The organism is Halomonas sp. LMYGS-3 (assembly GCF_059509875.1).
The window spans coordinates 1-113,191 of the sequence record NZ_JCAKFQ010000002.1; the positions used below are offsets into that span (position 1 = coordinate 1).

General features: G+C 68.9%; 97 protein-coding genes, 5 tRNA genes, 1 pseudogene and 1 riboswitch (1 of these 104 cut by a window edge). Of the genes and pseudogenes, 61 read left to right on the plus strand and 42 right to left on the minus strand.

The annotated features are described in order from the left end of the window. The 19 genes and pseudogenes from AC5W54_RS02225 to bluB all read left to right on the plus strand — a co-directional run. Positions 1-121 (plus strand): annotated as a pseudogene (locus AC5W54_RS02225) (IS1595 family transposase); the annotation flags it as partial. Positions 122-236: 115 nt separating this feature from the next. Beyond that, positions 237-1,286, plus strand: coding sequence for a nicotinate-nucleotide--dimethylbenzimidazole phosphoribosyltransferase (gene cobT / locus AC5W54_RS02230; RefSeq protein WP_495960440.1), 1,050 nt, complete (start codon positions 237-239; stop codon positions 1,284-1,286). After that, positions 1,283-2,275: an adenosylcobinamide-phosphate synthase CbiB gene (gene cbiB, locus AC5W54_RS02235; protein ID WP_495960441.1), complete on the plus strand. Its 993-nt coding sequence runs from the start codon at positions 1,283-1,285 to the stop codon at positions 2,273-2,275. Before cobT ends, cbiB begins: the two co-directional genes overlap by 4 nt. Then, the gene (locus AC5W54_RS02240; RefSeq protein WP_495960442.1) at positions 2,272-3,435 is read left to right on the plus strand and encodes a pyridoxal phosphate-dependent aminotransferase; all 1,164 of its coding nucleotides are present in this window, start codon (positions 2,272-2,274) and stop codon (positions 3,433-3,435) included. The genes cbiB and AC5W54_RS02240 overlap by 4 nt, the downstream gene beginning before the upstream one ends. Beyond that, positions 3,432-3,965: a bifunctional adenosylcobinamide kinase/adenosylcobinamide-phosphate guanylyltransferase gene (locus AC5W54_RS02245; protein ID WP_495960443.1), complete on the plus strand. Its 534-nt coding sequence runs from the start codon at positions 3,432-3,434 to the stop codon at positions 3,963-3,965. Before AC5W54_RS02240 ends, AC5W54_RS02245 begins: the two co-directional genes overlap by 4 nt. Then, entirely contained in the window at positions 3,962-4,720 is a 759-nt protein-coding gene (gene cobS / locus AC5W54_RS02250) for an adenosylcobinamide-GDP ribazoletransferase (RefSeq protein ID WP_495960444.1), read from the plus strand. The genes AC5W54_RS02245 and cobS overlap by 4 nt, the downstream gene beginning before the upstream one ends. Next, positions 4,672-5,313, plus strand: coding sequence for a histidine phosphatase family protein (locus AC5W54_RS02255; RefSeq protein WP_495960445.1), 642 nt, complete (start codon positions 4,672-4,674; stop codon positions 5,311-5,313). The genes cobS and AC5W54_RS02255 overlap by 49 nt, the downstream gene beginning before the upstream one ends. Beyond that, the gene (locus tag AC5W54_RS02260) at positions 5,265-5,693 is read left to right on the plus strand and encodes a bifunctional adenosylcobinamide kinase/adenosylcobinamide-phosphate guanylyltransferase (RefSeq protein WP_495960446.1); all 429 of its coding nucleotides are present in this window, start codon (positions 5,265-5,267) and stop codon (positions 5,691-5,693) included. The genes AC5W54_RS02255 and AC5W54_RS02260 overlap by 49 nt, the downstream gene beginning before the upstream one ends. Positions 5,694-5,745: 52 nt before the next feature. Next, a riboswitch (cobalamin riboswitch) is annotated at positions 5,746-5,962 on the plus strand. 320 nt (positions 5,963-6,282) lie between these two features. Continuing rightward, the gene (locus AC5W54_RS02265; RefSeq protein ID WP_495960447.1) at positions 6,283-8,109 is read left to right on the plus strand and encodes a TonB-dependent receptor domain-containing protein; all 1,827 of its coding nucleotides are present in this window, start codon (positions 6,283-6,285) and stop codon (positions 8,107-8,109) included. Positions 8,110-8,111: 2 nt separating this feature from the next. Then, positions 8,112-12,494 (plus strand): cobaltochelatase subunit CobN, encoded by a 4,383-nt coding sequence (locus AC5W54_RS02270; protein ID WP_495960448.1) that lies wholly within the window; start codon positions 8,112-8,114, stop codon positions 12,492-12,494. Further along, complete coding sequence (locus tag AC5W54_RS02275; protein ID WP_495960449.1) at positions 12,491-12,943, plus strand: MotA/TolQ/ExbB proton channel family protein; 453 nt, start codon at positions 12,491-12,493, stop codon at positions 12,941-12,943. Before AC5W54_RS02270 ends, AC5W54_RS02275 begins: the two co-directional genes overlap by 4 nt. Further along, on the plus strand, positions 12,940-13,236 hold the full coding sequence (locus AC5W54_RS02280; protein ID WP_495960450.1) for a hypothetical protein: 297 nt from the start codon (positions 12,940-12,942) through the stop codon (positions 13,234-13,236). The genes AC5W54_RS02275 and AC5W54_RS02280 overlap by 4 nt, the downstream gene beginning before the upstream one ends. Before the next feature lie 9 nt (positions 13,237-13,245). Beyond that, positions 13,246-14,142 carry a cobalamin-binding protein gene (locus AC5W54_RS02285; protein ID WP_495960451.1) on the plus strand — a complete coding sequence of 299 codons (897 nt, stop codon included), beginning with the start codon at positions 13,246-13,248 and terminating at the stop codon, positions 14,140-14,142. After that, positions 14,129-15,133 (plus strand): FecCD family ABC transporter permease, encoded by a 1,005-nt coding sequence (locus tag AC5W54_RS02290; RefSeq protein ID WP_495960452.1) that lies wholly within the window; start codon positions 14,129-14,131, stop codon positions 15,131-15,133. The genes AC5W54_RS02285 and AC5W54_RS02290 overlap by 14 nt, the downstream gene beginning before the upstream one ends. Positions 15,134-15,215: 82 nt before the next feature. Then, a complete protein-coding gene (locus AC5W54_RS02295; RefSeq protein ID WP_495960453.1) occupies positions 15,216-15,983 on the plus strand; it encodes an ABC transporter ATP-binding protein in 768 nt (255 codons plus the stop codon). 1 nt (position 15,984) lies between these two features. Continuing rightward, positions 15,985-17,313 carry a cobyrinic acid a,c-diamide synthase CobB gene (locus AC5W54_RS02300; protein ID WP_495960454.1) on the plus strand — a complete coding sequence of 443 codons (1,329 nt, stop codon included), beginning with the start codon at positions 15,985-15,987 and terminating at the stop codon, positions 17,311-17,313. A 16-nt stretch (positions 17,314-17,329) separates the two neighbouring features. Next, on the plus strand, positions 17,330-17,941 hold the full coding sequence (gene cobO / locus AC5W54_RS02305; RefSeq protein WP_495960455.1) for a cob(I)yrinic acid a,c-diamide adenosyltransferase: 612 nt from the start codon (positions 17,330-17,332) through the stop codon (positions 17,939-17,941). 11 nt (positions 17,942-17,952) lie between these two features. Further along, positions 17,953-19,386: a cobyric acid synthase gene (locus AC5W54_RS02310; protein ID WP_495960688.1), complete on the plus strand. Its 1,434-nt coding sequence runs from the start codon at positions 17,953-17,955 to the stop codon at positions 19,384-19,386. Between the two features lie 31 nt (positions 19,387-19,417). Beyond that, a complete protein-coding gene (bluB, locus tag AC5W54_RS02315) occupies positions 19,418-20,191 on the plus strand; it encodes a 5,6-dimethylbenzimidazole synthase (RefSeq protein ID WP_495960456.1) in 774 nt (257 codons plus the stop codon). On the opposite strand, the gene AC5W54_RS02320 is transcribed toward bluB, so the two are convergent. Next, positions 20,148-20,900 (minus strand): glycerophosphodiester phosphodiesterase family protein, encoded by a 753-nt coding sequence (locus AC5W54_RS02320; protein ID WP_495960457.1) that lies wholly within the window; start codon positions 20,898-20,900, stop codon positions 20,148-20,150. The genes bluB and AC5W54_RS02320 overlap by 44 nt on opposite strands. 143 nt (positions 20,901-21,043) lie before the next feature. On the opposite strand from AC5W54_RS02320, the gene AC5W54_RS02325 reads away from it, so the two are divergent. Then, positions 21,044-21,607: a hypothetical protein gene (locus tag AC5W54_RS02325; protein ID WP_495960458.1), complete on the plus strand. Its 564-nt coding sequence runs from the start codon at positions 21,044-21,046 to the stop codon at positions 21,605-21,607. Between the two features lie 18 nt (positions 21,608-21,625). On the opposite strand, the gene kduD is transcribed toward AC5W54_RS02325, so the two are convergent. After that, a complete protein-coding gene (gene kduD, locus AC5W54_RS02330) occupies positions 21,626-22,378 on the minus strand; it encodes a 2-dehydro-3-deoxy-D-gluconate 5-dehydrogenase KduD (RefSeq protein ID WP_495960459.1) in 753 nt (250 codons plus the stop codon). 211 nt (positions 22,379-22,589) lie between these two features. Here kduD and AC5W54_RS02335 point away from each other — a divergent pair, with 211 nt between their 5' ends. Continuing rightward, positions 22,590-23,567, plus strand: a complete 978-nt coding sequence (locus tag AC5W54_RS02335; protein WP_495960460.1) for an NADPH:quinone reductase — start codon at positions 22,590-22,592, stop codon at positions 23,565-23,567. 140 nt (positions 23,568-23,707) lie between these two features. On the opposite strand, the gene AC5W54_RS02340 is transcribed toward AC5W54_RS02335, so the two are convergent. Continuing rightward, a complete protein-coding gene (locus AC5W54_RS02340) occupies positions 23,708-24,625 on the minus strand; it encodes a MurR/RpiR family transcriptional regulator (protein ID WP_495960461.1) in 918 nt (305 codons plus the stop codon). Positions 24,626-24,856: 231 nt separating this feature from the next. Here AC5W54_RS02340 and AC5W54_RS02345 point away from each other — a divergent pair, with 231 nt between their 5' ends. From AC5W54_RS02345 to AC5W54_RS02360, 4 genes are all read left to right on the plus strand, one after another. Then, positions 24,857-25,663 carry an enoyl-CoA hydratase/isomerase family protein gene (locus AC5W54_RS02345; protein ID WP_495960462.1) on the plus strand — a complete coding sequence of 269 codons (807 nt, stop codon included), beginning with the start codon at positions 24,857-24,859 and terminating at the stop codon, positions 25,661-25,663. Between the two features lie 57 nt (positions 25,664-25,720). Beyond that, the gene (locus tag AC5W54_RS02350; RefSeq protein ID WP_495960463.1) at positions 25,721-27,919 is read left to right on the plus strand and encodes an acetate--CoA ligase family protein; all 2,199 of its coding nucleotides are present in this window, start codon (positions 25,721-25,723) and stop codon (positions 27,917-27,919) included. Beyond that, positions 27,916-28,722, plus strand: a complete 807-nt coding sequence (locus AC5W54_RS02355; RefSeq protein ID WP_495960464.1) for an enoyl-CoA hydratase-related protein — start codon at positions 27,916-27,918, stop codon at positions 28,720-28,722. Before AC5W54_RS02350 ends, AC5W54_RS02355 begins: the two co-directional genes overlap by 4 nt. A 145-nt stretch (positions 28,723-28,867) precedes the next feature. Beyond that, the gene (locus AC5W54_RS02360) at positions 28,868-30,754 is read left to right on the plus strand and encodes an SLC13 family permease (protein ID WP_495960465.1); all 1,887 of its coding nucleotides are present in this window, start codon (positions 28,868-28,870) and stop codon (positions 30,752-30,754) included. A gap of 88 nt (positions 30,755-30,842) precedes the next feature. Here the strand turns inward: AC5W54_RS02360 and AC5W54_RS02365 are convergent, their stop codons facing one another. The 4 genes from AC5W54_RS02365 to betI form a co-directional block, all read right to left on the minus strand. Then, complete coding sequence (locus tag AC5W54_RS02365; RefSeq protein WP_495960466.1) at positions 30,843-33,290, minus strand: acyl-CoA dehydrogenase; 2,448 nt, start codon at positions 33,288-33,290, stop codon at positions 30,843-30,845. A gap of 169 nt (positions 33,291-33,459) precedes the next feature. After that, complete coding sequence (betA, locus tag AC5W54_RS02370; protein ID WP_495960467.1) at positions 33,460-35,151, minus strand: choline dehydrogenase; 1,692 nt, start codon at positions 35,149-35,151, stop codon at positions 33,460-33,462. Positions 35,152-35,390: 239 nt separating this feature from the next. Next, positions 35,391-36,860, minus strand: coding sequence for a betaine-aldehyde dehydrogenase (gene betB / locus AC5W54_RS02375; RefSeq protein WP_495960468.1), 1,470 nt, complete (start codon positions 36,858-36,860; stop codon positions 35,391-35,393). Next, the gene (betI, locus tag AC5W54_RS02380; protein WP_495960469.1) at positions 36,839-37,477 is read right to left on the minus strand and encodes a transcriptional regulator BetI; all 639 of its coding nucleotides are present in this window, start codon (positions 37,475-37,477) and stop codon (positions 36,839-36,841) included. The genes betB and betI overlap by 22 nt, the downstream gene beginning before the upstream one ends. A gap of 232 nt (positions 37,478-37,709) precedes the next feature. On the opposite strand from betI, the gene AC5W54_RS02385 reads away from it, so the two are divergent. The 4 genes from AC5W54_RS02385 to AC5W54_RS02400 all read left to right on the plus strand — a co-directional run bounded on the left by AC5W54_RS02385 (position 37,710) and on the right by AC5W54_RS02400 (position 38,245). Continuing rightward, positions 37,710-37,786: transfer RNA gene (locus AC5W54_RS02385), tRNA-Met, on the plus strand. 131 nt (positions 37,787-37,917) lie between these two features. Continuing rightward, a tRNA-Asn gene (locus AC5W54_RS02390) sits at positions 37,918-37,993 on the plus strand. 43 nt (positions 37,994-38,036) lie between these two features. Then, positions 38,037-38,112, plus strand: a tRNA-Asn gene (locus AC5W54_RS02395). A 57-nt stretch (positions 38,113-38,169) separates the two neighbouring features. Further along, positions 38,170-38,245: transfer RNA gene (locus AC5W54_RS02400), tRNA-Asn, on the plus strand. A gap of 82 nt (positions 38,246-38,327) precedes the next feature. On the opposite strand, the gene AC5W54_RS02405 is transcribed toward AC5W54_RS02400, so the two are convergent. Together AC5W54_RS02405 and AC5W54_RS02410 are read right to left on the minus strand one after the other, a co-directional pair. Next, positions 38,328-39,182: a dienelactone hydrolase family protein gene (locus tag AC5W54_RS02405; RefSeq protein WP_495960470.1), complete on the minus strand. Its 855-nt coding sequence runs from the start codon at positions 39,180-39,182 to the stop codon at positions 38,328-38,330. Between the two features lie 278 nt (positions 39,183-39,460). After that, positions 39,461-41,521 (minus strand): carboxy terminal-processing peptidase, encoded by a 2,061-nt coding sequence (locus AC5W54_RS02410; RefSeq protein WP_495960471.1) that lies wholly within the window; start codon positions 41,519-41,521, stop codon positions 39,461-39,463. Positions 41,522-41,667: 146 nt separating this feature from the next. Here AC5W54_RS02410 and AC5W54_RS02415 point away from each other — a divergent pair, with 146 nt between their 5' ends. Beyond that, a complete protein-coding gene (locus AC5W54_RS02415) occupies positions 41,668-42,966 on the plus strand; it encodes a M18 family aminopeptidase (protein WP_495960472.1) in 1,299 nt (432 codons plus the stop codon). An 80-nt stretch (positions 42,967-43,046) separates the two neighbouring features. Here the strand turns inward: AC5W54_RS02415 and AC5W54_RS02420 are convergent. The 8 genes from AC5W54_RS02420 to AC5W54_RS02455 all read right to left on the minus strand — a co-directional run bounded on the left by AC5W54_RS02420 (position 43,047) and on the right by AC5W54_RS02455 (position 50,203). Then, positions 43,047-43,123, minus strand: a tRNA-Met gene (locus AC5W54_RS02420). 54 nt (positions 43,124-43,177) lie between these two features. After that, entirely contained in the window at positions 43,178-44,269 is a 1,092-nt protein-coding gene (gene ychF, locus AC5W54_RS02425; RefSeq protein ID WP_495960473.1) for a redox-regulated ATPase YchF, read from the minus strand. A 152-nt stretch (positions 44,270-44,421) separates the two neighbouring features. Beyond that, a complete protein-coding gene (gene pth / locus AC5W54_RS02430; RefSeq protein WP_495960474.1) occupies positions 44,422-45,006 on the minus strand; it encodes an aminoacyl-tRNA hydrolase in 585 nt (194 codons plus the stop codon). 88 nt (positions 45,007-45,094) lie between these two features. Beyond that, on the minus strand, positions 45,095-45,739 hold the full coding sequence (locus AC5W54_RS02435; protein WP_495960475.1) for a 50S ribosomal protein L25/general stress protein Ctc: 645 nt from the start codon (positions 45,737-45,739) through the stop codon (positions 45,095-45,097). A gap of 110 nt (positions 45,740-45,849) precedes the next feature. After that, positions 45,850-46,791 carry a ribose-phosphate pyrophosphokinase gene (locus AC5W54_RS02440; protein WP_495960476.1) on the minus strand — a complete coding sequence of 314 codons (942 nt, stop codon included), beginning with the start codon at positions 46,789-46,791 and terminating at the stop codon, positions 45,850-45,852. A 138-nt stretch (positions 46,792-46,929) separates the two neighbouring features. Next, positions 46,930-47,790, minus strand: a complete 861-nt coding sequence (gene ispE, locus AC5W54_RS02445; RefSeq protein ID WP_495960477.1) for a 4-(cytidine 5'-diphospho)-2-C-methyl-D-erythritol kinase — start codon at positions 47,788-47,790, stop codon at positions 46,930-46,932. Continuing rightward, entirely contained in the window at positions 47,783-48,403 is a 621-nt protein-coding gene (gene lolB, locus AC5W54_RS02450) for a lipoprotein insertase outer membrane protein LolB (protein WP_495960478.1), read from the minus strand. The genes ispE and lolB overlap by 8 nt, the downstream gene beginning before the upstream one ends. A gap of 36 nt (positions 48,404-48,439) precedes the next feature. Next, the gene (locus AC5W54_RS02455; RefSeq protein WP_495960479.1) at positions 48,440-50,203 is read right to left on the minus strand and encodes a tetratricopeptide repeat protein; all 1,764 of its coding nucleotides are present in this window, start codon (positions 50,201-50,203) and stop codon (positions 48,440-48,442) included. Between the two features lie 168 nt (positions 50,204-50,371). Between AC5W54_RS02455 and hemA the strand changes: the two genes are divergently transcribed. From hemA to AC5W54_RS02515, 12 genes are all read left to right on the plus strand, one after another. Continuing rightward, on the plus strand, positions 50,372-51,640 hold the full coding sequence (hemA, locus tag AC5W54_RS02460; protein ID WP_495960480.1) for a glutamyl-tRNA reductase: 1,269 nt from the start codon (positions 50,372-50,374) through the stop codon (positions 51,638-51,640). A gap of 8 nt (positions 51,641-51,648) precedes the next feature. Then, positions 51,649-52,740, plus strand: a complete 1,092-nt coding sequence (gene prfA / locus AC5W54_RS02465; protein WP_495960481.1) for a peptide chain release factor 1 — start codon at positions 51,649-51,651, stop codon at positions 52,738-52,740. A 16-nt stretch (positions 52,741-52,756) separates the two neighbouring features. Then, positions 52,757-53,605, plus strand: coding sequence for a peptide chain release factor N(5)-glutamine methyltransferase (prmC, locus tag AC5W54_RS02470; protein ID WP_495960689.1), 849 nt, complete (start codon positions 52,757-52,759; stop codon positions 53,603-53,605). A gap of 181 nt (positions 53,606-53,786) precedes the next feature. After that, positions 53,787-54,287 carry an Lrp/AsnC ligand binding domain-containing protein gene (locus tag AC5W54_RS02475; protein ID WP_495960690.1) on the plus strand — a complete coding sequence of 167 codons (501 nt, stop codon included), beginning with the start codon at positions 53,787-53,789 and terminating at the stop codon, positions 54,285-54,287. A gap of 12 nt (positions 54,288-54,299) precedes the next feature. Continuing rightward, positions 54,300-55,055, plus strand: coding sequence for a HesA/MoeB/ThiF family protein (locus AC5W54_RS02480; RefSeq protein WP_495960691.1), 756 nt, complete (start codon positions 54,300-54,302; stop codon positions 55,053-55,055). A gap of 259 nt (positions 55,056-55,314) precedes the next feature. Beyond that, on the plus strand, positions 55,315-56,601 hold the full coding sequence (locus tag AC5W54_RS02485; RefSeq protein ID WP_495960482.1) for an NAD(P)/FAD-dependent oxidoreductase: 1,287 nt from the start codon (positions 55,315-55,317) through the stop codon (positions 56,599-56,601). 51 nt (positions 56,602-56,652) lie between these two features. Next, positions 56,653-57,999 carry a glutamine synthetase family protein gene (locus AC5W54_RS02490; protein WP_495960483.1) on the plus strand — a complete coding sequence of 449 codons (1,347 nt, stop codon included), beginning with the start codon at positions 56,653-56,655 and terminating at the stop codon, positions 57,997-57,999. Positions 58,000-58,156: 157 nt separating this feature from the next. Beyond that, positions 58,157-59,257: a polyamine ABC transporter substrate-binding protein gene (locus tag AC5W54_RS02495; RefSeq protein WP_495960692.1), complete on the plus strand. Its 1,101-nt coding sequence runs from the start codon at positions 58,157-58,159 to the stop codon at positions 59,255-59,257. 65 nt (positions 59,258-59,322) lie between these two features. After that, positions 59,323-60,507 carry a polyamine ABC transporter ATP-binding protein gene (potA, locus tag AC5W54_RS02500; RefSeq protein WP_495960484.1) on the plus strand — a complete coding sequence of 395 codons (1,185 nt, stop codon included), beginning with the start codon at positions 59,323-59,325 and terminating at the stop codon, positions 60,505-60,507. Between the two features lie 47 nt (positions 60,508-60,554). Further along, positions 60,555-61,466, plus strand: a complete 912-nt coding sequence (locus tag AC5W54_RS02505; protein ID WP_495960485.1) for an ABC transporter permease subunit — start codon at positions 60,555-60,557, stop codon at positions 61,464-61,466. Position 61,467: 1 nt separating this feature from the next. Continuing rightward, entirely contained in the window at positions 61,468-62,304 is an 837-nt protein-coding gene (locus AC5W54_RS02510) for an ABC transporter permease subunit (protein ID WP_495960486.1), read from the plus strand. Positions 62,305-62,339: 35 nt separating this feature from the next. Further along, positions 62,340-63,632: an NAD(P)/FAD-dependent oxidoreductase gene (locus AC5W54_RS02515; RefSeq protein ID WP_495960487.1), complete on the plus strand. Its 1,293-nt coding sequence runs from the start codon at positions 62,340-62,342 to the stop codon at positions 63,630-63,632. Positions 63,633-63,634: 2 nt separating this feature from the next. Here AC5W54_RS02515 and AC5W54_RS02520 read toward each other — a convergent pair whose 3' ends face one another. Continuing rightward, entirely contained in the window at positions 63,635-65,368 is a 1,734-nt protein-coding gene (locus AC5W54_RS02520; RefSeq protein WP_495960488.1) for a formate--tetrahydrofolate ligase, read from the minus strand. Positions 65,369-65,650: 282 nt separating this feature from the next. Here AC5W54_RS02520 and AC5W54_RS02525 point away from each other — a divergent pair, with 282 nt between their 5' ends. Then, the gene (locus AC5W54_RS02525) at positions 65,651-66,688 is read left to right on the plus strand and encodes a GlxA family transcriptional regulator (protein WP_495960489.1); all 1,038 of its coding nucleotides are present in this window, start codon (positions 65,651-65,653) and stop codon (positions 66,686-66,688) included. 80 nt (positions 66,689-66,768) lie between these two features. Here AC5W54_RS02525 and AC5W54_RS02530 read toward each other — a convergent pair whose 3' ends face one another. Beyond that, on the minus strand, positions 66,769-69,336 hold the full coding sequence (locus AC5W54_RS02530) for a GcvT family protein (RefSeq protein ID WP_495960490.1): 2,568 nt from the start codon (positions 69,334-69,336) through the stop codon (positions 66,769-66,771). Between the two features lie 300 nt (positions 69,337-69,636). Here AC5W54_RS02530 and AC5W54_RS02535 point away from each other — a divergent pair, with 300 nt between their 5' ends. The 3 genes from AC5W54_RS02535 to AC5W54_RS02545 all read left to right on the plus strand — a co-directional run bounded on the left by AC5W54_RS02535 (position 69,637) and on the right by AC5W54_RS02545 (position 72,631). Then, entirely contained in the window at positions 69,637-70,833 is a 1,197-nt protein-coding gene (locus AC5W54_RS02535; protein WP_495960491.1) for a glycine cleavage T C-terminal barrel domain-containing protein, read from the plus strand. A gap of 3 nt (positions 70,834-70,836) precedes the next feature. Beyond that, complete coding sequence (locus AC5W54_RS02540) at positions 70,837-71,757, plus strand: methylenetetrahydrofolate reductase (protein WP_495960492.1); 921 nt, start codon at positions 70,837-70,839, stop codon at positions 71,755-71,757. Between the two features lie 238 nt (positions 71,758-71,995). Beyond that, complete coding sequence (locus AC5W54_RS02545; RefSeq protein WP_495960493.1) at positions 71,996-72,631, plus strand: glycine zipper 2TM domain-containing protein; 636 nt, start codon at positions 71,996-71,998, stop codon at positions 72,629-72,631. 72 nt (positions 72,632-72,703) lie between these two features. Here AC5W54_RS02545 and AC5W54_RS02550 read toward each other — a convergent pair whose 3' ends face one another. Beyond that, entirely contained in the window at positions 72,704-74,188 is a 1,485-nt protein-coding gene (locus AC5W54_RS02550) for a Na+/H+ antiporter NhaC family protein (protein ID WP_495960494.1), read from the minus strand. Positions 74,189-74,276: 88 nt separating this feature from the next. Continuing rightward, entirely contained in the window at positions 74,277-75,653 is a 1,377-nt protein-coding gene (locus tag AC5W54_RS02555; RefSeq protein ID WP_495960495.1) for a glutamine synthetase family protein, read from the minus strand. A gap of 261 nt (positions 75,654-75,914) precedes the next feature. Here AC5W54_RS02555 and AC5W54_RS02560 point away from each other — a divergent pair, with 261 nt between their 5' ends. The 3 genes from AC5W54_RS02560 to AC5W54_RS02570 are packed head-to-tail and all read left to right on the plus strand — an operon-like array spanning position 75,915 to position 79,638. Beyond that, positions 75,915-76,691, plus strand: coding sequence for a gamma-glutamyl-gamma-aminobutyrate hydrolase family protein (locus tag AC5W54_RS02560; protein ID WP_495960496.1), 777 nt, complete (start codon positions 75,915-75,917; stop codon positions 76,689-76,691). 32 nt (positions 76,692-76,723) lie between these two features. Next, positions 76,724-78,124, plus strand: coding sequence for an aspartate aminotransferase family protein (locus AC5W54_RS02565; protein ID WP_495960497.1), 1,401 nt, complete (start codon positions 76,724-76,726; stop codon positions 78,122-78,124). Further along, entirely contained in the window at positions 78,121-79,638 is a 1,518-nt protein-coding gene (locus tag AC5W54_RS02570) for an aldehyde dehydrogenase (protein WP_495960498.1), read from the plus strand. The genes AC5W54_RS02565 and AC5W54_RS02570 overlap by 4 nt, the downstream gene beginning before the upstream one ends. Before the next feature lie 82 nt (positions 79,639-79,720). On the opposite strand, the gene AC5W54_RS02575 is transcribed toward AC5W54_RS02570, so the two are convergent. The 4 genes from AC5W54_RS02575 to AC5W54_RS02590 all read right to left on the minus strand — a co-directional run bounded on the left by AC5W54_RS02575 (position 79,721) and on the right by AC5W54_RS02590 (position 84,503). Further along, positions 79,721-80,245 carry a hypothetical protein gene (locus AC5W54_RS02575; protein ID WP_495960499.1) on the minus strand — a complete coding sequence of 175 codons (525 nt, stop codon included), beginning with the start codon at positions 80,243-80,245 and terminating at the stop codon, positions 79,721-79,723. A gap of 159 nt (positions 80,246-80,404) precedes the next feature. Beyond that, a complete protein-coding gene (aguA, locus tag AC5W54_RS02580) occupies positions 80,405-81,529 on the minus strand; it encodes an agmatine deiminase (RefSeq protein WP_495960500.1) in 1,125 nt (374 codons plus the stop codon). Positions 81,530-81,537: 8 nt separating this feature from the next. Further along, the gene (locus tag AC5W54_RS02585; protein ID WP_495960501.1) at positions 81,538-83,007 is read right to left on the minus strand and encodes a Na+/H+ antiporter NhaC family protein; all 1,470 of its coding nucleotides are present in this window, start codon (positions 83,005-83,007) and stop codon (positions 81,538-81,540) included. Positions 83,008-83,093: 86 nt separating this feature from the next. Then, positions 83,094-84,503: an aminotransferase gene (locus tag AC5W54_RS02590; protein ID WP_495960502.1), complete on the minus strand. Its 1,410-nt coding sequence runs from the start codon at positions 84,501-84,503 to the stop codon at positions 83,094-83,096. Positions 84,504-84,691: 188 nt separating this feature from the next. On the opposite strand from AC5W54_RS02590, the gene AC5W54_RS02595 reads away from it, so the two are divergent. Beyond that, positions 84,692-86,011: a M20 family metallo-hydrolase gene (locus AC5W54_RS02595; RefSeq protein ID WP_495960503.1), complete on the plus strand. Its 1,320-nt coding sequence runs from the start codon at positions 84,692-84,694 to the stop codon at positions 86,009-86,011. A gap of 95 nt (positions 86,012-86,106) precedes the next feature. Here the strand turns inward: AC5W54_RS02595 and AC5W54_RS02600 are convergent, their stop codons facing one another. From AC5W54_RS02600 to gatC, 5 genes are all read right to left on the minus strand, one after another. Beyond that, complete coding sequence (locus AC5W54_RS02600; protein WP_495960504.1) at positions 86,107-86,925, minus strand: LuxR C-terminal-related transcriptional regulator; 819 nt, start codon at positions 86,923-86,925, stop codon at positions 86,107-86,109. 7 nt (positions 86,926-86,932) lie between these two features. After that, on the minus strand, positions 86,933-87,484 hold the full coding sequence (locus AC5W54_RS02605) for a cupin domain-containing protein (protein WP_495960505.1): 552 nt from the start codon (positions 87,482-87,484) through the stop codon (positions 86,933-86,935). A 63-nt stretch (positions 87,485-87,547) separates the two neighbouring features. Beyond that, positions 87,548-89,002: an Asp-tRNA(Asn)/Glu-tRNA(Gln) amidotransferase subunit GatB gene (gene gatB / locus AC5W54_RS02610; protein WP_495960506.1), complete on the minus strand. Its 1,455-nt coding sequence runs from the start codon at positions 89,000-89,002 to the stop codon at positions 87,548-87,550. Then, complete coding sequence (gatA, locus tag AC5W54_RS02615; protein WP_495960507.1) at positions 89,002-90,462, minus strand: Asp-tRNA(Asn)/Glu-tRNA(Gln) amidotransferase subunit GatA; 1,461 nt, start codon at positions 90,460-90,462, stop codon at positions 89,002-89,004. Before gatA ends, gatB begins: the two co-directional genes overlap by 1 nt. A gap of 51 nt (positions 90,463-90,513) precedes the next feature. Then, positions 90,514-90,801, minus strand: a complete 288-nt coding sequence (gatC, locus tag AC5W54_RS02620; RefSeq protein WP_495960508.1) for an Asp-tRNA(Asn)/Glu-tRNA(Gln) amidotransferase subunit GatC — start codon at positions 90,799-90,801, stop codon at positions 90,514-90,516. Between the two features lie 180 nt (positions 90,802-90,981). Here gatC and AC5W54_RS02625 point away from each other — a divergent pair, with 180 nt between their 5' ends. The 7 genes from AC5W54_RS02625 (at position 90,982) to tldD (ending at position 100,908) form a co-directional block, all read left to right on the plus strand. Next, positions 90,982-92,019, plus strand: coding sequence for a rod shape-determining protein (locus tag AC5W54_RS02625; protein ID WP_495960509.1), 1,038 nt, complete (start codon positions 90,982-90,984; stop codon positions 92,017-92,019). 83 nt (positions 92,020-92,102) lie between these two features. Then, positions 92,103-92,987 (plus strand): rod shape-determining protein MreC, encoded by an 885-nt coding sequence (gene mreC, locus AC5W54_RS02630; protein WP_495960510.1) that lies wholly within the window; start codon positions 92,103-92,105, stop codon positions 92,985-92,987. After that, a complete protein-coding gene (gene mreD / locus AC5W54_RS02635) occupies positions 92,987-93,475 on the plus strand; it encodes a rod shape-determining protein MreD (RefSeq protein ID WP_495960511.1) in 489 nt (162 codons plus the stop codon). The genes mreC and mreD overlap by 1 nt, the downstream gene beginning before the upstream one ends. An 8-nt stretch (positions 93,476-93,483) precedes the next feature. Continuing rightward, a complete protein-coding gene (locus AC5W54_RS02640; protein WP_495960512.1) occupies positions 93,484-94,086 on the plus strand; it encodes a Maf family protein in 603 nt (200 codons plus the stop codon). A 33-nt stretch (positions 94,087-94,119) separates the two neighbouring features. Further along, positions 94,120-95,583, plus strand: a complete 1,464-nt coding sequence (gene rng, locus AC5W54_RS02645; RefSeq protein WP_495960513.1) for a ribonuclease G — start codon at positions 94,120-94,122, stop codon at positions 95,581-95,583. A 4-nt stretch (positions 95,584-95,587) separates the two neighbouring features. Beyond that, positions 95,588-99,457, plus strand: a complete 3,870-nt coding sequence (locus AC5W54_RS02650; RefSeq protein WP_495960514.1) for a YhdP family protein — start codon at positions 95,588-95,590, stop codon at positions 99,455-99,457. After that, entirely contained in the window at positions 99,454-100,908 is a 1,455-nt protein-coding gene (gene tldD, locus AC5W54_RS02655; protein ID WP_495960515.1) for a metalloprotease TldD, read from the plus strand. The genes AC5W54_RS02650 and tldD overlap by 4 nt, the downstream gene beginning before the upstream one ends. A gap of 188 nt (positions 100,909-101,096) precedes the next feature. Here tldD and yjgA read toward each other — a convergent pair whose 3' ends face one another. Then, complete coding sequence (gene yjgA / locus AC5W54_RS02660; RefSeq protein ID WP_495960516.1) at positions 101,097-101,627, minus strand: ribosome biogenesis factor YjgA; 531 nt, start codon at positions 101,625-101,627, stop codon at positions 101,097-101,099. A gap of 116 nt (positions 101,628-101,743) precedes the next feature. Between yjgA and pmbA the strand changes: the two genes are divergently transcribed. Beyond that, complete coding sequence (pmbA, locus tag AC5W54_RS02665) at positions 101,744-103,084, plus strand: metalloprotease PmbA (RefSeq protein WP_495960517.1); 1,341 nt, start codon at positions 101,744-101,746, stop codon at positions 103,082-103,084. Here the strand turns inward: pmbA and AC5W54_RS02670 are convergent. The 11 genes from AC5W54_RS02670 to AC5W54_RS02720 form a co-directional block, all read right to left on the minus strand. Beyond that, on the minus strand, positions 103,081-103,350 hold the full coding sequence (locus AC5W54_RS02670; protein WP_495960518.1) for an HPr family phosphocarrier protein: 270 nt from the start codon (positions 103,348-103,350) through the stop codon (positions 103,081-103,083). The genes pmbA and AC5W54_RS02670 overlap by 4 nt on opposite strands. Positions 103,351-103,353: 3 nt before the next feature. Next, on the minus strand, positions 103,354-104,274 hold the full coding sequence (rapZ, locus tag AC5W54_RS02675) for an RNase adapter RapZ (RefSeq protein ID WP_495960519.1): 921 nt from the start codon (positions 104,272-104,274) through the stop codon (positions 103,354-103,356). Positions 104,275-104,324: 50 nt separating this feature from the next. Beyond that, entirely contained in the window at positions 104,325-104,795 is a 471-nt protein-coding gene (gene ptsN, locus AC5W54_RS02680) for a PTS IIA-like nitrogen regulatory protein PtsN (protein ID WP_495960520.1), read from the minus strand. Positions 104,796-104,801: 6 nt separating this feature from the next. Then, the gene (gene hpf, locus AC5W54_RS02685; RefSeq protein WP_495960521.1) at positions 104,802-105,110 is read right to left on the minus strand and encodes a ribosome hibernation-promoting factor, HPF/YfiA family; all 309 of its coding nucleotides are present in this window, start codon (positions 105,108-105,110) and stop codon (positions 104,802-104,804) included. 157 nt (positions 105,111-105,267) lie between these two features. Then, positions 105,268-106,677, minus strand: a complete 1,410-nt coding sequence (locus tag AC5W54_RS02690) for an RNA polymerase factor sigma-54 (protein ID WP_495960522.1) — start codon at positions 106,675-106,677, stop codon at positions 105,268-105,270. A gap of 148 nt (positions 106,678-106,825) precedes the next feature. Further along, positions 106,826-107,551 (minus strand): LPS export ABC transporter ATP-binding protein, encoded by a 726-nt coding sequence (gene lptB / locus AC5W54_RS02695; protein WP_495960523.1) that lies wholly within the window; start codon positions 107,549-107,551, stop codon positions 106,826-106,828. 8 nt (positions 107,552-107,559) lie between these two features. After that, positions 107,560-108,096, minus strand: a complete 537-nt coding sequence (gene lptA, locus AC5W54_RS02700) for a lipopolysaccharide transport periplasmic protein LptA (RefSeq protein WP_495960524.1) — start codon at positions 108,094-108,096, stop codon at positions 107,560-107,562. After that, entirely contained in the window at positions 108,093-108,695 is a 603-nt protein-coding gene (gene lptC, locus AC5W54_RS02705; RefSeq protein ID WP_495960525.1) for an LPS export ABC transporter periplasmic protein LptC, read from the minus strand. Before lptC ends, lptA begins: the two co-directional genes overlap by 4 nt. A 4-nt stretch (positions 108,696-108,699) precedes the next feature. Beyond that, complete coding sequence (locus tag AC5W54_RS02710) at positions 108,700-109,257, minus strand: KdsC family phosphatase (protein ID WP_495960526.1); 558 nt, start codon at positions 109,255-109,257, stop codon at positions 108,700-108,702. A 25-nt stretch (positions 109,258-109,282) separates the two neighbouring features. After that, the gene (locus tag AC5W54_RS02715; protein ID WP_495960527.1) at positions 109,283-110,275 is read right to left on the minus strand and encodes a KpsF/GutQ family sugar-phosphate isomerase; all 993 of its coding nucleotides are present in this window, start codon (positions 110,273-110,275) and stop codon (positions 109,283-109,285) included. A gap of 53 nt (positions 110,276-110,328) precedes the next feature. After that, on the minus strand, positions 110,329-111,294 hold the full coding sequence (locus tag AC5W54_RS02720; RefSeq protein ID WP_495960528.1) for a calcium/sodium antiporter: 966 nt from the start codon (positions 111,292-111,294) through the stop codon (positions 110,329-110,331). Positions 111,295-111,437: 143 nt separating this feature from the next. Here AC5W54_RS02720 and AC5W54_RS02725 point away from each other — a divergent pair, with 143 nt between their 5' ends. The 3 genes in view from AC5W54_RS02725 to mlaD are tightly spaced (at most 37 nt apart) and all read left to right on the plus strand, a layout consistent with a single transcriptional unit that may run on beyond the window. After that, entirely contained in the window at positions 111,438-112,250 is an 813-nt protein-coding gene (locus tag AC5W54_RS02725; RefSeq protein WP_495960529.1) for an ABC transporter ATP-binding protein, read from the plus strand. Continuing rightward, the gene (gene mlaE / locus AC5W54_RS02730) at positions 112,247-113,029 is read left to right on the plus strand and encodes a lipid asymmetry maintenance ABC transporter permease subunit MlaE (RefSeq protein ID WP_495960530.1); all 783 of its coding nucleotides are present in this window, start codon (positions 112,247-112,249) and stop codon (positions 113,027-113,029) included. The genes AC5W54_RS02725 and mlaE overlap by 4 nt, the downstream gene beginning before the upstream one ends. Before the next feature lie 37 nt (positions 113,030-113,066). Then, positions 113,067-113,191, plus strand: partial view of an outer membrane lipid asymmetry maintenance protein MlaD gene (mlaD, locus tag AC5W54_RS02735; RefSeq protein ID WP_495960531.1) — the 5' portion only. 340 nt of this gene lie beyond the right edge of the window; 125 of the gene's 465 nt are visible here — the first part of the coding sequence; it begins with the start codon at positions 113,067-113,069; the stop codon falls past the right edge of the window.

Below are 113,191 nucleotides of genomic sequence, written 5' to 3' on the forward strand. Positions count from 1 at the left end.
GGGGACAGCGTATTTACCGAATTACCTGGCATGGCGGCGACTGTTTGAAACCGCCAAGCCAGCCGAAGAAGCGTGGCTTCGTGCGGCGATCGGCGGTAACCAACAACAGATACCAACATAGCCATATATGAACAGTATATAGGGGCGTCGGCAAAATGTCAGCCGCTGGACGGAGACCGGCCACGACTCTGGTAACATGAGCGCCTCGACATGGACGACCTGCCTGGAGTGGCCCCGTGACCGACACCCCTCATCCCATCGCCGAACCCGATCGTCGCCTCGGCGAGCGCGTCGGGGCCTACCTCGACACCCTCACCAAACCGCCCGGCAGCCTGGGACGCCTGGAGCGGCTCGCGGTGGACCTGGCCGTGATCACCGGCGAGCCCTTTCCCCGGGTCACGCCGCCCGGCGTGCTGGTGTTCGCTGCCGATCATGGCGTCGCCGACGAGGGCGTCTCGGCCTTTCCCCGGGAGGTGACGGCCCAGATGGTGGCCAACTTCGTCGCCGGCGGCGCGGCGATCAATGTCTTCGCTCGCCGGATCGGGGCGCGACTCGAGGTGATCGACGTCGGCGTGGCCGGCGCCGTGCCCGGCCAGGGCGTCGTCGACGAGAAGGTACGGCCCGGCACGGCGAACATCGCCCACCGGGATGCCATGAGCCTGACCGAGTCCGAGGCGGCCATCGCCGCGGGGCGGCGGTCGGTCGCGCGAGCCGTCGAGGCCGGCTGCCGCTGCCTGATCATCGGCGAGATGGGTATCGCCAACACCACCGCCAGCAGTGCCGTGCTGGCGGTGTTGACCGGCGAGCCGGTGGCGGGGCTGGTGGGGCGCGGCACCGGCATCGACGACGACCGCCTGGCACACAAGCGGGCGGTGATCGAGGGCGCCATCGCCGCGCGTGCCCCTGACCCGGCGGACCCGCGCGGGGTGCTGGCGAGCCTCGGTGGGCTGGAGATCGCCGCCATGGCCGGCGCCTGCCTGGAGGCGGCGGTACGCCGCGTGCCGCTGCTGGTCGACGGCTTCATCGCCACGGTGGCGGCGCTGGTGGCCTGTCGGCTCGCGCCGGGGGCGCGCGACTCCCTGGTGTTTGGCCATCGCTCCCGGGAGCCGGGCCATGCCGTGGCCCTGGCGGCGCTCGACGCCGAGCCGCTGCTGGATCTCGAGCTGCGCCTGGGAGAGGGCACCGGGGCGGCACTGGCCTTCCCGCTGCTCGAGGCCGCCTGCGCCATGCTGGCGGAGATGGCAACCTTTGCCGACGCCGGCGTGGCCGGCGGCGACCGGGCATGAGTCAGGCCTCCCTGAGCCTGCCCCTGCTGGGTCTGGTGCTGGCGGCCATCGCCGTTGACCTGTGGATCGGCGACCCGCGCCGCCTGCCCCATCCGGTGGTCGGCATGGGGTGGGCGATCGCTCGTCTCGAGCGGGTCTGGAACCACGGTTCGGCGGCGGCGCGCCGGGCCAGGGGGGGGCTGCTGACGGCGGTGGTGGTGCTCGGCGTCTACGCACTCGCCTGGGGGGGACTGTCGCTGCTGGGCCGGATACATCCGTGGCTGGCATTGGCCGCCGAGCTGTGGCTGCTGGCCACGGCACTCTCCATCAAGGGGCTGGCCGACGCCGCCCGGGCCGTGGCGACGCCCATGGGTCGCGGTGACCTGCCGGCCGCCCGTCAGGCACTGGCGATGATCGTCGGCCGCGATACCGCGGCGCTGGACGAGGGCGAGATCAGCCGGGGCGCGGTGGAGACGGTGGCCGAGAATACGGTGGACGGCATCACCGCGCCGCTGTTCTGGGCGCTACTCGGCGGGGCACCGCTGGCGCTGGCCTACAAGGCGGTGAATACCCTGGATTCGATGGTCGGCTACCGCAACGCACGTTACGCCGACTTCGGCTACGCTTCGGCGAAACTCGACGACCTGGCCAACTGGCTGCCGGCACGGCTGACGGCACTGACGCTGTGGCTCGCCGCCTGGGTGATGCCCGGCGCCCACCGAAGCGGCGCGCTGGCCGCCACCTGGCACCAGGCACCGCACCACCCGAGCCCCAATGCCGGCTGGCCGGAGGCCATGGTGGCCCAGCTGCTGGGGGTGCAACTCGGCGGCACCAATGTCTACGCTGGCGTGGTCTCGCAGCGTGCGGTGCTGGGCGTCCCGCCGAGTGAGGGCGGCGAACCGCTGGCGGTGACGCACATCGGGCGCGCCATCCGCCACATGCACGGCGGCTGGCTGGCGTTCCTGCTACTGATGGTGCTGGCGGTGCTGCTGAAGGAGGTCCTGACATGACGTGCGACGCGACGTCTTGGCCGGGGCACGGCGGCCAGGCAGCGCCGTTGCTGGCACGCTTCGGCCTGCCGCCCGATCATCCGGTGCTCGACTTCAGCGCCAATCTCAACCCGCTGGGGCCGCCGGCCTGGGTGCCGGCCAGGCTGGCCGCGGCGGCGGCCGGGCTGGCTTGCTATCCGGCACCCGACTACCGCGCGGCCCGGGAGGCCATCGCCCGCCAGGAGGGCGTGGCCACAGAACAGGTGCTGCTGACCAACGGCGGTGCCGAGGCGATCTTCCTGGTCGCGGCGGCGCATGCCGGCGGGCGGGCGGTGATCGTCGAGCCGACCTTTACGGAATATGCCCGGGCCTGTCGCGCCTTCGGCATGGCCGTTGACAATATCCCGCTGGCTCCCCCCGACTTCCGGTTCGACCCGGCGAGGCTCGATGGCCCCCTGGAGCGCGGCACGCTGCTGTTCCTGTGTCGACCCAACAACCCCACTGCCACCCTGGTGCCGCGCCAGACGGTCGAGCGGTTGCTGACCCTGGCGGCGATGCACGACTGTCGGGTAGTGATCGACGAAGCCTTCGTCGACTTCGTCACGCCGCCTGGAGAGAGCCTGGCCCCGCTGCTGGCGCGTTTCGACAACCTCATCCTGCTGCGCTCCCTGACCAAGCTCTATGCGCTGCCGGGACTGCGGCTGGGCTATCTAGTGGCGAGCGAAAGACTGGTGCGCAAGGCCAAGGCGCGCCAGCCGCCCTGGAGCGTCAACCACCTGGCCGCCGAGTTGGTGGCGCCGCTGCTGGCCGATACCGCCTTCCTGACCCGCACCCGGCAGTGGCTGGCCAGTGAGCAGCCGAGAATGCAGGCCGGCCTCGTCGACGCGGGCCTCGAGGTGATTCCGAGTCGGACCAACTTCTTCCTGGTGCGGCCGGCCTCGGCGCCCGAAGCGACGGCAGGGCAATCTCAGTTGGACATGATGGGTGAGCCGGGGACAGGTCGAAGAGGAGGTCTTGCGGCGACCGCGGTGCTCTTCGAGCACCTGCTGCGCGCGGGTATCCTGGCCCGGCATACCCATGGCTTCCCCGGGCTCGACGGCGGCTGGCTGCGCCTGGCGCTGCGCGACCGTGCCGCCAACGAGCGGCTGCTGGCGACCCTGGCCGAATGGAGGCCGGCATGATCGCCTTCGTCAGCGGCGGAGCGCGTTCCGGCAAGAGCGCCTTCGCCGAGCAGCTCGCCCGGGAGTGGCACCGGGCACGCGGCGGGCGGCGTTACTACCTGGCCACCGCTCGGGCCTCGGACGACGAGATGGCCGCGCGCATCGCCCGTCATCGCCGCGAGCGCGGCGACGGCTGGTGCACCCTGGAGGCGCCGCTGGCACTCGACGAGGCCCTGGCCCGGGTCGAGACCGGCGGCACGGTGCTGCTCGACTGCCTGACCCTGTGGGCCAGCCAGTGGCTCTACGGCGGTGGAGGCCCGGAGGCGGAGGGCGAGCGCCTGCTGGGCGGGTTGCTGGCCCGGGCTCGAGAGCAGTCGATCGCCCTGGTGGTGGTCTCCAACGACCTCAACGAGGACCTGCCGCCGCGCCATCCCGAGGTGTGGCGCTATCTCGCCTTCCTGCAGCGGCTGCACCGGCAACTGGCCCGGGAGGCCGACCGGGTGGTCGAGGTGGTCGCCGGGCTGCCCATCGACTGGAAGGAGCCGACATGAGGGAGGCGGGCTACGGGCTGCTGCTGGCGATCCAGTTCCTGTCCCGGCTGCCGGTACCGGTGACATGTCCCTGGACGGCCGCGAGCAGCCGCTGGGCGGTGCGTTGCTACCCGCTGGTGGGATTGCTGCTCGGCGCCATCCTGGCCGGCATATACCTGCTGCTGCAGGACCGGGTTCCCACGCCGCTGCTGGCGCTGGTGCTGCTCAGCCTGTGGGTGGCACTCTCCGGCGGCCTGCACCTGGACGGCGTGATGGACGTGGCCGATGCCCTGGGCAGCAATGCTCCCCTGGAGAAGCGCTGGGCGATCATGAAGGACCCTCAGGTGGGCAGCTTCGCCATCCTGGCGCTGGTGTTCCTGCTGGCCTGGAAGGGCATGCTGCTGTGGGCGCTGCTGGAGGCCCGGGCGAGCCCGGTGCTGCTCGCTCTGATACCGGCGCTGGGACGCCTCGGGGCGGTGGCGCTGCTGGTGCTGGCCCCGGCGGCACGACCCGAGGGGCTGGCCTGGCACTGGAAGCAGCATCTCGACCGTCGCGACCTGCTGTTCGCGCTGGTGCCGACGGCGCCGCTGCTCGGGTGGCTGCCGGGCTGGCCGCTGCTGGTGGTGGCGCTGCCGGTCTTCCTGCTGACATATGGCGCGGCGATGATACGTGCCTTCAAGGGCATCAACGGCGATATCGTCGGTGCCGCCATCGAGGGAGGAGAACTATGGCTGTTGCTGATCGCCTGGAGCTGGTGGTGGTTCGCCACGGGCTGACCGCCTGGAACCGTGAGCAACGCTACCAGGGGCAGCGCGACATCCCGCTGCTGCTGCCCGAGGCGTGCCCGGACCTGGATCGGCTGCGCGACCACCTGGCCGCCGAGCGCTTCGATGCCGTCCACTGCAGCGACCTGACTCGCTGTCGCCAGTCCCTGGCCCATGTGCTCGAGGGGCGGCAGCCGTGGAGCGAGGCACGCTTCGATGCCCGGTTGCGCGAGCTCGACTTCGGCGACTACGAGGGCCGGCGCTACGCCGAACTCAAGGAGTTGGCCGCCTACCGCGAATGGATCGACAGCCGGGGCGAGCAGGCGCCGCCGAACGGCGAGTCGGCGGCCGCCCTGCGCGAACGCCTGGGGGCATGGCTGAGCGAGCTGCTGGCGGCGGCCGCTGCCGGTGGGCACCGCCGTGTGCTGACGATGACCCATGGCGGGGTCATCCGCGAGCTGCGCCGGCGTTTCGAGGCGATCGACTTCTGGGAGGGCAGCGTGGGGCAGGCCGAGGGCCGGCGGTTCGTCTTCGTTCACCAGGAAGGAGGCTGGCGATGCAGCTCTTCATCGGCGGTGCCGGCGCCGGCAAGCGCGACGCGGTAAGCGAGCGCTTCCCCGCGGCGAACTGGCACCGTCTTGGCCCCGACGCGCCCCTGGGCGCCTGGCGCGAGACGGCGGTGGCCGGCCAGCCGCTGGTGCTGACCGGCTGGACGGCCTGGCTCGAGGCGGCGCTGGCCGTGGAACCCGACACCGAGCGACTGCGCCAGGGGTGGCGCGGCGAGCTCGCGGCACTGGGCCGCGCCGAGCGCGAGGTCGCGCTCGAGGCGGTGCTGATCCTGCCGGAGATGGGGCGCGGCATCGTGCCCATGGCCGCCGAGGCCCGTCGCCTGCGCGACCTGGCCGGCTGGCTGGCCCAGGACGCCGCCAGGCACAGCGACGCGGTGTGGTACGTGCGCCATGGTCTGGTCCAGCGGCTGAGCTGAGCCAGGTCAAGCCCGGGGCGGATGCGCGTTGACGCCCTCCGGTGGGGTTGCTAGCTTACTCCCACTCTCAGGTACCGGCGGAAGCGTCCGCCGGTGAAACGGGAAGTCGGTGCGCGCCCCATGGCGCCATTCCGACGCTGCCCCCGCAACGGTGATCGAGACAAGAACGGCCTTCATGCCACTGTGCCCAGGCACGGGAAGGCGGTCGTTCGGGAAGCCCGCGGCTTCCGCTCGTCAGCCCGGAGACCGGCCCGAGAGAACAGGAAGCGCTGAACAAATTGACGAGCGGAATGAAGCGGCTAGGTTCGTTCCCGACGAACCAACGCACTTCCCACATCCATGTGGGTCGCAAGGCGCACGCAGCGCAAAAACCGGAGCCTATGCGGTATAGGTGAGGATTTTGAGCAGCGCGCAACGCAGCGATTCGTCCGTGCAGGCATTTGTTCGGTGCTTACCTCATGCCGGGTTGCGGTGGGCGACTACGAGGCAGGGCAGGCGCCGTCGTTCTCCCTCTTCCTCGTTCCCCTTGCCCCGGCGATAAAAACGCCATTCAGCCGTGCGGGTTGGCACGGCGAGCAAGGGACACGCAATGAAAACCAGAATCACCACCCCCCGTGGCCTGGCCGCCTTCGGCCTCGCCGCGCTGCCGCTGGCCGTGAATGCCCAGACCGTCGAACCCGAGACGGACGAGCCGCTGCGTCTCAATCCGCTGGTGGTCACCGCCGCCCTGGCGCCGCGCACCGCCGACCAGAGCCTCGCCTCGGTCACCGTGCTCGACGAGGCGACCCTTCGCCGGCAGGATCCGGCCAGTCTCACCGACCTCTTCCGCGGTCAGCCCGGCGTGGACGTTTCAACGAACGGTTCCTTCGGCAAGAACAGCAGCGTCTTTATCCGTGGCACCAACAGCGACCAGAACGTGCTGCTGATCGACGGCATCCGCCTGCGTTCGGCCACCACCGGCGGAGCCGCCTGGCAGTTCCTCGACCCGCGCATGTTCCAGCGCGTCGAGATCGTGCGCGGTCCACGCGGCAGCCTCTATGGGGCCGATGCGGTGGGGGGCGTGGTGCAGCTGTTCACCCATCAGGTGGAAGAGGGCGGGCCGCATCCACGCGTCTCGGTGGGAGGCGGTTCCTTCAATACCCAGCGCCATAGTGCCACCCTGTCGGGCAGCAGCGGCGGTACCCGCTATAGCTTTGCCGGCAGTCACTTCTCTACCGACGGCACGCCCATTCGCCGCGATGGCGAGGATAAGGGCTTCGACAACACCAGCGGCCTGGTGCGGCTGTCGCATACCTTCGGCGGAGGAGCCGAGCTGGGCTTACTGGCGTTGCGCGCGCGCGGTAATACCGAATTCGATACCGGGGAAACCGACTTCGCTCAGCAGGTGGCCGGCATCTACGGTGAGCTGCCGGTGACCGAGATCTGGCGTAGCCGCCTGACCCTTAGTGAATCTCGAGACGAGAGTGACAACTTTCTGAGTTTCGGAACTACCGTCTTTGACACCCGATCAAAATCGGCCCGCTGGGAAAATACCTTTGGCTTCGGCCCCCATGAAGTGATCGCCGGTGCAGAATATAGTGAAGATAGGGTCAGCGGTACCACCGATTACGATGAAGATAGCCGAGATAATTCTGCGCTTTTCGCCCAAGGCCTGCTGGACTTCACCCCAGTAACGGTGCAGGCCAGCATGCGTTACGACGATAACGAAGCCTTCGGTGAGGAGATGACCGGCAGTCTGGCACTGGGCTACGAGCTGGACGCCCACCATACCCTGCGGGCAAGTTATGGCACCGCCTTCAAGGCGCCTTCCTTCAATGACCTGTATTTCCCCGGTTTCGGTAATCCCGAACTCGAGGCCGAGACCTCTGAAACGGTGGAAATGGGGATCCGTGGTCAATACCGGCATGTTTTCTGGGACCTCGCCGCCTACCAGACGGGCGTCGACGACCTGATCGCCTTTACCGAGCAGGGGGGGCTCCTGGCACCCTTCAATGTCGATGAGGCCCGCATTCGCGGTGTGGAGCTCTCCGCTGGTGCCGAACTCGATGACTGGACCCTGCAGGCGGCACTGACCTATACCGACCCGGAGGATCGCGAGACGGGTAACCGCCTGGTGCGGCGTGCCAGCCAGAGCCTGCGTCTGGATGTCGACCGCGAGCTGGGCGACTGGTCGCTGGGTGGCTCCTGGATCGCCCAGAACCATCGCTACAACGATGCCGACAACGAACAGCGCCTGCCGGGCTTCGGACTGCTCAACCTGCGGGCCGGTTGGCAGTTCGCGCCGCTGTGGTCGGCCCGACTGACGGTGGAGAACGTCCTCGACAGGGAGGTTGTCACGGCCCGGGACTTCAGTGGCAATGACTTCATCAACGCCGGTCGCGCCGCCTTCGTCAGCGTCCATTTCGGTGCCCAATGAGGATGCGGAGTCTCCTGCTGTTGATGCTGGTGCTGCTGCCCGGCCTGGCCTCGGCGGGCACCGTGGTGGGGATCGTCTCGGAACGCTCGGCCGCGGAGCTCGCGGCCGGCGCGGCGCGCTTCCTCGACGCCTATCCCGGGCACCGCGTGGTCCTGCGCACCCCGGAGCAGCTGGCCGAGAGCGATGATGCCGCGGTCGCCGAGCTGCTCGAGGGTGCCGATGTGCTGCTGCTGGCGGCGGTCTTCGGCGAGCAGGTGGGGCGCCTGGCGCGGCTGGTGGAGACAGCGACCGCCCGGCGCGACTTCCCGATCCTGGCCGTCAACGGCGACCGGCGCCTGACGCGGCTGTCGCGCCTGGGCGGCGAGCGCCTGCTGGCGGGGCTCGACGAGGCGGCGCTGGGTGAACTGGTGGCCGGTCCCGAGCCCGACGTGGCCGCGGCCGACCACCTGGCGGCACAGCGCGAGCGCTTCCCCGCCCAGGCCGAGTGGCTCACCGGGCGCGCCTACTACCAGGGACGCAGCCCCGAACACCTCGACGGCCTGCTGCGCTGGCTGCTGGCCGCGGCCGGCCATGACCTGGCGGTGCCCGAGCCGTCGCCGCGCGCGGCGATTCGCTACTATCGTCCATCGCACAACGATCGCCCGGGGCACGAGGGCGGGGCGCCCGGCACCGACCCCGCCGCCCTGGCGCTGGAGGCCGGCCCGGCGGTGGCGATCCTCGACCTCGACAGCGGTGACCGCCCCGGCGACCGCGAGCTGCTCGATGGCGCCTGTGCGGCACTCGAGGCACGCGATATCCAGTGCGTCGCGGTGCTGGCGCGCTGGGGCGGTGCCACCCTGGCGGCCCTCGAACAGTTGCCCGAGACGCTCGGTGAGGCGAGTCTGGCCGGCATTCTCAGCCTGCAGGACTTCACCCTGGGCGGGGGCGAGGGGCGGCGCGCCGCCACCGCCGCGCTCGGCCGGCTCGATGTGCCGGTGATCAAGGGGTTGCGCCTGGCCGAGCGCAGCGAGGCGCAGTGGCGCCTTTCCCACGATGGTCTGCCGCGCGAGGCGGTGCACTACCAGCTGGCCATGCCGGAGCTGCAGGGGGTGAGCCAGCCGATAGTGCTGGCGGTGGCCGCCCCGCGCACCATCGACGAACGCACCGGCGTGGCACTGACCCTTTCGCAGCCGCTCGAGGCGCGCCTCGCCGCCGTCGCCGAGCGCTTCGCGCGCTGGCAGCGCCTGCGGGCGCTGGACAACGCCGACAAGAGGGTGGCGTTGGTCTACTACAACCATCCGCCCGGGCGGCAGAACGTCGGCGCCGACAACCTCGACGTACCGGCCTCGCTATTCGAGATGCTCACCCGTCTGCGCGAGGCCGGCTACGACACCGGCGAGCTGCCGGAGAGCCCGGAGGCACTGCACGAGCTGATCCAGGCGCGTGGGGTCAATCTGCCCGAGGACCGCGGCGCCCTGGAGGAACTGGTCGGGCAGGTGCCGTCGCTCGCCGCGGGGGACTACCGCCGCTACTTCGCGACGCTGCCGGCGACCATCCGCGGCGAACTCGTGCAGGGCCCGCTGGGCTACCTGCACGCCCGCCTCGAACGGGCCGATACACTGGGTGAACCGGAGCTGGTTCGCGAGGTGCTGGAGCGCATCGCCCTGGACCTGCGCCACCTCATCGAGCAGCACGACCACCCGGCCCGGGCACGGGCGCTGGACCTGCTGGACCAGTATGTCACGGCCTGGCAGGGGCAACTCGCCCACACGCAGGCCGTCGGGAGCGAGGAACTCGAGGCGCTTCGCGATGCCCTGGTGGCCACCGGCATCCCCGGGCTCTCCGGATGGGGTGAGCCGCCGGGACGCTCGATGGTCCTCGACGACGCGATGCTCTTCCCGGGGTTGCGTTTCGGCAACGTCTTCATCGGCCCGCAGCCGCCGCGCGGCTGGGAGCTGGACGAGGAGCTGCTGCACGCCAACACCACCTTCCCGCCGACCCACCAGTACCTGGGCTTCTACCACTGGCTGCGCGACCACTTTGCGGCCGACGCCCTGGTCTACGTCGGCCGTCACTCCACGCGTGAGTTCCTGCCGCGACGCCGGGCGGGCCTGGCCGAGGACGACTATCCCGAGCTGCTGGGCGGCAACCTGCCGCTGGTCTACCCCTATATCGTCGACGGGGTGGGGGAAGGCATCCAGGCCAAGCGGCGCGCCCTGGGGGTGATGATCGGCCACCTGACCCCGCCGCTGGCCGCCACCGACCTCTATGACGACCTGCTCGAGCTGCGCCAGCTGGTCGAGACCTTCGAGGTGGCGACCGACCCCGACGGCCCCACGCGGCGCCGCGCGGTGGCGATGCTGCGCGAGCGTATCGAGAGCCTCGAGCTGACCGAGGAGTTCGAGCGCGAGATCGCCGGCGACCTGGGCCTGACCGCCGACGAAGTGAGCCTGGACGAGGTCTCCGCGGAGCTGCTGGTGCACGAGGCCGGGCACTACGTCACCGACATGCAGGAGCGCTTCATGCCGCTGGGGCTGCACGTCTTCGGCCGCGACTGGGAGGCCGAGGCCGTCAACACCCTGCTCGACTCGATGGGCGGCGAGGGCGACGAGCGTGAGCGCTGGCGCCGCCTGGTCGAGGCCTCGCCGGGCCACGAGCGGGACAGCTTCCTGGCGGCGCTCGCGGGACGCTTCGTCCCCCCGGGCCCGGGCAACGACCCGCTGCGCACCCCCGAAGTGCTGCCCACCGGGCGCAACTTCCATGCGCTTTCCAGCGACCTGATACCGACCCGGGTGGCCTGGTCGCTGGGCAGCGAGATGGCGGCCAGTGCCCGTGCGCGAGACGGCGAGGAGGCAGAGGACAGCGAGGCGCTGGTGCTGTGGGCCTCGGACACGGTGCGCGACGAGGGGGTGATGATCGCCTTCGGCCTCGACATGCTGGGCGTGAAGCCGCTCTGGAACTCGCGCGGCATCGTCCAGGGACTCGAGCGTCTGCCCCGGGCGGAGCGCGACGGCGAGGCGGACACGCCACGTGCGGTGCGCCGCGACGTGCTGTTCACCACCTCGGGACTGTTCCGCGACCTCTACGAGGACCAGCTGGTGTGGCTCGACCTCGCCGTGCGCCTGGCGCTCGACGGGGCGAGCGAGACCATCTGCGCCGAGCACCCGCAGCTCACCCGGGCGCTGGAGGCGGCGCTCGCGCCGCTTCCCGAGGCGATGCGCGACCCGGGCGCCGAGGCGCTCGCCGACAACCGCGTCGCGGCGCGCTGGGTGGCCGACACCCGCGAGCTGCTGGACGGAGGTGCGGCGGCGGCCGAGGCCGGCGAGCAGGCGGCGTGGCGGGTGTTCGGCACCGCACCGGGTGCCTACGGTGCCGGCGTCAACCGCCTGGCGTCGCGCTCCAGCGCCTGGGACGACCGCGAGGCGCTGGGCAGTGCCTACCGCCGTCGCATGGGGCATGTCTACGGCAAGGGGCAGGGCGGCGAGCCGGCCCACGCCGCCTTCGATGCCAATCTCGCCCGCGTCGGGCGTACCTACCTGGGGCGCGCCAGCCATCTCTATGGGCTGCTCGACAACGACGACGGTTTCGACTTCCAGGGCGGACTCTCCAACGCCGTGGAGCAGTTGACCGGCACGCCGCCGGCCAATCGCGTGCTCACGCATGCCGATCCCGACAACCCGCGCATCGAGAGCCTGGAGCGGGCGCTGCTCGGCGAACTGCGGGCGCGCAACCTCAACCCCCAGTGGCTGCGCCCGCTGATGGAGCACGGCTATGCCGGGGCCCGCACCATGAGCAGCGATTTCCTCGACAACCTGTGGGGCTGGCAGGTGACGAGCTCGCAGGTGGTGCGCTCCTGGGTGTGGGACGAGGTCGATGCCGTCTACTTCCAGGACCGCCACGGCCTGGGACTGGACGCCTTCCTGGCCGAGGGGCACAACGTCCACGTCAAGACCCACATGCAGGCCATCACCCTGCTCGCCGCCCAGCGCGGCTTCTGGGAGGCCGATGAGGCGACCCTGGAACGGCTCGCCGGCGAGTTCGCCGAGGCGGTGATCGAGCATGGCCTGCCCGGCAGCGGCCATGCGCACCCCGACCACCCGCTGCTGCCGTGGATCGCCGGGCGCCTCGCTCCCGAGCGGCGCGAGGCCTTCACGGCGGTGATCGAGGCGGCGCGGCTCGAGCACCACGAGCCGCAGGCGGCGCCGGCCACGATCCGCGAGGTCGCGCCCCAGGCGCAGGCCGTGCAACCGGCGCAGGAGGCCGAGCCAGTCGATACCACGGGCGGCCAGGACGACGAGCCGGCGGCCGTCGCCGAGGGAGGCACGTCGCCGCTGCCCTGGCTGCTCGGCCTCGTCGCCCTGCTGCTGTTGCTGGGGGGCATTCTTCACGGGAGACGCGCACGATGAACGCGGAGCTGACTCACGCCACGCTGGACGTCATGGGCACCCTGGTGGACTGGCTGCTGACGCCGGTCATCCTGGTGCTGCTGGCCCTGGTGGCCCTGTCGCTGTGGGAGGCGGGGCTCGCCATCGGCGAGCGCAGCGGCGGCATCCGTCGCCTGGTGGCGGCGCGCCGGGTCGACCGCCTGGCCGCGCGGGCGCGCCGCGCCATCGATCGCGCCGATCTGCTGGCGCGCATCGGCCCCATGCTGGGGCTGATGGGGACGCTGATCCCGCTGGGGCCGGGGCTCGCCGCGCTGGGCAACGGCCAGCTCGATGTGCTGGCCCAGGCCGTCACCGTGGCCTTCAATACCACGGTGATGGGGTTGTTGGTCGGCATTCTCGGTTACCTGCTGGGACGACTGCGGCGGCGCTGGTACGACGCGGCCATGGCGACGCTGGAGGCAAACGCATGAGCATTCCCGAGTATCGGCGCAGCCGTTTCGACAGCGCGGACGAGGAGCCCATGGGACCGCTCGCCAACCTGGCCGATATCATGCTGGTGTTTGCCGTGGGGCTGATGGTGGCGCTGGCCGCCTCGCACGACACGGGCGCACGCGGTGGCATGGAGCTCGACGCCGGGCGCGAGATGCCCGAGCTGCCGGCCGGAGTCGGCGAGGCGGGCAGCGGCTACGAGAGCGTGGGTCGCGTCTACCGCGATCCACAGAGCGGCAAGCTGATCCTGATCGATGATCAGGGGCGTGGTTGAGGGGACGAGATGAGACGCTGTCAGAGGCGATTCGCGCTGGGCCTGTGGTCCGGGCTGCTGCTCACTGCGGGACTGCCGGTCCACGCCGAGGTGTGCGCCACCGACGATGCCAACCGCGAGGTGTGCCTGCCGGCACCGGCCAGCCGCATTGCCGCGCTCTCGCCCGGGGCCACCGAGCTGGTCTATGCCGCCGGTGCCGGCGACAAGGTGGTGGCCGTGGTCGATTACAGCGACTACCCGCCCGAGGTGGAGGCGGTGCCCTCGGTGGGCAGCCACACGCGCGTCGACATGGAGCGCCTCGTCGCCCTGCGCCCGACCCTGGTGATCGGCTGGGTGACCGGCAATCCTCCCGAGCAGCTGGAGACGCTGGAGGCGCTCGGCCTGCCGGTGTTCTACCTCGAGCCGCGGTCCTTCGAGGGCGTGGCCAGCGCCATCGAGCGGCTGGGACGCCTGGCCGGCACCGAGGACGAGGGGCGGCGCGAGGCGGCGCACTTTCGCGACGGCATGGCCGAGCTCGTCGAGCGTCACGCCGAGAGTGCGCCGGTGAGGGTCTTCTATCAGGTGTGGGACGCGCCGCTGATGACCATCAACGACGAGCACCTGATCGGTCGGGTGCTGACCGCCTGCGGCGGGGTCAACGTCTTCGGTGAGCTCTCGCGGCTGGTGCCACGCATCGACGACGAGTCGGTGCTCGACGCCGACCCCGAGGCGATTCTCGCCGGTGGCATGGGCGAGGAGAACCGGGGTTGGCTCACCCACTGGGAACAGTACCCGAACCTCACGGCCGTGGCACGCGACAACCTCTTCTTCGTGCCGCCGTCGCTGATCCAGCGCCCCACGCCGCGCCTGCTCGAGGGCAGCCGGTTGTTCTGCGAGAAGCTGGAGGACGCCCGTGCGCGCCGCTAGGCATTCCCTGGCCGCCGTCGGGCGCCGCGGGCTGGCCTTCCCCTTGGGCCTGCTGTCGCTGGCGGCGCTCGCCGCCCTGGCGCTGTCGGTCGCGGTCGGCAGCGTCGCCGTCACGCCCGCCGAGCTGTGGGAGTTGGCGCTGGGCCGCGGTGACGCCCTGTCGCGCACCCTGGTGCTGGAACTGCGCGTGCCGCGCTCGCTCTCGGCCTTCGCCACCGGGGGCCTGTTGGCGCTCGCCGGGGCGCTGATGCAGGTGCTGCTGCGCAACCCGCTGGCCGACCCCTATGTGCTGGGTCTCTCCGGCGGCGCCGCGGTGGGGGCGCTGGCGGCCATGCTGGCCGGACTGGGGGGCATGGTGATCTCCGGCTCGGCCTTCGCCGGCGCACTCGCCTCCACCCTGCTGGTGTTCGGCCTGGCCCACGGCACCGGCAGCTGGACGCCGGCCAGGCTATTGCTCACCGGCGTGGTGGTGGCGGCCGGCTGGGGGGCGGTGGTCACGCTGATGCTGGCGGTGAGCCCCGCCGAGCGGCTGCCCGGCATGCTCTACTGGCTGATGGGCGATCTCTCCTACGCTCGCACCCCCGGCGTTCCGCTCGCCCTGTTGCTGGCGGTGTGCCTGCTGGCCTTCCCGCTGGGGCGCAGCCTCAACGTGCTGGCCCGGGGAGCGCTGCAGGCCGCGGCCCTGGGGGTGGCGGTACGCCCGCTGGAGTGGATGATCTACGTCACGGCGAGCGGGCTCACCGCCATGGCGGTGACCACCGCCGGCAGCATCGGCTTCGTCGGCCTGGTGGTGCCGCACATGCTGCGCCTGGTGCTGGGCAACGACCAGCGCCTGATCCTGCCCGCCTGTGCCCTGGCCGGCGGCACCCTGCTGCTGCTCGCCGATACCCTGGCGCGCACCATCATCGCCCCCGAACAGCTGCCGGTGGGGGTGATCACCGCGCTGCTCGGGGTGCCGACCTTCCTCTATCTGCTCTACCGGAGCCGCTGATGAGCCGTTTGTCGAACCCAGGTCAACCGCCGGTCGGCGTGCCGAGCGCCTCGTTGCGCTACCTGCACCCTGGGAGGCGCCGATGAGCCGACTCGCGGCGCATGATCTCGTCATCGACGTGCCGGGCCGTCGCGATGGTCGGGCGCTGAACCTGAGCCTGGAGCCCGGCCAGGTATGGGGCGTGCTGGGTCCCAACGGGGTCGGCAAGACCACCCTGCTGCACACCCTGGCGGGGCTGCGGGCACCGCGGGCCGGCAGCGTGCGCCTCGACGATCGGCCGCTGGGCGCGCTGGGTCGCCGCCGGGTCGCCCGCGCCCTGGGCCTGGTCTTCCAGGAGCGCCAGGACGGCTTTCCCGCCACGGTGCGCGAGACGGCGCTGATCGGCCGCCACCCCTGGCTGTCGCCCTGGCAGATGGAGGGGGGCGAGGACCTGCAGCTGGCCGAGGCGGCACTCGAGCGGCTCGATGTCGCCCACCTGGCCGAGCGGCTGGTGAGCACGCTCTCCGGCGGTGAGCGCCAGCGCCTGGCCGTCGCCACGGTACTCACCCAGGCGCCGAGCATCTGGCTCGCCGACGAACCGACCAACCATCTCGACCTGTACCACCAGACCGCGGTGATGGCGCTGCTCGCCGAACAGGCTGGTGAGGGCAGGGCAGTGATGCTGTGCCTGCACGACCTCAACCTGGCCGCCCGCTGGTGTGACCAGGTGCTGCTGCTCTACCCCGACGGCGAGGCCTGCTGGGGGCCGCGCGACGCCATGCTGGTGCCGGCGGCCCTGGAGCGCCTCTATGGTCAGCGCCTGGTTACTGCCTTGGTGGGTGGCGCCCCCGTCTTCGTTCCCGTGAGGTGATATGCACGACTCGACCCCGATTCGCGGCGAGACCCACGCCGCCCTGATCACCGCCCCGGGCTCCGGCCAGGGAAAGTCCATGGTGACGGCGGCGCTGGCCCGGCTGCACCGCAACGCCGGGCGCCAGGTGCGTGTGTTCAAGCACGGCCCGGACTACCTCGACCCCATGGTGCTGGAGGTCGCCTCCGGCGCCCCCGTCTACCAGCTGCATCCCTGGATGACCGGCGAGGCGGAGTGTCGCTGGCGGCTGGCCGAAGCCGCCCGGGATGCCGACCTGATCCTGGTCGAGGGCTCCATGGGGCTGTTCGACGGCGCCCCGTCGAGTGCCGACCTGGCGATCCTCGCCGGCCTGCCGGCGCTGCCGGTGATCGACGCCTCGGGCATGGCCCAGACCTTCGGTGCCGTGGCCAAGGGGCTCGCCGACTACCACCCGCGGCTCGCCATCCACGAGGTGATCGCCAACCGCGTCGGCAGCCTCCGCCATGGCAAGCTGCTCGCCGAGAGCATGCCCGAGGGGCTCTCGCTGCTGGGGGCGATTCCCCGCAGCGACGCCATGGCGATTCCCGATCGCCATCTGGGGCTGGTGCAGGCCGCCGAACTCGACGGCCTCGACGCCCAGCTGGATGCCGCCGCCGCGGTGCTCGAGGAGGCCGGGCTCGACCGCCTGCCGGCACGGGTGGCCCTGGCGGCCGCGGCCCCCGAGCCACCGCCGCGCCGGCTCGACGGGGTGCGTATCGCCGTGGCCCGCGACGCCGCCTTCGCCTTTCTCTACCGCGCCAACCTCGACCTGCTCGAGGCCATGGGGGCGGAGCTTGCGTTCTTCTCGCCGCTGGCCGATGCCGAGTTGCCCGCCTGCGACGCCTTGTGGCTGCCCGGCGGCTACCCGGAGCTGCATGCCGCCAGGCTTGCCGCCAACGCGGCGATGCGCGCGGCGATCCGTGCCCACCGCGACGTCGGCAAGCCGCTGCTCGCCGAGTGCGGCGGCTTGATGACCTGCATGGAGCGGCTGGTCGACGGCGACGGGGCCGAGCATGCCATGCTCGGCCTGCTGCCCGGCACCGCGCGGATGGCCGGCAAGCTCACCGCCCTGGGGCTGCAAGGCCTGCACACCGACCAGGGCGAGTTGCGCGGCCACACCTACCACCACTCACGGCTGGAAACGGCCGCCGAGCCGCTGGGCCGCACCCGCAAGCTGGCCGGCAGCGAGGCCGAGCCGGTCTACCGCGAGGGGGCGCTGGTGGCCAGCTACTTCCACGGTTACTTTCCCTCGGCACCGGCGCTGGTGGCGGCGATCTTCCGCGGCCAGCCATTTGCCACCATCACCGTCTGATACCAGGAGAGCGCGCATGCGAGACAACGCCAAGGACCCTGCACGCCATGCCAAGCGCATGGCCGCCAAGCAGAAGATCATGCAGCAACGTATCGCCCGCGCCGACAAGGAGCAGGGCGTGCTGCTGGTGCTCACCGGGCCTGGCAAGGGCAAGAGCAGCTCCGGTTTCGGCATGCTGGCCCGGGCCCTGGGGCACGGCATGAAGGTGGGGGTGGTGCAGTTCATCAAGGGCAAGTTCGCCACCGGCGAGGAGGCGTTCTTTCGCCAGCAGCCCGGCGTGGAGTACCACGTGATGGGCGAGGGCTATACCTGGGACACCCAGGATCGCGACCGCGATGTCCAGGCCGCCGAGGCCGCCTGGGCGGAGGCCAGCCGGATGCTGGCGGATGCCAGCTACGAGCTGGTACTGCTCGACGAGCTCAACATCGCCCTGCGCCACGAGTACCTGGATCTCGACCGGGTACTCGACGACCTCCAGGCCCGCCCGCCCATGCAGCATGTGGTGGTGACCGGCCGCTATGCGCCGCGCGAGCTGGTCGAGCTGGCCGATACCGTCACCGAGATGAAGGTGGTCAAGCACGCCTTCAAGGAGCAGGGGATCAAGGCGCAGAAGGGCATCGAGCTGTGAGCCGGACCCTGATGATCCAGGGCACCACCTCGGATGCCGGCAAGAGCACGGTGGTGGCGGCGCTGTGTCGCGCGCTCCATCGCCGTGGGGTGTCGGTGGCGCCGTTCAAGCCGCAGAACATGGCGCTCAACAGCGCGGTGACGGCGGACGGCGGCGAGATCGGGCGCTCCACGGCGCTGCAGGCGCTGGCGGCAGGTGTCGCGCCCCACAGCGACATGAACCCGGTGCTGCTCAAGCCGGAGAGCGACCGCGGCGCCCAGGTGATCCTGCGCGGGCGGGTGCACGGCCACATGGACGCGCTGGACTACCACGCCTACAAGCGCGAAGCGCGTGACACCGTGCAGGCCGCCTGGGAGGCGCTGTCGAGCCGCTTCGACGTGATCATCGCCGAGGGAGCGGGCAGCCCGGCGGAGATCAACCTGCGCGCGAATGACATTGCCAACATGGGCTTCGCCGAGATGGTCGATTGCCCGGTGCTGCTGGTGGGGGATATTGACCGTGGCGGTGTCTTCGCCCAGTTGGTCGGCACCCTGGCGCTGCTCAGCGAGAGCGAGCGCTCGCGTACCCGGGGCTTCGTCATCAACCGCTTTCGCGGCGATATCGGCCTGCTCGAACCGGGCCTGGAGTGGCTCGCCGCGCATACCGGCAAGCCGGTGCTGGGCACCCTGCCGTACCTGCACGGCTTGCTGCTCGACGCCGAGGACAGCATCGGCCGCGAGGGGCGGGAGGAGGGCGAGCCGGCGCTGCGCATCGTGGTCCCGGCGCTGCCGCGCATCAGCAACCACAACGATTTCGATCCCCTGCGCCTGCACCCCCGCGTGGCGCTCACCTTCGTCGGGCCGAACCAGCCCATTCCGCCGGCGGACCTGATCATTCTGCCCGGCAGCAAGAGTACCCGGGCCGACCTCGCCTGGCTGCGTCGCCAGGGCTGGGAGGCCGCCATCCAGCGCCACCTGCGCTACGGCGGCCGGGTGCTCGGCATCTGTGGCGGCTTCCAGATGCTGGGCCAGGCGATCCACGACCCCGCGGGGCTCGAGGGGCCGGCCGGCTCCACGTCGGGGCTGGGCTTGCTGGCACTGGAGACACGCATGGTGGCGGGGAAGCAACTGCGCAACGTCAGCGGCCGGCTGCTGACGACGGGAGAGCCCATCGCCGGTTACGAGATCCATAACGGCGTGAGTGAGGGGGCCGCGCTGGCGCGCCCACTGGTCGCGCTCGAGGGCCGCGAGGACGGCGCGGTGAGCGACGATGGCCAGGTCATGGGCACCTACCTGCATGGCCTGTTCGACCGCCCCGAGGCCTGCACGGCGCTGTTGGCGCGCTGCGGATTCACCAGCGAGGCGGCGGTGGACTATGCCGCCCATCGCCAGGAAGAGCTCGACCGCCTCGCCGATACCCTCGAGGCCCATCTGGATACCGATCGGCTGTGGGAGCTGATCGGCTGATGCCCCCACCCTAAAACGATGAGGCCCGACCATGAGTGACACTCCCCAGCCGGAAATGCAGCGCCACCCCGAATTCAGCACGGACGAGCGTGACGCCGTCTATCGGGCGATCTTCACCCGCCGCGACGTGCGTAGCGAGTTCCTTCCCGACCCGGTCCCCGATGAGGTGCTGGCCCGGGTGCTGACGGCGGCCCATCACGCCCCGTCGGTGGGTTTCATGCAGCCCTGGGACTTCCTGGTGATCCGCTCGCCGGCGGTCAAGGGTCGGGTGCAGGCGCTGTACCGCCAGGCCAACGAAGAGGCGGCGCAGATGTTCGAGGGCGAGAAGCAGGCGACCTACCGGCGCCTCAAGCTGGAGGGCATCATCGAGGCGCCGGTCAACCTGTGCATCACCTGCGATCGCCGGCGCCATGGGCCGGTGGTGGTGGGGCGAACCCATATCGAGACGATGGATATCTTCAGTTCCGTGTGCGCCGTCCAGAATCTGTGGCTGGCCGCCCGCGCCGAGGGGCTCGGCGTCGGCTGGGTCAGCATCTTCCACCAGGATGCCCTGCGCGACACCCTGGGGATTCCCCGTGACATCCTGCCGATCGCCTACTTGTGCATGGGCTATGTGAGCCAGTTCCATGCCCGCCCCGAACTGGAGAAAGCAGGGTGGTTGTCCAGGCTGCCCCTGGAGGAACTGTTGCACTTCGACGGTTGGGGAGGCGCCGCGGGCGAGGCCGACGGCGCCTTGCTGGACAGGGTCAGAAACGGAGGCATCAATCCGGCAGATGACCGGAGAAACACGCAGGATCGTCGCTGATCACGCTCTCCACGCCCCAGGCCCACTGATGGGCGAAGGCGGTGGGGTCATTGGCGGTATAGCAGAGCAAGCGGTAACCGGCCTCGCGCACCGCTTGGGCTCCGCGCTGGCTGAGGCGCTTCCAGTTGGCATGGACGCTGTAGGCGTCCACCGCTGCGCAGCGCGACTGCCAGTCGCGACCGATGCCCTCGAACAGCACCCCGAGGGCCAGGCGCGATGGGTCGGCCAGCTCCCGGGCGCGGGCCAGGGCGCCATCGTGGAAGGAGGAGAGAATCAGCCGCTCCGGCGGCAGGGCGTCGAGCAGGGTCGGCAGCACGCTGTCGACCAGTGCCGCCGGGTTGCGCCCGCGGGTGACCTTGAGCTCCAGGTTGAGCCCCATGTCGAGTTCCTCGATCAGTGCGAGCATCTCGCGCAGCGTCGCCATGCGCTCGCCGCGGAAGCGGTCGCTGAACCAGGCGCCTGCGTCCAGCCGCCGGGCCCGGGGCAGGTCCAGGTCCACCACGCGGGCCCGACCGTCGGAGCAACGCCGCACGGTGGCGTCGTGCCAGATCACCGCGGTGGCATCGCCGAGCAGTTGCACATCGAGCTCTACCCAGGGGAAGCCGGCCTCGCAGGCGGCCCGCACGGCGCTCAGCGTATTCTCCGGGGCATGGGCCGAGAGGCCGCGGTGGGCCATCAGGCGGGGCAGGGCAATGGCGGGGTGTGGCATGCACGTCGCATCCTTGAGCGGTCGAACTGTGATCATCCTACATGGGTGCGGCAACCGCATGTCACCGCACCATATGCCAGGCTGTCGCCGAAAGGAATATGCTAGGCTTCGCGCGATGGTGTGACCCAGACGTGAGGATGGCGATGAAGGTGGTGAGTCTCGAAGCGGGCGAATGGCGCGATGCCTGCCTGGCCCGTCTGTGTGCGGCGGTGCACGGCACGACAGCGGGGTTGACCCCGCTGGTGGCGTTCAGCGGCACGCGCCACCTGCTGTTTGCCGACGAGGCGGCCCGGCTGTGGGCGCTGGTGGACGATGGCGGAGCGCCGCTGGCGCTGGCCCTGCTGGTGCTCGACGAGGCCGGCGACGGCATGTCGCTGGTGCTGAGCACCTCGCTCGGGGAGGATCGCGAGCCCCGGCGGCGGCTGATTCACGAGCTGGCGTTGAAGGCACCGCTGCGGGTCGAGCCGACGGACGACCTCGACGAGGCGTTCCTGCGCGGTTGCGGCATCTCGCGCTGGATCGAGGACGCCCGCGGCGCACGCGTCGGCCTGTCCCGGCGCCATCCGGCGCGTGTTGCCGGCGAGCTGGCCGCGACGCTCTCCTTCGACGATCGAGAGGTGCTGCGTCGCTTCAAGCACGACGCGCGCTTCTTCGAGGCGGAGAAACGCGCTTTCGTGGAGGGGCTGCAGGCTCTCCCGGACGTTTAGCCTCGGCCCGGTGCCTGCCTAGCGGGCCAGCCAGCCGCCGTCCACCGCCAGGGCATGCCCATGCACGTAGTTCGCTGCATCCGAGCAGAGGAAGACCACGGCACCGGCCAGGTCGTCGGGCTCGCCCCAGCGGCCGGCGGGAATGCGGGCGAGGAGCTCGGCGCTGCGCTGCGGGTCGTCGCGCAGCGCCTGGGTGTTGTCGGTGGCCATGTACCCGGGGGCGATGGCGTTGACGTTGATGCCGTGCCCGGCCCATTCATTGGCCAGTAGCCGGGTCAGGCCGAGGAGGCCGCTCTTGCTGGCGGTGTAGGAGGGCACGCGGATCCCGCCCTGGAACGACAGCACCGAGGCGATGTTGACGATCTTGCCTCGCGCGCCGCGCTCGACCAGGTGGTGCGCAACCTGCTGCGCCAGGAAGAACGCCGCCTTGAGGTTGACGTCGATCACCGCATCCCAGTCGTCCTCGCTGAAGTCCAGCGCCGGTGCGCGACGGATAGTGCCGGCGTTGTTGACCAGGATATCCAGCTTGCCGGCCTGGGCCAGGGCGCGGGCGACGATATCGCCCTCCTTGTCGCGACCCAATTCGGCGGTAACGTGGAAGAACTTCCGTCCGAGCGCCTCGACACGGCCGCGTGTCGTGTCGGCGGTGCGGCGGCTGACCCCGACGATATCGGCACCGCCCTGTGCCAGCGCCACGGCCAGGGCCTGGCCCAGCCCCTTGTTGCACCCGGTGACCATGGCGACTTCGCCGGCGAGTGAAAACGGGTTCATAACGGCTCCTCCAAGGGAATCGGCGGCGGTAATCGCCTCAGCATAGGTCAGGGATTCTCGACATTGGAACCAGGCGAGGGGGGATCGGCGCCCGACCCGGGTGGAGTCCGGGGCGAGGCATGGTGGCGGCGGGCGAATCGACTTGACCCGTCTGCTCGACAGCGCTTCCATGGTGGATCTGTCCCGTTAGCCGAATAAAGGAATGCCTTCCATGGCCAAGCGCATCCAGTTTGCCCGCACCGGCGGTCCCGAGGTCCTCGAACTCGTCGATGTTACGCCCGCCGAGCCGGGGTCGGGCGAGGTCCGGGTCGCGAACCGGGCCGTCGGCCTGAATTTCATCGACATCTACTTCCGCACCGGCCTCTACCCGGCGCCGTCCTTGCCCTCCGGGCTCGGTACCGAGGGTGCTGGCGTGGTCGAGGCGGTGGGCGAGGGCGTCACCCACCTCAAGGTCGGCGACCGCGTCGCCTACGCTCAGGGCCCACTGGGCGCCTACGCCGAACTGCACACCCTGCCGGCCGACAAGGCGGTGGTGCTGCCCGATGCCATCGACTTCGAGACCGCCGCGGGGTGCATGCTCAAGGGACTGACCGTGCAGTACCTGTTGCGCCAGACCTGTCCGCTCAAGGGGGGCGAGACGATCCTGTTCCATGCCGCGGCCGGCGGGGTGGGGTCCATCGCCTGCCAGTGGGCGCGGGCGCTGGGCGTCAGGTTGATCGGCACCGTGAGCTCCCCCGAGAAGGCGGCGCTCGCCGAGAAGAACGGCGCCTGGGCGACCATCGACTACACGAAGGAGAGCTTGGTCGAGCGGGTCCGCGAACTGACCGGTGGCGAGATGTGCGATGTGGTCTACGACTCGGTGGGCAAGGACACCTGGGAGACCTCGCTCGACTGCCTGAAACCGCGTGCACTGATGGTCAGCTTCGGCAACGCCTCGGGCCCGGTGGAGGGCGTGAACATCGGTATCCTCAACCAGAAGGGCTCGCTGTTCGTCACCCGGCCGAGCCTCAACGGCTACGCCGATAGCCGCGAGCGTCTGGAGACGATGGCCGGCGAGCTCTTCGCCATGTTCGCGAGCGGCAAGGTCAGGGTCGACATCGCCCAGCGGTATCCGCTGGCCGAGGCGGGCGAGGCCCAGGAGGCCCTGCAGAGCCGCCGGACCACCGGCTCGACCATCCTGATACCTTGAACCCGGCTTCGCCGGGAGCTTGAAGCTGGAAGAGCGCCGCTTCGCGGCTGGAAGCTAGAAGAAAGACTTTGATCCAAGGGTTGGTGGCGACAGGCTGCCTTCCAGCTTCCAGCTTCCAGCTTCCAGCTTCCAGCTTCCAGCTACTCGATATCGACGTAGGCGCCGAGCTCCCGCATCCGCGACTCGAAGCGCGCCACGTTGTCGACCAGGTCGTCGGGGCCGAAGGCCACGCACTCGGCCAGCAGTGTCTCCACCAGGGTGATCGCCGCCAGGATCGAGGGGAAGAAGTGCGGCGTGGAGTTGGCCACCGGCAGGGTGATGGCCGCCCCGGGCACCAGCGGCGAGCGCATGGTGTCGGTGATCACGATGGCGTTGACCCCATTGGCCCGGGTGATCTCGAGCGCACGCATGGTCTCGGCGCAGTAGGGCTCGAAGCCGAAGGCGACCACCACATCGCCTTCGCCGAAGGGCGCAAGCTCGGTGAGCAGCCCTCCTTCCTGGCCGCGGATCAGGTGGATATCGGGCATGGCGATACGCCCCACATAGGCGAAGTGGTAGGCACAGGCGAAGGTGTCGCGAAAGCCCACCACCGCCACCTTGCCGGCCCCCAGCAGCAGCCGGGCGGCATCGCGCACCCGGGCCTGGTTGTCGGCGGTGAACAGCCGGCCGATATTGTCGAAGGCGGCATCGCCCACGTCGAGGAATACCTGGTCATCGGTCTGGCTGGCCAGGCTGCGCAGGTGGCTGGCCCGCCCCGAGAGTTCCACCGGGCCGGCCTGCACCGCCGACTGGAACACCTCGCGGAACTGCTCGTAGCTCTCGAAGCCCAGCCGCTTGGCCAGGCGCATCAGGGTCGAAGGGGTGACGTCGGCGGCGGTGGCCGACTTGCGAATCGACTGGAAGGCGATCTCGACCGGATGCTCCAGCACATAGCCGGCGGCCAGCTTGAGCTGGCGGCTCAGCTCCGGATAGGCCTCGGCGAGTTGCTGATTCACGGCATCGAGTCGGGCGGTGCCGTCCAACGGGGCCTCGGGACCGTGGGTCTGCTGTTCCAGCACGCTGTTCTCCTCACCTGATCTTGTCATGGTCGCGCAAGCGCGGTGGCGCATTGTACCCCATGGGGTCGACGGATTAATGAAACAAACGTGTCTCATTGCAAAATATAATGATACAGCCGTGTTGACCAGGCGTGACACCTTCGTCTAGCATGCGGCCACAACAGACGTGGCTTTATTGAAGGGGAAGTGACACGTTTGTTTCGTTATCCACCCGCTACCGCCGAGACCCGCATGACACACGCCACCCCCAAGCCCGACTACGAGACCCTGATCACCCGCCGACATGACCAGGTACTGGAGATCCGCTTCAACCGCCCGCACCGCCTCAATGCGGTGGTCGAGACCCTCTACACCGAACTGCTCGATGCCCTGGCCGTGGCCGCCGCTGACGTCGATGTCCGTGCCGTGATCCTTACCGGCGAGGGCCGGGCCTTCTGCGTCGGCGCCGACATGAAGGAGCATGGCAGCGCCAAGCGCTCGCTGTTCCAGCGCCGCCAGTACCTGCAACTCGGCAACGACGTCTGCGAGGCGATCTTCCGGCTTCGCAAGCCGGTGATCGCCGCGGTCAACGGCTACGCCCTGGGGGCCGGGGCCGAGATGGCGGTCTCCTGCGACTTCATCCTGATGGCCCAGGACGCCCAGATCGGCTTCCCCGAGACCAGCATCGGCACCTGCGTGGGGGGCGGCGTCTCCAAGATCCTGCCCCAACTGGTGGGGCTCAACATGAGCCGCCAGCTGCTCTTCACCGGCCGGCGCATCGACGGTGAGGAGGCCGTTCGCATCGGCCTGGCGACGTCCCACTGGACCGGCGACGTTCTGCTCGACGAGGCCCATCGCCTGGCCGATCAGCTGGCCAGGCAGGCGCCGGTGTCGATCGCGATGCTCAAGCGGTTGGTCAACCAGGGCAGCCACACCGATCTCGAGGGGCAGCTCCAGCAGGAGCTCGATGCGGTCTTCACCTGCTCCACCACCGAGGATTGGCAGGAGGGGGTCGACGCCTTCGCCGAGAAGCGTTCACCCCGGTTCCAGGGCAAGTAAGCCAGGTTCCTCCGTCCGTCACCGTTCAAGGGCCCCATGGGCCAAGGTCAGCACCACATGAATCCCATCGAAGGACATCTCGACAGCCGCAGCCCCCTCCACGACATCCTGGCACCGACCGGCATCGCCGTGATCGGGGCCTCGGCGGACCCCACCAAGCGCGGCTACAAGGCCATGGTCGGCCTGATCAAGGATGGCTATCGCGGCAGCATCTATCCGGTGAACCCCAGGGCCGACATGATCCTCGGCGTCAAGGCGTGGCCCTCGGTCACGGCGATTCCCGGTAGCCCGGAGCTGGCGCTGATCTGTACCCCGGCCGCCACGGTGCCCGGGCTGATCGCCGAGTGCGGCCGCCGCGGCATCAAGGGGGCGGTGATACTCGCCAGCGGTTTTGCCGAGATCGGCGGCGAGGGCGCCGAGCTCGAACGCGAGATGATGGCCAAGGCCGAGGCGCACGGGGTTCGCATCATCGGTCCCAACACCTCGGGCGTGTTCAACCTGCACCACAAGGTCAACCTGCTGGCGCTGGACAACGTCAAGCCCGGCGACGTCGGCATCATCTCCCAGTCCGGCAACATGCTGCTGTCGCTGGCGCTGGAGGCGCAGCATAACGGCCATGTGGGCTTCTCCACCTATGTGGGGCCGGGCAACCAGAGCGACATCGGCTTCAACGACTACCTGCGCTACCTGGGCGAGGATGTGCATACGCGCGTGGCTACCCTCTACGTCGAGGGCTTCCGCGACGGGCGCAAGTTCCTCGACGTGGCCCGCGAGGTCACCGCCATGAAGCCGGTGGTGGTCTACAAGTCCGGTTCCACCGAGCAGGGCCAGAAGGCGGCCAGCTCCCACACCGGGGCGCTGGCCGGCAGCTACGCCATGACCGTGGACCTGCTACGCCAGTCCGGGGTCAGCGTGGTGCAGTACTCCGACGAGATTCTGCCCGTGGCCGAGGGCCTCGGGTTGCTGCAGAAGGCCCGCGGCAAGCGGGTGGCGGTGATCTCCGACGGCGGCGGCCAGGCGACCATCGCCTCCGACCGCCTGGCCGAGGCGGGCCTCGAGCTGGCCGAGCTCTCCGAGGCGACCCGCCAGCGGCTGCGCGAGGTGCTCTTCCCCCAGGCCTCCACCGTCAACCCGGTGGACGTGGCCGGCTCCACCGACGCCAATCCATCGCTGCTCGCCACCTGCATGGAGCTCGTCGCCGCCGATGACAACGTCGACAGCGTCTTCCTGGTGGGCATGTTCGGGGGCTACAGCATCCGCTTCGCCGAGTCGCTGCTGGGCGACGAGATGCGCGGCGCCGAGGCCATGGTCGACCTGTCCAGGGTGACCACCAAGCCGCTGGTGATCTACAGCCTCTATGCCCCGGTCAAGCCGCCGGCGCTGCGCCGCCTGCACGAGGCGGGCCTGCCGGTCTACGCCTCGATCGAGCATGCCGTACGGGTGCTCTCCGCGCTGGGCGAGCGCGGCCAGTACCTGGCGCAGCTGCAGACCCAGGCCCGCGAAGCGGCGGTGACCCCGCGTCCGGAGCTGGTGGCGATGTTCGAGCGGGCCCGTGCCGGGGATCGCGACCTCTTCGAGTACGAGGCCAAGCAGCTGCTGCGCGACCACGGCGTCGAGGTGCCGCCGGAGCGGGTGGCGAGGAGCGAGGCCGAGCTGGCCGAGGCGGCCAGCCGGTTTGCAGGCGAGAGCGGCGGCACGCCGCTGGCGATGAAGGTGGTATCGAAGGATATCCTGCACAAGTCCGACGCCGGTGGCGTCAAGCTGAACCTCACGGGCGAGACGGCCCTGCGCCAGGCCCGCGAAGAGATCCTGGCCTCCTGCCGTGCCTATGACCCGGACGCCGAGATCGAGGGCGTGCTGGTCACGCCGATGGCGAGGAAGGGAGTCGAGGTGATCGTCGGGGTGATCCGCGACCCGATCTTCGGGCCGGTGCTGATGTTCGGCCTGGGAGGGATCTTCGTCGAGATCCTCGAGGACGTGGCCTTCCGCGCCATTCCGCTGTCGCGCCATGACGCTCGCTCGATGGTGGAGCAGATCAAGGCCAGGAAGGTACTCGAGGGCGCCCGGGGCGAACCCGCGGTGGACAAGGAGGCGCTGATCGACCTGCTGCTCAAGGTGTCGAGCATCGTCGACGCCTACCCGGCGCTCTCCGAGCTCGACCTCAACCCGGTCATCGCTTACGCGGACGGCTATGCGGTGGTGGATGCCCGCGTTATCGTCGACCGTCAATCCAGCAACCAGGAAACCCGCGCATGAGCCCGACACTGCCCCAGCTGACCGACGCCCGCCTGACCCTGGAGGGGCGGGTCGCGACCCTGACCCTGGACCGTCACGACGTGCGCAATGCCCTGACCGGCACCGCGCTGGTGGACGATATCGTCGCCACTGCCGAGTGGATCAATGGTTGTGATGAGGCCTCGGTGCTGGTGATCACCGGGGCCGGCAGCGCCTTTTCCGCCGGCGGCAACGTCAAGGACATGGCTACCCGCGGCGGCGATTTCGCCGGCGACGTGGCCGAGGTGGCCGCCCGCTACCGCCGCGGCATCCAGCGCATCCCGCTGGCCCTGCAGGACGTGGAGGTGCCGATTATCGCCGCGGTCAACGGCCCGGCCATCGGCGCCGGCTTCGACCTGGCCAACATGGCCGATATCCGCATCGCCTCGCGCACGGCCAAGTTCGGCGAGACCTTCCTGAACCTGGGCATCATCCCCGGCGACGGCGGCGCCTGGTTCATGCAGCGCCTGATCGGCTACCAGCGCGCCTTCGAGCTGACCCTGACCGGCCGGGTGATCGACGCCGAGGAGGCCAGGGAGCTCGGCATCGTGCTCGAGGTGGTGGAGCCCGAGGCGCTGACGGCACGCGTGGGCGAACTGGCGTCGCGCATCGCCGCCCAGCCGCCGAAGGCGACCCGCCTGACCAAGCGACTGATGAAGATGGCGCAGCGCACCGAGCTCAAGGACTTCCTCGACCTCTGCGCGGTCTTCCAGGGCATGTGCCACAACGAGCCCGAGCATCTCGAGGCCGTCAACGCCATGCTGGAGGCGATGGCGAAGAAGTGAATCGTCCTCGCTGCTGCACCGCAAGACCCGGCGCTCGCCGGGTCTTGCGCGTCAGGGCAACGCCATCGCCTCGAAAAAGGCTGGATTTTCCGCCGTGCTGCTGTTGTGCTTGAGACACCACGAAGGCACACGGAGGTGAGCGAGTATGGCCGACAGCACCCTGGTCTTCATCGTGCTCGGGTTGACGCTGGCGGCCTTCGTCTGGGGACGTTTCCGCTACGACCTGGTGGCGCTCGCGGCCCTGCTGGGCTCGGTGCTGCTGGGGCTGGTGCCGGGCGGTGAGGCGTTCCTGGGGTTCGGCCACCCGGCGGTGATCACCGTCGCCGCGGTACTGGTGATCAGCCGCGGCTTCGAGCGCTCCGGGGTAGTGGACGTGATCGCCGAGCAGGTGCTCAAGGTGGGCGAGCGGCTCTTCCTGCAGCTCGCCGCCCTGACCGGCACCGTGATGGTGCTCTCCGGGTTCATGAACAATGTCGGCGCCCTGGCGCTGCTGCTGCCGGTGGCCATGCGCCTGGCACGCGAGCACGACACCTCGCCCTCGCTGCTGTTGATGCCGCTGGCCTTCGGCTCGCTGCTCGGCGGGCTGACCACCCTGATCGGCACGCCCCCCAATATCATCATCGCCAGTTATCGTCGCACCGTCACTGGCGACGCCTTCGGCATGTTCTCCTTCTCTCCCGTCGGGGTGTCGGTCGCCCTGGCCGGCCTGGTCTTCATTCTGCTGCTGGGGTGGCGGCTGGTGCCGCAGCGGGCCGGCAAGGCCTCCACCGAGGAGATGTTCGATACCGCCAACTACCTGGTCGAACTCAAGGTTGGCGAGGAGGCGAAGGCCATCGGCTGGACGCTGCGTGACCTGCACGACGCCCTTGAGGAGACCATCCCGGTGCTGGCCGTGGTGCGCGACGAGAAGCGTCGGGCCGGCCATGCCTTCCACGGCAGCCTGCGGGAGGGTGACATCCTGCTGGTGGAGGCGGGCCCCGAGGAGATGAAGTTGCTCGAGGACAAGGCCGGGTTGTCGCTCGGCGCCGAGGCCGAAGAGGATGAGGTGTCGGCCGACGAGACGGCCTCTCGGGAGAGCGATGAGGAACCTGTGCAAGAGAATCCGGAGAGGCAGAACCGCAAGGAGAACAAAGAGAAGAAGGAAAAGAAGAAAAAGAAGAAGGGGGTCGATACCGAGGGGCTCGAACTGGTCGAGGCGGTGGTGCGCAACGATTCGATGATGGTCAATCGCACCGTCACCCAGTTGCGCCTGCACAACCAGTTCGGCCTGCACCTGGTGGCGGTGGCCCGCGACGGCGGGCGTCTCAAGCAGCGGCTGCGGGAGATCCGCTTTCGTCCCGGCGACGTGCTGCTGCTGCAGGGCGGCGAGAGCGAGCTCTCCGAGAGCCTGGCGACGCTGGGCTGCCTGCCGCTGGCCAGCCGCGACCTGACGCTCGGGCAGCCGCGGCTGCTGCTGGTGTCGCTCGCCATCTTCGCCGCGGCGATCCTGGCCATTCTGTTCGACCTGTTGCCGGCCGCGGTGGCGCTCTCCACCGCGGCGCTGCTCTCGCTGCTGGTGGGGGTGCTGCCGCTGCGCGACGGTTACCAGGCCATCGACGGGCCGGTGATCGTGCTGCTCGGTGCCATGATCCCGGTGGGCCAGGCGCTGGAGACCAGTGGCGGGGCGGAACTGATCGCCGAGAGCCTGCTGTACATGGGCCGCGACTGGCCGGTGGTGGCCACCCTGGTGGGGCTGTTCGTGATCACCATGATGCTCTCGGACGTGATCAACAACGCCGCGGCGGCGGTGCTGATGGCGCCCATCGCGGCGAGCCTGGCGAGTGGCTTCGATGTCTCGATCGACCCCTTCCTGATGGTGGTGGCGGTCGGCGCCTCCTGCGCCTTCCTGACCCCCATCGGCCACCAGTCCAATACCCTGGTGATGGGGCCCGGCGGCTACCGTTTCGGTGACTACTGGCGGATGGGGCTGCCGCTGGAGTTGGTGGTGGTGGCGGTGGCCGTGCCGATGATCCTGATGGTCTGGCCGCTGTAGCGAGACACCGGATGCTCGATGACAAACGCCCCGACGGATATCGGGGCGTCGTCGTTCAGGGGGCGGGCCGCCGCTCGGGCGGCGTGCGTCAGGCCGCGTTGTGGCGCAGGATGTTGGCCTTGTCGCTGGCGAAGGCGTCGTAGTCGAAGTCGTCGACGGTGAGTAGTTCCAGCACCTCGGCCTCGTAGCGCCGCATGAAGGCGGCGTCGTCCGCGCCGATGATGCCGGCCTCCAGGGCCGCCTCGACGCGCTGCTCGGGGTGCAGGGCCTGCATCGGCAGCTCGCCGCTGGCGTAGGCCTTGTTGACCGTGCGGTAGAGTGCCTCGGCACGGTCGTAGTCGGCGAGCAGGGCGTTGTAGTGGGCCAGGGGGTTGTCGCGGGCGCCGTCGCTGCCCTGCCAGGTGGCCTCCAGCAGGGTGCGGCGAAGTGCGGTATCCCGCGTGACGGCCTGGGCGATCGAGCGTGCCAGGTCGTCGTGGGGGCGCTTCCAGCGGCGACCGGTGGGCATGACCACCAGGCGCAGCAGCCGGCCCAGGGCACGGTTCGGCAGATTGTCGAACAGCTCGTCCAGGGCTTGTTCGGCGCGGTGAAGCAGGAAGCGGCAGCTGTAGTGCAGCAGGGCGGCGTCGCCCTCGACACGGTCGTCGTCGTGCCACTGCTTGAGCACCATGGAGCCGAGGTAGAGGTTGGAGAGCACGTCGCCGAGGCGTGCCGAGAGCATCTCGCGCTGTTTCATGCTGGCGCCCAGGCTGGCCATGGCGGCATCGGCACACAGGCCGAAGCCGGCGGAGAGCCGCGCCATGTCCCTGGCGTAGGGAGCAGCGGTGGCATCGAAGGGTACCGCGGCCTTGCCGAGTCCCAGCCCCAGGGTGAAGGCGCGGGCGGCGTTGCCGAGGACCAGCCCGGCGTGGCCGAAGAAGGCCTGGTCGAACGCCCGGAGGTCGTCGGCCTCCTTGGCGGCCAACTCCTCGAGCACATAGGGGTGGCAGCGGATGGCGCCCTGGCCGAAGATCATCAGGTTACGGGTCATGATGTTGGCGCCCTCCACGGTGATCGCCACCGGGTTGGCGCTGTAGCCGATGCCGAGATAGTTGCGCGGCCCCAGGGTCACGGCCTTGCCGCCGTGGATGTCCATGGCGTCGCCGAGGGTCTGGCGCTGGAACTCGGTGAGCTGGCTCTTGAGAATCGCCGAGGGCACCGCGGGCTTGACCCCGTGATCGATGGTATTGGCGGTCTGGTAGACCGCGGCCCGCGAGATGTAGCAGAGCGCCGCCATGCGCGCCAGGGGTTCCTGCACGCCTTCCATCTCGGCCACCGGCACGTTGAACTGGCGGCGAATGCGGGCGAAGCCGCCGCTCCAGCCCAGGCCATAGCGGGCGGTGCCGGCACCGCCGGAGGGCAGGGTGATGCAGCGGCCCACCGAGAGACACTCGACCAGCATGCGCCAGCCCTGGCCGGCCATCTCGGGGCCGCCGATGATGGTATCCAACGGCACGAAGACGTCCTGGCCCTTGAGCGGGCCGTTCATGAAGGGGCTGCCGATGGGGTGGTGGCGGCGGCCGATCTCCATGCCTGCGGTGTCGCGGGGAATCAGCGCGCAGGTGATGCCCAGGTCCTCCTCGTCGCCGAGCAGGTGGTCGGGGTCGAACATGCGGAAGGCCAGCCCCACCACGGTGGCGATGGGGGCGAGCGTGATCCAGCGCTTCTCGAAGTCGAGCCTGAGGCCCAGGGTCTCCTTGCCATCGATCACCCGCTTGCACACCACGCCGGTGTCGGGGATGGCGGTGGCGTCGCTGCCGGCCCGGGGGCCGGTGAGGCCGAAGCAGGGAATCTCGCGACCGTCGGCCAGGCGCGGCAGGTAGTGATCCTTCTGCGCCTGGGTGCCGTACTTGAGCAGCAACTCGCCCGGGCCCAGCGAATTGGGCACGCCCACGGTGACCATCAGCGTCTCGCTGATCGACAGCTTCTGCAGCACCAGCGACTGGGCCTTGGCCGAGAACTCCAGGCCGCCATACGCCTTCGGGATGATCATGCCGAAGAAGCCCTCCCGCTTGAGGTAGTCCCACAGCTCCTGGGGCAGGTCGGCGCGCTCCCGGGCGATCTCCCAGGCGTTGCACATGCCGGCCGCAACGCTGCACTGGTGCTCGAGGAAGGCGCGTTCCTCGTCGGAGAGCCCCTCGTCGCGATAGTCGAGCAGGCGCTGCCAGTCCGGCCGACCGGAGAAGAGCTCGCCGTCCCAGGCCACGCTGCCGGCTTCCAGCGCGGTACGCTCGGTGTCCGAGACCTTGGGCGCGACCTTCTTGAAGGCGGCGAAGAGCCGGGGGGAGAGCCAGTGGATGCGCAGGGGCGCCAGGCCGGCCACGGCCGTCACGAGGGCGGCGATCAGCAGCAGCCCACCGAGCACCGGCGAGCCGAGCAGCAGACCGGCCAGGCCGAGCACGGCGAGCACACCGAGGGCGGGCAGGGCGCCCGCCTCGCGGCGCATGACCACCAGCAGGCCGGCCACGGCGAGGACGAGCAGAATCAGGGTGAGCATGGGGCGTCTCCGTGTCGTCGGTTAACACGTCATTCGAACGGATGTTTGAATTCTGGCAGACTAGCCCATGGTGTGGCAACCGGCGATCCTTGTCGACCCTAAAGGAAGACACCCCGCCCCGTCGTCGACGGGGCGGGGTGTCATGCGCAGGCGGGAGCGCTGCGGGACGTCAGGCGACGCGGCGCCGCGGTTCGCTCCTGGCCGGGGCGCTGCCGGCGACGTAGTAGGGGGCATCGCTCTTTGGCAGTGGCTCGCGGCCGCGGATCCGGTCGGCGAGTTTCTCCGCCAGCATGATGGTCGGTGCGTTGAGGTTGCCGGTGGGAATCACGGGGAACAGCGAGGCGTCCACCACCCTCAGCCCCTCGAGGCCGTGTACCCGGCCGGCACCGTCGACCACGGCGTCGTCGCCCTCGCCCATGCGGCAGCTGCCGCAGGGGTGGTAGGCGGTTTCGGCGTGCTCGCGCACGAAGGCGTCGAGCTCGGCGTCGGAGGCCACGTCCGGGCCCGGCGAGATCTCTCGTCCGCGATACTCGTCGAAGGCGGGCTGGGCGATGATCTCGCGGGTCAGGCGGATGGCGTCGCGGAACTCCTGCCAGTCCTTGTCGGTGGACATGTAGTTGAACAGGATGCTGGGCGCCGCCGCGGGATCGCGGGAGGTGAGGCGAATTCGTCCGCGGCTCTCCGAGCGCATCGAACCCACGTGGGCCTGGAAGCCGTGGGCCTGGACCGCGCTCTTGCCGTTGTAGCTGATGGCGATGGGCAGGAAGTGGTACTGCAGGTTGGGCCACTCCTCCTCATCGCTGCTGCGGATGAAGCCACAGGACTCGAACTGGTTGCTGGCGCCGATGCCGCGGCCCAGCAGCAGCCATTCGGCGCCGATCTTCGGCTGGTTGACCCACTTCAGCGCCGGATAGAGCGAGATCGGCTGCTTGCACTCGTACTGGATGTACATCTCCAGGTGGTCCTGCAGGTGGGCGCCGACGTTCTCGTTGATCAGCACCGGGGCGATGCCGCACTCGTCGAGCACGTCTTTCGGGCCGACCCCGGAGCGCTGCAGGATCTGCGGCGAGGCGATGGCCCCGGCGCACAGCAGCACCTCGCGGCGGGCGCGGGCGCGCCGCTCCTGGCCACGGCGGAGATAGCGCACGCCGACGGCACGCTTGCCCTCGAACTCAACGATGTCGGTGGTGGCACGGGTCTCGATGGTGAGGTTGTCGCGCCCCTTGGCCTGGTCGAGGTAGCCGCGGGCGGTGGAGGCGCGCCGTCCCTGCGGCGTGACGAAGCGGTCCATGGGGCCGAAACCCTCCTGGCGGTAGCCGTTGACGTCCTCGGTCTCGGCGTAGCCCGCTTGCTTGCCCGCCTCGATGAAGACGCGATACAGCGGGTTGTTCCCGGCTTTCGGCGTGGTGACGCTGACCGGGCCGTCGCCGCCGTGGTAGGCGTCGGGGCCGATGTCGCGGCTCTCGGCCTTCTTGAAGTAGGGCAGGCAGTCGGCGTAGCTCCAGTCCTCGAGGCCGGGCGCCTTGGCCCAGTGGTCATAGTCCAGGGCGTTGCCGCGGATGTAGCACATGCCGTTGATCAGCGAGGAGCCGCCGAGTCCCTTGCCACGGCCGCACTCCATGCGCCGGCCGTCCATGTGGGGCTCCGGGTCGGTCTCGAAGGCCCAGTTGTAGCGCTTGCCCTGCAGCGGGTAGGCGAGCGCCGCCGGCATCTGGGTGCGGAAGTCGAAGCGGTAGTCAGGGCCACCGGCCTCGAGCAGCAGTACGCTCACTTCCGGGTCTTCGGTGAGGCGGGTGGCCAGCACGTTGCCGGCGGAGCCGGCGCCGATGATGACGTAGTCGAATTCATGAATCTGGGACATAACATCTCTCACTGGTAACGCGACGGAAGCGGGCCTGCTAACGGGGTCGCTCGGGACTCCGTCGACAAGCCTGCGAGGAGGCGCTGTGAACCCCTCCCTGGGCGCTACCTACGCCATCCATGGCGTAGGACCTCCTCTTCGGCTTGTCCCCGGCGTCCCTCGCTACAGCCAGTCGCACTTGCCTTGGGTCGACACGTCTTGTGAATGCGAGCAGGGGTAACGGGGCTCTTCACTGCCTCCTAGAACACCGACTCGAAGGGCCCCATCTCCACCTGCACCGACTTGGTCTGGGTGTAGTGGGCCAGGGTCTCGAGGCCGTTCTCGCGGCCCACGCCGGATTGCTTGTAGCCACCCACCGGCATCTCGGCGGGGGACTCGCCCCAGGTGTTGATCCAGCAGATGCCGGCCTCGAGGCGATGGATGGTTCGATGCGCACGATTCAGGCTCTCGGTGAAGACCCCGGCGGCCAGCCCGTAATGGGTGTCGTTGGCGCGTCGGATCACTTCGTCCTCGTCGTCGAAGGCGAGGATCGCCATCACCGGGCCGAAGACCTCCTCGCGCACGATGCGCATCTCGTCGCTGCAGTCGGTGAACACCGTGGGCGCGGCCCAGGCCCCGGCGGCATAGTCGCCCTGGTTCCAGGCGTCGCCGCCGGCCAGCACCCGGGCGCCTTCCTGCTTGCCGACGGCGATGTAGGACAGCACTTTCTCCTGATGCTCGAAGTTGACCAGGGGGCCGAAGTTGACGGCCGGGTCGAGCGGATCACCGGCGCGGATGCGCGCCACCCGCTCGCGGATCTTCGCCTCGAAGGCCTCCTTCACCGTACGCTGCACGAAGACCCGGGTGCCGTTGGTGCAGATCTGTCCGCTGGAGTAGAAGTTGGCCATCATGGCGGCATCGGCGGCGCGGTCGAGATCGGCGTCGCCGAAGACGATCAACGGCGACTTGCCGCCGAGCTCCATGGTCACGTCCTTGAGCGTCGAGCCCCCGGCGGCGGCCATCACCTTCTTGCCGGTGCCGACCTCGCCGGTGAAGGAGATTTTGTCGATGCCTGGGTGCTCGGTGAGCAGGGCGCCGACCCGGCCGTCGCCGTGGAGGACGTTGAAGACGCCGTCGGGCAGGCCGGCCTCGGTGAAGATCTCGGCGAGCTTCATGGCGGTGAGCGGGGTGACCTCGCTGGGCTTGAAGACCACGGCGTTGCCGGCGGCGAGTGCCGGGGCGGCCTTCCAGCAGGCGATCTGGATCGGGTAGTTCCAGGCGCCGATGGCGCCGATCACCCCCAGGGGTTCGCGGCGGGTATAGACGAACGAACTCTCGCGCAGCGGGATCTGGCTGCCCTCGATGGCCGGCGCCAGGCCGGCGTAGTACTCGAGCACGTCGGCGCCGGTGACGATGTCCACCGCCGCGGTCTCGCTGATCGGCTTGCCGGTGTTGCGGGTCTCGAGCGCGGCGAGCTCGTCATTGCGCTCTCTCAACAGCGCCACCGCGCGGTTCAGGATGCGGCCGCGCTCCATGCCGGTCATCGCCGCCCAGACCCGCTGGCCGCGGCGAGCCGCGGCCACGGCGGCATCCAGGTCGGCCCGCGAGGCCTGCTGAACCTCGGCCAGGAGGCTGCCGTCGAAGGGGTTCACGACGCTGAAGGTCTCGCCGGAGGTGGCGTCTACCCGGCGGCCGTCGATGTAGAGTGTCAGGGTATCGAGGGTTGCCATGGGATCTCCTCTCGGTTAGCGGGGGACGAGGTATGAGTGTCCAGCAACTGGTCCAGATAGTCGTGGGCCAGCTGTCGGGCGCGATCGGCGTCGAGCCCTTCAGGTGTCAGGGCGCCGCGCAGCCACAAGCCGTCGATCATGGCCGCCAGGCCGCGGGCGGCGCGGCGTGCCTCCTCCCGGGGCAGCAGACGGCGGAACTGGCAGCACAGGTTCGAGTAGAGGCGGTGGTCGTTGACCCGCTGCAGCCGCTGCAGAGACGGTTTGTGCATGCTGCTGGCCCAGAAGGCCAGCCAGGTCTTGGCCACCGGGCCGGTGACCTGGCTGCGGTCGAAGTTGCCATCGATGATGGCACCCAGGTGGGCCCGCGGATGGTCGTCGGCCAGGGCCTGTCGACGCGCCGCCACCGCCTCGCCCAGGTCGCTGAGGATCTGGCGCATGGTGGCCTCGAGCAGGCCGTCCTTGCCGCCGAAGTAGTGGCTGATGATGCCGGCGGAGACGCCGGCGTGACGGGCGATACGCATCACGGTGGCGTCGGCCAGGCCGACCTCGTCGATGGCCACCATGGTGGCCGCGATCAGCTGCTGGCGACGGATGGGTTCCATTCCGACCTTGGGCACCTTGCTGGCTCCTCTCAGGTGGGATTTCTCCTGCTACCCTTCGGGACGGCAGGAGGGCCGATACCCCCAGCATGGCATTTTTTTATTGAACGTTCAATCAATAAAAGAAGGGGGCAATATGACGATGGGGTGCCAGAGCGATGCTCGGGGCGTTCCAGGCTTGCCAAGTTGCCGGTCCGCGTGCATAATTCAGCCCCGTTGTCCGGCGCATCCTGGCCGACAACGAGGAAATGGCTACGTAGCTCAGCTGGTTAGAGCACATCACTCATAATGATGGGGTCCCCTGTTCAAATCAGGGCGTAGCCACCAGAACAGATCGAGAACGCCCGCCCGGTCATCGACCGTGCGGGCGTTTTCCGTTTCCGCCCGGCGGCCCTCGAGGCAATCCCCCTTGACCTGGCACGTCCGATCCGTATACTACGCCCCGTGCTCGAGGCCATTCCCCGATAGCTCAGTTGGTAGAGCAAATGACTGTTAATCATTGGGTCGCAGGTTCGAGTCCTGCTCGGGGAGCCAGCTTCGCTTCCGCGGCAGCGAGCACAGCGCGGTAACCGGTCATTCCTCGATAGCTCAGTTGGTAGAGCAAGTGACTGTTAATCACTGGGTCGCAGGTTCGAGTCCTGCTCGAGGAGCCAACCGCCACCGCCCCCTTCCCGCAGTGGTCAACTGCAGACGTCAAGACGTCCGATCGATCCCCGATAGCTCAGTTGGTAGAGCAAATGACTGTTAATCATTGGGTCGCAGGTTCGAGTCCTGCTCGGGGAGCCATGACCCTTCTTTGCCGTCCTTGTCGGGTTCATCCCTACCTCGCAAGCGCTGGTTCCCTGCACCGATGATGCCGCCGATCGGGTCAATTGCCGTTGAGGGATCGGTCCAGCGCCAGCAGTGCAGCCTGCCAGGAAGCCGCATCGGCGCTGGCATCATAGCCCAGTGGCAGACCATGCGCTTCGGCTACCGCATCGGCCTGCGGATTGGTGAAGCCGTGCAAGGCGTTGGGGTAATTCACCACCTCGACGCTGGCCCCTTGGGCCTCGAGCGCTGTCGCCATCGCGTCTAGATCGGCGCGTTCGACCAACGGGTCCTCGGCGCCATTGTGGATCTGCACCAGGCCAGCGAAGGCCTGCGGTGTGCTGACCATCGCGGACGGATCGCCATGGAAGCTGATCGCGGCCTCGATCGGCATGCCGGAGAGCGCCATGTTCATCACCACGCTGCCACCGAAGCAATAACCGATCGCCGCCATGCCGGAATCCGCCACCGCCGGGTGCTCGCGAAGCCGTGTCATTGCCGCTTCGAGCCTGGCGCGTGTGGCCGGCCAGTCCTGCATCACGCGCTCGGCGAAGGCACCGGCCTGGTCGGGATGTGTCGCTGTCTGGCCGTCGCCGTACATGTCCATGGCCAGCGCCACGAAGCCGAGTGCCGCCAGTTGATCGGCACGTGCCCGGGCATAGTCGTTGAGCCCCCACCACTCGTGCACCACCAATACCGCCGGGCGTGCGACGCCATCATTGGCATTATGCGCCAGGTAGCCCTGGTAGGTTACTCCCCCGGTCGCATACTCGAAGATCTCGCCTTCGACGCGTGGCCCCTGGGCGATATCGATCGGGGTTGCGGCTTCGGCCTGCGAGGGCTGCGTCTGCGCGGTTATCGAGCCAGCCATCAATCCCGGTACCAGTAGCAGCAACAGCGTGAGTCGAGTACGCATGTCGGGTTCTCCTTGTTGGTTTTCCTTGTCAGGCCCTATGCCAAAACCGCTTTCGCTCGCCAACCCTTCTTAAGGTAGTTGCCGTCTCGGATTGAGGGAATCGCCCGGGAGGTGCTGGCGAGCAGCGTCTTCGGCAAGGCATCCGGTGCGGACGACAACCCCGCCGGCCAGGGCGGCCCGGCCTCGTCGATAGCGAGGCCCTGCGGGCAGATGACAGCACGGCAAAGGAGGGCGCGCCGGCATGGCCGGCGCGTTCGGAGGGCGAGTCGTGGCGGCCTTCAGTGCCGGTTGGCGAGCCGGTAGTTGCCGTTGAGCTGGGCGTAGTCGAGCAGGATCTGGGCGGCTTCCAGTACCTGGACGCGGTCCACCGGCTCGTCCTCGTCGTCCACCTCCTCGTCGCGGGCGTCGACCCACTCCTCGAGCGGCTCGAGTCCCAGGGCCAGGCGGCGCTGGTTCTCGAGGGCGAGCTGCTCGGCTTCCTGGTCCTTCACCTCGCGTTGGCGCTGTTCGCGGTTGAGGCTGACGCTGGTGGTCTGCTCGCGCATGCGCTTCGCCAACTCGGCCTGACGCTCCAGATAGCGGAAGTTGGGCAATTCGTCGGCGCGGGTGCGGTGCCGGTCCTTGAGCGTCTCGAGGTACTTCCAGGGCTCGCCGTAGGTACGATACTGCACGGCGCGAACGGTATCCCACGCCAGGGCGTTGTCGAGGCTGCTCTCGCCGATCATCTCCGGATCCACCAGGCTGGGGAAGATGATGTCGGGCTCGACCCCGCGGTGCTGGGTGCTGTCGCCGGAGATGCGGTAGAACTTGGCGCGGGTCAGCTTGATCTGGCCGTGGCTGAGTTCGTTGAGGGTCTGCACCGTGCCCTTGCCGAAGGTCGGGTTGCCCAGTACCAGGCCGCGGCCATAGTCCTGGATGGCGCCGGCAAAGATCTCCGAGGCCGAGGCCGAGAGACGGTTCACCAGCACCCCCAGCGGGCCGTCATAGACGGTGCCGGTCTCGGTGTCGCCGTAGAGGCTGATGCGCCCACGGGCGTCACGCACCTGCACGGTGGGGCCGCGGTCGATGAACAGGCCGATCAGCGAGTTGGCCTCCTGCAGGGCGCCGCCACCATTGTTGCGCAGGTCGAGGACGATGCCCTCGACGCCTTGCGCCTTGAGTTTCTCGACTTCCCGGGCCACGTCGCGGGTGGTGCTGCGGTAGTCCTCCTCGCCGGCCTGCCAGGCATCGAAGTCGACGTAGAAGGTCGGGATCTTGATGACGCCGATGCGATGCATCCCGTCGTTGCGCTCGATCTCGATCACCTCGCCCTGGGCGGCCTGATCCTCGAGACTGACGGTGTCGCGGGTGATCTCGACGACCCGCGAGCGCGTCATGTCGACGGCCTGGGCCGGCACCACGTCGAGGCGTACCACCGAACCCTTGGGGCCACGGATCAGGTCGACCACGTTGTCGAGCCGCATGCCGACCACGTTGACCATCTCCTCCTCGCCTTCCTGACCCACGGCGATGATGCGGTCGGCGGGCTCCAGCACGCCGGCACGGTCGGCGGGGCCGCCGGGCACCAGGCTCGACACCTTGACGTACTCGCCATCGGACTGGAGCAGGGCGCCGATGCCCTCCAGCGACAGGCGCATCTGGATGTCGAAGGATTCGCCCTGGCGCGGCGAGAGGTACTCGCTGTGGGGGTCGATGCTGCTGGTCACCGCGGCCATGAACATGCCGAAGACATCTTCGGGTTCCGTCTGGTGCACGCGGGAGAGCTGGCCCTCGTAGCGCTGCCGCAGGTTGGCCACCACCTGCTCGTCGTCCTGGCCGCCGATCACCTGGGTCAGGGCGGCGTTCTTCAGTCGCTTGATCCACAGTTCGTCCAGCTCGTCCTGACTCTCGGCCCAGGAGGCGCCGTCGCGATCGAGATCCAGGCGCAGGTCGGTGTCGAAGCGGAAGGTGGTGTCCTCGTCGAGTCGGTCCAGCAGCCATTCGAGTCGCGACTCGGCGCGCTCGTGGTGACGACGGTAGAGAGCGAAGACTCGCTCGAGGTCACCGTCGAAGAGGGCGTCGTCCATGGTGTGTTCCAGGTCGCGGAAGGCCTCCACGTCCTCGCGCAGCAGGTAGGCGCGCTGGCCGTCGAGGACGTCCAGGTAGCGCTCGAAGGCCCGGCGCGACCAGGCGTTATCGAGGCTGACATCGGCATAGTGGCCATAGCGCAGCGATTCGGCCACTTCCACGGCGGCCTGGCGCTGGGCATCGGTGGGTTGCAGCTCTGCCAGGGCGGTGGTGGTGACCATCAGCAACCCGGCCAGGGCAACCGAACGCCCAAGGGTGGCAAACAGGCTCATCAATGAAGCACTCCCGGTTTCATGTACACTTTCTTCCCTAGACCCGCGCTCGGCCGTCGAGTTGCGTGGACCGAGCAGGCATTGTAGCAGCTCGGCCCGGTCGTATGACCCTGGATCATCCCGAGACCCCCGGATTGAGGAAGCCCATGCCACAGAACGACCCGCTCGAGCGCCTGCTCGACTTCCTGCGCCGTTCTCCCACCCCCTGGCACGCCGTGGCCAACATGGCCGTACGGCTCGAGACCGCCGGATTCCGGCGTCTCGACGAGACCGAGGCCTGGCGACTCGCGCCCGGCGATCGGGTCTACGTGACGCGCAACGACTCGTCGATCATCGCCCTGCAACTGCCCCGGGAGCGGCTGGCCGCGCTGCGCATGATCGGCGCCCATACCGACAGTCCCGGCCTGCGACTCAAGCCCAACGCCGCCCAGACCGCCGCCGACTGGCTACAGCTGGGTGTCGAGGTCTACGGCGGCGTGCTGCTGGCGCCCTGGTTCGACCGCGACCTGGGCCTGGCCGGGCGGGTGCACGTCCGCCATCCGGACGGTCGGATTGACGGCGTGCTGCTCCATGTCGACCGTGCGGTGGCCATCATCCCCAGTCTGGCGATCCATCTCGATCGGGAAGCCAACAACGGGCGCTCGCTCAACGCCCAGACCCAGATGGCGCCGGTGTTCCTCCAGGGGGGCGACAAGCCCGACCTGGACCGGCTGCTCAAGGGCTGGCTGGCCGAGCAGCATGGCCTCGTGGATATCGAACTCCTCGACTTCGAGCTCGCCCTCCACGACATGCAACCACCGTCCCGGGTGGGGGTCGAGGGCGAACTGGTCGCCAGCGCGCGGCTCGACAACCTGCTCTCCTGCTTTATCGGCCTGGAGGCCCTGCTCGCCTCCAATGGCGAGCAGGGCGCGCTACTGGTGGCCAACGACCACGAGGAGGTCGGCAGCGCCAGCGCCTGCGGTGCCCAGGGGCCCTTCCTCGGCGACGTCCTCAGGCGGGTCAACGCCCAGCTCGGCACGGCCGGCGAGGAGGGCTTCATTCGACTGATCCAGGCATCACGGATGATCTCCTGCGACAACGCCCATGCCCTGCACCCCAATTTCCCGGACCGGCACGATGCCGCCCATGGCCCGGCGATCAACGGCGGGCCGGTGATCAAGGTCAACGCCAGCCAGCGCTATGCCACCAACAGTGCCACCGCTGCCATGTTCCGTGAGCTCTGTCGCGAGGCGGGCGAGCCGGTGCAGACCTTCGTCACCCGTGCCGACATGGCCTGTGGCAGCACCATCGGGCCGATCACCGCCACCGAGCTGGGGGTGCCGACCCTGGACGTGGGCGTGGCCCAGTGGGCGATGCACTCGATCCGCGAGACCGCCGGCGTCCGCGACGTGGCCTCGCTGACTCGGGTGCTGACCGCCTTCGTCGATCGGGCGGCGCTGAGCTGAGCCTGGCCTGGCCCAACAGCCGGCATGAGCGAAGCCACGAAAAAACCCGACGCCGGTAGCGTCGGGTTGTCTGCAAGTTCTGGTGGCTACGCCCTGACTCGAACAGGGGACCCCATCATTATGAGTGATGTGCTCTAACCAACTGAGCTACGTAGCCGAACGGGGGCGGAGTCTACGGCTTCGCCCTGGTGGCGTCAAGCACTACCGGCGCTCAGACGTTGAAGCGGAAGTGGATGACGTCGCCGTCCTGGACGATGTACTCCTTGCCCTCCAGGCGCCACTTGCCGGCGTCCTTGGCGGCCTGTTCGCCGCCCAGGGAGACGAAGTCGTCATAGGCAATGACTTCCGCGCGGATGAAGCCCTTCTGAAAGTCGGTGTGGATCACCCCGGCGGCCTCGGGGGCGGTGGCCCCGACCCTGACGGTCCAGGCGCGTACCTCCTTGACCCCGGCGGTGAAATAGGTCTGCAGGCCGAGCAGCTGGTAGCCGGCACGGATCACCCGGTCGAGCCCCGGCTCCTCCATGCCCATCTCGCCGAGGAACATGGCGCGTTCCTCATCGTCGAGCTCGGCGATCTCGGCCTCGAGCTGGTTGGATACCGGCACCACCACGGCACCCTCCTCGGCGGCGATCTCGTTCACCACGTCGAGGTAGGGATTGGTCTCGAAGCCGTCCTCGTTGACGTTGGCGATGTACATGGTCGGCTTCAGGGTCAGGAAGCCGAAGCTCTTGAGCTGGCGCTTCTCGTCGTCGTCGAGGCCGAAGCTGCGCAGGGGCTGGCCCTCGGCCAGGTGCGGCTGGATGCGCTCGAGGATCGCCTTGGTGGCGATGGCCTCCTTGTCGCCGCCCTTGGCCACGCGCACCAGGCGCTGGATCGCGCGCTCGACGGTGTCGAGATCGGCCAGCGCCAGCTCCATGTTGATGATCTCGATGTCGGACCGGGGGTCGACCTGGTTGGCCACGTGGATGACGTTGTCGTTGTCGAAGCAGCGCACCACGTGGGCGATGGCCTGTGTCTCGCGGATGTTGGCCAGGAACTGGTTGCCGAGTCCCTCACCCTTGGAGGCGCCTGCCACCAGGCCGGCAATGTCGACGAACTCCATGGTGGTGGGGATCACCTTCTGGGGCTTCACGATCTCGGCCAGCGTGTCGAGACGCGGGTCGGGCATCGGCACGATACCGACATTGGGCTCGATGGTACAGAACGGGAAGTTCTCGGCGTCGATGCCGGACTTGGTCAGCGCATTGAAGAGCGTGGACTTGCCGACGTTGGGCAGGCCGACGATACCGCAGTTGAAACCCATGGGATCTTCCTGGAAAGCGTGTTCGAAATTGGGATTGGCCGGTATTCTACAGTCGCTACGAGCTACGAGCTACGAGCTACGAGCTACGAGCTACGAGCTACGAGCTACGAGCAACGAGCTCGTGGCTCGATGCCCGGAACTCGCTAAGCCCGTCAGGGCTTGAAGCTGTGCAGCCGGTTCATGGCACGCGCCCAGTCGCCGGCCAGCGCCAGGGGCAGGGTGGCCAGGCACTCGTCGATGGCCGCCGCGATGGCGGCATGCTCGGCCTTGCCGGGGCGCCCCAGCACATAGGGGGTCACTTGCCGGGCGTCACCGGGATGGCCGATGCCGATCCGCAGGCGATGGAACGACTTGTCGTTACCGAGTGCGCTGATGGTGTCGCGCAGGCCGTTGTGGCCGCCGTGGCCGCCGCCCTGCTTGTAGCGCGCGGTGCCGGGGGGCAGGTCGAGGTCGTCGTGGGCCACCAGCAGCTCGTCCGGGGCGAGGCGGAAGAACTGGCAGAGCGCCGCCACCGCACCGCCGCTACGGTTCATGAAGGTGGTCGGGTTGAGCAGATGGAGGTCGTGGCGGTCGAACTGCACTCGCGCATGCAGGCCGAGGAACTTCTTCTCGGGGCGCAGTGTTCCTCCGGCCCGTCGGGCCACGGCCTCCACCAGCCAGGCGCCGGCGTTGTGGCGGGTGGCCTCGTAGTCGGCGCCGGGGTTGCCCAGCCCGATGATCGCTTTGACCTGGCTCATGCGTGCTGCCTCCAAAAAAAATCAAGCGCCGGGGCGCTTGATCGTAACCGGAAGGGCCGTGCCTGGCACGGCCCCGGAGCGCAGGGGATTACTCCTCGCCCTGCTCGCCTTCCTCGCCCTCGGCGGCTTCGCCCTCTTCCTCGCCACCACGGACCTTGGCCTTGGTGATGCTCAGGATGGCGTTGTCGTGGGCTTCCCCGTGGGTCAGGTCGACCAGGGTGACGCCGGCCGGCACCTTGAGATCGGAGAGGTGCAGGGTGGTGCCCAGCTCGACCGTGGCGATGTCGACTTCCAGGAAGTCGGGCAGGTCCTTCGGCAGGCAGCTGATCTGGACCTCGTTGGAGAGCACATGCAGCTCGCCGCCGTGGTCCTTGATGCCGGTGCACTTCTCTTCGCCCACCACATGCAGCGGCACGCTGATGGTGATCTCGTGGGTGGCGTCGATGCGCAGGAAGTCGGCGTGGGTGATCAGTGGCTTGAAGGGATGGCGCTGCAGGTCACGAACGACGACCTGCTCGTTCTTGCCGTCCACTACCAGGTTGATCACCGAGGAGAAGAAGGACTCGTCCTCGATGGCCTTGTAGAAGGGGGCCTTGTCGATGGAGATCGGCTGGGGGGCCTGCTCGCCACCATAGATGATGGCCGGCACCTGGAGGTTCGCACGACGCAGGCGGCGGCTCGCACCTTTCCCCAGGTCGTTACGAACGCTGGCATTGAGGGTAAAGTCGGACATGATGTTGCCTCTTGCATGATGTAAGAGAAGCGCTGCGGCCCGCGACCTGACCACAGCGTTCCCGAAAAGCCCCGAAGGGCGCTACTCCCGCGCCTGATTCCCGAAGAGACTCAGTGAAACATGGCGCTGACGGATTCTTCGTTGCTGACCCGGCGGATCGCCTCGGCGATCAGCCCGGCCACGCTGAGCTGGCGGATCTTGCCGCTGCGACGGGCGGTGTCGGACAGCGGGATGGTGTCGGTGACGACCACCTCGTCGAGCACCGAGCCGGTGATGTTGTCTACCGCGGGCCCCGAGAGGATCGGGTGGGTGGCATAGGCCACCACGCGGCGTGCGCCGTGCTCCTTGAGGGCCTCGCCGGCCTTGCACAGAGTGCCGGCGGTGTCGATCATGTCGTCGACCACCACGCAGGTGCGGTTGTCGATCTCGCCGATGATGTGCATCACCTGGGCCTGGTTGGCCTGGGGGCGGCGCTTGTCGATGATGGCGAGGTCGGCGTTGAGCTGCTTGGCGATGGCGCGGGCGCGGACCACGCCGCCCACGTCGGGGGAGACCACCACCAGGTCCTCGTAGTTCTGCCGCTCGATGTCGTCGAGCAGGATCGGTGAGCCGTAGACGTTGTCCACCGGGACGTCGAAGAACCCCTGGATCTGGTCGGCATGCAGGTCCATGGTCATGACCCGATCGACACCGGCCTTGACCATCATGTCGGCGACGATCTTGGCGGAGATCGGCACCCGCGCCGAGCGGACGCGACGATCCTGGCGGGCGTAGCCGAAGTAGGGCACTACCGCGGTGATCCGTGAGGCGGAGGCCCGACGCAGGGCGTCGACCATCAGGATCAGTTCCAGCAGGTTGTCGTTGGTCGGTGCACAGGTGGACTGCAGGACGAAGACATCCTTGCCGCGCACGTTCTCGTTGATCTCGACCGCGATCTCGCCGTCGCTGAACTGGCCCACCGTAGCGTTGCCCATGCGGGTGTCCAGACTCTCGGCAATCTTCTGGGCGAGTTCGGGATTGGCGTTCCCGGCGAAAACCATCAATTTTGACACGCGCAGCCACCTTTGCAGTGTTGGGGATCTCTGGGGGTCATGCCGTCGAGCCGGCTTCGGGGTAACTGCCTCGTCGCTTGGCGCTGGGCTCCGAGCCGGGCTCGCTACGAGCTGCCGCCCCGCTACCGGGCGCTGCACTCATCGACCCAGCACAGCATGGAGAGGAGAGCGGTTGAGCCCCTGCGCCATGAAGGCCTGCCAGCGGTGCCGGGTGGCGTCGGCCAGGAGGCTCGCGGCCTCGGCCTCGCTCTCGAGCCGGGCGAAGACACAGGCCCCGGTACCGGTAAGCATGGCCGGAGCTCGGCTCGAGAGCCAGTCGAGAGCCCGCGCCACCTCCGGATAGAGCTCCCTGGCCGTGGCCTCGCAGTCGTTGCGCCAGCTCGACGCTCCCCCCTGCAGTGCGCGCGCCATGGTAATCGGGGGGGTATCGCGTGTCAATTGTGCCGCCCCGAACACCGCCGGGGTGGAGACCGCCACGCCGGGGTGGAGCACCACGAACCAAGGGGCGTCGAGTTCGACCGGGGTGAGGCGCTCGCCGACGCCCTCGGCCCAGGCGGCCCGGCCGTGCACGAAGACCGGGACGTCGGCGCCTAGCCCCAGGCCCAGCGTCGCCAGGCGGTCGAGGTCGAGGTCGAGACCCCAGAGTCGGTCGAGACCGAGCAGGGCGGTGGCCGCGTTGGAGCTGCCGCCGCCCAGGCCGCCTCCCAAGGGCAGGCGTTTCTCCAGATGGATGTCGGCGCCGAGCCGGCGACCGGTCTCGGCCTGCAGCGCCCGGGCGGCCCGCAGGATCAGGTTCTCTTCGGCATCGACGCCGGGCAGCGCCGGGGTCAGGCGAATCTCGCTGTCGCCGCGCGGAACGAGGCGCAGGGTGTCGCCATGGTCGAGGAACTGGAACAGGGTCTGCAGCTCATGGTAGCCGTCGGGGCGCCTCCCGGTGATCAGCAGCAGGCGGTTGAGCTTGGCCGGGGCCGGCAGGGTGAGGGATCCCGGCTCAGGCATCGTCGAGGACCGGACGCCAGTCGGTGACCACCAGGGTGACCCGGAACTCGTCGATCTCCATGACCAGGCGGCGCGGCAGCCACAGCGCCTCCACCCGGACCCAATCGCGATAGTCGATCTGCCAGCCGTCCTGGCGCAGGCGCAGCGGGAACCCCAGTTCGTCGCGCTCGAGCCGGTGGGCGCTGGCCGGCGACGGCAGGCCGCGAATCCAGTCGGAGAGGGCGCTCACCGGAAGCGACCAGCCGAGTTGCTGCTCCATCAGCGCTTCCGGAGTCGCTGCCTCGAAGCGACCCTCGGCGGTGGTCAGCGAGAAGCGCCCCTCGCGCCCCTCCAGGGTGCTGCGACCGCTACCGAAGGGCCCGCTGATCAGCAGCCGGTAGTAATGGGGGTGCTGGCTCCAGTCGAGGGTGGCGCTGGTCGACTCCTCGGGGGTACGCAGGCCGGCCTTGCCGGCGAGCACCCAGGTGTCGAGAGTCTCGAGGCGCTCGGCCTGGGCCTGCCACTGGCCGGCGGCGCGCTCGCCGTCGGGGGCCGGAGCGGGGGCGGCACAGCCGGCCAGCAGGGCCAGGAACAGCAGCGACGTCAGCAGTCGCGGCAAGGTGGCATGGGGCATGGGCATCTCTCGTCGTGTGTTCGCGTCGGGCGACGCTCAGGGGATCAGCTCGGGGATGCGCTCGAGCAGGTCGTCGATCACCGGGCGCTCGTCGAAGCGCTCCACGGCCTCGCGCACCAGCGCCCGGGCTTCATCGCGACGCTCCAGTTCCCAGAGGACCTCGGCGAGGTGGGCGGCGATCTCCTGGTCGGGCATGGCGCCGTAGGCCCGCTCGAGCCAGGGCAGGGCACGCTCGGGGTCGCCGAGGCGGAAATGGACCCAGCCCAGGCTGTCCATGATGGCGGGGCTGCCCGGTTCGAGTTCATGAGCCCGCTCGATCATCTCCCGGGCCTCTTCCAGGCGCCCCTCGACGCCTTGATCGGCCAGGGTATAGCCGAGGGCGTTGAGGGCGGTGGCGTTGTCGGGGTTGCGCTCGATGACGCGCCCCAGGTCGCGCTCCATGGCCTCGAGGTCACCGGCCTCCCAGGCCCGCATGGCGCGCAGGTAGAGCAGCTGCTCGTCGTTGGGGGTGCGGTCCAGTTCCCGGTCGAGCAGGGCGGTGGCATCGTCGGGCCGCCCGGTGCGCTCCAGCAGTTCCACTTCGAGCGACACCAGGTCGGCGAAATAGGTTTCGTGGCGCAGGCGCTCGATGCGCAGGAAGGCGCGTGCGTCGACCAGGCGATCGTCCTCGATCAGCATGTTGGCGGCGCTCAGGCGTGCCGGCAGGAACTCGTCGCCCGGTGGCACCTGGCGATAATAGAGCAAGGCGTTGTCGACCTCGCCTTCCGCCTCGGCGATGGCGCCGAGCAGGAAGAAGGCCAGCGCCGGCGTGTCGGGCTCACCAACCAGCGGCAACAGCAGGCGTCGGGCCGGTTCGGGGTGATTCTCCTCCAGGTAGAGCCGGGCCAGCGCCAGGCGCAACTCCTGGTTGCCGTCCTGTGACTCGAGCAGGGCATCGGTCTGTGCCTCAGCGGCGTCGATGTCGCCCAGGCGCAGCTCGCTCTGGGCCAGCATCAGGATGAAGCGGGGATCGCCGGGGGCGATGGACAGGCCGCGGCGGGCCGCCTCCCGGGCCCGGAAATGGTTGCCGGACTCCTGGGCCAATCGCGCCTGGGCCAACCACAGCGCCGGCAGCTCGGGCGAGCGCTCGGTCAGCCGGTCGAGGCGGCGCTGGGCGGCGAGGGTGTCGCCCACGGAGACCTCCAGCAGGGCGGTGGCCAGCTCGGCGTCATCGTGCTGCGGGTGTGCGTCGGCCCCGGGGCGTGCCAGATGGTGCCGCATCAGTTGCAGCAGCGGGGCCGGGTCGGCATTCTCGGACAGTGCCAGCTCGACGAAGGCGGTCAGTTCGCCCTGGCCGCCGCGTGCGACCACCTGCAGCCGCTGGGCCAGGGCCTCCGTCCAGTCGCCGCGCTGCAGGGCCAGGCTGGCGAGCAGGCGGGTCGGGGCTTCCGAGCCGGGCGCCAGGCTGTGCCACAGCTCGGCGGTGTCGGTGAGCAACTGGGGGTCGTTGCTGAAGCGGGCGGCCAGGGCGGCACGCTCCACCAGTGCCACCGAGCGGTAGCGCTCGGCGCCCTCCAGATAGCCGAGGGTGGCGCGCCGGTAGTCGCCGCGCTGGCCGGCGAGTTCGGCGGTCAGCAGGCCCGCGAGGCCACGGGCATCCAGCCCCCGCTCGATGGGTGGCGCGCCGGCCAGCGGATCGTCGCCCGGCTCAATGACCGGGCCGACCGGGCTGGTCTGGCAGCCGGCGACCAGCATCGCCAGCGCCAGGGGCGCCAGGCGGGTGCGAATGGAGGGGAGGAGAGTGTCGAGTGCGGAGGGCATGCGCGTCTCGTTCAGGATGCCGAGCCGCCAGCATAACGGCTTGGCTGGCCGGGGCAAAGGTCGTCGCGACGCTCATGGCGCTCGTGGCGTCCGGCCTGTGTTAGAATCATGCGCCTCGAATGGGGTTGGACCCGCACCGCCGGAAGAACTAGCGAAGACGCCGAACGCATGACGCTGCTTGCCCTTGGAATCAATCACCGGACCGCGACCGTGGAGGTGCGCGAACAGGTCGCCTTCACGCCCACGCAACTGGCGTCGGCGCTCGGCGAACTGCGCGGCCTGCCCGAGGTGCGCGAGGCAGCGGTGCTCTCCACCTGCAACCGCACCGAGCTCTACTGCATCACCGACGCCAGCGGCGAGCAGGCGATTCTCGACTGGTTGGGCCGTTTCCATGGCCTCCCGGTGGAGGACCTGTCGCGCTGCGCCTATCACTACCTCGACAACGACGCCGCCCGCCACCTGATGCGGGTGGCGGTGGGCCTCGACTCCATGGTGCTCGGCGAGCCGCAGATACTGGGTCAGCTCAAGGATGCCTACCAGAGCGCGCGCGAGGCCAAGGGGCTGGGCGGAGAACTCGAACGACTCTTCCAGCACACCTTCGCCGTGGCCAAGCAGGTGCGTACCGAGACCGGAATCGGCCGCAACCCGGTTTCGGTCGCCTATGCCGCCGTCAGCCTGGCGAGCCGCATCTTCGACGACTTCTCCCGCTCGAAGGCACTGCTGATCGGGGCCGGCGAGACCATCGAGCTGGTGGCGCGCCATCTCTTCGAGGCCGGGGTGCGTCAGCTTACCGTGGCCAATCGTACCCGCGAGCGCGCCGACCGCCTGGCCGGCGCCCTGGGCGGCAAGGCGATCACCCTGGACGAGATCCCCGTGGCGCTGGAGCAGTCCGACATCGTCATCTCCTCCACCGCCGCACCGCTGCCCATCCTCGGCAAAGGCATGGTGGAGCGGGCGCTGAAGAAGCGCCGCCACCGGCCGATCTTCATGGTCGACATCGCCGTGCCCCGGGACATCGAGCCCGAGGTGGGCGAACTCGGCGACGTCTTCCTCTATACCGTCGATGACCTCGAGGAGGTGATCGAGGAGAATCGCCGCCATCGCCAGGTGGCCGCCGACCAGGCCGAGTCGCTGATCGAGCACGGCGTGGGCGTCTGGCAGCACGAACGGCGTATCCGCAGCGGCGGCGAACTGATCCGCGACTACCGCACCCGGGCCGAGGCACTGCGCGAACTCTCCGAGCAGCAGGCGCTGGCCCGCCTGGCCCGCGGCGAGGATCCCGAGGCGGTGGTGCGACGCCTTGCCCATCAGTTGACCAACCGCCTGCTGCACCGTCCCACCGTGGCGCTGCGCGAGGCGGCCTCCGCCGAGCGTCACGACCTGCTCGATGCCGCCACGGCACTGCTGCTCGACGGCTCATCCGACAAGACCCGATAGGACTGCCCATGAAAGCTTCCCTGCGTCAGCGCCTCGACGCCTTCGCCGAGCGATTCGAGGAGCTCGCCGCCCTGCTGGCGGAGCCCGAGGTGATCGGCGATCAGGCCCGCTTCCGCGACTACTCCCGCGAATATGCCGAACTCGAGGCACTGGTGGACGCATGGCGCGAATATCGTGCCATCGAGGGAGACATCGCGTCGGCCGAGCAGTTCACCGGCGACAGCGATGCCGAGATGCGCGAGCTGGCGGAACTGGAACTGGCCGAGGGGCGCGAGCGCCTCGCGGCCATGGAGGTGCGGCTCAAGCAGCTGCTGGTGCCCAAGGACCCCGACGACCGGCGCAACGTCTTTCTCGAGGTGCGGGCCGGCACCGGCGGCGACGAGGCGGCGCTGTTCGCCGGCGATCTCTTTCGCATGTATTCCCGCTACGCCGAGAAGCGCGGCTGGCGGGTCGAGGTGGTCAGCGCCAGCCACGGCGAGCAGGGCGGGTACAAGGAGATCATCACCCGGGTCAAGGGCGAGGGGGTCTATGCGCGGCTCAAGTTCGAGTCCGGCGCCCACCGTGTGCAGCGGGTGCCGGCCACCGAGTCCCAGGGGCGCATCCACACCTCGGCCTGTACCGTGGCGGTGATGCCCGAGGCCGACGAGGTGGGTGACATCGACATCAACCCCGGCGACCTGCGGGTGGATACCTTTCGCTCCAGCGGGGCCGGCGGCCAGCACGTCAACACCACCGACTCCGCCATCCGCATCACCCACCTGCCCAGCGGGGTGGTGGTGGAGTGCCAGGAGGAGCGCAGCCAGCACAAGAACCGCGCCAAGGCGATGTCGCTGCTCGCCGCGCGGCTCCGACAGAGCGCCGTGGCGAGCCGTCGCCAGGCGCAGGCCGATGCCCGGCGCAGCCTGGTCGGCTCGGGCGATCGCAGCGAGCGCATCCGCACCTACAACTTCCCCCAGGGGCGGATCACCGACCACCGCATCAACCTCACCCTCTACAAGCTCGGTGAGGTGATCAGCGGCGAGCAGCTCGACGAGGTGATCGAGCCCTTGATCCATGAATACCAGGCCGAGCAGCTCGCCGCCCTGCAGCAGGAGGCCTGATGTGCAGGGAGGAATAGTGCGGCTCGATGCCCTGCTGGCCCGGGCGACGGCGCGGCTGGCGCGTGCCGGCTCACCGAGCGCGCGCCTCGATGCCGAGGTGCTGCTGTGCCATGTGCTGGGGGTCGACCGCACCTGGCTCTACACCTGGGGCGACCGCGAGGCAACGGGGGTCGAGCGGGCCCGCTTCGAGGCGCTCCTCGCGGCCCGTGCCGGCGGCCGGCCGGTGGCCTACCTCACTGGCGAGCGTGAATTCTGGGGCCTGGCACTCGCCACCGACCCCAGCACCCTGATCCCGCGCCCGGACACCGAAGTCCTGGTCGAGGCGGCCCTCGCGCGGGCCGAGGCGCCGCGAGGGCGGCTGCTCGACCTCGGCACCGGCACCGGCGCCATCGCCCTGGCCTTCGCCAGCGAGCGCCCCGGCTGGCGGGTGCTGGGCGTCGACCGGGAGCCGATCGCGGTGGCATTGGCCCGACGCAATGCCGAGCGGCTGGGCCTCGCCAGTGCCGAGTTCCGCGAGAGCGACTGGTTCGCTGCCCTCGCCGGCGAGGCGTTCGAGCTGATCGTCGCCAACCCCCCCTACATCGCCGCCGACGACCCGCATTTGAGCGAGGGCGACGTGCGCTTCGAGCCCCGCCGCGCGCTGGTGGCCGGGGAGCAGGGCATGGCCGATCTCCTCCACCTGGTGCGCGAGGCCCGGGATCACCTCGCACCGGGGGGCTGGCTGCTGCTCGAGCACGGCTTCGAGCAGGCCGCGGCGGTGCGCCAAGCGCTCGCCGCCACGGGCTATGATGAGGTGGAGAGTCGCCGCGATCTGGCCGGCCATGAGCGGGTCGGGGTGGGGCGGTATCGCCATGCCCGACGTTGAGGCAACGGCACTGGAGCCGCGCGGTCCCCTGTGGTACATCTGGTGGCAGGAAAAAATTCCAGATGCCGCCATGATTTCGTGACCGAACACCAGAGAGTCGCCATCGGCATGGTGATTTTCAGTCGATTCGTCTGCCATGGCGGCGTCTCCAGCCACCCTCGACCGGCGTACCTACACGACCATGAAAGCCAAGACCCGCTCGCTCGACCGCATCGACCTCAAGATCCTGCGTTGCCTGCAGGAGAACGCCCGTATCTCCTATGTCGACCTGGCCTCCCAGGTGGGGCTCTCCACCACGCCCTGCCTGGAGCGCGTCAAGCGCCTCGAGCGGGCGGGGATCATTCGTGGCTACAAGGCGGTGCTCGATCCCCGGGCGCTCAAGGCCAATCTGCTGGTGTTCGTCGAGATCAGTCTCGAGACCCAGTCGCCGGCGGTGTTCGACGAGTTCCGCCGGGCCGTGGCCAAGCTGCCACAGATCCAGGAGTGCCACCTGGTCTCGGGGCAGTTCGACTACATTCTCAAGTGCCGCATCCCCGAGATGTCCGCCTATCGCCAGTTGCTCGGCGATGTGGTGCTGACCCTGCCCGGGGTCAAGGAGTCGAAGAGCTATGTGGTGATGGAGGAGGTCAAGGAGGACTTCTCGCTCCATGTGCCCGACATCGACGAGTTCGAGGACCAGTGATCCACCATGCCCATGAATGACGACGCCCTGCTGCGCTACAGCCGCCAGATCATGCTCGAACAGCTCGACATCGCCGGTCAGGAACGGCTGCTCGCCGGTCGCGCCCTGGTGGTCGGCGCCGGCGGGCTCGGCTCGCCGGTGGCGCTCTATCTCGCCGCCGCCGGGGTGGGGCGATTGGCCCTGGCCGACGCCGACGAGGTCGAGCTCTCCAACCTGCAGCGCCAGATCGCCCACGGCCAGGCCGACATCGGTCGCAACAAGGCCGCGTCGGCCCGGGAGGCGGCGCTGGCGCTCAACCCGGGCTGCGAGATCGTCACCCTGACCTCGCACCTGGAGGGCGAGGCGCTGGGGCGAGCGGTGCGTGAGGCCGACGTGGTGCTCGACTGTACCGATCGCTTCTCGAGCCGTTACGCCATCAATGCCGCCTGCCGGGTCGCCGGGGTGCCACTGGTGTCGGGCGCGGCGATCCGCTTCTCCGGGCAGCTCGCCGTCTTCGACCCGCGGGATGCCGAGAGTCCCTGCTACGCCTGCCTCTACCCGCCAGGGGGAGGAGAGAGCGGGGAGGGTGACGAGGTCCTCTCCTGTGCCGAGAGCGGCGTGGTGTCGCCCCTGGTGGGACTGATCGGCAGCTTCCAGGCGCTCGAGGCGATCAAGCTGCTCAGCGGTGCCGGCACCCCCCATCGGGGACTCTCCACCTTCGACGGCCTGACCGGCCAGTGGCGTCACTTCCGGGTACCGAAGGACCCGGCTTGCCCGGTCTGTGGCTGAAGGCGCTCATGCCTCATTGATGGGCTATTCTTGACGCCATGGCCACTCGTTCTGCGTGCCGGTGACCACCTTTCAGGGCCTTTTTCCCTCTTTTCAGGGTGATCTGTCGAGGAGGTGGCGCATCCAGTGGGCGAGATGGATGTCCCGTCATTGGTGGGTGTTGTTATTGAATACTTGACATTCCAGGGTCGGCTGGTGTCAAACTGGGGCATCACGAATAACAACGAGCGCTGCGCGCATGACGGCACAGGTTCCTTCCATGTTCCCCGCGTCCCCACGAGCCGCTTCCTGGTACCGCGACTCCGTCGCCGTCGACCTCGGCCCCTGTCCGGCACTGGCCGGCGAGGTGCGCGCCGATGTCTGCGTGATCGGCGGTGGCGTCACCGGCTGCTCGGCGGCCCTCCACCTGGCCGAGCGCGGCTACTCGGTGGTGTTGCTGGAGGCCGCCGAGATCGGTCATGGCGCCTCCGGGCGCAGCGGTGGGCAGATCCTGCCGGGGCTCGGCACCGATATCGCCACCGTGGAACGGGCACTGGGCATCGAGCGCGCCCGGGAGGTCTGGGAGATGAGCCGCGAGGCGGTGCGGCTGACCGCCGAGCGGATCGAGCGCCATGCCATTCCCTGCGAGCTCGCCTGGGGATACCTGCACGCCGCGGTCAAGCCGCGCCACGTCCGCGAGCTCCTGGCCTTTCGCGACCGCCTGGCCCGGGACTACGGCTACGAGGCGCTCGCCTGGCTCGAGGGCGACGCCCTGCGCGAGCATGTGGTCACCGAGGCCTATCCCGGGGCGCTGTTCGAGGGCGAGGGCGGGCATCTGCACCCGCTCAACTACACCCTGGGCCTGGCCCGGGCCGCCCGCGAGGCCGGCGCGACCCTCCATGAAGGCAGCCCCGCGGTCGAGGTGCGTCGCGGCCATCCCGCCGTCGTCGTCACCCCGGGGGGACGGGTGACGGCCGACTTCGTGGTGATGGGCACCAACGCCTTCCTGAGCGGCCTGGTCCCCGAATTCTCCGGGCGCATCATGCGTGCGGCCAACTACATCATCGCCACCGAGCCGCTGTCTGCCGAGCGGGCCGCTCAGGTTCTGCCGAAGAACGATGCCCTGTCCGACGCCAACTTCGTCCTCGACTACTACCGCCTCTCCGCCGACCGGCGCTTGATCTACGGCGGCGAGGTGAGCTACACCGGCCGCGAGCCGCGGGGGCTGCCGGCCCGCATGGACGCCAAGATCGCGCGTCTCTTCCCGGCGCTGCGCGGTGTGCACATCGACTATCGCTGGGGCGGCGAGGTGGCGATCACCCTCAACCGGGCGCCGGACTTCGGCCGCGTGGGCGACAATCTCTATTATGCCCAGGGCTACTCCGGCCACGGCATGGCGCTGGCGGGACTGGCCGGCAAGCTGATGGCCGAGTCCGTGGCCGGGCAGAGCGAGCGCTTCGATGTCTTCGCCGCCATGCCGCACCGGCGCTTCCCCGGTGGGGAGCGGCTGCGCATGCCACTGTTGCTGCTGGCCACCGCCTTCTACAAGTTGCGCGATCGACTCTGAGCGATCCCGAGGCAACGAACGCGCCCGACCCGGGCATGACACGAGGTTCCCATGAAAGACCTGGAAAGCTGGCTCAAGGAGCGACGCATCACCGAGGTGGAGTGCCTGGTCAGCGACATCACCGGTATCGCCCGCGGCAAGATCACCCCGGTCTCCAAGTTCGTCGCCGAGAAGGGCATGCGCCTGCCCGAGAGCGTGCTGCTGCAATCGGTGACCGGTGACTACGTCGAGGACGACATCTACTACTCGCTGCTCGACCCCGCCGACATCGACATGATCTGCAAGCCGGATTCGGCCGCCGCTTACCCGGTGCCCTGGGCACTGGAGCCCACCGCCCAGGTGATCCACGACTGCTACGACAAGATGGGCAACCCCATCGAGCTCTCGGCACGCAACCAGCTCAAGAAGGTGCTGGCGCTCTACGCCGAGCAGGGCTGGAAGCCGGTGGTGGCGCCGGAGATGGAGTTCTACCTGACCAAGCGCTGTGAGGATCCGGACCTGCCGCTGCAGCCACCCATCGGTCGCAGCGGCCGCCAGGAGACCGGTCGCCAGTCGTTCTCGATCGACGCGGCCAACGAGTTCGATCCGCTGTTCGAGGACATGTACGACTGGTGCGAGGCCCAGGGGCTCGACATCGATACCCTGATCCACGAGGAGGGCACCGCCCAGATGGAGATCAACTTCCGTCACGGCGACCCGCTCTCCCTGGCCGACCAGGTGTTCCTGTTCAAGCGCACCATGCGTGAAGCGGCGCTCAAGCACGACGTGGCCGCAACCTTCATGGCCAAGCCGGTGACCAACGAGCCGGGCAGCGCCATGCATATCCACCAGAGCGTGCTCGACGTGGAGAGCGGACGCAGCGTCTTCTCCAACGATGACGGCACCATGAGCCAGCTGTTCCTGCACCATATCGGCGGATTGCAGAAGTACATCCCCGAGGCGCTGCCGCTGATGGCGCCCAACGTCAACTCCTTCCGCCGCTTCCTGCCCGACACCTCGGCACCGGTGAACGTGGAGTGGGGCGAGGAGAACCGCACCTGCGGGCTGCGGGTCCCCGATTCCACCCCCCTGAACCGTCGGGTGGAGAACCGCCTGCCGGGCGCCGATGCCAATGCCTACCTGGCGATCGCGGGGAGCCTGCTGTGCGGCTACATCGGCATGATGCAGCGGGTCAATCCCTCGGCGCCGGTGCAGGGGCGGGCCTTCGAGCGGCGCAACCTGCGCCTGCCCTTCACCCTGGAGATGGCACTCGAGCGCATGGAACACTGCGCCGAACTGGAGACCTACCTGGGCAGCAAGTTCGTCACCGGCTATGTGGCGGTGAAACGGGTGGAGAACGAGAATTTCAAGCGCGTGATCAGTTCCTGGGAGCGGGAGTTCCTGCTGCTGAGTGTCTGAGGCGTCGAGTCGATAGAGCAGGTCGGCGGCACGGTGGGTGTCGTCCGTGCCCAGCGTTGAAGCCGGTGGCTGACACGGTGATGACGCTGGGGAGGTGTTGGTCGCCGCGCGGGTGGTGGGCCGATAACAAGAAACTTCGGAGAGGTGAACAGTGATGATGCGCATGCAACGACTCCCTTTGGCCGTGGCCGCCGCCACCCTGACGATGGTCGCCGGGACCGCTCAGGCCAACGAGGTCCGGGTCTACAACTGGTCCGACTACATCGCCGAGGACACCCTCGAGAAATTCACCGAGGCCACTGGCATCGAGGTGATCTACGACGTCTACGACAGCAACGAGGTGCTCGAGGCTGCGCTGCTCTCGGGGCGTTCCGGGTACGACGTGGTAGTGCCCTCCAACCACTACCTGACCCGCCAGATCAGCGCCGGGGTCTACCTCGAGCTCGACCACGACAAGCTGCCCAACATGGCCAACCTCAATCCGGATCTGATGGACGACCTCGAGTCCGTCGACCCTGGCAGCCGCTACTCGGTGCCCTACATGTGGGGCACCAACGGCATCGGCTACATCGAGGAACGGGTACTGGCGATCCTCGGCGACGATGCGCCGGTGGACTCCTGGGCGCTGATCTTCGACCCCGAGGTCACCACCGCCCTGCGCGAGGGGGGATGCGGCATCTCCATGCTCGACTCCGGCGACGAGATGCTCTCGCCGGCCATGGCCTACCTGGGACTCTCGCCGCTCTCGGAGGAGACCGCGGACCTTGAGGCGGCCGGCGACCTGATCGCCGCGGTGCGCGACAACATCACCTACTTCCACTCCTCGCGCTACATCTCGGATCTCGCCAACGGCGACATCTGCGTGGCGGCGGGTTACTCCGGCGACATCTTCCAGGCCGCCGACCGGGCCGAGGAGGCCGGGCGCGACTTCACCATCACCTACTCGATTCCCAAGGAGGGCGCGGCGCTGTGGTTCGACATGATGGCGATCCCCGCCGACGCGCCGAATCCCGACAACGCCCACGCCTTCATCAACTTCATCCTCGAGCCCGAGATCGCCGCCGGCATCACCGAGTACGTGATCTACGCCAACCCCAACGCCGCGTCCAATGAGTTCCTCGACCCCGAGATCCTCAACGACCCGGCGGTCTATCCGGACCAGGCGGTGATGGACAACCTCTATGTCGCGGAGGAGAAGCCGCTCGCCGTGCAGCGCGTGCGTACCCGCACCTGGAACCGCGTCAAGTCCGGCCACTGAGCCGGGCCCGGCCGGCCCCGCCAGGGTCGGCCCCTTCCCGAGAGACCGCCAGGAGGACTCCCCCGATGACGCCATCCCAGACGCCGCTCCCGGACCCGGTACGCGATGCGCCACAGGCGCGGCCCGACCGGCCGGAGCGGGCAGTGAACCGACGCGTCCACGACCAGGCCCTGGTCGAAATACGCCGCATCAGCAAGCGATTCGACGAGGCGCTGGCGGTGGACGACGTCAACCTGTCGATCCGCCGGGGCGAGATCTTCGCGCTGCTGGGCGGCTCCGGCTCCGGCAAGTCGACCCTGCTGCGCATGCTGGCCGGCTTCGAGAAGCCGAGCGACGGCCAGATCCTGCTCGACGGCGAGGACATCACCGCCATGCCGCCCTTTGATCGGCCGATCAACATGATGTTCCAGTCCTATGCACTCTTCCCGCACATGACGGTGGAGCAGAACATCGCCTTCGGGCTCAAGCAGGATCGCCTGCCCAGGGCGGAGATCGCCGACCGGGTGGCCGAGATGCTCCGGCTGGTGCACATGGAGGCCTTCGCCAGGCGACGGCCCCACCAGCTCTCCGGCGGCCAGCGCCAGCGCGTGGCCCTGGCCCGGTCGCTGGCCAAGCGGCCCAAGCTGCTGCTGCTCGACGAACCCATGGGAGCGCTGGACAAGAAGCTGCGCACCGAGATGCAGCTCGAGGTGGTGCAGATCCTCGAACGGGTCGGCGTGACCTGCATCATGGTCACCCACGACCAGGAGGAGGCCATGACCATGGCCGACCGGGTGGCGATCATGGCCGATGGCTGGATCGCCCAGGTGGGCACGCCGATGGACGTCTACGAGAGCCCGGCGAGCCGCATGGTGGCCGAGTTCGTCGGCACCGTGAACCTGTTCGAGGGAGAGATCGTCGCCGACGAGGCCGACCACTGCCTCATCGACAGCCCGGACCTGGGGCGGCGCATCTACATCAGCCACGGCATCAGCACTCAGGCCGACGAGCGCCGGATCTGGGTGGCGGTGCGTCCCGAGAAGACCCTGCTCTCCCGCACCCGGCCCGAGGGCGAGACCAACTGGGCCGCCGGCACGGTGGAGGACATCGCCTACCTGGGCGGGCTATCGGTCTACTACGTGCGTACCGAGGCGGGCCAGCTGGTCAAAGCCAGCCTGGCCAACATCGAGCGCCGCGGCGACCGGCCGAGCTGGGACGATCCGGTGTTCATCCACTGGGACGACCGCAGCGCCATCGTCCTGCATGACTGAGCGCGCACGGCCGAGCCGTGCCCGACCGACGCCCTGGGAGATCGATCATGACGCCAACCCCCGTCCAGCGCCTGCGGCGGCTGTTGCGGCCCCGCCGCGGCTGGGTCATCGCCGTGCCGCTGCTGTGGCTGACGCTGTTCTTCCTGCTGCCTTTCGCCATCGTGCTCAAGATCAGCCTCTCCGAGGCGGCGATCGCGGTGCCGCCCTACAGCGCCCTCATCGACTTCAGCGCCGAGACCCTGAACATCGCCCTGAACCTGGGCAACTACCTCTTCCTGATGTCCGATTCGCTCTATGTGGCCGCCTACTGGGGCTCGGTGAAGATCGCGCTGCTCGCCACCGCGCTCTGCCTGCTGATCGGCTACCCCATGGCCTACGCCATGGCGCGGGCGCCGGCCCACTGGCAGCTGGTGCTGCTGCTGCTGGTGATGCTGCCCTCCTGGACCTCGTTCCTGATCCGCGTCTATGCCTGGATGGGCATCCTCAGCAACACCGGGCTGGTCAACAACCTGCTGCTGTGGAGCGGGCTGATCGACGCGCCGATCCGCATGATGAACACCAACTTCGCGGTGATCCTGGGCATCGTCTACGCCTACCTGCCGTTCATGATCCTGCCGCTCTACGCCAACCTGACTCGCCTCGACGTCTCGCTGCTCGAGGCCGCCTCGGACCTCGGCTCGCGCAAGGTGAACACCTTCCTCAGGGTGACCCTGCCGCTGTCGAAGGGGGGCATCATCGCCGGCTCCATGCTGGTGTTCATTCCCGCGGTGGGGGAGTACGTGATCCCCGAGCTGCTCGGCGGCCCCAACACCCTGATGATCGGCAAGGTGCTGTGGGAGGAGTTCTTCCACAACCGCGACTGGCCGGTGGCCTCGGCGCTGGCCATGGTGATGCTGGCGCTGCTGATCGTTCCCATCGCGCTGTTCCATCGCTATCAGTCCCGCGAACTGGAGGAGTGACATGACACGCCGTCCCTCGTTTCCCACCGTGATGCTGATCGTCGGCCTGGTGTTCCTCTACCTGCCGATGCTGATCCTGGTGATCTACTCCTTCAACTCGTCGCGGCTGGTGACGGTGTGGGCCGGCTTCTCAGGCCACTGGTACCTGGAGCTGCTGCGCGACCGGCAGATCCTCGCGGCGGTGTGGACCAGCCTGCGCATCGCCTTCTTCGCCGCGTCCATGGCGGTCTGCCTCGGCACCCTGGCGGCCTTCGTGATGGTGAGGTTCGCGCGCTTCCGCGGCAAGACCGCGCTCGCCAGCATGGTCACCGCGCCGCTGGTGATGCCCGAGGTGATCACCGGCCTGTCGTTGCTGCTGCTGTTCGTGCAGATGGCACAGATCATCGGCTGGCCGGCGGACCGCGGCATGGCCACCATCTGGATCGCCCACACCACCTTCTGCAGTGCCTACGTGGCGGTGGTGGTGTCGTCGCGGCTGCGCGAGGTCGACCGCTCCATCGAGGAGGCGGCCCTGGACCTGGGCTCGCCGCCGGTGAAAACCTTCTTCCGGATCACCCTGCCGGTGATCGCCCCGGCGCTGGCGGCGGGGTGGCTGCTGGCCTTCACCCTGTCGCTGGACGACCTGGTGATCGCCAGCTTCGTCTCCGGCCCCGGGGCCACGACCCTGCCCATGGTGGTGTTCTCCTCGGTGCGCATGGGGGTCTCGCCCAAGATCAATGCGCTGGCGACGCTGATCATCCTGGCGGTGTCGCTGGCCACCTTCCTGGCCTGGTACCTGATGCGGCGCAGCGAGGCCCGGCGACGCATGGCGCTGGCGACGGCGCAGGAAGGCAACTGAGCTGACCGACTTCGACCCAGAGGAGTGGAGATTCGATGACCCAGACCCCGTCCCGGGAGCACGTGGCGTCCTGGTATGCGGCCACGGCCAACCCTGCCCCCGAGCGCCCGGCGCTCTGCGGCGAGATCGACTGCGACGTCTGCGTGGTGGGTGCCGGCTTCACCGGCATCTCGTCCGCCCTGCACCTGGCCGAGCAGGGGCTGTCGGTGGTGGTGCTCGAGGCCTCCTGCGTCGGCTTCGGCGCCTCGGGCCGCAACGGCGGCCAGATCGTCAACAGCTACAGCCGCGACATGGACGTGATCGAGGCGAAGTACGGCCTGGATACCGCCCGTGCCCTCGGCGATATGGCCTTTGAAGGAAATCGGATCATTCGCCACCGCATCGAGCAGTACGGCATCGCCTGCGACCTCAAGGACGGCAATCTCTTCGCCGCCTGCAACGCCAGGCAGCTCGAGGGGCTGCGCGCGCACAAGGCGCTGTGGGAGCGCTACGGCAACCATGAGCTCGAGCTGCTCGAGGGCGAGGCACTCCGGCGCGAGGTGAATTCGGCGCGCTACGTGGGCGGCCTGGTGGATCACTCCGGCGGCCACCTGCACCCGCTCAACCTGGTGCTCGGCGAGGCCGCGGCGGTCGAGTCACTGGGCGGGCGGATCTTCGAGCAGTCGCCGGTCACCGAGGTGAGCCACGGTGAGCCGGTGGTGCTGACGACGCCAGGCGGCCGGGTGCGCGCCGAACGGGTGGTGATGGCCGGCAATGCCTACCTGCAGGGCGTGCTGCCCGAGATCGAGGGCAAGTCGATGCCCTGCGGCACCCAGATCGTCACCACCGAGCCCCTGGACGAGGCGCTGGCCCGGGAACTGCTCCCCAACGGCCTGGCGGTGGAGGACTGCAACTACCTGCTCGACTACTACCGACTGACCGCCGACAACCGCCTGCTCTACGGTGGCGGGGTCAACTACGGCGGCGACGATGCCGCCGACATCGAGGCGGTGGTGCGTCCCAAGCTGCTCAGGACCTTCCCGCAGCTGGCCGAGGCGAGGATCGACTACGCCTGGAGCGGCACCTTCCTGATGACCCTCAACCGCCTGCCACAGTTCGGGGTGATCAACGGCAACGTCTACTACGCCCAGGGCTATTCCGGCCACGGGGTCACCTGCACCCACCTGGCCGGGCGGCTGATCGCCGAGGTGATGCATGGCCAGGGCGAGCGCTTCGATGCCTTCGCCGGCATCCCCCACCTGCCGTTCCCCGGCGGCCGCCTGCTGCGGGTACCGCTCTCGGCCTTGGGTGCCTGGTACTACGCGACCCGCGACCGACTCGGCCTCTGAGTTCAGAACAGCCCGATGATCTCGCCGTTGTCGTCGATGTCGAGTCGGGCGGCGGCCGGCTCGGCGCCCAGGCCGGGCATGGTGCGGATGTCGCCGCACAGGGCGTAGAGGAAGCCGGCCCCGGCGGAGAGCCGCACCTCGCGCACCGGCAGGGTCCAGCCGGTGGGCGCACCGAGCAGCGCCGGGTCGGAGGAGAGCGACAGGTGGGTCTTGGCGATGCACACCGGCAGTCCACCATGGCCCTGCTGCTGGTAGGCATCGAGCTGGCGGCGGGCCTCGGGAGAGAAGGCGACGTCGGCGGCGCCGTAGAGCCGAGAGGCGATGCGCTCGATCTTGGCGTCCGGCGGCATGTCGTCGGGGTACAGGAAGTGGAACTCGCTGCCGTCCTCGGCGGCCTCGGCAACGGCCTGGGCCAGCTCGGCGGCGCCGGCGCCGCCGTCGCGCACATGGGTCGTGACCACGGCGCGGACGCCGGCGCTCTCGGCGATGTCGCGAATGGCGGCGTGCTCGCTCGGGTGGTCCGACGGAAAGGCATTGATCGCCACCACCGGCGTGACGCCGTGGGCGCGGATGTTGTCGATCTGCTTGATCAGGTTGGCGGCACCGGCGCGCACGTCCTCGGCGCCTTCCGCCTGCATGGCGGCGGGGAGCGGCTTGCCGGGCACCACCGGGTAGCGCCCGGAGTGGTACTTCAGCGCCCGCACCGTGACCACCAGCACCGCGGCGTCCGGCGTCAGCCCCGAGGCGCGGCACTTGATGTTGAAGAAGCGTTCGGCGCCCATGTCCGCGCCGAAGCCCGCCTCGGTGACGAGGTAGTCGCCGCCGTGAATGCCGATCCGGTCGGCGACGATGGAGGAGTTGCCGTGGGCGATGTTGCCGAACGGCCCGGCATGAATGAGCGCCGGCGCATGTTCCAGGGTCTGCAGCAGGTTGGGCTTGATCGCCTCCTTGAGCAGGACGGTCATGGCACCGGCGGCGCCGATCTCCTCGGCGGTGACCGGCTCGCCGGAACGGCTGTAGCCCACCACCATGCGTCCCAGGCGCCGCCGCAGGTCCACGACGGAATCGGCCAGGGCGAGCACCGCCATGACCTCGGAGGCCGCGGTGATCTCGAAGCCGCCCTGGCGGGTGACGCCGTCGGCGTGGGGGCCGAGTCCCGTGACGATGTGGCGCAGGGCGCGGTCGTTGATGTCGATCACCCGCGACCAGCGGATGCTCTTCGGCTCCAGGTCGACATGGCCGCGGTGGTGGAGGTGGTTGTCGACCATCGCGGCGAGCAGGTTGTGGGCCGCGGTGACCGCATGGATGTCGCCGGTCAGGTGCAGGTTGATGCGCTCCATCGGCACCACCTGGCTGAAGCCGCCGCCGGCGGCGCCGCCCTTGATGCCCAGCGTTGGCCCCATGGAGGGCTGACGGATGGCGACCGTGGCGGCGTGGCCGAGGCGCTGCAGGCCCTGGACGAGGCCGATGGCGGTGGTGGTCTTGCCCTCGCCGAGCGGGGTGGGCGTGATCGCCGAAACCACCACGTAGCGTGCCCGCGGTCGACCCGCGAGGGCGTCCGCGGCGCCGAGGTCGAGCTTGGCCACCCCCCGGCCGTAGGGTTCCACGGCTTCGCCGGGCACCCCCATGCGATGGGCGATCTCCTCGATCGGCCAGAGCCGGGCACCACGGGCGATCGTCAGGTTGTCCGGCATCGCGGGGCGTTCGTGACCGACTGCTTGCGGGGTGATGGTCATCGCCAAGCCTCCTGAATCATCGATCAGCGCATGAGGATTGCATTACGCCCAGTATTCATGTCCGGACGCGGCTGGATTTGCTCGCTGACGTCAATGGACTTGGCCACAGCGACACCACGCACTCGATGAGACAGCGGGCCTGGTCGGCGAAGGGGCGGCGCGTGTGGCCTGTCGCGACCGCGCGGCCCCGATGGCGTGCATTATCGGGGCGCGCAACTATCGCCGTGGATCGACTGTCGTTAAAGTAGCGAAGTGAGAGTTCGGTTCCGGGAGGAAGACGCGATGTCGTCCATTGCGACACCAGGGAACGGCCACTACGAGATCGGCTTCCTGCTGGTGCCGGGGTTTTCCCAGCTCGCCTTCTCCTCGGCGCTGGAACCCCTGCGGATGGCCAACCATCTCGCCGACCGTCGGCTCTATACCTGGCATCTGGTGAGCCGGGACGGCGCCCCGGTGAGTGCCAGCAGCGGTCTACAGACCGCTGTGGACCACGGCCTGGAGGATGGGCTGCCGTTGGACCTGGTGCTGGTGTGCGGTGGCGTGGATGTCCAGCACCACTGCGATCGCGACATCCTGAGATGGCTGCGTCGCCTGGCCGCACGACGCATTCCCCTGGGGGCGGTGTGCACCGGCGGCTACGTGCTCGCCCAGGCGGGGCTGCTCAATGGCTACCGCTGCACTCTGCACTGGGAGCACATCTCGAGCATCCACGAGGCGCGCATGTTTCCCGAGGTGACCTTCACCTCGCAGCTGTTCGTCATGGATCGGGATCGCTACACCTGCTCCGGCGGCATCTCGCCGCTGGACATGATGCTCACCCTCATCACCCGTCAGCAGGGTCTGGCACTGGCCGAGGCCATCGCCGAGGAGTTCATCCACGAGCGGATCCGGGACGTCGGTGATCGCCAGCGTACCCCGCTGCGGGTGCGGCTCGGGCACAGCCATCCCAAGCTGGAGGAGGTGGCCACCCTGATGGAGGCGAATCTGCAGGAGCCGCTGTCGCTGAACGAACTGGCGAGCTACGCCGATCTGTCGCGGCGTCAATTGGAGCGGTTGTTCCAGCGCTACGTCGACTGCCCGCCGCTGAAGTACTACATGGACCTGCGCCTGATGCGGGCGCGATTGCTGCTGCGCCAGACCCACATGCCGATCACCGATGTGGCGCTGGCGTGCGGGTTCGTCTCGCCGCCGCACTTCACCAAGTGCTACCACGACCGCTTCGGGCATTCGCCCAGCCGCGAGCGCAAGCGGCGCAGCGACCGGGCGGCGGATGCCGCGACCCAACACGCCGAGGCGGCCCGGCCCTCCGGCGAGGAGTGAACGCGGCGCCCCGCTATCTACGCTTTGTCTAAAAACTGCCTACGCTCGGCGACTTTTCGGACGAAGCTTGGGGAAAGCGCCTAGCTCCTGGGGCGGTGATTGTCCGGGTCATACAGGGCGCGGTAGCCGACGGCCTCAACGCGCAGCGGATAGTGCTCGCCGAAATACTCCATGAGCAGCGTGCCGCCTTCGCGAGCATATTCCACCGGCAGATAGGCCAGGGCGATGATCCTGCCTACCGACGGGCCATAGGCGATGCTGGTCACGTAGGAGCGGCGCCCCAGCGCATCCACCAGCACCTCGCCGCTCACCGGGTCGAGGATCGGCGAATGACCCACCGGATAGCGGGGCATGCCCTGGGCGTCCCGGTTCTCCTCCAGGGTCAGGGTACACAGGTAGGCCGGCTGGCGCTCACGCTCGCGCTGCTCCAGATAGGCGGCCCGCCCGTGGAAATCCGCCGGCTTGACCTTGGGCCTGGCGAGCCCCGCCTCGTAGAGGTTGTACTCGGTGAGCAGGTCCACGTTCTGTAGCCGCAGGCTCTTCTCCAGGCGGCGGCTGTTGGCATAGGTCTCGATGCCCACCGGTGTCACGCCTTGATCGAAGAGCAGGTCCCACAGGCTGAGGCCGTAGCTGAACGGCGTATAGAGCTCCCAGCCCTGTTCGCCGACGTAGGAGATGCGGAAGGCCCAGATCGGCAGCCCGTGCACGCGAATCTCGCGGGCCGTGGCGAAGGGGAAGCGCTCGTTGTCGAGTGCCTGCGGGTCGTCGGCGACTGCCTGCAGCGTGCGGCGGGCATTGGGCCCCCACAGGCCCAGGGTGGCCAGGGTATCGGTGCGGTCCTCGATGTGCACCCGTGCCAGCCCCTTGGCCTCGGCCAGGCGCGTCATCCATACGTAGTCGCGATGGCCGGTGTCACCGCCGCAGATCACCCGGAAGGTATTCGTTGCGAGGCGGACCACGGTCAGGTCGGAATGTACGCCGCCGGTCTCGTCGAGGAAATGGGTATACACACCCTTGCCGAGCGGCGTCTCGCCGCCCACCCGGGCCACCGAGAGGGTCTCCAGCAGCGCCTCGGCGTCGGGCCCGGACACATCGAAGATGGCGAAGTGGGAGAGGTTGATCATGCCCACGTCCTCGCTCAGCGCGAGGTGTTCGGCATTGGAGACCCGCCAGAAGTGACGGCTGTCCCACTCGGCGGGGCGTTCGGGGATCCGCTCGGCGTAGCGCGTCAGCAGCGCCTCGTTGGCGGCATAGCCGTGCGCGCGTTCCCAGCCCGCCGCCTCCATGAAGTAGCCGCCGAGCTCCTTCTCCCGTGGCCAGAAGGGGCCGCGCCGCAGGTCGCGGCCGGACTCGAAGGGCTCGCGGGGATGCACCGGCGGGTCGTAGATCTTCCTGGCGATCTCGAGACAGCGCCCGCGGACATGGCGAGGCGTCTTCTGCACGGGGTAGAAGCGGGCGATGTCGATGCCGAAGGGGTCGAGCTCCGGTTTGCCCCGGGTGATCCAGTCGGCGAACACCTTGCCCATGCCGGGGCCGTCCTTGACCCACACCGCCTCGCAGAACCACAGGCCACGGGTCTCCGGCGATTCGCCGACCAGCGAGCCGCCGTCGTTGGTGACCGACAGCAGGCCGTTGAACGAGTGCTTCTCGTCCCAGCCCAGTTCGCCGAGCACGGGGGTGAGCTCCACCGCGCGGGTGAAGGCGTCCATGACCTGGTCGAGCTCCAGGTCGCGCATGGAGGGCGACAGCCGCGCCCGGTCGCGCTCGAGGATGTCGGCGGGGTGCACCACGCGCGGGGCGGTGGCTTCGTAGTAACCCCACTCGAGCTGTCCGCCCTCGGTGGTGGTGGGGTCGCCCGTGTCGCGCATGTAGGCGGAGTTGCCCTGGTCGCGCAGCAGGGGGTAGCCGATCTCCTGGCCGGTGCCGGCGAAGGCATCGAAGGGCCCGAAGAACAGCAGGGGATGTTCCACCGGCATCAGCGGCAGCGCGGCGCCGCCCATGGCCGCCGGAATCGGCCCCCAGATGCCCGAGGTCACGATCACCACCGGGGTCTCGATATAGCCCTTGCTGGTTTCCACCCCATGGACGCGGCCGTCCCGGACATCGATGTCCAGCGCCGGGGTGTCGGCGAAGGTGCTGAGTCGCCCGGAGGCCACCGCCTGCTCGACCAGCTCGCCCGCCACCTGCTGCGAACGGGGCACCACCAGGCCGGCGTCGGGGTCCCACAGGGCGCCCTGGATCAGTTCCCGTTGCACCAGCGGGAAACGCTCGACGACCTCGTCGGGGCCGATCAGCCGGACATTGGTGCCGAACGCCTTGCCCGAGGCGACCTTGCGCTTGAGCTCCTCCATGCGCGCATCGTCGCCGACCCTCGCCACCTCCAGGCCGCCGACGCGGCGATAGTGGCCCAGGCGCTCGTAGAAACGCCGGCTGTAGGTGGTGGTGTAGCACGACATCTTGTCGTGGGACGTCATGTAGCAGAAGTCGGAGGCGTGGGAGGTGGAGCCGATGTCCGAGGGAATGGCGGACTTGTCGAGGCCGACGAGACCGTCCCATCCCAGCTCGATCAGGTGATGGGCCACCGAGGCGCCGACGATGCCGCCCTGGCCGATGATGACCGCATTCGCACGCTTGGGTAGTGTCGCCATGGCTGTTCTCCTGTGGTGACCCGCCCGCTGCCCCGGTGATCTTCTCCCGTCAACATAATGCACACCGGGCCCGGTTACTGTCCCGTGGCGACGATAACTTTCGTCGCTGCGACAGGCGGTTGCGTCACGAGACCCGTCAAGCGCGAGGGGGACGAACCGGTGTCGTTGTCACCAAAGTGGCCGTCGTCGATGGCGCCATCGGGAGACGCCCGCGGCGCTAGCTTCGACTCAAGGACGGCCGTTCGCTGTCGGTCCGAGATCAGTCGGTACAGGTCAGGAACGCCGAAAGGAGCAATGATCATGTCCCAGGTCATCGAAAGCATCGAGCACACTCGTGAGGCGCCGGAGATTCTGCTCTATCCCCGTATCCGCAAGTCGCCGTTCTTCTATGCCTCCCGTCGCCACGGGGTACGCAAGTACAGCGTCTACAACCATCACTATCATCCGCGCCTGTACACCGATCCGGTCGATGAGTACTGGGCCCTGGTGCAGGGCGTCACGCTCTGGGACGTAGGCGTGGAGCGGCAGATCGAGATCGCCGGCCCGGACGCCTTCGCCTTCACCCAGATGCTGGTGCCTCGCGACATGCGCCAGTGCCGGGTCGGGCAGTGCAAGTACGTCTTCGTCACCGCGCCCGACGGCGGCATCATCAACGACCCGGTGCTGCTGCGCATCGAAGAAGATCGCTTCTGGCTGTCGCTGGCCGACAGCGACGTGCTGCTGTGGTGCCAGGGCCTGGCGTACCACGCCGGCATGGACGTCACCATCCGGGAGGTGGACGTGGCGCCGGTACAGGTCCAGGGCCCCAAGGCCAAGCAGGTCATGATCGACCTGTTCGGCGAGCGGGTGCTGGAGATCCCCTATTACCACCTCATGGAAGCGACGCTCGACGACATGTCGGTGGTGGTCTCGCGCACCGGCTACTCCGGCGAGATCGGCTACGAGATCTACCTCCGCGAGGCGACCCGCCACGGCGAGGCACTCTGGCAGCGTGTCTTCGAGGCCGGCCGCCCCCATCAGATGCAGGTCATCGGTCCCTGCCATATCCGCCGCATCGAGGGGGGGATTCTCGCCTTCGGCTGCGACATCTGGTACGACACCAACCCCTTCGAGGTGGGCATGGGCTACGACTGGATGGTCGACTTGCGCGGCGACGACGACTTCATCGGCCGCGCGGCGCTGGAGCGGATCAAGGCCGAGGGGGTGTCGCGCAAGCTGGTGGGCGTGGAGATCGAGGGGCCGAACGTCGGCTACTTCACCGACGGGTCGATGATCGACGTCTTCCCCGTATACGACCCCGCCGGCGAACGCATCGGCCAGGTGACCTCGGCCACCCATTCGCCGCGCCAGGATCGCAATATCGGTTACGCCATGGTGCCGACGGCCCATGCCGAACTCGGCACGCCGCTGCGTATCGAGGCCAACACCGGGATGCAGGACGCCGTGGTGGTGCCCAAGCCGTTCCACGATCCGCGCAAGGAAATCCCCAAGGGGTGAGCCATGAACGACATGCAGCGGTTGGCGACGGTGGAGGATGTCGGCCGGACCTGTGAAGCCCTTGCCTCTCCCCGCTACGAACTGCTGCCGCTCAAGGGCATGCAGGAAACGGCCCGGGGCCTGCCGCCCGGCGCAGTGGTCACCGTGACCTGCTCGCCGCGGCACGGCCTCGAGCGGACCCTGGAGGCGGCCGAGTGGCTGGCGAGGGCGGGGTTCCAGGTGGTGCCCCACCTCGCCGCTCGCCTGGTCCATGACCCGGCCCATCTGCGGCGGCTGGTGGAGCGCATGCTGGCTGCCGGCATCGACGACTGCTTCGTGGTGGGCGGGGATGCCGAGCGTCCCGCCGGCGACTACGCCGGCGGCGTGGAGCTCCTCAAGGCCATGGCCGCCATGTCGCCGCGGCCCTCGCGCCTGGGGGTACCCGCCTATCCGGAGGGCCATCACCGCCTCGATGACGCCACCCTGCAGCGGGTCCTCGACGCCAAGGCGGCGCTGGCCGACTATGCCGTGACGCAGATGTGCTTCGAGCCCTCGACGGTACGCGCCTGGCTCGAACGGCAGCGCCGGCATGGCATGACCCTGCCGGTGTATGCGGGGATCCCCGGTGTGATGGATCGTGCCCGGCTGCTGTCGACGGCGATGCGCCTCGGCCTGGGCGCCTCGACCCGGGTGCTGAGCCGCCGCAAGGGGCTGGTCGGGCGCCTGCTGCAGCCCGCCGTCTATCGCCCCGACACCCTGCTGCAGGAGCTCTTGCCGGTCCTGGGCGACAGCGCCGGCGGGGTGGCCGGCCTGCATGTCTACACCTTCAACCAGGTGGCGCCTGCCCGGGCCTGGCTGGCCGAGCATCATGCCGCCTATTGCCGCTGGCGTGGGCTCGAGGAGCCGATTGCGCCGGCGGCCGCCACGGCCGAACGGCCCGGCTGAGCCGCTCCCCGGGCGGGTCGTCCGGGCTGTCGTCATTCGCCGACAGCTGGTCAGAGAATATGGAAGTCGCCCCCTGGGCGCTGTCACCGTCCCCCGGTCGGCATATACTCGGGACATCGCTTCGAGGAGGCGCAGGAAGCGCCACTCGATATCGCAATCCTTCCCGTGTCACGCCTCTCCTGGAGCCGATGCCCTCATCATCGCAAGAGGCGCCCGAGCGCCCCCAAGGAGGTGACAGATGAGCAAGTCGATCGTAGTGGGTACGACCCTGGCGGTGTTGGGGCTGGGTGGTCTCGCCTTCGGCGCCTGGCAGGTCCAGCAGCAAGAGAGCGGGCCGCAGTATGCCGAGATCGTCGGTGTCCAGGCGCTGACCCGTACCGTGGAGACGCCCCGCGAGGTGTGCGAGGACGTGGTGGTGAACCGGGAGGTGCCCGTGGAGGTGCCCGTCGCTCAGTCCGGCCAGGCGGCCGGTAGCCGCGATCCACACCGGATCGTCGGGACCGCGGCCGGGGCCATCGTCGGTGGCCTGCTCGGCAACCAGATCGGCGGCGGCAGTGGCAAGAAGCTCGCCACCGTGGCCGGCGCCGTGGGCGGCGGCCTGGCCGGCCGCGAGGTGCAGAACCGTGTCGAGGCCCGCCAGCATGCCCAGGCGGCTCAGCCCCAGACCCAGATCCAGATGCAGACCCAGAGCGTCACCGAGCGGCAGTGCCAGACGGTGGTGGATACCCATCAGGAAACCGAGGGGTACGAGGTCACCTGGCAGCATGGCGAGGTGACCCAGACCAGCCGCCTGGACACCCCGCCCCAGGGCGACCGGGTGCTGCTCGAGGAGGGCCAGCCGCAGTGGCAGGCGGTGGTCTCGCAGGGCGGCTGATCCCCCGCGGCACGTCATGAACGACCACGCCCCGGCCATTCCTGGCCGGGGCGTGGTCGTTAGGGGGACGACTCAGCTCAGCAGGTGGCCCAGGGCCAGGAAGCCCACCGCGGTGATGCCGGCCCCCAGCAGGGCATAGGGGAACTGGGTCAGGGCGTGCTGCATCGGCTGGCAGCCGCTGCCCTGGGAGGAGAGGACCGAGGAGTCGGAGAAGAAGCAGGCATGGCTGCCGAAGCTCGAGGCGGAGAGCAGCGCCCCGACGACCAGGGGCATCGGGGCCCCCATGTGCTGGGCGATGGGGATCACGATGGGGATCGAGATCACGAACACCCCCCAGGAGGAGCCGGTGGCGAACACCACCACGGCCATGGAGAGGAAGACGATGGCCGGCAGCAGGGCGACCGTCAGGTGGGGGGTCAGGGCGTCGATCATGAAGGCGGTCATGCCCAACTGCTCGTTGATCTCGCGCAGCACGAAGCCCACCGCGACGATGGCCAATGGCAGCATCATGGTGCGGAAGCCGTCCATGATGGCATCCATCAGGGTGTTGAAGGTGGCCAGGCGCTGGATCAGGTAGAGCAGGATGGTGAACATGATCGCCACGATCACCCCCTTGAGCAGGTCGATCTCGAACCAGGCGCTGGCGCCGATCAGCACCGCCATCGGGGCCAGGAAGTTGAACACGCCGACCCAGGGGCGGGTCCGCGGGGTCTCGTCGTCGCCGAGCGCGACATCGGGCGCTCCGTCGGGGATCGGCTGGCCGGCCCTGGCGCGGGCCTCGGCGGCCTTCATCGGCCCCAGGTCCGGCATGAGCCCGCCGGCCACCAGCAGCACCAGGCCCAGGGCCACCCAGCCATAGAGCATGAAGGGGATCGACTGGATATAGAGCCACATGCCGGAGGTCTCGGTGGCACCGTTGGTCTCGAGCAGCTCGGCGAAGTAGACCGCCCAGGTAGAGAGTGGCACCAGGATGCAGATCGGTGCCGCGGTGGAGTCGACGATGTAGGCCAGCTTCTCCCGGGAGACCCCGAAACGGTCGGTGAGGCGCTTCATGGCCGCCGAGGTGGCGAGGGCATTGAGGTAGTCATCGATGAAGATCAGCACCCCCAGGGCGGCGGTACTCAGCAACGACTGGCGGCGCGTCCTGACCAGACGGGTCATGAAGTGGCTGAAGCTCAGGGTGCAGCCCGACTTCTCCAGCATGGCGATGAAGCCGCCCATCAGGCCGCAGACCAGGATCAGCCAGGCGATGGTCTCGTCCATCATCACCGACAGGGAGATGTCGGCCAGTTCGCCGACGAAATCCTGCGGCTGGAGCAGGATCAGGCCGGCGATCGAGCCGATCGCCAGGGCCTCGAGGGTCCGGTGGGTGGCGATGGCCACCACCAGCACGATCAGCGAGGGGACCAGGCTGATCCCGCCATAGTCGCTGCCGGCGGGGTGCGAGAGGGTCAGGCCGACGACCGTGGCCATGATCAGGCCGACCAGCAGGAGGGTACGCCCCGAGCCGCGCCGGTCGGGGAGGCTGGGCGAAAAGGGGTGGGCAGAGTGACGCATTCTCGGCTTCCTTGGGGATGTTGTTGTCGGTCTCGGGATCCGGGCGGGGGCCGTTGTGCTTGTGGTGGCGTGGCCCTGCATCGCCCGCTCAGACGTGGCGCAGATACCAGGCGTACTCCAGGTGGCTGACCGCCTGCATGGCCTGGGCGCGCTCGGCGCGCCGGTTGGCCACGAACACCCGGAGGAAGTCGTGGCCCAGCGCCTCACCCAGTACCCCGTCGGCCTCGAGCAGGGCGAGGGCCTGGTGCCAGCTATTGGTCAGGCTGGGCTCGAACTGCTCATAGGCGTTGCCGCTCACCGCCGGGGGGGGCGACAGGCGCTGCTCCAGCCCGTGCGCGACCCCCGCCAGCAGCGTGGCCATCAGCAGGTAGGGATTGGCGTCGGCGCCGGCGACGCGATGCTCGATGCGCCGCGCCGCATTGGGGCCCGAGGGAATGCGCAGGGCCACCGAGCGGTTGTCGTAGCCCCACGTCGGCGCCATGGGCACATAGAGCCCGGGCTGGAAGCGGCGGAAGGAGTTGAGGTTGGGCGCGCAGATCGCCATGGAGGCCGGCATCAGCGCCAGCAGGCCGGCGATCGCCTGGCGCAATCGGGGCGTGCCCAGGGGGGCGCCGTCCTCGGCGGCGAAGACGTTCGCCCCCGATTCCTCGAGCAGGCTGATGTGCACATGGGTGCCGTTGCCGGCCTCCAGGCCGTAGGGCTTGGCCATGAAGGTGGCCTCGAAACCGTGGGTCAGGGCCACGCCCTTGATCAGCCGCTTGAGCAGCACGGCGCTGTCGCAGGCCGCCAGGGCATCGTCGCAGTGGACCAGGTTGACCTCGAACTGCCCCGGGGCGCACTCCTTGAGGGCCGTGTCCAGGGGCAGCCCCTGGGCGAGCGCCGCGGCCTGGATGTCCTCGAGGAAGTCGGCGTACTCGTCGAGCTCGAGCATCGAGTAGAGCTGGCTCTGGGTCGCCCGTTCGCCGCTGCCCGGCGAGCACGGCGGCTGGATCAGCCCTGCGGCGGTACGCGCCCGGTCGATCAGGTAGAACTCCAGCTCCACGGCGACCACCGGGGTCAGGCCGGCGCGGCGCAGGCGCTGCAGCACCCGGGCGAGCACCTGGCGGGGGTCGGCGAAGAAGGGGGTCTCGTCGGCCTCGACCATGGTCATCAGCAACTGCGCCTGGCGACCCCGGCGCAGCCAGGGACTCGGGACCAGGGTGCCGGGAATTGGTCGGCAGACCCGGTCGCCGTCGCCGGTGGCGAGCCCCAGGCCGGTCTCCTCGATGGTGTTGCCGTTGATGTCCAGCGCGAACACCGAGGCCGGCAGGTTGACGCCGTCACGACAGGCCTTCTCCAGGTTGTCGCGGGGAATGCGCTTGCCGCGCATCACGCCGTTGAGGTCGCTGATCAGCAGGTCGATGCTGTCGATGTCGGGATGGCGGGCGAGAAAGTCGCGAACGTCATCGGCGGGTAAGGACGACATGGTGTCACCTGTGGAGTCTGGTTCGTTGTTGATGGGGGTATCTTTCCGGCAGAGAACTGGTGTTGTCAAATCCTTTACAACGGTGTCGTAGGATCTCGCTAGGATTGTACCCCGATAATCTTTTTTTATTTATCTTTATATCAACTGGTTAGACTCGAAAACCTTCGGGTGAGAGCGACGCTGTGTTGGCAAGAGAAATCAACGGCGGTATGTTGAGTAAAGCATAACAATCCGCATCATGAGTGATTCAAGGAGGCTGCGATGCAGACCCGACCCCTGGTGGGCGTGATCGCCTGTCGCCGAGAGGTGGAGGGACACCCCGCGCACACGGTCACCGACAAGTACCTGGGTGCCCTGCGCGACTATGGCCTGGCACCGGTGATCCTGCCGGTCTGGGAGGATGCCGTGGAGGGTGACCTGCTGGCCCATCTCGACGGCCTGCTGTTGACCGGCAGTTACAGTAATGTGGCGCCGGGGCGCTACGGCGCCGAGCGTGCCCCCGAGAATACCCGCGACGACCCCCATCGCGATGCCGCGGCGCTGGCCTGGATCCCCGCCGCCCTGGACCTCGGCCTGCCGCTGCTGGGCATCTGCCGTGGCTTCCAGGAGCTCAACGTGGCCTTCGGCGGCACCCTGCACCAGGCGGTGCAGGGAGTGCCCGGCCTGCTCGATCATCGCGAGCCGGCGGGCGATCTCGAGGCCCGCTATGCGCCGGCCCACGACCTGACGATCCTGCCCGGCGGTGTCCTCTCGGCGCTCTACCCTCAGCCGGGTGCCCGGGTCAACTCCCTGCACCAGCAGGGCATCGCCGAGCTGGGGCCGGGGCTCGTCGCCGAGGCCACGGCCCCCGATGGCCTGATCGAGGCGGTATCGGTGGCCGGCGCGCCGGCCTTTGCCCTGGCCGTGCAGTGGCACCCGGAGTGGCGACCCCGCGAGCATTCGCTCTACCACGCCGTGTTCGACGCCTTCGCCGGCGCCTGTCGCCAGCGGCGCTCGAGCCGCGCCGCTGCCCCGGCCCGTGACCCGCTCTCGGCCTGATGGCCACCGACCCCGTTCCGGAGATTCCATCCATGCAGACCGCCAACGTCCACACCCATGAGTATCAGGCGCTGGACCGCGCCCACCACCTGCACCCCTTCACCGACTTCAAGGCCCTGGGGGAGGAGGGGAGCCGCATCATCACCCGTGCCGAAGGGGTGTATATCCATGACAGCGAGGGCCATCGCATCCTCGACGGCATGGCCGGCCTGTGGTGCGTCAACCTCGGCTACGGGCGCCGCGAGCTGGTCGAGGCCGCCACCGCGCAGCTCGAGCGACTGCCCTACTACAACAACTTCTTCAAGACCACCCACCCGCCGGCGGTCAGGCTGGCCGCGAAGCTGTGCGACCTCGCCCCCGCGCATATCAATCATGTGTTCTTCACCGGCTCGGGGTCCGAGGCCAACGACACCATGCTGCGCATGGTGCGTCGCTACTGGGCGCTCAAGGGTCAGCCCGAGAAGCAGTGGCTCATCGCCCGCGAGAACGCCTACCACGGCTCCACCCTGGCCGGCATGAGCCTCGGCGGCATGGCCCCCATGCACGCCCAGGGTGGCCCCGGCGTGCCGGGCATCGCCCATGTGCGTCAGCCCTATTGGTTTGGTGAAGGCCGCGACCAGGACCCCGAGGCCTTCGGTCGCGAATGTGCCGCCGCCCTGGAGGCCAAGATCCTGGCGTTGGGTGAAGCGAATATCGCCGCCTTCGTCGCCGAGCCGGTGCAGGGCGCCGGCGGCGCCATCATCCCCCCGGCCAGCTACTGGCCGGCGGTGAAGGCGGTGCTGGCGAAGTACGACATCCTGCTGGTGGTCGACGAGGTGATCTGCGGCTTTGGCCGCCTGGGCGAGTGGTTCGGCAGCGTGCACTACGACCTGAAGCCCGACCTGATGCCCATCGCCAAGGGGCTGTCGTCGGGCTACCTGCCGATCGGCGGGGTGCTGGTGGGCGACCGCGTCGCCGAGACCCTGATCGAGGAGGGCGGCGAGTTCTTCCACGGCTTCACCTACTCCGGCCATCCGGCCTGTGCCGCGGTGGCGCTGAAGAACCTCGAGCTGATGGAGGCCGAGGGCATCGTCGCGCGGGTACGCGACGACCTGGGGCCCTACCTGGCCCGCCGCTGGGCGGAGCTCGCCGACCACCCCCTCGTCGGCGAGGCCCGCTCGCTGGGGCTGGTCGGCGCCCTGGAGCTGATCGATCCCGAGACCGGCGAGCGCTTCCCCAAGGCGCTCGGCGTCGGCAACCTGTGCCGCGACTTCTGCTTCGAGAGCGGCCTGGTGATGCGCTCGGTGGGTGATACCATGATCATCTCGCCCCCCCTGGTGATCCGCCATGCCGAGATCGACGAGCTGGTCACCAAGGCACGGGCCGCCCTGGACGCGACCCTGGCCCGCCTGGCCGACCTTCGCCAACCCGCCACCGAGGAGTCCACTGAATGAGCTATTCCCCGAATGAGGCCCCCAGGACCCGTGACGACTGGCACGCCCTGGCACAGTCCTTGACACAGCCCCTGACGCTGGAGAGCCGTGCCTTCATCGACGATGTCTTCGTCGATGCCGTGAGCGGCGAGACCTTCACCACCGTCAACCCGGCCACCGGCGAGGCGCTCGCCGAGGTGGCGAGCTGCGACGCCGCGGATGCCGAGGCGGCGGTGGCCGCGGCCCGGGCGGCCTTCGCCCGCGGCGACTGGTCGCGCCTGGCGCCGGGCAAGCGCAAGAGGATCATGCTCCGGCTCGCCGAGCTGATGGAGGCGCACAGGCACGAGCTGGCGCTGCTCGACACCCTCGACATGGGCAAGCCGGTCTCGAGCTCGCTCGGCGACATGGCCGGGGCCATCGGCTGCATCCGCTACCAGGCCGAGTGCATCGACAAGCTCTACGGCGAGGTGGCACCCACCGGCGAGGAGAGCCTGGCGCTGGTGCTGCGCGAGCCACTGGGCGTGGTGGCCTCCATCGTGCCCTGGAACTTCCCGTTGATGATGACCGCCTGGAAGGTCGCCCCGGCGCTGGCCGCCGGCAACAGCGTGATCCTCAAGCCCTCGGAGAAATCGCCGCTCTCGGCGCTGCGCCTGGCCCAGCTGGCTCGCGAGGCGGGGCTTCCCCGCGGCGTCTTCCAGGTGCTGCCCGGCTTCGGCCACACCGTGGGCAAGGCGCTGGCGCTCTCCATGGAGGTCGACTGCCTGGCCTTCACCGGCTCCACCGGCACCGGCAAGCAGCTGATGCAGTACGCCGGCCAGTCGAACCTCAAGCGGCTCTATCTCGAGTGCGGCGGCAAGAGTCCCAACATCGTCTTCGCCGACTGCAAGGATCTCGACAAGGTGGCCCGCCACGCCGCCGCCGCGATCTTCCACAACCAGGGCGAGGTGTGCATCGCCGGTTCCCGGCTCTTGGTGGAGAACGCGATCCGCGAGGCCTTCGTCGACAAGGTGCTGGCAGCCGCCGAGACCATGCAGCCGGGCGATCCCCTCGACCCGGCCAGTTTCATGGGCGCCATCGTCGACGAGGCCCAGCACCGGCGCATCCTCGACTATATCCGCCAGGGGGTGGAGGAGGGCGCCCGGCTGTGTGCCGGCGGCCAGGCCATCGAGGGCCAGGGGCTCTTCATCCCGCCCACGGTATTCGACGGCGTTCTGCCTTCCATGACCATCGGCCGCGAGGAGATCTTCGGCCCGGTGCTCTCGGTATTCGGCTTCGACACCGAGGAGGAGGCCGTGGCCATGGCCAACGACAGCGTCTACGGCCTGGCCGCGGGGCTGTGGAGCCAGGACATCGACCGCATCATGCGCGTGACGCGCCGGCTGCAGTCGGGCCAGGTATTCGTCAACAACTGGGCCGGTGGCGACCAGACGGTGCCCTTCGGCGGCGTCAAGCAGTCGGGCAACGGCCGCGACAAGTCCCACCACTCCCTGGAGGAGTATTCCGACCTCAAGAGCGTGTGGATCTCACTCGCCTGACAGGCGTGCCGATGGCCATGACATGACGAGGCCGGCCCCATGGGGCCGGCCTCGTTGTGCCTGGCGGCTGCCGCGAGGCAGATCAGCCGCGGCCGCCGCCGGCACCGCCGCCGCCGGCACCACCGCCGCCGGCACCACCGCCGCCGGCACCACCGCCGCCGGCACCACCGCCGCCGCCGGCACTACCACCGCCACCGGCACCACCGCCGCCGAGGCCACCGGCACTCTCGGTACCCGGGCCGCCGGCCCCATCACGGGCGCCGGCAGCGGTCTCGCTGCCCGGGTCGGAGGCCGCATCACGGGCCTCGGTGCTGCGCCCTTCGCTGGCCGTATCGCTGATGGCCTGGCCGTCGACACCGCCCTGGCCGACTGCCTCCTGAGCGGTCTCAAGGCCGAAGGCGGCGGCTTCCGGCATGTCGCCGCTCTCCACGCCCTCCTGCAGCCCCTCCAGGGTCTCCAGGGCCTGGCTGGTGGCGGCGGGCTCGCTCTCTACCACCTCCACCTCGTCGGCGAGTTCTGCTTCCGGTGGCTCGCTCTCCTGAGCGAGAGCCGTCAGGGGAAAGAGGCTAGCCACCAGGGTGGCGCCAATCAGGGATCTCGTGAACATCTCGCGTTCTCCTTGGGAGCTCGTGGTTTCGCCCGGAGTGCAACGGGCGCTAGGACATCCCTTCGGACACCTGCGTCTGGCCTCTTGTCTCTTCACGATGGAGGGGGGAGGGCCTGCCCCAAGCATGCCCCACGAGCCGGGGCCCGACAAGCTGTCGCCTCAGTGCGACAGGGCAGGGCGGGGCTGTTGCTGGGTGATGCAGTGGATATTGCCACCGCCGAGCAGGATTTCCCGGGCCGGCACGCCGATCACCCGCTTGTCGGGGAAGAGCCCCTGGAGGATCTCCCGCGCCGTCTCGTCATGGGCGGGATCCAGAAAGGGCATCACCACCACCGCGTTGCCGATGTAGAAGTTGACGTAGGAGCCGGCCATGCGATCGCCGGGCCGACGCGGGTGCGAGTGGCTAAGTCGGTCGATGCCGCTGGCCTCGTCCTCGGCGATATGCAGCGGGCCGGGTTGGGGCAGTTTGTGCACGCGCAACCGGCGCCCCTTGGCATCGGTGGCGGCCTCCAGCACCGCCAGCGCCTCCCGGCAGATGGCGGCCTGGGGGTCCGACTCGTCGTCGCACCAGGTCAGGGCCACCTGGCCCGGGGCGACGAAGCAGCAGAGGTTGTCCACGTGGCCGTCGGTCTCGTCCAGGTGGCAGCCGCGCGGCAGCCAGATCACCTTCTCGATGCCCAGATAGTCGCGGAGCACCCGCTCCATCGCCTCGCGGCCCATCTCGGGGTTGCGGTTGGCGTTGAGCAGGCACTCTTCGGTGGTGATCAGGGTACCCTCGCCGTCCACATGGATGGCGCCCCCCTCCAGCACCACCGGGGCCGCGAAGCGCGGGATCCCCAGCATCTCGGCGATCTTGGTGCGGATGCGCCGGTCCTTGTCCCAGGGGAAGTAGAGCCCGCCATCCAGGCCACCCCAGGCGTTGAACTCCCAGTCGACCAGGGCCAGGCGGCCATCCGGGTGGGTGACGAAGGTCGGGCCCACGTCGCGCATCCAGGCGTCGTTGCTGGAGAGCTCCACCACGCGGATAGGGGCGGGCAACTGGTGGCGGGCGTTCTCGTACTGGTCGTCGTTGACGCCCACATAGACCGGCTCGCTCTCGGCGATGGCCGTGGCCACGGCGACGAAGGCATGCTGGGCCGGCTTGGCGCCATAGCGCCAGGTGTCGGGGCGCTGCGGCCAGAGCATCCAGCAGGCGTCGTGGGGGGCGAATTCCGCGGGCATGGCGAAGCCCTGGGCCCGGGGCGTGGCCGCGGCGGTGGCGGTATCGAGGATTGGCTGGTTCATGACGGGTCTCACAGGTGGCCGACCAACAGGAAGATGGCGGCGGCGATGGCGGCGGCGATCAGCACATAGGGCAGCTGGGTCAGGGCGTGGGCCATGGGGGTGCAGCCGCTACCCTGGGCGGAGAGCACCGTGGAGTCGCCGTAGAAGCAGGCGTGGCTGCCGAAGGCGCTGGCGGAGATCAGGGCGCCGATCACCAGCGGCATATGGCTGTCCATGCTGGCCGCCAGCGGCAGCACGATGGGCATGGCCACGGCGAAGATGCCCCAGAAGGAGCCGGTGGCGAAGGCCAGGAAGGCCATGGTCACGAAGACCACCGCCGGCAGCATCCCCGGGCTCATCAGCGGCTGGACGGTGGCGATCACATGGTCGGTGAGCCCCAGGACGTCGTTGACCTCCTTGAGGGTGAAGCCGGCCACCAGGGTGCCCAGCGGCATGATCATCGCCTTGAAGCCCTCCAGGGCGGTGTCGAAGGTGTCGTGGATGCTCAGCAGGCGCTGGCTAGCGATCAGCACCAGGGTCACGGCCAGCGCCACGATCACCCCGCGCAGGATGTCGATCTCGAAGTACCAGGTGAAGAGGATCAGGGTGGCGATGGGCAGCAGGAAGTTGAGCAGGTGCGGCCGCTTGCCGCCGGTGTCTTCGACCTCCAGGGCGTTGTCGTCGACGCCTTCCGGCATCAGCCGGCCGGCGGCGGCGCGGGCCTCGGCGGCCTTCATCGGGCCGAGATCGGGGATCACGCCGATGGCGACGAGCGGCACGATGGCGGCGGCCACCCAGGCGTAGAACATGAAGGGGATCGCCTCGATATAGAGGCCCATGCCGTTGCCGGCGACGTCGTTGTCCTCCAGCAGGCCGGCGAAGAACACCGCCCAGGTGGAGAAGGGCACCAGGATGCAGATCGGCGCGGCGGTGGAGTCCACCACGTAGGCCAGCTTCTCGCGCGAGATATTGAAGCGGTCGGTGATCTTCTTCATCGAGGCGCTGATGGTCAACGCATTGAGGTAGTCGTCGACGAAGATCACCAGGCCGAGCAGCCAGGTGGCCAGCAGGCTCTGGCGGCGGCCATGGATGCGCCGGGTGATCGCATCGCCGAAGCTCAGCACGCCGCCGGTCTTGACCAGCAGGGCGATCAGGCTGCCGAACAGGCCGCAGACCAGGATGATCCAGGTCACGGTATCGTTGCCCAGCACGTCGAGCAGGATATCGGAGCCCTGGGTGACCACCCGGGTGGGGTCGATCATCAGCAGGCCCACCAGGGCCCCGGCCAGCAGCGACTCGATGGTGCGGCGGGTGATGATGGCCATGCCCAGCACCACGGCGGTGGGCAGCAGACTGTAGATGCCATAGTCGTCGCCGTCGAACAGTGCGAAGCCGCCGAGGCTGGCAATCAGCACGACACCGAGAAACAGCAGGCCACCCTTGGTGGCGCTGCCGAAGTGTTGGAGGTGGGCCGTCGGGCCCGAAGGAGAGTGTGACATGGTCTTTAACCTTTGTTGTTGTCCATTGCACGATGGCTAGCCCCGCTGGGAAATGCCGAGTCATACATGCGGCGGCTGCCGGTGGGTTACAGATAACCGTCCTTGCGTAGCGATGCCGTGGTGGCGGCAAAGGCCTCGTCGAGGATGGCCACCACCCGATCCACCACGTCACGATTCCAGATCAGCGGCGGCGAGATAATGTTGAGGTGGCCCACCGGACGGATGATCAGGCCGCGCTTCTGGGCCTCGGCGGCGACCCGGTCGCCGACCCGCGCCTCCACCGGGAGCAGCGCCTTGGTGGCCTTGTCGGCGACGTTCTCGATGGCCAGCATGAAATGGCTGCCGCGCACATCGCCCACCGTCTCGTGATGCGCCAGGGTCTTGAGCTGCTGCTCCAGATAGGGCCCCACCTCGCGCACGTTCGCGCAGAGGGCCTCGCGCTCGATGATCTCGATATTCTTCAGCGCCGCCGCACAGCTGACCGGGTGGCCGGAGTAGGTGAAGCCGGTGCTCAGCACGCCGCCCTTGCGCTGGGGGGTACCCAGCACCTCGAAGAGCGCGTCGGAGATCAGGGTGGCGCCCAGGGGCGCATAGCCCGACGACAGCCCCTTGGCGCAGTTGATGATGTCGGGCCGGGTGTCGAAGACCGCCTCGGAGGCGAAGACGTGGCCCAGGCGACCGAAGCCGGTGACCACCTCGTCGGCGATAAACAGGATCTCGTGGGCGCGACACACCGCCTGCATGCGGGCGTGGTAGCCCTCCGGCGCCATCAGCACGCCGCCGGCGCCCATGATCGGCTCGGCGATAAAGGCGGCGATATTCTCGGCACCGATCTCGGCGATGGTGTCCTCAAGCTCGGCCACCAGATGGTCGCAATACTGGGCCTCGCTCATGCCCGCCGGGCGGCGATAGCAGTTGGCCTCGCTGAGGTGGGTCACCAGGTGGTCGAGGGTATCGAACTCCCAGTTGTTGCTCTCGATACCGGTCAGGCTCGCCGCCAGGTAGGTGGTGCCGTGGTAGGCGTTACGGCGCGACAGAATGCGCTTCTTGCTCAGCTTGCCCAGGCGATTGAAATAGTAGTGCACCAGGCGAATGGTGGCGTCGTTGGCCGCCGAACCGCCACAGCTGTAGAAGACGTGGTTGAGGTGGGCCGGGGCCAGCTCGGCGAGCTTGGCGGCCAGCTCCGCCGCCGGGGCATTCGATAGGTTGTTGAAGGTGGAGAAGTAGGCCATGCGAGTAGCCTGTTCCGCCATGGCCTGGCCGATTTCGGCGCGGCCGTGGCCCACGTTGACGCACCACAGGCCGGCGATGCCGTCGATGAAGCGGTTGCCGTGGGCATCCGAGACGTAGATGCCGTCGCTGTCGGTGATCAGGTCGCAGCCCTTGTCGTGGAAGACGCTGAAGTCGGTGAAGGGGTGGATGAAATGATCCCTGTCCTTCTGCCACAGCGCCTGGGCATCAAGGGTCCGGGGCGGGATACGGGTAGCGGTGGTCATGATCTCGGCCTCGCTTGTCCGATGTCGTTGTTGGAGTGTGCTGCGTTGAGGTCAGGGTCAGACTAGCGAGGGGGCGGAAGCGGGGAATATATCCTGATTGGGGTATATCGGTTCCGCGATGGGTCGGACTAGGGTTGGAGTCAGGTATTTCACAACGGCTCTTCACAACGACAAGAGAGGCAACCTGCATGAGCGTTTCCATCGACGGCCAGCGACTCTGGTCGAGCCTGATGGCCATGGCCGAGATCGGCCCCACCGCGAACGGCGGCAGCTGCCGCCTGGCGCTCACCGAGGAGGACGCCGCCGGGCGGCGCTTGTTGATCGAGTGGTGCGAGGCGATCGGCTGCACGCTGCGGGTCGACCGTGTCGGCAACCTCTTTATCCGCCGCCCCGGCAAGCGTGACGATCTCGACCCGGTGGCCACCGGCAGCCACCTGGATACCCAGCCCAAGGGCGGGCGCTTCGACGGCATCCTCGGGGTGCTGGCGGGCCTGGAGGTGTTCCGTACCCTGCACGACCAGGGCATCGTCACCGAGCGGCCCCTGGAGCTGGTGGTGTGGACCAACGAGGAGGGCAGCCGCTTCGCCCCGGCCATGGTCGCCTCCGGGGCCTTCGCCGGCGAGTTCAGCGAGGCGTACACCCTGTCGCGGGTGGATCGCTATGGCGTGACCCTGGGCCAGGCCCTGGTGACCAGCGGCTTCGCCGGCGAGATGCCGCTGGGCGAACCGCGCCTGGCGAGCTTCTTCGAGCTGCATATCGAGCAGGGCCCGGTGCTGGAGCAGGAGAACGAGGCCATCGGCGTGGTCACCGGGGTGCAGGGCATGCGCTGGTTCGACGTGACCCTGCGCGGCCAGCCGGCCCATGCCGGCCCTACCCCCATGGCCTATCGCCGCGACGCTCTGGCCGCCGCGGCACGCCTGATCGACCGCCTGCAGGGCCATGCCCTGGCGGACAGCAGCGGTGGGACCAAGGTCACCGTCGGCTGCCTGGAGCTCGATAGCCCGTCGCGCAACGTGATTCCCGGCGAGGTGCGTCTCACCGTCGACCTGCGCCACGTGGTGGAGGCCGAGCTGGACGCCCTGGAGACGCGCTTCGACCGGGAGCTGGCCGCCCTCACCGAGGCCTTCGGCGTCGAGACCGCGAGCGAGCGCATCTGGGCCTCGCCGGTGGTGGCCTTCGATGCCGGCTGCATCGACGCCGTGGAGCGGGCCGCCCGGGCCCAGGGTGTGCCCTGGCGCCGCATGATGAGCGGCGCCGGCCACGACGCCGTCTATGTCTCCCGGGTCGCCCCCACCTCGATGATCTTCATCCCCTGCCGCGACGGCATCAGCCATAACGAGGCGGAGTACGCCTCCCCGGAGCACTGCGCCCTCGGCACCCAAGTGCTCTGCGACGCCCTGCTGGAACGCGCCAACACCCTGGAGGCGAGCCAAGGAGTGCCATCGAGTCCGTTCAGCCCCCCATCACCAGGGCCGACTGGCAGGCAATGGCGGAGTACGCCGAACTGAAGACCGTGTGGATGGTGCTGACGCCCTGAGGCATTGGCGCCGGGCATGAAGGGGAGGCCGCCAACGGCCCCGGGCGTTGGCGGCGTGGTATGGGGTCAGTCCTTCTGCTGGCGCGAGATCAGCGCCACGTGGTCGAGGAACAGCCGGAACAGCTGCGACTGGCTGGAGACCGCGAGGCGCTGGTAGAGGTGCTTGCGGTGGACCTTGACGGTGCCGTCGCTGATGGCGAGCTCGCGGGCCGCCGACTTGGTGGAGTGGCCGGCGAGCAGCAGGCGCACGATCTCCTGCTCCCGGGCGGTGAGCACGCCGGCGCCGAAGCTGGCGAAGGCGGCCTCCACCGGTTCCTGCTCCGCCAGGCGCTGCTGGAATTGCCCGCCCTGCCACTTCCAGTACTCCGCGAGCAGCACCTCCACCAATGGGGCCAGGTGGCGCAAGGCCTGCATGGCACGGCGGGTCAGCGGCGGCGACTGGGTGCCGAAGCCCAGCGAGACGGCGATAACCACCTCGTCATCGACCCGGGCGAAGAACACCACCTCATCCACCAGCCCCAGGGCCCGATAGTAGTGGGCATAGTAGTCGCTGGACTCGAAACGGTCCGGGGCCAGCTCGCGCAGGCGGTGGGCGCCCCGGTCGAGTCCGTCGCTCACCGCGGTGAAGAAGGGGTCGAGCAGGTAGGCCTCGCTGAGGTAGCGCTCGATGCCCTGCTCGCGGCGCTGGGGCGGATAGTCGTCGTGGATCAGCAGTGGCCGGCGGCGGCCGCGGTAGGCATTGACCAGCACGGTATCGAAGGGCACCAGTTCGCGCAGGCACTGGTCGAGCCGCAAGGGGAAGTCCGCCGCCGCGGCACCGCGCAGCAGCCTGGCCAGGCGCTGATGCCAGGCGAGGCAGTCGGCCCGGGCGAGCCACTCGAGCATGGCGGCCTCAGAACGCCCGGGCCGGGGTGGTGCAGCTGACCAGCCGACAGGGGGCCTCGCCGGGGTTGCGGAAGCGGTGGGGGACGTTGGTCTCGAAGTAGTAGGCCTCGCCGGGGCCCAGCACGCGGGTCTCGGCGCCGATGGTGATCTCGATCTCGCCCTCCAGCACCACCCCGGCTTCCTCGCCCTGGTGGGCGATCATCTCGCGGCCGGTGTCGGCGCCGGGGGGGTAGGTCTCGATCATGAACGACAGGGCGCGGTCGCGCCGGTCGGCCCCCACCAGTTTGTAGATGACGTCACCCGAGCCCACGTCGGCGAGTTCCTCCGCCGAGTAGAACACCCGGTGGCCGCTCTCCAGGTCCATGGTGAAGAAGTCCCCCACGCTCATGGGAATGGCGTCGAGGATCTTCTTCAGCGAGCTGACCGAGGGGCTCACCTTGCCCTGTTCGATCAGCGACAGGCTGGAGTGGGTGACCCCGCAGCGCTTGGCCAGCTCGCGCTGGGAGATGCCGCGCAGGGTGCGCAGGGCGCGCAGGCGGGCGCCCACATCGTCGGACATCCGGATTTCCTCATCATTGTCCTGACGGAGGGGCGTCTACCGGAACGCCCGTGCCGTCGCGTCTCAGCAGAGCGCGTCGAGCTTCTCCTTGAGAAGCTGATTCACCTGCTGCGGGTTGGCGGTACCGCGCGAGGCCTTCATCACCTGGCCGACGAAGTAGCCGATCATCTTGCCGCGCTTGTCCGGCTCGGCATCGCGGTACTGGGCCACCTGGGCCGGGCTTTCGGCGATCACCCGGTCGATCATCGCCTCGATGGCGCCGCTGTCGGTGACCTGCTCGAGGCCCTTGGCGGCGATCACCTCGTCGGCGCTCCTGCCCTCGCCGTTCCACAGGGCCTGGAAGACCTGCTTGGCCGCCTTGCCGTTGATGGTGTCATCCATCACCCGTGCCACCAGTTCGCCGAGCGTCTCGGCCGAGACAGGGCTGTTCTGGATCGACAGGCCCTCCCGGTTGAGCGCCCCGGAGAGTTCGCCCTGGACCCAGTTGGCGGCCTGCTTGGCATCGCCGCAGACGTCCTTGACCCGCTCGAAGTACTCGGCCATCTGCCGGCTGGCCGAGAGCACCCCGGCGTCGTAGGCAGACAGGCCCAGCTCGTTCTCGAAGCGGGCGCGCTTGTCGGCGGGCAGCTCCGGCAGGTTGTCGCGCAGGTGGTCGACGTAGGCCCGGTCGAGCACCACCGGCAACAGGTCGGGGCAGGGGAAGTAACGGTAGTCGTTGGCCTCCTCCTTGGTGCGCATGCTGCGGGTCTCGTCGCGGTCGGGGTCGAACAGACGGGTCTCCTGCACGACCTGGCCACCGTCCTCGAGGAGCTCGATCTGGCGCTCCACCTCGAAGGCGATGGCGCGTTCGACGAAGCGGAAGGAGTTGACGTTCTTGATCTCGGCGCGGGTGCCGTATGTCTCCTGGCCCCTGGGGCGCACCGAGACGTTGACGTCGCAGCGCATCGAGCCCTCGGCCATATTGCCGTCGGAAATCCCCAGATAGGTGACGATCGAATGAATCGCCTTGAGGTAGGCGGCGGCCTCCCGGGCCGAGCGCAGATCCGGCTCGGAGACGATCTCCAGCAGCGGGGTGCCGGCACGGTTGAGGTCGACTCCCGTCATGCCATGAAAGTCCTCGTGCAGCGACTTGCCGGCGTCCTCCTCGAGGTGGGCATGATGCACCCGGATGCGCTTGGTGCTGCCGTCGTCGAGGGTGATCTCGACCTCGCCGGCGCCGACGATGGGGTGGTACATCTGGCTGGTCTGGTAGCCCTTGGGCAGGTCGGGGTAGAAGTAGTTCTTGCGGTCGAACACCGAGACCTCGGGGATCTCGGCGTGGATCGCCAGGCCGAACTGCACGGCCATGGCCACGGCGGCCTCGTTGAGCACCGGCAGCACGCCGGGCAGGCCCAGGTCGACGGCACAGGCCTGGGTGTTGGGCTCGGCGCCGAAGGCGGTGGAGGCGCCGGAGAAGATCTTGGAGCGGGTGGAGAGCTGGACGTGCACCTCCAGCCCGATCACGGTTTCCCATTGCATCAGACGGTCTCCTCGGCGATGGCCGGACGGCGGCGGTGCCAGTCGGTGGCCTGCTGGAAGCGGTGGGCGACGTTGAGCAGGCGGGCCTCGGCGAAGTGGGTGCCCAGGATCTGCAGGCCCACGGGGCGGCGGCCGACGAAGCCGGCCGGCACGCTGATGCCGGGGATGCCGGCCAGGTTGACGGCGATGGTGTAGATGTCCTGCAGGTACATGGAGACCGGGTCCTTCTTGGCCCCCAGGTCGAAGGCCGGGGTCGGCGAGGCGGGCCCCATCAGCACGTCGACCTCCTCGAAGGCGTCGAGGAAGTCCTCGCGGATCAGGCGGCGGACCTGCTGGGCCTTCTTGTAGTAGGCATCGAAGAAGCCCTCGGAGAGGGTGTGGGTGCCGATCAGGATGCGTCGCTTGACCTCCTCGCCGAAGCCCTCGGCCCGCGACCGCTCGTAGAGGTCGATCAGGTCGGTCGGGGCCTCGCAGCGGTGGCCGAAGCGCACGCCGTCGTAGCGCGACAGGTTGGAGGAGGCCTCCGCCGGGGCGATGACGTAGTACGCCGGGATGGCGTAGTGGGTGTGCGGCAGGCTCACCTCGCGCACGCTGGCGCCCAGCGACTCGTAGACCTTGACCGCCTCGCGGACGGCCTGTTCCACCGCCGGGTCGAGACCGTCACCGAAGTATTCCCGTGGCAGGCCGATCTTCAGCCCGGTGAGGGGCGCCTCGAGCTCCGCGGTGTAGTCGGGTACGCCGCGGGCGACGCTGGTGGAGTCGCGCAGGTCATGGCCGGCGATGGCCCCCAGCAGCCGGGCGCAGTCCTCGGCGGTGCGGGCCATGGGCCCGGCCTGGTCGAGGCTCGAAGCGTAGGCGATGATGCCGTAGCGCGAGACCCGGCCATAGGTGGGCTTGAGCCCGGTGATGCCGCAGAAGGCGGCCGGCTGGCGGATCGAGCCGCCGGTGTCGGTGCCCATGGCGGCAGGCACCAGGCCGGCCGCCACTGCGGCGGCGCTGCCGCCGGAGGAGCCGCCGGGCACGGCCATGGCATCCCAGGGATTCCTCACCGGCCCGTAGTGGCTGTTCTCGTTGGAGGAGCCCATGGCGAACTCGTCCATGTTGGTCTTGCCCAGGCTCACGGTGCCGGCGGCGGCGAGTTTCTCCACCACGGTGGCGTCATAGGGTGCGACGAAGTTGTCGAGCATCCGCGAGCCGGCGCTGGTCTTGACGCCCTCGGTGCAGAAGATGTCCTTGAGCGCCAGGGGCAGCCCGGTCAGCGCGCCGGCCTTGCCCGCCGCACGGGCGGCATCGGCCCGCTCGGCCGCGGCGAGCGCCTGCTCGGACGTCACGCTGATGAAGCTGTTGAGATCGTCGTCGAGACGGGAGATGCGCGCGAGCAGGTGCTCGGTCAACTCGCGGCTCGAGAACTCCCCGGCCTCGAGTGCGACGGCGAGTTCGCTGAGTGTCTTGTCATGCATGGGCCTAGGGCTCCGTCAAAGCTTGCCGGGAACGGAAGGTGCCGAGGGCGGTCATTCCACTACCCGGGGGACCAGGTAGAGGCCCTTCTCGACCGCCGGGGCGCAGCGCTGGAAGTCGGCGCGGCGGTTGGGCTCGGTGACCTCGTCGGCGCGCAGGCGCTGGGTGGCGTCCAACGGGTGGGCGAGGGGGGCGACGCCCTCGGTGTCCAGGCTCTGCAATTGATCGACCATCGCCAGGATGCGGCCCAGGTCGTCCACGTAGCGGGCCGCCTCGTCGTCGTTCAGGCCGAGTCGGGCCAGTTGGGCGGCCCGCATCACCTGTGCGTGTTCAAGCGCCATGATCAGGGTTCCTCGAACGGGGTGGGTCAGGGAAATGACCGCAAAAGGTACCACATCCGGCGCCTCGCTGGCAGGGTCGATGGTGCCTCGTGGCGGGGCCTTTCGCTTGCCGCTGGGGGGCCGCGGTGATACCGTTTGCATCCGCATAGGGTTCCCGGACTGCACTAGGTAACGACTTCCATGTTCAAACGCTTGAGGGGGCTGTTTTCCAGCGATCTGTCGATCGACCTGGGGACGGCCAATACGCTGATTTACGTGCGCGGTCGCGGCATCGTGCTCGATGAACCGTCGGTCGTGGCGATCCGCCAGTCCGGCAACATGCGCAGCGTCGCCGCGGTCGGTTCCGACGCCAAGCGCATGTTGGGCCGTACCCCGGGTAACATCACCGCCATTCGTCCGATGAAGGATGGGGTGATCGCCGATTTCACCGTCACCGAGCAGATGCTCCAGCACTTCATCCGCAAGGTACACCAGAGCACCTTCCTGACCCCGAGCCCGCGGGTGCTGGTCTGCGTGCCGTGCATGTCGACCCAGGTCGAGCGTCGTGCCATCAAGGAGTCGGCCGAAGGGGCCGGGGCCCGCGAGGTGTTCCTGATCGAGGAGCCCATGGCGGCGGCCATCGGTGCCGGCCTGCCCGTCGAGGAGGCCCAGGGGTCGATGGTGGTGGACATCGGCGGCGGAACCTCCGAGATCGCCATCATCTCGCTTAACGGCGTGGTCTACTCCGAGTCGATCCGCGTCGGCGGCGACCGCTTCGATGAGGCCATCACCGCCTACGTGCGTCGCCACTACGGCAGCCTGATCGGCGAGGCCACCGCCGAGCGCATCAAGGAAGAGATCGGCTGCGCCTATCCGGGCGGCGAGCTGCGCGAGATCGACGTGCGCGGTCGCAACCTGGCGGAGGGCATCCCGCGCAGCTTCACCCTCAACTCCCACGAGATCCTCGATGCCCTGCAGGAGACGCTGGCCTCCATCGTCTCGGCGGTGAAGAACGCCCTCGAACAGTCGCCCCCGGAGCTTGCGTCCGACATCGCCGAGCGTGGCCTCGTGCTGACCGGTGGCGGCGCCCTGCTGCGCGACCTGGACAAGCTGATCGCCGAGGAGACCGGGCTGCCGGTGATCGTCGCCGAGGACCCGCTGACCTGTGTGGCGCGGGGCGGCGGCAAGGCCCTGGAGATGATCGACCAGCATACCTTCGAACTGCTGTCCAGCGACTGAGGTTCCAAGCAGGACGCAGGCCTGGTGCGGGGGAATCGATTATTAAACCGCTGTTCTCGCACGGACCGCTGCCCGTCTATCGCATGCTGCTGTGCGCGCTGGCGGCGTCCGCGCTGATGTTCGTCGACACGCACTTCACACGCATGGAAGACGTCCGCGCCCAACTCTCCACCCTGGTGGCTCCCATTCAGTGGGTGGTCAGTCTGCCCAGCGACGTCCTCAACTGGGGCTCGCTGGCGCTCTCCGACCAGCGGGCACTGGTGGAGGAGAACCGTCGGTTGCGCGAGCAGATCCTGACCCTGTCGCACCGGGTGCAGCGCATGGCCAGCCTCACCGCCGAGAACGTGCGTCTGCGTGAGTTGCTGTCGGCAGCCAGCCGCAACGACGTGCCCTTCATCACCGCCGAACTGCTGTCGCTGGACGCCGATCCCTTCTCCCACCAGATGGTGATCGACCGTGGGCGCCGCAACGGCGTCTATGTGGGGCAGCCGGTGATGGACGCCTCGGGGCTGGTCGGCCAGGTCACCGCGGTCTCGGCCTACTCCAGTCGCGTGCTGCTGCTGGCCGACGCCAGTCATGCCCTACCGGTGCAGGTCAATCGCAATGGCCTGCGCTTCATCGTCCAGGGCTCCGGTAACTACAACGGCCTGAACGTGCTGCACGTGCCCGATACCGCCGATATCCGCGAGGGCGACCTGCTGGTCACCTCGGGGCTGGCCGGCCGTTTTCCTGCCGGCTATCCGGTGGCCCGTGTCGCCGAGGTGGTCCACGATCCCGGCCAGCCCTTCGCTCGGGTCACCGCCACTCCGGTGGCCCAGCTGCAGCGCTCGCGCCACTTCCTGCTGCTCTTCCCGCCGCCCCCGCCGCCGATACCGGAAGAGGAGGGCTGGGAGCTGGAGCTCTCCGCGGAGGCGCGGGCAGCGGCCCGCAGGCTGGTGGGGATAGACAATGGCGAGGAGGAGCCCTGATGCCCACGTCGTCTTCTGCCGGCATGATCTGGATCTGGCTGACCCTGCTGCTGGCCCTCTGCCTGCAGGTGATGCCGCTGGCCGATGGCTGGCAGATCTGGCGTCCCGACTGGCTGGGCCTGATGCTGATCTACTGGTGCATGAAGGCACCGCTGCGGGTGGGCGTACTTCACGGCTTCACGCTGGGCATCCTGCTCGACCTGATCGAGGGAGCGGTGCTGGGGCAGAACGCCCTGATTCTCTCGTTGCTGGCCTTTCTCTGCGCGCTGGTCTTCCCGCGTTTCCGGGCCTATTCGCTGGTGCAGCAGGCGGTGCTGATCTTCGTGCTGCTCGGCACCGTTCAGCTCGCCGAACAGTGGCTGCGTACCTTGCTGGGGCCCTTCTCCATTCATCTGTCGTTCCTGCTCCCTTCGCTGATCGGAGCGGTGCTCTGGCCCTGGCTGACCACGCTGTTCGAAGCGCTGGGCCGCCGGCTGGCGAGGGGGTGAACCAGCGCATGATGACCTCCCATCTCTGCCTCGCCTCGGCCTCGCCCCGTCGCCGCGAGCTGCTCGCCTCGATCGGGGTGCGGGTCGAGGTGTGCCCGGTGGATGTCGACGAGACGCCGCTGCCCCGAGAGGCGGCCGTCGATTACGTGGCCCGCCTGGCGCGGGCCAAGGCGCTGGCCGGGGCGCGTCGCTCGCCGCTACCGGCCCTGGGGTCCGATACCGCCGTGGTGCGCGACGGCGAGATCCTGGGCAAGCCGCGCGATCGCGGGCATGCCGCCGCCATGCTGCGTTCGCTGTCGGGGCGTGACCACGAGGTGCTCACCGCCGTGGCGGTGAGCGGGCCGGTGGGCCTGCTCGAGGCATGTGTCTCGACCCGGGTCGTCATGCGCGAGATCGGCGATGCCGAGATCGAGGCCTACTGGGCCACCGGGGAACCCGCCGACAAGGCCGGCGGCTATGCCATCCAAGGGCTCGCCGCGGTGTTCGTCGAACGCATCGAGGGGAGCCATTCGGCAGTGGTGGGGCTGCCGCTGTTCGAGACCGCCGCGCTGCTGGTGCGTCAAGGCGTACCGATCTGGAGCGGGGCTTTCAAGGACGGGGCTATGTCATAATGTTCTCAAAGACCTCTGGACAAGGATTTCCGCATGAGCGGTGAAGTACTCATCAACCTGACGCCGATGGAAACCCGAGTAGCCGTGGTGGAGAACGGCGTACTGCAGGAGGCCTTCATCGAGCGCTCGCGGCGACGAGGGATCGTCGGCAACATCTACAAGGGCCGGGTGGTGCGCGTGTTGCCAGGCATGCAGGCGGCCTTCGTCGACATCGGCCTCGACCGCGCCGCCTTCATCCACGCCCACGAGGTGATGCCGCCGGGTACCCCCGCCGAGGAGCAGGTCGCCATCGGCCAGCTGCTCCACGAGGGACAGGCGCTGGTGGTGCAGGTGACCAAGGATCCGATCGGTTCCAAGGGGGCCCGCTTGACCACCCACCTCTCGGTGCCCTCCCGCTACCTGGTCTACATGCCCGACTCGCCCCACCACGGCGTGTCCCAGCGCATCGAGGACGAGCGCGAGCGCGAGCGGTTGCGTGGCCTGCTCGAGGCGGCGCAGACCGGGCAGCAGCTGGAGATCAGTGGCGGCTTCATCGTGCGTACCGCCGCCGAGGGGGTGGGGGACGAAGAGCTCGCCAGCGACATGCATTTCCTTCTGCGCCTGTGGCGCAAGGTGAGCGAGCGCAAGGTCACCGCCCCGGCCCCCAGCGTGATCTACGACGACCTGCCGCTGTTCATGCGGACCCTGCGCGACGTGATGCGCGACGAGATCGAGAAGGTGCGCATCGACTCCCGGGAGAACTACGTCAAGCTGGTCGAGTTCGCCGAGGAGTTCATGCCCGATTCGGTGGGACGCATCGAGCACTATGCCGGCGAGCGCCCGATCTTCGACCTCTACAGCGTCGAGGACGAGATCCAGAAGGCGCTGGGGCGCAAGGTGCAGCTGAAGTCGGGGGGGTACCTGGTCATCGATCCCACCGAGGCGATGACCACCATCGACGTCAATACCGGCGGCTATGTGGGGCACCGCAACCTCGAGGAGACCATCTTCAAGACCAACCTCGAGGCGGCCACCGCCATCGCCCGCCAACTGCGGTTGCGCAACCTCGGCGGCATCATCATCATCGACTTCATCGACATGGAGGACCCGGAGCACCAGCGCCAGGTGCTCCGGGTGTTGGAGAAGGCGCTGGAGCGGGATCACGCCAAGACCAAGTGCACCGGGGTGACCGAACTGGGCCTGGTCCAGCTGACCCGCAAGCGAACCCGGGAAAGCCTCGAGCAGACGCTTTGCGAACCCTGTGCCACCTGCCACGGGCGCGGCACCCTCAAGACCCCGGAGACCGTCTGCTACGAGATCTTCCGCGAGATCCTGCGCGAGGAGCGTGCCTACGGCCCCGAGACCTACATGGTCCTGGCGTCGCAGTCGGTGGTCGATCGGCTGCTCGACGAGGAGTCGGCGGCGGTGGCCGACCTGGAGGCCTTCATCGGCAAGACCATTCGCTTCCAGGTCGAAATCCACTACTCCCAGGAGCAGTACGACATCGTGCTGATGTAAACCCATGCCTCGGATTCGCCTGCTGTCGCGCTGGGGGCTGACGCTGGCGGCGGTGCTGCTGGCGCTGCTGGCCCTGCTGCTGGTCCTGCTGCGGCTGGCGCTCGGCCTGGCCGAGGTCGCTACGCCGCGGCTCGAGGCGCTGCTCTCGGCACGCTTCGGTGCCGTGGTGCAGATCCGTGAACTCGACGCCCGCCTGGCGCGGCTCGACCCGGTGCTGGAACTCGCCGACGTGACGGTGCGTTCGCGAGAGGGGCTCGGCCACACTCCGCTGATCGAGATCCAGGGCGGTCGGCTATGGCTGGATACCCTGGCCAGCCTGCGCGAGGGCGCCCCCGTGGTGGGGGATGCCCGCCTGCAGGGGGTGACGCTGCATCTCTATCAGGACGACCAGCGGCGTTGGCACTGGCCGGACCCGGCTCGACTCCCCCCCGAACTCAGGCCCGACATCGAGTTCGACCTGGATCGCCTCGACTTCTGGGTCGGGCTGCTGCTGCGTCAGCGCGCCTGGGTCGAGGAGCTGCGCCTGGTGTTGCATGGCCAGGAGAAGCGCGAGGTGCTGTATGCGCCACGCCTGCTGATGACCGGGGACGCCCGCCACGCCCACCTGGAGGGCGAGGTGCGCGTCGAGGACCAGGAGCGGGGCGGGGAGCAGTTCGCCATGCAGGCGGCATTGGAGATCTTTCCCGGCCCCTCGGGGCTGCGCGACTTCAGCGCCGCCCTGCAGGCCGACATGCAGCTCGACAGTCTTCTGGGACTGGCCGAGGTGCTGGGGCGCAACGACCCCCTGCGCCTCGAGACGGTCAGCGGCGATGCCCGGTTGTGGGGACGCTGGCACCGTGGCCGACTGGTCGATGTGCGGGCCGACCTGGACGTGCCGCTGCTGGCTATGAGTCACGACGACAGCGGCGGTGAGCTGCGTACCATCGTGCTCGAAGCGGTGAAGGCGCGCGGCCAGTGGTTGCGACGCGACGACGGCTGGGAGGCCTGGCTCGAAGGGGATGCCGGCAGCGCCGACTGGGATGCCCCCGAGGCGCTGGCCGAGGCGGAGGGGCCGGCCCTGCCGACCCACTGGTACCTGCGTCACCGGGACGACGGCTGGTGGCTCACTACCAGCGAGTTCGAGCTGGGCGCGATGGCCGCCTGGCACGATCGCCTGCCGCTGCCGGAAGCGCTGTCGCGGGTGGTGGCGACTCTGGATCCCCGCGGCCGGGTGACCGGGCTGGGGCTGGGGCGCCACAACGGCCACTGGCTGGCTCGGGCGGGGCTGCACGACGTGGCGGCCTCACCCTGGGAGCAGGCCCCCGGTGGGGGGCCGTTCGACATGTGGGTCGAGGCCCGGGACCTGAACGGGCGGGTGAGCTTCGTCGGCGGTGACGGCGTCGAGCTGTACTTTCCCGAGGTCTTTGCCGCCCCCATGACCCTTTCCCATGCCAGCGGCGAGGTACGCTGGTCCTACGACGGGCCGCGCAGCTTCGTCAGCGGCCGTGACCTCAGGGCGGGCTGGAACGGTGCCGAGGTCGAGGGCGGTTTCGGCCTCTCGGTGGGAGGCGGACAACGGGGGGGCTTCGGGCTGACGCTCGGCTTCCGGGACGCGGACGCCATCGATACGCCGCTGCTCGATTGGTTGCCGGTGGAGATCATGGGTGACGAGCTCCTCGAGTGGCTGGGGGGCGGTGTGGCCGGCCGCGTGCCCGAGGGCTCGCTGCGCCTGCATGTTCCCTTGGCTGGCGGTGCGGCCCGGGTCGCCCCCTCCTTCGGCCTGACACTCGCCATCGAGGAGGGGCGGTTGCCCTTCGCGCCGGACTGGCCGGCCCTGGAAGCACTCGAGGGGCGTCTGCGCCTGCAGGACACCACGCTCGAGGCGACCGTGGACCGGGCCGAGAGCCTCGGGGTCGAGGCCCGCGACGGCCGCGTCTCGCTGGTCGACGAACATCTCGAGGTGAGCGGTGAGCTCGAGGCCTCGGCCGAGGCGCTGCGCCGCTACCTGCTGGCGATGCCGGTGGAGGGCATCGAGGCGGTGGAGGCGTGGCAGGGAGAGGGCGGCACCGCGGGGCGGCTGGCGTTGGCACTGCCGCTGGGCGAGCCGGCGGCACTGGCGCTGGATATCGACACCGAGGTTGCGTTCGACCGGCTGGTGTATCGCCCACTGGAGCTGGTCTTCGGTAACCTCAAGGGGCCTCTGGCCTGGCGCCAGCGCGGCGAGGAAGGCGGGCTCGAAGGCCGCATGGAGGGCCGGTTGCTCGGTGGGCCGGTGCGTGCCGAGATCGACACCCTGGCCGGCGGTCTCGATCTGGCCGGGACCGCCACGGCCGGTGGCCTGGCTCAATGGGCCGGCGTGGCAGCGCTCGATGACCTGCTCGAGGGGCAGTTCCCCTGGCAGGGCCGTCTGGCGGTCGGCGAACAGGCCAGTTCCCTCAGCCTCTCGAGCTCGCTCGAGGGGTTGGGCATCGCCCTGCCGGCGCCGCTGGGCAAGCTGCCCGCACGGCGCGAGCCGCTGCGGCTCGATGTGGATCTGACTGCCGGCCGGTTCGAGGGCCGGCTGGGGGATCACTTGGCCCTGCGCTGGCGGGAGCTCGCCGGGTCGGAGATCGGCCAGGGCCAGGTCTGGCTGGGTCGGCCGCCGGTCACGCCCTGGCCGGGGGGCGAGGGCTGGTGGGTGGAGGCCTATCAGCCGCGCCTCGATCTGGCCGCCTGGGGCGAGGCGCTCTCGGCGCTGGGCGTCGACGGGGCGGCCGGGCGGACCGCCGGGATGGACGGGGGGCTCGTCGGGGGGCTGGGGGCCGTCGGGCTCGAGACCAGTTGCCTGGAGCACGAGGGGCGCTGCCTGGGGTCGCTCTACCTTGACGGTCGCCCTCTGCTCGGCAGTGGCTGGCGGATGGCGCTGGATGGCAGTCTGGTCGAGGGACAGCTCGATTATCGGCCTCAGCTCGCCGAGCCCCTGGACATCGCACTGATGCGCCTGAGCCTGGACGGCCTGTTTCATCGGGCCGGTGTCGGTGGCTCGCTGATGGACGAGATCGCCACGCCACCGGAGCCGGCCCCCTTGCCGGACTGGGTCGCGCGGCTGCCCGACGGCCGCCTGCGTGTCGCCGACATCGAGTACCAGGGGCGGCGCTTCGGCCCACTCACGGCCCGCTGGCGGGCGACCTCCGAGCGCTTGACCATCGCGCCGCTGGGGCTGACCCTGGGCGAGGTCTCGGCCCGGGGCGAGCTGGTCTGGGAGGCCGCCGGCCCCGCCGACAGCCTGAGCCGGGCGCGGCTCAGCCTGGACGGCCGCGACCTCGGCACCGCGCTGGAGCGGCTCGGTCAACCGGTGTCGATCCGCAATCGCGAGACCCGGGTCACCAGCCAGCTCGCCTGGCCCGGTGCGCCCTGGCAGTTCGCCCTGGAGCGCTCCCGCGGCAGCGTCGAGGTGCTGCTGCGCGACGGACGCTTCGTCAATATCGAGTCGCCGTCGGCACGCCTGGTGGGACTGCTCAACGTCGACAACCTGGTGCGTCGCCTGCGGCTCGATTTCTCCGATGTCACCGGCCAGGGCACCGCCTTCGACAGTGTCACCGGCGCCGCGACCCTGTATGGTGGCATTCTGGAGACTCGTGGGCCGGTGGAGGTCGATGGGCCGGCCACCTTCTTCACCCTGGACGGCCGTGTCGACCTGGCGCGGCGGGAACTCGACCAGCGCCTGGGCGTCACAGTGCCGGTAAGCCGCAATCTGCCACTGGCCGCCGTGATCGCCGGCGCGCCGGTGATCGGCGGTGCCCTGTTCATCGCCGATCGCCTGTTCGGCGACGCCATCGACCGGGTGACGCGAATTCATTACCGTGTGCGGGGTCCCTGGACCTCGCCCCAGATATCCGTGGAAAGTGCCGAATGACATCACGCCATCACTCCCTGCTCGAAGATGCTGCCGAGATCCTGCTCGCCCCGGGCGGGCTCGATCTCGGTGCCCTGGATGCGGGCCTGGGGCATGCCCTGGGCCCGGGCATCGACTACGCCGACCTCTACTTCCAGCGCAGCTGGCACGAGGGGTGGGTGCTCGAGGACGGCGAGGTCAAGGAGGCCAGCTACAACATCGACGGTGGTGTCGGCGTGCGCTCCATGGCCGGCGAGAAGACCGGCTTTGCCTATTCCAACCAGATCACCCGCGAGGCCCTGGCCGAGACCGGGCGCACCGCATCGGGCATCGTACGCCGTGGCAGCCGCCTCGAGGCCGCCCCCCGGGTGGTGGTGGCCAGTGAGGGTCGCTACGGCGGGGTGGACCCGCTCTCCGGGCTCACCGCCGAGGAGAAGATCGCCATGCTCAAGCAGGCCGATCGGATCGCTCGTGCGGCCGACCCCGCGGTGTCCCAGGTCAGTGCCTCGCTCACCGGGGTGCACGAGGTGGTGCTGGTGCGGGCCAGCGACGGCACCCTGGCGGCGGACATCCGCCCCCTGGTGCGCTTCAATGTCAGCGTCATCGCGGTCAGGAACGGCCGCCGCGAGCGCGGCAGCGCCGGCGGTGGCGGTCGCTACTCCATGGCGCGGCTGCGCGACGAGGGCGTCGCCGAACGTTTCGCCAAGGAGGCGGTGCGCCAGGCACTGGTCAACCTGGAGGCGGTCGATGCCCCGGCCGGCCAGCTGCCGGTGGTGCTGGGCCCCGGCTGGCCGGGCATCCTGCTCCACGAGGCGGTGGGCCACGGCCTGGAGGGCGACTTCAACCGCAAGGGCAGCTCCGCCTTCGCCGGACGCATGGGGCAGCGGGTCGCCTCGCCGGGCGTGACCGTGGTCGACGACGCCACCCTGGCCGACCGTCGCGGTTCGATGAGCGTCGACGACGAGGGCACCCCGGGGCAGTACACCCCCCTGATCGAGGACGGCGTCCTCACCGGCTACATGCAGGACAAGCTCAACGCCCGGCTGATGGGCATGGCGCCGACCGGCAATGCCCGGCGCGAATCCTTCGCCCACCTGCCGATGCCGCGCATGACCAACACCTACATGCTGGCCGGGCAGGACGACCCGGAGGAGATTCTGCGCAGCGTCAAGCGTGGGCTCTACGCGGTGAGCTTCGGCGGCGGCCAGGTCGACATCACCTCGGGCAAGTTCGTCTTCTCGGCCAGCGAGGCCTACCTGATCGAGGATGGGCGCATCACCGCCCCGGTGAAGGGGGCGACCCTGATCGGCAATGGCCCCGAGGCCATGGGCCGGGTATCGATGATCGGCCACGACCTGGAACTGGACACCGGGATCGGGGTCTGCGGCAAGGAGGGGCAGGGCGTGCCGGTGGGCGTGGGCCAGCCGACGCTGAAGCTGGACGAGCTGACCGTCGGAGGGACCCAGTCGTAAGGCGCTGTAGTAGGGCCGCCGACGTCGGCGGTCCCTATGGGGTCAGACCCCGGCGGGCGCCGGTACGACGGGAAAGGTGCACGATGACAGGCATGGCGACTTGGCTGGGGTCTGACCCCATAGGGGCCATGCCGTCAACATGGCCAGCGTAGGGGCACAAGAGCCATGCGCTCGGGCAGGTGCCAGGCCTACAGCCCCGCCGTATCGCGGACCAGCTTGAACAGCTTGCGGGCGCTGGCCGGGGGCTTGCCCCGTTCACGCTCGCGGCTGGCGTTGCGGATCAACTGGCGGAGCGCCTGGCGGTCGACGGTGGGATAGTCGGCGATGAAGGCCTCCACGGCGTCGTCGCCCTCCTCGAGCAGGCGGTCGCGCCAGGCCTCGAGGCGGTGGAAGGCGTGGTCGCGCCGGAGCTTCTCCTGCTCGATCTCGTCGTACACCGCCTGGATGGCGTCGAGGTCCTCGCGCCGCATCAGCTTGCCGACGTACTGCATGTGCCGGCGGCGCCCCTCGTGGGAGCGGATCCGCGAGGTCTCCTCCACCGCGGCGAGGAGGTCGTCGGAGAGGGGGAAGCGGGCGCGCTCGGCCTCGCTCATGGCGATGATCCGCTCGCCCAGGGTTTGCAGGGCGTGCATCTCACGCTTGAGCTGGGACTTGCTGGGCGGTTCGTCGTCCGACTGGGTGATCCGGGCAAGCAGTTCACGAGAGGATTCCTGGGTCATGCCGCTTCCATCGGTTAGAGGCTGGGATGGCCACAGTATATCAGCCCGCCGCGGTGGGCTGGGCAATGCATCATGATTGACCACCGGCCGTACGGCCGGTCGACGAGGAGAATCGCATGACACAGGCTTTCGATGCCGCCGCCCAGCAGGTGTTGCTGGAATCCCGGGCCCAGGCGGCGCTCGAGCAGGCCAGGCGACTGGGGGCCGATGCCTGCGAGGTCGGGGCCAGCGTCGATCAGGGGATCGGCATCAGCGTGCGCGAGGGCGAGGTGGAGACCGTCGAGCTCTCCCGCGACCAGGGCATCGCGGTGACCGTCTATGTCGGGTCGCGAAAAGGCAGTGCCTCGTCCAGCGACGCCGGCGAGGCCTCGATCCGCGCGGTGGTGGAGAAGGCCCTGGCCATCGCCCGCCATACCGGCGAGGACCCGGCGGCGGGGCTGGCCGCCGCCGAGCTGATGGCGCGCGAGCTGCCGGACCTCGACGTCCACCACCCCTGGGACCTGACCCCCGAGCAGGCCATCGAGCTGGCACTCGCCTGCGAGGCCGCCGGCCGTGGCATGGCGGGGATCCGCAGCTCCGACGGTGCCTCGCTCTCCAGCGGCGAGGGCGTGCGGGTCTACGCCAACAGTCACGGGTTCCTCGGTAGCCAGCGCGGCAGTCGCCACTCGCTCTCCTGCATGCTGATCGCCGAGGACGACGGCGGCATGCAGCGCGACTACGACTACACCAGTGCTCGCGCCCCCCGCGACCTGCAGGCACCCGAGGCGGTGGGCGAGAGCGCGGCGCGGCGTACCCTGCGTCGTCTCGGCGCCCGGCGCCCGGCCACCGGGCGCTTGCCGGTGCTGTTCGACCCGACCCTGGCGAGCGGACTGGTGGGGCACCTGATGAGCGCCATCGCCGGCGGCGCCCTCTATCGTCAGGCCTCCTTTCTCTGCGATCGCCTGGGCGACCCGCTCTTTCCCGAGTGGTTCGGTCTCGGCGAGCGGCCCATGGAGCGCGGCGCCATGGCCAGCAGCCCCTTCGACAATGACGGCGTCCAGACCCGTGACAACGTCTTCATCGACCGCGGGCGCCTGGCCAGCTACATGCTCTCGGCCTACAGCGCCCGGCGCCTGGGCCTCGAGACCACCGGCAACGCCGGCGGGGCGCGCAACCTGCGCATCGCCGCCCCCCTGGAGTCCCGGGAGGCGTTGCTGGAGCGCATGGGGCGCGGCGTGCTGGTCACCGAGCTGATGGGGCAGGGCGTCAACGGCGTGACCGGCGACTACTCCCGCGGTGCCGCCGGCTTCTGGGTCGAGGATGGCGAGATCCGCCATCCGGTGGAGGAGTTCACCATCGCCAGCAACCTCGAGGCGATGTTCCGGGGACTGACCGGTGTCGGTGACGACACCGATACCCGCGGCAGCATCCACACCGGCAGCTGGTTGATCGACGAGATGACCGTCGCCGGCGCCTAGGCGTCCTCGTCGAAGCGGGCCTCGAAGAGTGCCTCGAGGGCGTCGAGCACCGCCTCGGCGTCCTCGCCCTCGGTACTGATCGTGAGCTCGGTACCGCAGGGGGCGGCCAGCATCAGCAGCGACATGATGTTGGCGGCATCGGCCTCGCGGCCGCCATGACTCACGGTGACCCGTGCCTGGAAGGGTTGGCAGCACTGGACCAGCTTGGTGGCGGCACGGGCGTGCAGGCCGCGCCGATTGGTCAGGGTGAGCTTGCGTTGCGGCACGCCTCAGGTTCCTTCGTCGTCGTTCTCTGCCCGTGGCGGCTCCGACTGCCGGGGGAGGATAGCGTGGATGCCCAGCTCGCGATGGCGCAGTCGCACGCTGGGGTAATGTCCGGCGAGGTGGTGGGCCAGTCGTTCGGCCAGGTGGACCGAACGGTGCTGGCCGCCGGTGCAGCCGATGGCCACGGTCAGGTAGCTGCGATGGCTGGTCTGGTAGGCGGGCAGCCAGCGCTCCACCCAGGCCAGGATGTCGTCATGCATCTCGCCGACGAGGGGGTAGCCGTCGAGGAACTCGATGACCGCAGCGTCGCGGCCGGTGTACGGCCGCAGCCGGGGATCCCAGTAGGGATTCGGCAGGCAGCGGGCGTCGAAGACGATGTCGGCGTCGAGCGGCACGCCGCGCTTGAAGCCAAAGGACTCCACCGTCAGGGTCAACTGGTCGGCCCGGTGGTTGGCGACCTGGTCGCTGATGCGCCGCCGCAGCTCGTGGACCGAGAGCCGTGAGGTGTCGATCACCAGGTCGGCGAGGTCGCGGATCTCGGCCAGCGCCGTCTCCTCGGAATCGATCGCCTCGGCCAGGGTCATGTCGCTGCCCCGCGTCAGCGGGTGGCGCCGGCGGGTTTCCGAGTAGCGCTCGAGCAGGATGCGGGCGTCGGTGGTGAGGTAGATCACCTGGCCGTCGATCCCTCGTGCGCGGACCTCCTCCAGCAGGCTGGGGAAGCGTTCCAGTGCATGGGGCAGGTTGCGGGCGTCGATGCTCACCGCGATCGAGGTGTGGGGCGAGTGATCGCTGCTGAGTTCGTCGACCAGCGGGCCGAGCAGCATGGCCGGCAGGTTGTCGATGGCATAGTAGCCGAGGTCCTCGAGCGCCTGCAGTGCGATCGACTTGCCGGAGCCGGATCGGCCACTGATGATCACGAGCTGCATGGCGGGTCTCCTGGTCATTGAGCTGGCCGGGGTGGCCCGGTGACGGGCGGTCAGGCGCTGGACTGTCGTCGGATCGCCTCGACGAGCCGTTCATGGAGCTCACGCTGGCTGGCGCTCTTGCGCAGTCGGCCACGGGTCTCGGCATCGTTCATCACGCTTGCCACCTGGGCCAGCAACGAGAGATGGGCATCGTCGGCCTCCTCGGGGACCAGCAGCACGAAGATCAGGTCCACCGGTTCGCCATCGATGGCGTCGAAGTCGATTGGCTCGGCGAGCTTGAGGAAGCCGGCGATGGGGGCCTTGCAGTGTGGATCACGGGCATGGGGGATGGCGACACCGTTGCCGATTCCCGTACTGCCCAGGCGTTCACGGCCGATCAGGCGGCCGAAGACTTCCTGGCTATCGAGGCTCGGGGTGTTCTGGGCGATGAAGGTGCTGAAGAATTCCAGTACCCGCTTCTTGCTTCCCCCCGGCACACCGAAGAGGGTGCGCTCGGGGGGCAGGATGGCTTCGAGTGTCATGATGGATCAGCGGGCACCGGCGCCCTGGGCGCGGGCCTGGACCTTCTCCTTGTGCTTGACCAGTTGGCGGTCCAACTTGTCGGCGAGGGCGTCGATAGCGGCGTACATGTCACCGTCCATGGCCTCGGCGTGCAGATCGGCACCGGCGGCGTGCAGGGTGCAAGCCGCCTGCTGGCGGGCCTTCTCGACGGAGAGCGTTACCTGCACGGTGGTGATGTTGTCGTAGTGACGCTCCACGCGCGTGAGCTTTTCGTTCACATAGTCACGCAGGGCGTCGGTCAGTTCCACATGATGGCCGGTGATGTTGACTTGCATGACACGCTCCTTCGTCCTTCGTATTGGTGCCCCGATTGTAACCCTTTTTCCTGCCGTGCAAACCCCCCGTGACGGACGCCTCACGACAGCCCTGATACAGGTCGCGGGCGCGACCGAAGGCGTGCCGGTGATGCATGTTTTGCAAGCACCGGCGTGCTCAGCGTAACCGCTTGCGTTCGCTGGAAGAGGGAATGCCCATGGCCTCCCGGTATTTGGCCACGGTCCGTCGCGCAACGCTGATGCCGGCCTCCTCGAGCAGCGCGACCAGCTTGCTGTCGGAGAGCGGCTTGCGCGGTGGTTCCTCCTGGATCAGCTTGCGGAGGCGTGCGCGGATCGCCGTGCTCGAGTGGGCGTCGCCGTCGCCGTTGCTGACCTGGCTGGAGAAGAAATACTTCAGCTCGAAGACCCCGCGCGGGGTGTGGATGAACTTTTGGGTGGTGACCCGCGAGATGGTCGACTCGTGCATCTCCACGGCCTGGGCGATATCGGCCAGGATCAACGGTTTCATCGCCTCCTCGCCCTGTTCGAGGAAGTCGAGCTGGCGCGCCATGATCTCGCGCCCCACCCGCAGCAGGGTATCGTTGCGGCTGGAGAGGCTCTTCATCAGCCAGCGCGCCTCCTGCAGGTGATTCTTGAGGAACTGGTTATCCTGGCTCTTGTCGGCGCGGCGAATCAGCGCCGCGTAGTCGGGCTGGATGCGCAGTCGCGGCAAGGCTTCGGGATTGAGTTCCACCTGCCAGCCGCGGCTGTCGTGACGGGCGACCAGGTCGGGGGTGACGTAGTCGCTGTCGGGCTCCGCAAAGCGACTGCCCGGCCTCGGATCCAGCGAGCGGATCAGGGCGGTCACCTCGTCGAGGGCATCGTCGTCGAGGCCGAGGCGGCGCTTGAGCAGGCGTCGGTCGTCGGCGGCCAGCGCCTCGAGAAACTGGCGCACCAGGCGGCGGGCCTGGGGCAGCAGGGGGGTATCGTCGGGCAGGGCGGCCAGTTGCAGCATCAGGCATTCGCGCAGGTCCCGGGCGAAGACGCCGGTCGGCTCGAACTGCTGCAGGCGCAGTAACACCTGCTCGACCTCACGGCTCTTGAGGCCCTCGAGCCCCTGGTTGCGGAGCCCGTCCCGCAATTCGTCGAGCGGCTGGGCCAGGTAGCCGGCGCCGTCCACGGCGTCGATCAGGCTCTCGGCGATGTGCAGCTGGCGTTCGTCCAGGTCGGTCATCGCCAGTTGCCAGGTGAGGTGGCCCCGCAGGCTCTGGCCCTCGGCCTGGCGTTCGAAATCCGGGCCTTCGCCACCGGCAGGAAGGGCCAGGTCCTGATAGGTATCCGACCAGTCGCTGTCGACGGAGAGCTCGCTGGGGATCTCGCTGGCCCAGTCGTCATCGGGCGCCTCGCTCGTCGCCTGCTCGCCGAAGCCGTCGTCGAGCTCGAGCATGGGGTTCGACTCCAGGGCCTGCTGGATCTCCTGACGCAGGTCCAGGGTGGAGAGCTGCAGCAGGGCAATGGCCTGCTGCAACTGGGGCGTCATGGTCAGCTGGGTGCCGACGCGCAGTTGCAGGGATGCTTTCATGGCCATGAGAAGTGTGTGCTCATTCGCCGAAAACTCCCACCCTAGTCCGCCGTCGATCGTCTTGCAAGCATTTTATTAGCAATAAGCGTGCCATCGGCAAACTTTGTGCCGTATGAGTATAATAATCGTTATATCAGAGAGTTGCGGTGATGCTTCAGAGGCGGAAGTCTTCGCCAAGATACACTTCCCGTACCCGCTGGTTGGTCAGGATCGCCTCGGCATTGCCTTCGGCGATTATCTGGCCGTCGCCGACGATGTAGGCGGTATCGCAGATGTCGAGGGTCTCGCGCACGTTGTGGTCGGTGATCAGCACGCCGATATCGCGAGCCCTCAGTTGGCGGATGATGCCCTTGATCTCGCCTACCGAGATGGGGTCGACCCCGGCGAAGGGTTCGTCGAGCAGGATGAAGGCGGGTTCCGTGGCCAGTGCCCTGGCGATCTCCACGCGCCGCCGCTCGCCCCCGGAGAGGCTCATGCCGAGATTATCGCGGATATGGGTGACGTGAAAGTCCGCGAGGAGTTCTTCCAGGCGTGCCTGGCGGCCGGCACGGTCGAGGTCCTGGCGAGTCTCGAGGATCGCCATGATGTTGTCGGCCACCGTGAGCTTGCGAAAGATCGAGGCCTCCTGGGGCAGGTAACCGATCCCGGCTCGCGCCCGCTCATGCATGGCCGCCTTCGACAGGTCGAGGCTGTCGATGTGGACCTCGCCGGCATCGGCGCGTACCAGGCCGACGATCATGTAGAAGGAGGTGGTCTTGCCCGCCCCGTTGGGGCCGAGCAGGCCGACGATGCTGCCCTGGCCGATGGCCAGGCTGATGTCCTGGACCACGCGGCGGCGCTTGTAGCTCTTGGCCAGGTGGCTGGCGCGAAGTGTCTTCATGTCGTCCCTTACTGTTGCTCGGGCTGCAGGGTCATGCGTACGCGCTGGCGCTCCTGGACACCCTCGGCCTCGGCGCGTGCCTGGACCACCCGGCGGTCGAGGAAGTACTCCAGGTAGCCGCCATCGAAGGTGTCGCCGCCCTGGTGCAGCTCGGCACGGTCGATCAGTTCCACCCGTCGCTCGGCGACGTAGTAGACGATGGTGCGCCCCCAGCCGCGCACGAGGGGTTCGTCCGGGGCGGGTCGCTGCTCGATATAGGCGCGCTCGCCGGTGGCGATGGCGTGGGAGAGCTCGCCTGCCGCGTTGCGGCGGATCTCGACCCGGTCGCCGGTCAGTTGCATGCTGCCCTGGCGGATGTCCACGTCGCCGGTATAGATGGCGGTGCCGGCACGGTCGTCGAGATCGAGTCGGTCCGCTTCCACTTCGATGGGGGCGCTGGCGTCGCCCTCGAGGGCCAGTGTCGAGGAGGGGGACAGGGCCAGGAGCGTGAATGCCAGTCCGAGCAGTGCCGGGGCCAGCAGGGAGGCAGAGGGCAGTCGCATCATGGCTCGGGATCCTTGTCGGTGGGAGCTTGCGTCTCGGGCGGATGGTGACCGCGAACATTGTCGGTCAGGCGGGCGCGATTGTCATGGATCCAGGCGTCGAAGCGTTCGCCGCTCATGCGTTGGGGCGGTTGACGCAACAGCGCGGGGGTATCGCTCCAGGCGTGGCCGGTATCGGCGTCGAAGTGCAGGATGTCGGTGTCGAGCTGCCAGCGCTCCTCGGGGGCGTGCAGGCGGGCGTCGCCGGAGAGGGTCAGGGGATTGCCGCCGGCGCCCAGGGTGCCGACCTCGCCGTAGCCGAACCAGATGCGCCCCGAGCTGTCGATCAGTCGCGCCACCGGGGCCTGCAGGCGGGTGATGTCGTCATGGGGGGTGTGCACCAGACGCGGGGTGTCCAGGCGCTGGTGCGCCCGGCCCTCGGCGTCGAAGCGGGTCAGGCGGGCCCCCTCGAGGTAATAGTCCGGTTCGCCGGCCTCATGGCGGGGGACCGGTCCGGGCTCGCGGGGGGCGCGCTGGTCGAGCAGGGCGAGTACGCCGCCCAGGACCAGCAGCAGCAGGAACAGCCAGACCCGGAAGGAAGGACGCGGCAGGCGCAGCGCCATGACCTCAGTCGGCTCCGTGCAGGTAGGTGTCGAGCACGGCATCCCAATGCCCCTGGGCCTGGAGCAGGACATCGCAGATCTCGCGCACCGCACCGTGGCCGGCGGCACTCTCGGTGACCCAGTCGGCGTGCTTGCGGATGTAGGAGGGGGCGCCGGGGACGCTGATGCCGACACCGGCGCGCTCGATGGCGCCCACGTCCGGCATGTCGTCGCCGCAATAGGCGACCTGGTCCAGTTCGAGGCCGAGGCGGGTGCAGAGTTCACGCAGCATGGGCAGTTTCTTCTCGACCCCCTGATAGACGTGCTTGATGCCCAGCGCGGCGGCGCGACGGCTGACCATGGGCGAGTCGCGGCCGGTGATCAGTGCGACCTCGAGTCCGGCACGCTTGAGCAGCTTGATGCCATGGCCGTCGTGGGTGTGGAAGGCCTTGATCTCGATGCCGTCGGCCTGGAAGTAGAGGCGGCCGTCGGTGAGGACGCCATCCACGTCCAGGGCCAGCAGGCGCACGCGGCGCAGCCGGTCCACCAGCTGGGGATCGAGCAGGGGGGAATCGAGGGTCATGAGGACTCCTTGGGTGAGAAAGGCATCAGATCACGCCGCTGGCGAGCAGGTCGTGCATGTGGAGGGCGCCGATCGGCCGGTTGTCATCGTCGATCACGGCCAGGGCGGTGATGCGGTTGTCTTCCATGATGCGGACCGCCTCGGCCGCCAGGATATCGGCGGTGACCCGCTTGCCGGGCCGGGTCATGACGTCGTCGACCCTGAGGGCGGAGAGGTCGCTGTGCCGGTCCAGGGTGCGACGCAGGTCGCCATCGGTGTAGACCCCGGACAGGCGGCCGTCGTCGTCGACCACGCAGGTGAAGCCGAGTCCCTGGCGGGTGATCTCCAGCAGGGCGTCGCGCAGTGGACTGCCGAGTGGCACCGAGGGCAGCCGGGTGCCGCGGTGCATCAGGTCGCCGACCCGCAGCAGCAGGCGTTTGCCGAGACTGCCGCCGGGGTGCGAGCGAGCGAAGTCCTCGGCGGTGAAGCCGCGGGACTCGAGCAGTGCCACGGCCAGGGCGTCGCCCAGGACCAGCGCCGCGGTGGTCGAGGAGGTGGGCGCCAGGTCCAGCGGGCAGGCCTCGCGCTCGACGCCGGCATCGAGGTGGGCCTCGGCATGGCGCGCCAGGGTCGAGCCGGGGCGTCCGGTCATGCTGATCAGCGGTGTGCCCATGCGCTTGAGCAACGGCAGCAGGGCGGTGACCTCGGCGGTCTCGCCGGAATTGGAGAGCGCCAGCACCACGTCGCCGGGGGTGATCATGCCCAGGTCGCCGTGGCTGGCCTCCCCGGGATGCACGAAGAAGGCGGGGGTGCCGGTGCTGGCCAGGGTGGCGGCGATCTTGCCGGCGATGTGGCCGGACTTGCCCATGCCGGTTACCACGACCCGGCCGCGGCAGGCGAGAATCAGCTCGCAGGCGCGGTCGAAGCCCTCGTCGAGGCGAGTGACGAGCGCGGCGATGGCCTGCTGTTCCAGCTGCAGGGTGCGTCGCGCACTGTCGCGTAGCGGCGAGCCGCCGGTGGGTGAGGTGTCTGTCGTCATGGCGGTGATTGTTGCCCGTTGCTGCGTTTCACTCAAGGTCCGTGGAGGCCCGTTCAAGGGGCCGGAACGTCGGCGGCGAGGCTGGCGATGCCGAGCCAGACCAGGTAGCCGGCATAGCTCAGCGCCAGCAGGCTGCCGGGTAGCCGGCCCAGGCGGCCGTGGCGCTGCCACAGCAGCAGCATGCCCAGTGCCAGGGTCAGGGCCAGCATGACCCGGTAGTCGCGTTCGCCGGCCACCGGGTCGATGGGCCCGGGGGCCAGCATGCCCGGCACCGGGAGCACGGCGAGCATGTTGAACAGGTTGGAGCCGATCACATTGCCGATGGCGATGTCGTGGTGGCGCTTCAGCGCGCTGGCCACGCAGGCGGCCAGTTCCGGCAGGCTGGTGCCGATGGCCACCACCGTCAGTCCGATGACCAGTTCACTGACCCCGATGCCGCGCGCCAGTTCACTGGCGCCCCACACCAGGGCCCGCGAGCCGACGCCCATGATCACCAGGGTCACCACCAGCCACAGCAGGGCACGGGGGAGGCGCATGTCGGGAATCTCCCCGGGCGCGTCGCTGACCGCGTCGGGGGTGTCGGCGCGGACCAGCCACCACAGGCTGAACACCAGCAGCAGCACCAGGAAGAGGGCATCGAAGCGGCCGAGGATGCCGTTGGCCAGCGAGTAGCCGGCCAGGCCGGTGGCGCCGAGCAGCAGCGGCAGCTCGCGGCGCACGATGGAGAAGCGCACCGGGATGGGCACCACCAGGGCGGTCACGCCGAGGACCAGGCCGATATTGGCGATGTTCGAGCCCAGCGCGTTGCCGGTGGCGAGATCGGGAATGCCATCCAGCGAGGCCATCACCGAGACCACGATCTCCGGTGCCGAGGTGCCGAGCGCGACGATGGTCATGCCCACCAGCAGGGTGCTCATGCCGGCACGCCTGGCCGTAGCGGCGGCGGCACCGACGAAGCGCTCGGCGCTCCACAGCAGGGCGATGAAACCGAGCAGCACGACGATGAGGGGAACGAGCATGGCGGATACGGCCTTGGCCAGGGCGGAAGGGCGCCCATTAAACGGTTTCAGTCGGCACGGTGCAAGCCGCGGGCACCGATGGTGGCGTGATGCGGGGTGGTTAGGATACGATGTTCGATAATTTTTCCGAGGGACACGAACCGATGAGCGACACTCCCTTCGTGGTGGTGGAGGGGCTGCACTTCTCACGAGGCGAGAAGGAGATCTTCCGTGGTGTCGACCTGGAGATTCATCGCGGCAAGATCACCGCCATCATGGGACCCAGCGGTACCGGCAAGACCACCCTGCTCAAGCTGATCGGGGGGCAGCTCCACCCGGATGCCGGCCGCGTGCGCATCGACGGCGAGGATGTGCATCGCCAGTCGCGCAAGGCGCTGTTCGCCATGCGTCGACGCATGGGGATGCTGTTCCAGAGCGGTGCGCTGTTTTCCGACCTCAGCGTCTACGAGAACGTGGCCTTTCCATTGCGGGTCCACACCGACCTGCCGGCATCGATGGTTCGCGACCTGGTGTTGATGAAGCTCGAGGCGGTGGGGCTGCGCGGTGCCCGCGAGCTGATGCCGTCCGAACTCTCCGGGGGCATGGCGCGGCGGGTGGCGCTGGCCCGGGCCATCGCCCTGGACCCCGAGCTGATCCTCTACGACGAGCCCTTCGTCGGCCAGGATCCGATCTCCATGGGCGTGCTGGTCCAGCTGACCAAGCGGCTCAATGAAGCCCTGGGGCTGACGTCGGTAGTCGTGTCCCATGATATCAAGGAGACGCTGACGATCGCCGACTACGTCTACGTCATCGCCGACGGCCGGGTGATGGCCCATGGCACCCCGGAGGGGCTCGACGTCGACCAGGACCCCCGGGTCAGTCAGTTCGTCCACGGCGAGCCGGATGGGCCGGTCCCCTTCCACTATCCGGCGGTGGACTTCTTCACCGACATCCTCAGCCCGGGGGTGGCGCGATGATCGGGCGTATCGTCCACCTGGGGCGTCGCGGCTGCGAGCTGCTGGAGGCGCTGGGCCGGGCCGGCATCTTCATGGCTCAGTCGGCGGTAGGTATGCCCAGCCGGGAGGGGTGGGTTCTGTGGGTCCGGCAGATGCATTTCGTCGGCGTGCTGTCGCTGGCCATCGTGCTGGTGTCGGGGCTGTTCATCGGCATGGTCCTGGCGCTGCAGGGGTATACCCTTCTGGTCGACTTCGGTGCCGAGCAGGCGCTCGGTCAGATGGTGGCGCTATCGCTGCTGCGCGAGCTATCCCCGGTGGTGGCGGCGCTGCTGTTCGCCGGGCGGGCCGGCTCGGCGCTGACCGCCGAGATCGGCTTGATGAAGGCCACCGAGCAGCTCACCAGCATGGAGATGATCGGCGTCGACCCGTTGCGTCGGGTGGTGGCACCGCGGCTGTGGGCTGGCTTCGTGGCCCTGCCGCTGCTCACCATCGGCTTCAGCGTGGTCGGGGTCTACGGTGGTTACCTGGTCGGCGTCGAGTGGCTCGGCGTCTTCGAGGGCTCCTACTGGGGCAACATGCAGGCCAGCGTCGACTTCATCGACGATATCGGCAACGGCATGGTCAAGAGCCTGGTGTTCGCCCTGGTAGTGACCTGGATCGCGGTCTTCCAGGGTTACGACCTGGTGCCCACCGCAGAGGGCATCTCCCGGGCCACCACCCGGACCGTGGTCTACTCCTCGCTGGCGGTGCTCGGGCTCGACTTCGTGCTTACTGCCGTCATGTTCGGGGGCCTTTCCTGATGGTTTGGAGTACAGAGTCGATGTGCGGAGAAACACCATGAAGCGCAGCAAGATGATGGAGCTGGGGGTCGGGCTGTTCATGCTGGCCGGCATCCTGGGGCTGGTGTTCCTCGGGTTGCGGGTCAGCGGCCTCACTTTCGATGCCCCCAGCGATACCTTCCG

Coding starts and splice junctions, on each gene's coding strand:
- cbiB (WP_495960441.1), top strand. CDS start 1,283: ATGAGTCAGGCCTCCCTGAGCCTGCCCCTGCTGGGTCTGGTGCTGGCG.
- AC5W54_RS02240 (WP_495960442.1), top strand. CDS start 2,272: ATGACGTGCGACGCGACGTCTTGGCCGGGGCACGGCGGCCAGGCAGCG.
- AC5W54_RS02245 (WP_495960443.1), top strand. CDS start 3,432: ATGATCGCCTTCGTCAGCGGCGGAGCGCGTTCCGGCAAGAGCGCCTTC.
- cobS (WP_495960444.1), top strand. CDS start 3,962: ATGAGGGAGGCGGGCTACGGGCTGCTGCTGGCGATCCAGTTCCTGTCC.
- AC5W54_RS02255 (WP_495960445.1), top strand. CDS start 4,672: ATGGCTGTTGCTGATCGCCTGGAGCTGGTGGTGGTTCGCCACGGGCTG.
- AC5W54_RS02260 (WP_495960446.1), top strand. CDS start 5,265: ATGCAGCTCTTCATCGGCGGTGCCGGCGCCGGCAAGCGCGACGCGGTA.
- AC5W54_RS02265 (WP_495960447.1), top strand. CDS start 6,283: ATGAAAACCAGAATCACCACCCCCCGTGGCCTGGCCGCCTTCGGCCTC.
- AC5W54_RS02270 (WP_495960448.1), top strand. CDS start 8,112: ATGCGGAGTCTCCTGCTGTTGATGCTGGTGCTGCTGCCCGGCCTGGCC.
- AC5W54_RS02275 (WP_495960449.1), top strand. CDS start 12,491: ATGAACGCGGAGCTGACTCACGCCACGCTGGACGTCATGGGCACCCTG.
- AC5W54_RS02280 (WP_495960450.1), top strand. CDS start 12,940: ATGAGCATTCCCGAGTATCGGCGCAGCCGTTTCGACAGCGCGGACGAG.
- AC5W54_RS02285 (WP_495960451.1), top strand. CDS start 13,246: ATGAGACGCTGTCAGAGGCGATTCGCGCTGGGCCTGTGGTCCGGGCTG.
- AC5W54_RS02295 (WP_495960453.1), top strand. CDS start 15,216: ATGAGCCGACTCGCGGCGCATGATCTCGTCATCGACGTGCCGGGCCGT.
- AC5W54_RS02300 (WP_495960454.1), top strand. CDS start 15,985: ATGCACGACTCGACCCCGATTCGCGGCGAGACCCACGCCGCCCTGATC.
- cobO (WP_495960455.1), top strand. CDS start 17,330: ATGCGAGACAACGCCAAGGACCCTGCACGCCATGCCAAGCGCATGGCC.
- AC5W54_RS02310 (WP_495960688.1), top strand. CDS start 17,953: ATGATCCAGGGCACCACCTCGGATGCCGGCAAGAGCACGGTGGTGGCG.
- bluB (WP_495960456.1), top strand. CDS start 19,418: ATGAGTGACACTCCCCAGCCGGAAATGCAGCGCCACCCCGAATTCAGC.
- AC5W54_RS02320 (WP_495960457.1), bottom strand. CDS start 20,900: ATGCCACACCCCGCCATTGCCCTGCCCCGCCTGATGGCCCACCGCGGC.
- AC5W54_RS02325 (WP_495960458.1), top strand. CDS start 21,044: ATGAAGGTGGTGAGTCTCGAAGCGGGCGAATGGCGCGATGCCTGCCTG.
- kduD (WP_495960459.1), bottom strand. CDS start 22,378: ATGAACCCGTTTTCACTCGCCGGCGAAGTCGCCATGGTCACCGGGTGC.
- AC5W54_RS02335 (WP_495960460.1), top strand. CDS start 22,590: ATGGCCAAGCGCATCCAGTTTGCCCGCACCGGCGGTCCCGAGGTCCTC.
- AC5W54_RS02345 (WP_495960462.1), top strand. CDS start 24,857: ATGACACACGCCACCCCCAAGCCCGACTACGAGACCCTGATCACCCGC.
- AC5W54_RS02350 (WP_495960463.1), top strand. CDS start 25,721: ATGAATCCCATCGAAGGACATCTCGACAGCCGCAGCCCCCTCCACGAC.
- AC5W54_RS02355 (WP_495960464.1), top strand. CDS start 27,916: ATGAGCCCGACACTGCCCCAGCTGACCGACGCCCGCCTGACCCTGGAG.
- AC5W54_RS02360 (WP_495960465.1), top strand. CDS start 28,868: ATGGCCGACAGCACCCTGGTCTTCATCGTGCTCGGGTTGACGCTGGCG.
- AC5W54_RS02365 (WP_495960466.1), bottom strand. CDS start 33,290: ATGCTCACCCTGATTCTGCTCGTCCTCGCCGTGGCCGGCCTGCTGGTG.
- betA (WP_495960467.1), bottom strand. CDS start 35,151: ATGTCCCAGATTCATGAATTCGACTACGTCATCATCGGCGCCGGCTCC.
- betB (WP_495960468.1), bottom strand. CDS start 36,860: ATGGCAACCCTCGATACCCTGACACTCTACATCGACGGCCGCCGGGTA.
- AC5W54_RS02405 (WP_495960470.1), bottom strand. CDS start 39,182: ATGCGTACTCGACTCACGCTGTTGCTGCTACTGGTACCGGGATTGATG.
- AC5W54_RS02410 (WP_495960471.1), bottom strand. CDS start 41,521: ATGAGCCTGTTTGCCACCCTTGGGCGTTCGGTTGCCCTGGCCGGGTTG.
- AC5W54_RS02415 (WP_495960472.1), top strand. CDS start 41,668: ATGCCACAGAACGACCCGCTCGAGCGCCTGCTCGACTTCCTGCGCCGT.
- ychF (WP_495960473.1), bottom strand. CDS start 44,269: ATGGGTTTCAACTGCGGTATCGTCGGCCTGCCCAACGTCGGCAAGTCC.
- pth (WP_495960474.1), bottom strand. CDS start 45,006: ATGAGCCAGGTCAAAGCGATCATCGGGCTGGGCAACCCCGGCGCCGAC.
- AC5W54_RS02435 (WP_495960475.1), bottom strand. CDS start 45,739: ATGTCCGACTTTACCCTCAATGCCAGCGTTCGTAACGACCTGGGGAAA.
- ispE (WP_495960477.1), bottom strand. CDS start 47,790: ATGCCTGAGCCGGGATCCCTCACCCTGCCGGCCCCGGCCAAGCTCAAC.
- lolB (WP_495960478.1), bottom strand. CDS start 48,403: ATGCCCCATGCCACCTTGCCGCGACTGCTGACGTCGCTGCTGTTCCTG.
- AC5W54_RS02455 (WP_495960479.1), bottom strand. CDS start 50,203: ATGCCCTCCGCACTCGACACTCTCCTCCCCTCCATTCGCACCCGCCTG.
- hemA (WP_495960480.1), top strand. CDS start 50,372: ATGACGCTGCTTGCCCTTGGAATCAATCACCGGACCGCGACCGTGGAG.
- prfA (WP_495960481.1), top strand. CDS start 51,649: ATGAAAGCTTCCCTGCGTCAGCGCCTCGACGCCTTCGCCGAGCGATTC.
- AC5W54_RS02475 (WP_495960690.1), top strand. CDS start 53,787: ATGAAAGCCAAGACCCGCTCGCTCGACCGCATCGACCTCAAGATCCTG.
- AC5W54_RS02480 (WP_495960691.1), top strand. CDS start 54,300: ATGAATGACGACGCCCTGCTGCGCTACAGCCGCCAGATCATGCTCGAA.
- AC5W54_RS02485 (WP_495960482.1), top strand. CDS start 55,315: ATGTTCCCCGCGTCCCCACGAGCCGCTTCCTGGTACCGCGACTCCGTC.
- AC5W54_RS02490 (WP_495960483.1), top strand. CDS start 56,653: ATGAAAGACCTGGAAAGCTGGCTCAAGGAGCGACGCATCACCGAGGTG.
- AC5W54_RS02495 (WP_495960692.1), top strand. CDS start 58,157: ATGCGCATGCAACGACTCCCTTTGGCCGTGGCCGCCGCCACCCTGACG.
- potA (WP_495960484.1), top strand. CDS start 59,323: ATGACGCCATCCCAGACGCCGCTCCCGGACCCGGTACGCGATGCGCCA.
- AC5W54_RS02505 (WP_495960485.1), top strand. CDS start 60,555: ATGACGCCAACCCCCGTCCAGCGCCTGCGGCGGCTGTTGCGGCCCCGC.
- AC5W54_RS02510 (WP_495960486.1), top strand. CDS start 61,468: ATGACACGCCGTCCCTCGTTTCCCACCGTGATGCTGATCGTCGGCCTG.
- AC5W54_RS02515 (WP_495960487.1), top strand. CDS start 62,340: ATGACCCAGACCCCGTCCCGGGAGCACGTGGCGTCCTGGTATGCGGCC.
- AC5W54_RS02520 (WP_495960488.1), bottom strand. CDS start 65,368: ATGACCATCACCCCGCAAGCAGTCGGTCACGAACGCCCCGCGATGCCG.
- AC5W54_RS02525 (WP_495960489.1), top strand. CDS start 65,651: ATGTCGTCCATTGCGACACCAGGGAACGGCCACTACGAGATCGGCTTC.
- AC5W54_RS02530 (WP_495960490.1), bottom strand. CDS start 69,336: ATGGCGACACTACCCAAGCGTGCGAATGCGGTCATCATCGGCCAGGGC.
- AC5W54_RS02535 (WP_495960491.1), top strand. CDS start 69,637: ATGTCCCAGGTCATCGAAAGCATCGAGCACACTCGTGAGGCGCCGGAG.
- AC5W54_RS02540 (WP_495960492.1), top strand. CDS start 70,837: ATGAACGACATGCAGCGGTTGGCGACGGTGGAGGATGTCGGCCGGACC.
- AC5W54_RS02545 (WP_495960493.1), top strand. CDS start 71,996: ATGAGCAAGTCGATCGTAGTGGGTACGACCCTGGCGGTGTTGGGGCTG.
- AC5W54_RS02550 (WP_495960494.1), bottom strand. CDS start 74,188: ATGCGTCACTCTGCCCACCCCTTTTCGCCCAGCCTCCCCGACCGGCGC.
- AC5W54_RS02555 (WP_495960495.1), bottom strand. CDS start 75,653: ATGTCGTCCTTACCCGCCGATGACGTTCGCGACTTTCTCGCCCGCCAT.
- AC5W54_RS02560 (WP_495960496.1), top strand. CDS start 75,915: ATGCAGACCCGACCCCTGGTGGGCGTGATCGCCTGTCGCCGAGAGGTG.
- AC5W54_RS02565 (WP_495960497.1), top strand. CDS start 76,724: ATGCAGACCGCCAACGTCCACACCCATGAGTATCAGGCGCTGGACCGC.
- AC5W54_RS02570 (WP_495960498.1), top strand. CDS start 78,121: ATGAGCTATTCCCCGAATGAGGCCCCCAGGACCCGTGACGACTGGCAC.
- AC5W54_RS02575 (WP_495960499.1), bottom strand. CDS start 80,245: ATGTTCACGAGATCCCTGATTGGCGCCACCCTGGTGGCTAGCCTCTTT.
- aguA (WP_495960500.1), bottom strand. CDS start 81,529: ATGAACCAGCCAATCCTCGATACCGCCACCGCCGCGGCCACGCCCCGG.
- AC5W54_RS02585 (WP_495960501.1), bottom strand. CDS start 83,007: ATGTCACACTCTCCTTCGGGCCCGACGGCCCACCTCCAACACTTCGGC.
- AC5W54_RS02590 (WP_495960502.1), bottom strand. CDS start 84,503: ATGACCACCGCTACCCGTATCCCGCCCCGGACCCTTGATGCCCAGGCG.
- AC5W54_RS02595 (WP_495960503.1), top strand. CDS start 84,692: ATGAGCGTTTCCATCGACGGCCAGCGACTCTGGTCGAGCCTGATGGCC.
- AC5W54_RS02600 (WP_495960504.1), bottom strand. CDS start 86,925: ATGCTCGAGTGGCTCGCCCGGGCCGACTGCCTCGCCTGGCATCAGCGC.
- AC5W54_RS02605 (WP_495960505.1), bottom strand. CDS start 87,484: ATGTCCGACGATGTGGGCGCCCGCCTGCGCGCCCTGCGCACCCTGCGC.
- gatB (WP_495960506.1), bottom strand. CDS start 89,002: ATGCAATGGGAAACCGTGATCGGGCTGGAGGTGCACGTCCAGCTCTCC.
- gatA (WP_495960507.1), bottom strand. CDS start 90,462: ATGCATGACAAGACACTCAGCGAACTCGCCGTCGCACTCGAGGCCGGG.
- gatC (WP_495960508.1), bottom strand. CDS start 90,801: ATGGCGCTTGAACACGCACAGGTGATGCGGGCCGCCCAACTGGCCCGA.
- AC5W54_RS02625 (WP_495960509.1), top strand. CDS start 90,982: ATGTTCAAACGCTTGAGGGGGCTGTTTTCCAGCGATCTGTCGATCGAC.
- mreC (WP_495960510.1), top strand. CDS start 92,103: ATGCTGCTGTGCGCGCTGGCGGCGTCCGCGCTGATGTTCGTCGACACG.
- mreD (WP_495960511.1), top strand. CDS start 92,987: ATGCCCACGTCGTCTTCTGCCGGCATGATCTGGATCTGGCTGACCCTG.
- AC5W54_RS02640 (WP_495960512.1), top strand. CDS start 93,484: ATGATGACCTCCCATCTCTGCCTCGCCTCGGCCTCGCCCCGTCGCCGC.
- rng (WP_495960513.1), top strand. CDS start 94,120: ATGAGCGGTGAAGTACTCATCAACCTGACGCCGATGGAAACCCGAGTA.
- AC5W54_RS02650 (WP_495960514.1), top strand. CDS start 95,588: ATGCCTCGGATTCGCCTGCTGTCGCGCTGGGGGCTGACGCTGGCGGCG.
- tldD (WP_495960515.1), top strand. CDS start 99,454: ATGACATCACGCCATCACTCCCTGCTCGAAGATGCTGCCGAGATCCTG.
- yjgA (WP_495960516.1), bottom strand. CDS start 101,627: ATGACCCAGGAATCCTCTCGTGAACTGCTTGCCCGGATCACCCAGTCG.
- pmbA (WP_495960517.1), top strand. CDS start 101,744: ATGACACAGGCTTTCGATGCCGCCGCCCAGCAGGTGTTGCTGGAATCC.
- rapZ (WP_495960519.1), bottom strand. CDS start 104,274: ATGCAGCTCGTGATCATCAGTGGCCGATCCGGCTCCGGCAAGTCGATC.
- ptsN (WP_495960520.1), bottom strand. CDS start 104,795: ATGACACTCGAAGCCATCCTGCCCCCCGAGCGCACCCTCTTCGGTGTG.
- hpf (WP_495960521.1), bottom strand. CDS start 105,110: ATGCAAGTCAACATCACCGGCCATCATGTGGAACTGACCGACGCCCTG.
- AC5W54_RS02690 (WP_495960522.1), bottom strand. CDS start 106,677: ATGGCCATGAAAGCATCCCTGCAACTGCGCGTCGGCACCCAGCTGACC.
- lptB (WP_495960523.1), bottom strand. CDS start 107,551: ATGAAGACACTTCGCGCCAGCCACCTGGCCAAGAGCTACAAGCGCCGC.
- lptA (WP_495960524.1), bottom strand. CDS start 108,096: ATGATGCGACTGCCCTCTGCCTCCCTGCTGGCCCCGGCACTGCTCGGA.
- lptC (WP_495960525.1), bottom strand. CDS start 108,695: ATGGCGCTGCGCCTGCCGCGTCCTTCCTTCCGGGTCTGGCTGTTCCTG.
- AC5W54_RS02710 (WP_495960526.1), bottom strand. CDS start 109,257: ATGACCCTCGATTCCCCCCTGCTCGATCCCCAGCTGGTGGACCGGCTG.
- AC5W54_RS02715 (WP_495960527.1), bottom strand. CDS start 110,275: ATGACGACAGACACCTCACCCACCGGCGGCTCGCCGCTACGCGACAGT.
- AC5W54_RS02720 (WP_495960528.1), bottom strand. CDS start 111,294: ATGCTCGTTCCCCTCATCGTCGTGCTGCTCGGTTTCATCGCCCTGCTG.
- AC5W54_RS02725 (WP_495960529.1), top strand. CDS start 111,438: ATGAGCGACACTCCCTTCGTGGTGGTGGAGGGGCTGCACTTCTCACGA.
- mlaE (WP_495960530.1), top strand. CDS start 112,247: ATGATCGGGCGTATCGTCCACCTGGGGCGTCGCGGCTGCGAGCTGCTG.